Below are 110,157 nucleotides of genomic sequence, written 5' to 3' on the forward strand. Positions count from 1 at the left end.
CTGCCGGACTCCACCGGGCGGACCCTGCTGTGGGCGGTGTGGCTCGCCGCGGCGGCCGGCATCGCCTTCCGCGTCTTCTGGGTCGGCGCCCCCCGCTGGCTCTACACCCCCTGCTACATAGCGATGGGCTGGGCCGCCGTCTTCTTCCTGCCCGACTTCCTGCGCACCGGCGGCGTCGCGGTCCTGGTCCTGGTGATCGTCGGCGGCCTCCTCTACAGCGCGGGCGGGGTCATCTACGGGATCAAGCGCCCCAACCCCTCGCCCCGCGTCTTCGGCTTCCACGAGGTCTTCCACTCCCTGACGCTGGCGGCTTTCGTCGCGCACTACGTCGGCATCTCGCTGGCCGCCTACTCGCACTGAGCACACCGGCCGCCCAGCCGCGCCCCGGCCCGCGCGCGGGCGGGCGGTGGTCAGCAGGTGTAGCAAGTCGGCGTCCAGGCGCTGCGGGTCGCTGCCGTTGACCTTCATCCGCTTCGGGAAGCGGTGTGCGGCCAGCCAGTCGCAGCGGGCCGCGGTGGTCATTGGTGAGCAGGTGGGGCGCTCCGGCCGTGGCCTGCTGCGGGGCGGCGAGCAGCAGGCCGGCGGTCATCGCCCCGACGGCGGCCGGCGCGGCCCTGCGGCCCGCCCTCCGTCGGACCGTTCTTCGCATGCGGTGGTCCTTTCGGTGCGGCTCAACTCCTGGTCGTGGGACGGGCGCGGGGCGCCGCGCGTGGCCCGCGCGGCAGGTAGACGAGGGCTTCGGTGGCGGCGAAGCGCAGGACGAAGGTGGTGACCAGCGCCAGGGCCGTCGCGGGCAGGACGTCGAGGCCGAGCCGGGCGACGAACAGTGCGATCAGCGGGATGCGCAGCAGCAGGTCGGCGTTGGCGAGGAGGGCGAAGCGCCCGACGCGGTCGGCCCAGTGGCGGTGGCGGCGGCGGTCACGGAAGAGGAGGGTCTCGATGAGGAGGAAGTTCCACAGCACCCCGGCCTGGTTGGCCAGCACCTCGGCGGCCAGGTACTGCATCCCGGCGTGGGTGAGCAGCCACAGCGCGAGGAGATTGGGAACGAAGCCGGAGAGCCCGATCAGACCGAAGCCGATCATCCGGGCGAGCGGGCTCGCCGAGCGGAGGGCGGCCAGGTGGGTCAGGAAGCGCAGCCCTTCGCGGGCCGTGGACTTGGACTCGCCCGCGAACCGGTCCTGGAAGACGAAGGGGACCTCGGCGGTCTTCTTCGGCCGGCAGCGGACGGCCAGCTCCAGCAGGATCCTGTAGCCGAGGGGTTTCAGCGCCTCGGCGGTGACGGCCTGGCGGCGCACGGCGAAGAAGCCGCTCATGGGGTCGCTGATGCCGCGCAGGGCGCGCGGGAAGAGCCCCTTGGCCAGCCAGGTCGCGCCGCGCGAGACGGCGACGCGGTAGCCGCCGGCGAGTCCGGCGCGGCTGCCGCCGGGCAGGTAGCGGGAGGCGACGATGAGGTCGGCTCCGATGCGGTCGCCCGCGCCGACCAGCTCGGGGACCAGGTGCGGCGGGTGTTGGAGGTCGGCGTCCATGACGACGATCCAGCCGGAGCCGGCCCGCGCGATGCCCTCGGCCACGGCCCCGCCCAGGCCGCCCGAGGGGCTGTCGCGGTGCAGGACGGCCACCGGGAAGGGGCAGTCGGCCGCGGCCTTCCCGATCACGGCCGGGGTGTCGTCGGTGGAGTCGTCGACGAAGAGGACCTCGCAGGGCGGGCCGGCGGGCAGGGCGGAGCGGAGCTGCCGGAGCAGCTCGGCGACGTTGGCGGACTCGTTGAAGGTCGGGATGACCAGGGTGATGCTGCCGGACCCGGAGGACGCCGGCGGAGTGTCGACTTCCGGATCATCCAGGGCGTGCGGGGGCCACAGGTCCTCGCTCATGCTGGTTCAGCTCCCACTCTCGCGGTCGGTGCGGCGGATCTCGATACGGTCCACGCCCGTACCGAATGCTCCAGAGCAGCCTTCACGGTGGGCAAGTCCACCGCGTCGCGACGCACGGTGGGCGAGGACACCACGTAGTCGATGTCCCGCCGGCCGGCGCGGCAGGGTCCTGGTGACGGCCGGGTCGAGGTCCGCCTTGCAGAACCGGACGGCGCCCGGTCCGAGTGCACATCCGTGGTGACGGCATCGAGCCGGAGCGTGTCGTCGACGAGGACCCGGGTGTGCGCGGAGTCGGGCACCTCGCGGCCCAGCCAGGCCGCGGCCTCACGGCAGGGGGCGTTGGCGCCGGGGCCGCGGCGCCGGCCCAGGACGGCGTGGGTGACGCTGGCCGCCGCGGCGGCGAGGACCAGGGCGAGGAGGGGGCAGGGCCTGGATCACGTACATCGCCGGGAGGCAGCCGGAGGGCCGCATCGCGACCGCGGCTCACGGCGGCCGGCGCCGTCTGGGTGAAAACCACATCTCCGAGTCGACATACGCCAGGTGGAATTGACGCTACTCCACCCGTTTCAGGGATGAACCACACCCAACTGAGCAGCCAGCTCGACCAGTTCGGTCGTAGGCCGCGCGCAGACGAAGTGCCGGCAGACGTACGCCGTCGGAAGGTCGCGCACCATCGTGCGCTCGGCCAGGAGGGGGAACTCCCCTCCGCTCCCGTCCGCCGCGCGCGGCAGCCCGACCGCCACGACCGCCCCGGGAGCCGTCCCCAGCAGCGCGGTGCGGTGCAGGGCCGCCGTCGCCGGGTCCTCCGGGTGCCCGGCCACGGCCACCTCGCGGGGCCCGTCGACGAGGGCCTCCGCCACCGCCAGCCCGTGCCCGATGAACCGCGGGGCCCGCGGCCCGAGGGCCTGCACCACGGCGAGCGCCCGCTCGGCCGCCTCGCGGTGCGGCTGCGAGCCGGTGTGCGCGGCGTACGAGAGCAGCGCGCCGGCGGCGGCCGTCCAGCCGGACGGGGCGGCGGTGTCGGTGGGGTCCTGGGGGCGGCGGATCAGCCGCTCGGCGTCGTGCGCGGTGTCGTACAGCGAGCCGTCCTCCGCGGTGAAGCCGGCCAGCACGAGATCGACCAGGAACCCGGCGAACTCCAGCCAGACCCCCTCCCCGGTGACGGAGGCCAGGGTCAGGAACCCCTCGGCGACGTCGCCGTAGTCCTCCAGCACCCCCGCGTTCGCCCCGACCCGCCCGTCCTTGCTGGTCCGGGCCAGCCGGGCCGTCCCGTCCATGTGCACCCGCACCAGCAGGTCGGCGGCCTCGACGGCCCGCTCGACCAGGTCCGGCCGCTCGAAGAAGGCCCCGCACTCGGCGAGCGCCGCGATGGCCAGCCCGTTCCAGGCGGCGACGACCTTGTCGTCCCGCCCGGGCGCGGGCCGCAGCCCGCGCGCGGCGAGCAGCCGCTCCCTGATCGAGGCCAGCCGGCCGGCCTCCACCACGGGCCCGTCCTGCGGGAGTTGCAGCACCGACTTCCCGTGCTCGAAGGTCCCCTCCTCGGTGACCCCGAAGTACGCGGCGGCCAGCTCCCCGTCCGCCTCGCCGAGCACCTCCGCCAGCTCCCCCGGCGTCCAGGCGTAGTACGCCCCCTCGACATGGCGCCCGCTCCCCGCCTCCTCGCTGTCGGCGTCGAGCGCGGAGGCGAACCCGCCCTCCCGCGTCCGCAGTTCGCGCACCATGAAGTCGGCGGTCTCCAGCGCCACCCGCCGCGCGAGGTCCGACCCCGTGGCCCGCCACAGGTGCGCGTACACCCGGCAGAGCAGCGCGTTGTCATAGAGCATCTTCTCGAAGTGGGGCACCAAAGGCCCACCCGGCCGCGGCGTGAGTACGTACCGGTGGAACCCCCCTCCCACCTGGTCGTACAGGCTCGAACGAGCCATCGCGCCGCACAGCCCTTCCGCCATCTCCAGCGCGGCCACGGAGCCGGCCCGCGCGTGGTGACGCAACAGGAACTCGATCACCATCGACGGCGGGAACTTGGTGTCTCCCTTGAACCAGCCGCTCGCGGGGTCGATGTCCCGGGTCAGCTGGAGGAGGGCCAGGGCCTGGGTCTCCTCGGTGGGCGTCCCGGCATCCCCGGTGCTCAGCTCCCGCTGGGCAAGGTCCCGAGTGATCTTCCCCGCGACTTCTCCCACCTCGTCCCGTCGGCTCGTCCAGGCGTTGTGCACCCCTTCGAGCACCTGGCGGAAGGACGCCATGCCATGGCGAGCCTCGGGCGGGAAGTACGTGCCGAAGTAGAAGGGCTCCCCGTCCGGCGTCATGAACACGGACATCGGCCAGCCCCCCTGTCCGGTGGCGGCTTGCACGGCCTCCATGTAGACGGCGTCCACGTCGGGCCGCTCCTCGCGGTCCACCTTGACGGACACGAAGTGCTCGTTCATGTACGCGGCGGTGTCGGCGTCCTCGAAGGACTCGTGCGCCATGACGTGACACCAATGACACGCAGAGTAACCGACTGACAGCAGAACGGGCACATCGCGCCGTTTCGCTTCCTCAAACGCTTCGGGTCCCCACGGCCACCAGTCGACCGGATTGTCGGCGTGCTGAAGCAGATAAGGCGAGGTCATACCAGCCAACCGGTTCATACGACCCAGCCTCTCACAGCGCCTGCCGCGACCGGTGAATCGCTGACGAGCCCACCTCTACTTGGCCGAGATGCACTTGTGCGCCATCACGTGGTGGCGACTCCCTCCCCCTCCGGGTCGGGCGGCCCGGCACCTCGGAACAGTAGGCTGGGCGCAGCGGCGCTGGACCTGCCGAGGCTCCTCGAAGGAGGTACACCATGACCGCCGAGATGGTGGCGCCCGCGTGGATGCATTCGCAGATCAGCGCGGAACAGTACGACTCCTGGTCCGAGGAGCAGTGCGCCGGCATCGAGATCGTGGACGGGATGGTCGTCGTGAGCCCGAGCGCCTCCAAGCGGCACAACCGGCTGGCCCGACTCCTGGCCAACGCCTTGGACGCCGCCGCGGGCCCGGACTGGAACGCGGACGCGGACTTCGACGTCCGCCTGCAGGACGTTCCACTCACCAACCGCCGTCCGGACGTCATCGTCTACCGGGCGGAGACGATCGACCTCACGCCCACCCGCCCCGAGCACGTCCTTCTGGTCGTCGAGGTCGTGTCGCCCGGTTCGGAGACCACGGACCGGATCGTAAAGGTGGACCAGTACGCCAAGGCCGGCATCCCCTTCTACTGGCGGGTCGAGCAGGCCGCCACCGGTGTCCCGATCGTCTACACGCACGTCCTCGACCCCGCCACCAAGGCCTACAGGGACGGCGAGATGTTCACCGGCACGCTGAAGGCCACCGTGCCCTTCTCCATCACGGTCGATCTCGGGGTCATGTAAGAGCCCTCACCCCTCGTCAGTGCCGACACCTCAAGGCTTCTCGTTGTAATAGATGTCGTCTTACACTCCGGGTGTGAAGCAGACTCGAGCCGGGACCACTGAGAACATCTCCGTGTCCATGCCCGCCGAGCTGGTCAGCGAGCTCCGCTCCCGAACCGGCCGCCGCGGGCTGTCCAGCTACATCACCGAAGCCGTCAGGCACCAGCTCGCCATGGACGGACTTGCCGAGATTGTGGCGTCCCACGAGGAGGAGCACGGCGCGCTCACGGAGCAGGAGATCGAAGCCGCCCGTCGCGAGCTGTTCGGAGACGAGAACGAGGATGTCGAGCGGGGCGCTGCGTGAAGGAGCAGCCAGCCCGCTCACTTGTGCTCGACTCCGAGGCGCTGTCGCTGCTGCTACGCAACGACCGCGGTATGGCGGCTCGCATCGAGGCATCCCGGCAGGTCGGGGTTCCCGTCCTCGTGTCTGCACTGACCATCGTTGAAGCCGTACAAGGGAAGACCGATCTTGCACGCTTGAAGTGGGTGCTCTCCCGGCTGCGGGTGGAACCGGTCAGCCAGGAGGACTCCCTGACCGCGGTGGCGTTGCTTCAGGACGCAGGTGGGCTGCACGGCCACAAGCACGCGATCGACGCCCTCGTTGCCGCGCTCGCGCTCCGCGTCCCGGCCCCCGTGATCGTTCTGACCTCCGACCGGGACGACTGGTCGAAGCTCTGCGGGAAGCGCGTGATCATCAGAGAGGTGTAAGCACCGCCGACTACGGGGTTTGGGAGTTCACTGGCACCAGCGGACGATCCACCCAGCGCGCGGGCACAGCACTTCAGCGCGGCCCTCCGGCTATACGGTCGCGCTTTCTCCGCGCGGCGAGGCCGCACCACGTTGCCGCCGCCGGCCCCAGCGTTTCGGACGGTGTACGAGCCGGTACCGACCGTCAGTGGGCGTCAGCCTCGGGTCGGGGCAGCTCGTCCAGGTCGAGGGTGTACGTCCGCCCGTCGGCCAGCTCGATGGGCAGTTTGCCGGAGCCGTACTTGTGGGTGTGGGCCGCGATGTAGCCGGAGCCGGCGGGCTGGGTGTGGACAACGACCTCAGCGGCGTACGGGTCCACCACCACGTAGACCGGGATGCCGTAGCGGCCGTACTTCGCGGTGCAGTCGTCGTAGTCCTTGCGAGCGGAGGAGACCGACACCACCTCCGCGATCAGCAGCACGTCCTCGAAGCCGTAGCGCTTGCCCTGCCGCTTCGCGTCCTCCCGCAGGATCGCGAAGTCCGGAGCCGAGTTCTCGTCGGCGGGGAAGTCGATGTACACGTCGGAGGCGGTCTTCGCGTGCCGGCCGAGTGAGAGCGAGTCGATCTGCATCGACTTGATCGTGCTGGAGTGCTCGAAGCTCTGCGGGGTCATGATCACCTTCCCGTCGACACCGAAGAGGACCACGTACCCAGCAGGAAACTCCGTGTGCATGACCGCATCGACGCTCATAACGGCTCCTTCCTGTCGTCTCTCAGGATATGAGGCCCGGGCCTCGTGCGGGGTTCACGACGAGGTTTCCGGCCCAGCAAGAGCGACAAGGTGTGCCCATGTTCTCACTCCGTCGCGCACAATACGCACCCCCAGCAATGCTCTCCGGGAACATCCCCGGTCAGGACTACCTGGTTGCGTTAAGTCACTGGCACCAGTGGCACGCGGAGTATCCGACCGACAGCAGAACGGCACATCGCGCCGCTTCGCTTCCTCGAACGCCTCGGGTCCCCACGGCCACCAGTCGACGGGGTTGTCAGCGTGCTGAAGCAGACATGGCGAGGTCGTACCAGCCAACCGATTCATACGACTCAGCCCCTCACAGCGCCCGGCGCGACCGGCGAAACCCTCGCGGGACCCTCTCACCCGGCCGAACGACGCTTGCGAGCCGTCATGAGCCGACGCCGACTCCCTCCCCTTCGAGCCAGGCGGCCCGGCGTCTCGGAACAGTAGGCTGGGGCAGCGGCGCTGGACCTGCCGAGGCTCCTCGAAGGAGGCACCCGATGACCGCCGAGATGGTGGCGCCCGCGTGGATGCATGCGCAGATCAGCGCGGAACAGTACGACTCCTGGTCCGAGGAGCAGTGCGCCGGCATCGAGATCGTGGACGGGATGGTCGTCGTGAGCCCGAGCGCCTCCAAGCGGCACAACCGGCTGGCCCGACTCCTCGCGAACGCCCTGGACGCCGCCGCGGGCCCCGGACTTCTGCGCGAGCACGGCGGCTGAGGCCAGGCGGTGCCCAGCGGTCCGTCTTCCACACACCGAGCGTCTTGGACTTGCCGTCCGTGATCGCCTGGGTGACCTTCTCGAACTCCCGCCGCCGCACGTAGGCCTTGGAAGCCGAAAGCTGCCCAAACCAGACATTCCGGATCTGAAGCCCATTCGCCTGCGCCCCAGCGCACCACGTCTCGTAGATGGCCCCGCAGCGTGGCCAGGTCTTCCTTCTTGTTGCTGCGCCGCAGGTAGGCATCCATGAGACCGGACGGGTCCGCAGTCGCGGGCTTGTCCAGTCCCAGGCTTTCCAGTTCCTCGGGACTGAGCCCCAACCCGACGAGCGTGGCGTGATCATCACGCATGACAACACCCTCTGTTCTCAGGGGAAATGCTCGGGAAACAATGGACCTTGCACTGCTACTTTCTTGAAATGCGGCGCGCGGACCGCGGGCGGCGGCCTGCGGGGCGGCGCCGGGCCCCCGCACCCGGGCCCGGCGTGCATATATGCGTGGTGTTGGCCGTTCTGGGCTCAACTCGCTCTGATCTAGCTCAGATTGCCTCGCGCTGCGGGGCGTCCCGCAGGACACTTGGCGCACGTTTGCGGAGCTCTGCGAGGAGGATGCCGATGCGGGACAGCCATCGTGTCGAGGCCGAGCGCGTGCTGGACCGGGCCGTCGGGGAGGAGGTCCGGCGGGCGGGGGGCGGGGTGGATGCGGAGGTGTTGCTCGCGCGGGGGCGGGAGGCGCTCGACGGGCTGGCCGGGGTGGCGCAGGAGGAGTACGCCGCGTACGTGGCCGCGCTGGACGAGGCCGCCACCGGGGAGCAGTCGCTCGGGGAGGCCTTCCGGCGGACCGGCAGCGGGACCGCCCTGCTGGTGACGGCCGTCGCCGCGGCGGCCGCCGCCGGAGCGGACATGGCCTTCGGGGTGGACGCCGGTACGGCGCTCAGCGCGGGCATCGTCGTGGGCGCGGCGGGGGCCGCGACGGCGGTGGCCCGGGCGGCGGCGGTGCACGTGCCGGCCGCGAACCGGCGGGCCGGGGCCGCGGGGCGTCCGGGCGGGCCGGAGCAGTTGAGGCTGAAGTGGCTGACGGCGCTGGAGGTGCGCGGGATCCGGCCCTTCCTGGAGCAGGAGCGGGCCGTGGCGGCGGCGACCGCCGCGGCCACGGCCACCGTGGTACGGGGTCCCGTGCGCGGCGATGGCCAGCCGGCCGTGCCGCCCCAGCTTCGCGGGGCGGACCGGAGTACGGAGGCGCGGCGACGCCGCGTGCTGGAGCAGTCGTTCGGGCAGCTGCCGGACGCCGACGCCCTGTTCACCGGGCGGCGGGCGGAGCTGGAGCGGATCGGGCAGTGGGTGCGGACGGCACGGGCCAGTACCGAGACCCGGCCGGTGGTGGTCGTGCTGCACGGCGAGCCGGGGGTGGGGCGAACGGCGCTGGCGCTGCGGGCGGCGCACGGTCTGCGGGACCAGTTCCGGGGGGCGTGCGTGGTGGACCTGCGGGGCGGGGCCCCGGCGGCGGGCGAGGCGCCGCTGTCGACGCGGGAGGCGCTGCTGCACCTGCTGAACCGGCTCGGGGCCCCGCGCGAGCAGCTGCTGTTCCGGGAGGGGGCTTCGGCCGAGCAGCAGGTGCGCCGGCTCGGGGAGCTGTACCACCAGCACCTCCAGGGGCTGCCGGTGACGGTGGTGCTGGACGACGCGGTGGATCCGGAGCAGGTGCGGGCGCTGGTGCCGGAGCGCTCGGAGAGCCTGGTGCTGGTCACGGCGCGGGAGCCGCTGGAGCTGCCCGCGGACCTGGGGGCGTGGGTGCACCAGCTGCCGGTGGTGCGGCTGGCGGAGCCGGAGGCGGCCGAGGTGCTGCGGGCCGGGGCGCGGGCGGCGGGCGAGGCGGTGCCGGGGCCGGCGGCGGAGGCGGGGTTGCTGGAGCTGGCGGCGGGGCTGCCGCTGGCGCTGCGGGTGCTGGCCCCGCTGGGGTCGGCGCGGGCCTCGGACGGGGGCGGGGGCGGTGCGCTGGAGCAGGCGCTGGAGCTGGCCTACGTACGTCTGCCCGAGGAGCGGCGGCGGCTGCTGCGCCGGCTGACGCTGGCCGGGCGGGCCTCGCTGGGCGCGTCCGCGGCGGCGGCGCTGGCGGACACGGAGCGGGTGGAGGCCGGGCGGCTCCTGGGCGAGCTGGCACGGGCGGGTCTGCTGGACCTCGTCCGCGGGGAGCGGTACCGGATGCACGACGCGGTGCGCGCGTACGCGGCGGCTCGGCTGGCGGCGGACGAGGACCGGGTGGAGGCGGCGGCCGCGCACGAGCGGCTGATCCGGGACTACGCGCGGCTGGCGGACTCGGTGATCCGGATGGTCGACGGGAAGATGTCGACCCGGGCGGGCCGGTTCGGGGGGCACGGGTTCGCGTCGCTGGACGCGGCGCTGCGCTGGCTGGACGAGGAGTCGAGTTTCATCACGGCGGCGCTGCGGCAGTCGGAGGGGGTGGACCAGCAGGCGGTGCTGGACCTGCTGGGGGCGCTGTGCGACTTCTGCCTGCTGCGCGGGGACCTGTACCGGCTGGGTGAGATCAACGAGCTGGCGCGGGCGGTGGACCAGGGGCGGCTGAACCGTTCGGTGCAGTGGCGTACGGGTATCGCGGCGCGGCAGCTGGGCGAGCTGGACAAGTCGCGGACGACGCTGACCTCGCTGGTGGACCAGTACAAGGAGGCCCGGCAGGAGGCGGGTGCGGCGATGGCGCTGCTGTCGCTGGGCATCACCCTGCACCACCAGGGCAATCTGCCGGAGGCGGCGGCGCGGATCCGGGAGGCGTTGGTGCTCCAGGAGTCGGAGGAGCTGGCGGGCGACCGGGCATGGTCGCTGCACGCGCTGGGGGCGGTCGAGCGCGACCGGGGGCACCTGGCGGAGGCGGTGGCGCTGCTGGAGCGGTCGCTGGCGCTGCACCGGGAGAGCGAGAGCGTGCACGGGGAGGCCTGGGCGCACTTCCAGCTGGGGCAGGTGCACCTGCGGGTGGGCGACGTGGGGCGGGCGGAGGAGGAGCTGCTGCTGGCGCTCGGCCTGTACGGGCGCACGCGCGACGACCGGGGTGAGGCGTGGGCGCTGACCCAGCTGGGCCGGGCCCGGGTGATCGCCGGGGATCCGGGGACGGCGCTGGAGCGGCTGCGGGACGCGCTGGCCCGGCACCGGCTGGCGGAGGACGCGCGGGGCGAGGCGTGGACGCTGTACTACCTGGGGCAGGCGCTGGAGGAGGACGGCGGGCTGGACCGGGCGGTGCGGGAGCTGGAGCGGGCCCGGACGATGTTCTCGCGGATGCGGGACGTGTACGGGCTGGCGCACGCCCGCTACCACTCGGGGCGGGTGACGCGGGACCTTCGGGCGGCGCAGACGGGCAACCTGCGCAACTCCGGGTTCGCGCGGCAGCTGCTGGTGGACGCGCGGGCCGATTTCCGGCGGATCGGGCTGGCCCACGGGGAGGGCTGGACATGCCTGGAGCTGGCGGTGGTGGACGCGGGGAACGGGCGGGTGCCGCAGGCGCTGGCGCTGTGCGAGGAGGCGGCGGGGCTGTTCGGCTCGTACGGGGACCGGCGCGGGGAGGACTGGGCACGCTTCCTGCGCTGCACGCTGCTGCCGTACGCGGGTGCGGGTGCGGGTGCGGGTGCGGAGGGGGCCCGGGCGGAGCTGGCCCGGCTGGCCCAGGGTGGGCAGGGGCCGCGGGGGGAGCGGCTGGAGGAGTGCGTGGAGGCGTACGGGGCGGTCCTGGCGCGGGGCGTGGATCCGGCGGAGGGCTGGCAGGCGTGGCGTCTGGGCCTGGTCCCGGACCTGCGCACGCGGGAGGTCATGGGGGTGGCGCTGCCGGCGCCGTCGGCATGAGCCCCGGCCCCGCGGGCGGGCCGCCTGCGGGGCACCCGGCGGCGGTCACTGCTCACGGGGGCGGGCGCCGCCCACCGGCGTGAGCACCGCTCACCGGGGGTGGACGCTCACACCGACGCGAGCACCGCACACCAGGGTGGACGCCGCACACCGGCGTGAGCACCGCACACCAGGGTGGACGCCGCACACCGGCGTGAGCACCGCACACCGAGGGGACGCCGCTCACCGATGTGAGCACCGCTCACGCGCGTGGGCGCCCGTCGCCAACAGGTGCGGTGCTCGCGTCGGCGGGCGCCGCACCGTGTTCAGGGCGCCGCTCACCGGTGTGAGCACCGCTCTCTCGCCGCGCCTGCGCCCCGCGCAGGAGCGCCCCGCCCCGCCGGTGTTCCGGCGGGGCGGGGTGCCCGCCCGTCGTGCGGGGTCAGGCCTTGGAGCCCTCGGCGGCCGCGGCCGGGGTCGCGGCGGCGGGCTCCGGGGCCTCCTCGAAGTCCACCCGCTTCATGTGCTTGCTCATCGACTTCATCAGGCCCCACACACCGAGTGCGAGGGCGGCGAACACGATGAACCCGAGGAGGCCCGGGGTCACCTTGTTCTTGTCGAAGGTGTCGGCGGCCAGCGGAACGAGCTGGGTGACTGCTGCCTGCATAGCGCTCATGGCTAGGCATTCTCCCGGATGCCCGCGAAGAGGTCGGACTCGGGGAGGGAAGTGTCGACGAGCGACTTCGCCAGCTCGTACTCCTCCGTGGGCCAGACCTCCTTCTGGATCTCCATCGGGACGCGGAACCAGCCGCCGTCCGGGTCGATCTGCGTGGCGTGCGCGATGAGCGCCTTGTCGCGGATCTCGAAGAAGTCCGAGCAGGGGACGTACGTGGTCAGGGTCCGCTCCTTGCGCTCGAACTCCTTCCACCGCTCCAGCCACTCGCCGTACGGGGACTCCAGGCCGCGCGCGAGGAGCGCCTCGTGCAGGGCGACGGTGCGCGGCTTGTTGAAGCCCTGGTTGAAGTAGAGCTTCTGCGGCTGGTAGGCGGCGCCGTACTCGGCCTCGGGGAACTTGTCGGTGTCGGCCGCGCCGTCGAAGGCCACCATCGTGATCTTGTGGGTCATGATGTGGTCGGGGTGCGGGTAGCCGCCGTTCTCGTCGTACGTGGTGATGACCTGCGGCTTGAAGGCGCGGATCTTCTTCACCAGCTCGCCGGCGGCCTCCTCCACGTCCGCGAGGGCGAAGCAGCCCTCGGGCAGCGGCGGCAGCGGGTCGCCCTCGGGCAGGCCGGAGTCGACGTAGCCGAGCCATTCCTGCTCGACGCCGAGGATCTCGCGCGCCTCGTCCATCTCCTTGGCGCGGACCTCGTGGATGTTCTCCTCGATGTACTTGTCCCCCTGGAGCTTGGGGTTCAGTACGGAGCCGCGCTCACCGCCGGTGCAGGTCACCACCAGTACGGGCACGCCCTCGGAAACGTACTTGGCCATCGTGGCCGCGCCCTTGCTCGACTCGTCGTCGGGGTGGGCATGCACGGCCATCAGTCGAAGCTGCTCGGTCAAGACAGGATCCTCTGCGATTCGGCGCGACGGTCAACCTCTATATTGACCGAATCGGGGGATGGAAAATTCCTGGGTGCCTCACCCTCCCCAGCGAGAGGAATCGATCATGAGCGCGGTGCGCGAAGGGCTCCCGGAAGGCCGCTACGGCCGGTCTGCGGACGAGCGTGCGGACCGGAAGCTCAAGATCGTCGGGTCGGTGCTCGGGGTCGGCCTGCTGGCCCTCGTCGGGTGGATCGGCTGGGACTACGTCGGCGGGCAGAGCGTCAGCGCCGAGGTCATCAAGTTCCAGATCGTCTCCGACACCGAGGTGAAGGTGCACCTGGAGGTCCGCAAGGACGCCTCCGTCACCGGCGTCTGCACCCTCGACTCCCAGGACGCGGACCACAGCGAGGTCGGCCGCGCGGACTTCACCTTCCCGCAGAAGGACAAGCGCATCGACGAGGTGGTCACCCTGAAGACCACGGCCCGCGCCACCATGGTGGAGCTGGTCGGCTGCCAGGCCGCGGGCACCGCCCGCTGAGGCGGGCCGCGGGCACCGCCCGCTGAGGCGGGCCGCGGGCACCGCCTGCTGAGGCGCGCCGGGCCCGGCGCGCCGCCCGCCGTGTCCGGTCCGCCGCCCGACGCGCCGACACGCCGCCGCCGGTTCCGACATCGCGCGACGGTCCGGACACGCGGCGCGACGGTCCGGGGGCGCGATGACACACTTCATACACATCGTGTCCTCCCCCTTTTCTTCCCGAATTGTTAGGCTCGTGGTTTCGCCCGCCGCTGGCGGCTTTGTAGTCCCCTGTACCGACGAGGAGCACCCGTGACCCAGACGAGCGAGAGCGTCACCTGGCTGACCCAGGCGGCGTACGACCAGCTGAAGGCCGAGCTGGACTACCTCTCTGGTCCCGCACGCACGGAGATCGCCATGAAGATCGCGGCTGCCCGCGAGGAGGGCGACCTGCGTGAGAACGGCGGCTACCACGCGGCCAAGGAGGAGCAGGGCAAGCAGGAGCTCCGCGTCCGCCAGCTCACCCAGCTCCTGGAGAACGCGAAGGTCGGCACCGCCCCCACCAGCGCCGAAGGCGAGGTGGCCCCGGGCATGCTCGTGACCATCGCGTTCGACGGCGACGAGGACGACACGCTGGAGTTCCTGCTGGCCTCCCGCGAGTACGCCTCCGACGACTTCGAGACCTACTCCCCCCAGTCCCCGCTGGGCGCGGGCGTGCTGGGCAAGCAGGTCGGCGAGGACGCCCAGTACGAGCTGCCGAACGGCAAGAAGGCCACGGTCAAGATCATGGCGGTCAAGCCCTTCAACGGCTGACCGGCCCCTTCGCCAGGACGCACCGCGGGACCCCGCCGGACCGGATCCGGCGGGGTCCCGCGCGTTCAGCCCATCACCGGGTAGCCCGCGGCGTGCAGGGTACGGGCGACCTCCTTGCAGTGCTCGGGCCCCTTCGTCTCCAGGTGCAGCTCCACCTCCACCTCGGTGAGTCCGAGGCGCGGGTCGGTTCGTACGTGGCTGACGTCCAGCACGTTGGCGTCCACCGTCGACAGCACCCCGAGCAGCCCCGCCAGGGCCCCCGGGGCGTCCGCCACCCGCAGCCGCAGCGACAGGTAGCGGCCCGCCGCCGCCATGCCGTGCCGCAGGATCCGCTGGAGCAGCAGCGGGTCGACGTTGCCGCCGGACAGCACGGCCACCACCGGCCCGGCCCCGTACAGCCCGGGCTCGCTCAGCAGCGCGGCCACCGGGGCACAGCCGGCCGGCTCGACGACCAGCTTGGCGCGCTCCAGGCACAGCAGCAGGGCGCTGGACAGGGCGTCCTCCGACACGGTCCGCACGTCGTCCAGCAGTTCCCCGATGATCGCGAAGGGAATGTCGCCGGGACGGCCGACCTTGATGCCGTCGGCCATGGTGGCCGGATGGTCGACGGACACCGGGTGGCCGGCCTTCAGGGAGGGCGGGTAGGCCGCCGCGCCCGCCGCCTGCACGCCGATGACCCGCACGTCCGGGCGCAGCGCCTTGATCGCCACCGCGATGCCCGCGGCGAGGCCGCCGCCGCCGACCCCGACGAGGATCGTGTGCACCTCGGGGCACTGTTCCAGGATCTCCAGGCCGACGGTGCCCTGGCCGGCGATGATGTCGCGGTGGTCGAAGGGGTGGATGAACACCGCTCCGGTGCGGTCCGCGTACTCCTGGGCGGCGGCCAGGGTCTCGTCGACGACCTGCCCCTCCAGGCGGACCTCGGCCCCGTACTCCCGGGTGGCGGCCACCTTGGGCAGCGGGGCGCCGACCGGCATGAACACGGTGGAGCGGACGCCGAGCAGGGAGGAGGCCAGGGCCACGCCCTGGGCGTGGTTGCCCGCACTGGCGGCGACGACCCCGGCGGCGCGCTGTTCGGGGCGCAGGCCCGCGATGCGCACGTACGCGCCGCGCAGCTTGAAGGAGCCGGTGCGCTGAAGGTTCTCGCACTTGAGGTGGACGGGGGCGCCCACGAGCGCCGAGAGGTGCCGGCTGCCCTCCATCGGGGTCACCCGGGACACCCCGGACAGCATCTTCTGCGCTCCCCGGACGTCGTCGAGGATGACCTGGGGGAGGGGCTGCACGCGGTAGTTCATGCGGCCAGTCTCGCAGCCCGCGGGGGCCCCGGCTCAGGGTTGGACGGGGCGTCCGGGGCGTCTTGAGGGGGCCGCCGGGCGGGCCCGGGGCGGGGGGCGAAATCCCGCCATGCGGAAGGGGCGGGAGGGGGGCGCGCCCACGGGGCGTATCAGTTGTCAAACGCGGCGTACGAGCCGCCGCAGGGCCGCGTACTCTGTCCCCCATCCTTGTCGGCCCCATGCGAAGAGAGCCACGGCCATGCCCTCCATCCCGGCCAGTTCCGACCTGCCCACGGCGGCCGAAGCGCCCGCCGGATCCGGACTCCTGGACGCGCTCCAGCACCAGGTGGCCGTCTTCGCGCGCCGGGCCGAGCAGACCCGCCTCGGCGGGGTCGGCCAGGCCCGCAATTCCATGGACCGCGCCGCGTACCTGCTGCTGAACAGGCTCGACCTCGAAGGGCCGATGGGCGTCAAGGCCCTCGCGGCCGGCATGGGGATCGACTCCTCGACCGTCACCCGGCAGGTGGCCCCCCTGGTCGACGGCGGGCTGGTCAAGCGCACCTCACACCCCGAGGACGGCCGGGCGGTGGTCCTCGCGCTGTCCCCGCGCGGGCTGGCTCGGCTGGAGGAGGTCCGCTCCTCGCGGCGCGAGCTGATGGCCCGGGTGACCGAGGGCTGGGCGGAGGAGGAGCGCGAGGTGTTCACGACGCTGCTGACCCGCTTCAACGGCTCGCTGTCGGAGCTGATGGCCGCCGCCTCCGAGGGCGGCCCCGCCTCCTGACGCGGCGCGCACCGGACGCCGGGATCCGGCCGCGTCCCACCCCTTGACCCGGGTGGTGCCGCAGGCCCCACCATGTGTGCTGTGGACCGGCGTTCGGGGCGCGACCCGGAATTCGAGGCCTTCGTCGCGGGCGCGGCGGGGCGGTTGCTGCACGTGGCGGTGCTGCTGACGGCCGAGCCCCCGGCCCGGGCGTTCGCCGCGCACCGCATCCTCGCCGGCGCGCTGGCCCGTACGTACGCGCACTGGGAGCGGCTGCGCGGCGACGACCCGTACGACCACACCCGCCAGGAGGTCTGCGCGGCGTACGCGCGCACCGCGCGGCGGCTGCCGGCCGGGAGCGGGGTCCTCGCGCCGCTGAGCCCGCCGCAGCGGCTGGTGGTGGTGATGCGGGTGTACGAGGGCGTCGCCGAGGAGGTCACCGCCGCGCAGCTGGGGCTGGCGCCGGAGCGGGTCGAGGCCCTGCGCAACCGGGCGGTGGCGGTCCTGCGCGAGACGGCGCGGCCCGCGGCGGAGCCGGGGGTGGCATGAGCACCTTCGACCGTAAGGAAGCACAGGTCAGGCAGCTGCTGGAAGGGCCGCACCCGGTGGTGCCGGCCGGTCTGGCTGCGGCCGCCGCCACACGGGGCAGGCGGCTGCTGCGGCGGCGCCGCGCCCTGCGCCGGTTCGGCTGGGCGTTCCTGTGGGCGGCGGCGGTCGCCTTCGCGGTGTGGGCGGCACTGACGCACCCGTGGGTGACACCGCCCAGCCACGTCTCGCCGCCCCTGGAGGGCTGGTAGCCCTTCCGGGGGCGGCGGGGGGACGGACTAGCCCCAATAACTACGCGGCATTGTGACTAGCCCAGGGCCTGGGTGAGGTCCGCGATGAGGTCGTCGGCGTTCTCGATGCCGACGGACAGGCGGATCAGGTCCGCCGGGACCTCCAGGGCCGAGCCGGCCACCGAGGCGTGGGTCATGCGGCCCGGGTGCTCGATGAGGGACTCGACGCCGCCGAGGGACTCGGCCAGGGTGAAGATCCGGGTGCGGCCGCAGATCGCGACGGCCTCCTCCTCGCCGCCGGCGACCTGGAAGGAGACCATGCCGCCGAAGTTGCGCATCTGCTTGGCGGCGACCTCGTGGCCCGGGTGCTCGGGCAGGCCCGGGTAGAGGACCTTGGTGACCTTCGGGTGGCGCTGGAGCACCTCCACGATCTTCGCGGCGTTCTCGGCGTGCCGGTCCATGCGCACGGCCAGGGTCTTGATGCCGCGCAGCACCACCCAGGAGTCGAACGGCCCGGCGACCGCGCCCATGGCGTTCTGGTGGTAGGCGAGCTCCTCGCCGAGCGCCTCGTCCGCGGTGACCAGGGCGCCGCCGACGACGTCGGAGTGGCCGCCCATGTACTTGGTCAGCGAGTGCACGACGACGTCGGCGCCGAGCGCGAGGGGCTGCTGGAGGTAGGGGGAGGCGAAGGTGTTGTCGACCACGAGCCGGGCGCCGGCCGTCCGGGCGATGTCCGCGACCACGGCGATGTCGGTGATGCCCAGCAGCGGGTTCGACGGGGTCTCGACCCAGATGACCTTCGTCTTCGGGGTGATGGCCGCGCGCACGGACTCGGCGTCGGAGGTGTCGGCGACCGACCACTCCACGCCCCAGCGGGAGACGACCTTGGCGAAGAGGCGGAAGGTGCCGCCGTAGGCGTCGTTGGGGATGACCACGTGGTCGCCGGGGGAGAGCAGCGTGCGCAGCAGGCAGTCCTCGGCGGCGAGCCCGGACGCGAAGGCGAGGCCGCGCCGGCCGCCCTCGAGCGCGGCGAGGTTCTCCTCCAGCGCGGTGCGGGTGGGGTTGCCGCTGCGGCTGTACTCGTAGCCGCCGCGCAGACCGCCCACGCCGTCCTGCTTGTAGGTGGACACCTGGTAGATCGGGGGTACGACCGCGCCGGTCTGCGGGTCCGCAGTGTTGCCCGCGTGGATCGCGCGGGTCTCGAAGCTCTGGTGCTCGTGGCTGTCGTCGCTCATGGGGCAGATGCTATGCCCCGCGCGCGCATCGGTCCTCTCCTGGCCTGACTCCGCTGTGACACGCCGCTGACCTGGCCGGGGAGGCGGCGGAGGGCCGGGGGGCATTCGCGTTTGCCCGGCCGAGTCTGGTTCGCTTGGCGGCATGCAGATTATCTGGGTCCTGATGGGGCTGGCCCTGGCCGGCGTCATGGTCTTCTCGTTCGTCCGGGCCAGGCGCGGGGGCGGCCTCCGCCTGGTCGCGCCGGGCAGCCCCGACGCCGCCGACCCCGCGGACTACGGGTTCGCCCGTCAGGAGGAGCTGGACGTCCGGGTGCCCGGGCCCGACCAGGACCTGATGGACGCTCTGGGGAACGTCCAGCGCGGCGGCGGGTGGCAGGCGGCCTCCGCCCTCCTCGCCGGGACCCCGAAGGACGGGGAGCAGCGCTGGCAGCGGGTGCAGGCCTTCGGCGGGGCGGCGGCGCTGGAGCTCGTCGAGCGGCCCGGGGCCGGTGCGCCGTGGCTGAAGGCGTGGCGGCTGGAGGCCGAGAAGGACGCGGGCGGCGCCCAGGTGCACGCGGAGCTGCTGGTGCAGCAGGCGTGGCGGTCCTCGGGCGGCGTCGGCTCGCAGGACCACCGGATCATGCTGGAGGAGGCCCGGGAGGCCTGCCGCAAGGCGGCGCTGCTGGCTCCGGGCGACCCGGTGCCGTTCATCACGGAACTGGCCGTCGCGCGGGGGCTCGGCTACACGGAGGCGGAGTTCGACGCGCTGTGGGCGAAGGTGATCGACGTGGCGCCCGCGCACATGGGGGCGCACCTGGCGGCCCTGCACTACTGGTGCGAGAAGTGGCACGGCTCGCGGGAGAAGGCCGCCGCCTTCGCGGAGGCGGCCGCGGCCCGCGCCCCACGGGGCTCGCTGCTGGCGGCGCTGCCGCTGTTCTCGGTGTACGAGAACCTGCCCGACCAGGTCCTGGTGAGCGACTTCGGGCGGACCGCGGTCGTCTCGCGGGCGGTGGAGGGCGCCCTGTACGCGGTGCACCAGGCGCGGGCGGACGACCCGATGCTGGCGCACGTACGGCACCTGCTGCTGTGGTTCCTGGTGCGGATGGAGCGCTGGGCGGAGGCGATGGAGCAGGTGCGGCACGTGGACGGCTACGTGGGCGCGCTGCCATGGTCGGCCTGCGAGGACCCGGCGCACGCGTACGCGGTGGTCCGGGCCCTGGCGGTGGCGGGGTACGAGGCGAACGGCGGCTCCCCGGCGACGCTGCCGCACTGATCCGCGGGGCGGGAATCGAATGGGGTTCCCGCCCGTTACCCCTCCCACAAGGAGGAGACCCATGTTCTCGTACCGCCGCACGCCCGAACTGCCCACCCGCGAGGAGGCCCTCAAGGGCCGCGCCGAGGCGCAGTTCTCCCTGCCCGCGCACCACACCGTCCTCGGCAACCCCCTGGCCGGGCCCTACCCCGCCCACCTGGAGGTCGCCGACTTCGGCCTGGGCTGTTTCTGGGGCGCGGAGCGCAAGTTCTGGCAGACCCCCGGCGTCTGGACCACCCTGGCCGGCTACCAGGGCGGCTACACGGAGAACCCGTCTTACGAGGAGGTCTGCTCGGGCCTCACGGGCCACACGGAGGTCGTCCGCGTGGTCTTCGACCCCGCCCTGGTCTCCTACGAGACCCTCCTGAAGCTCTTCTGGGAGTCCCACGACCCCACCCAGGGCTTCCGCCAGGGCAACGACGTCGGCACCCAGTACCGCTCGGCGGTCTACACCCACTCCGCCGCCCACCAGAAGACCGCCGAGGCCTCCCGCGACGCCTACCAGCGGGTCCTGACCTCCTCGGGCTACGGCACGATCACCACGGCCGTCCTCCCGGCGGACACCCGCCCCTTCTGGCCGGCGGAGCCGTACCACCAGCAGTACCTCGACCGCAACATTGACGGCTACTGCGGCATCGGCGGCACGGGCGTGAGCTGCCCGATCGGCGTGGCCCCGGCCCCGGCCCCCGAGGCATAGGGGAACCTGCGCCCCCGACGCCGGTCGGGTGCGGGGGGCGTCCTTTCGGACGGGACGGCCCCCCGCACCCTGGGACCTCCGTCGCCGCGGGCCGGGGTTGACCTTGTCGTTGGTGGCAGGGTTGTTCCCTCGGGGCATGGGCATCGACAAGCAGAGCAGCGGTCGTCGCGTCGTCCTCGTCACGGGGGCCGGGACCGGGATCGGGCGGGCCGTCGCGCGGGCCTTCGCCGCCGGCGGGGACCTGGTGGTGGGCGGCGGGCGGCGGACGGGGCCGCTGGAGGAGACGGCCGGCTGGCACCCCGGGATACAGGTGCTGGCCGGGGACGTCGGCGGGGCCGGTGAGCCGGAGCGGATCGTCGCCGAGGTGCTCGGGGCGTACGGGCGGCTGGACGTCCGGGCCCTGCTCGACGCGGGGCTCACCCTGGACGACGTACGGGTGTTCCTGCCCTGCCTGGACGGGGACGTCGCCGCCGGGCCGCCCTCCCCGGAGGGGCTGGCGGTGGCCCGGCGGCGGCTGGCCGTCCTGGAGGCCCGGATCGCCGTGCAGGCGGCCGCGCGCGACCGACTGCGGGAGGCGCTCGACGGGGCCGGGCCGTAGCCCGGCCGGGCCGGGCGGGTCAGATGGTGGAGGCGTCGATCACGAAGCGGTAGCGGACATCGCTCGCCAGGACGCGCTCGTACGCCTCGTTGATGCGGTCGCCGCTGATCACCTCGACCTCCGAGCCCAGCCCGTGCTCCGCGCAGAAGTCGAGCATCTCCTGGGTCTCGGCGATGCTGCCGATCATGGAGCCGGCCAGGGTCCTGTTGCCGCCGATCACCGAGAACAGGTTCAGCTCCACCGGTTCCTCCGGGGCGCCGACGTTCACCAGCGCGCCGCCGACCCGCAGCAGGGCCAGGTAGCGGTCGAGGCCGAGCGGGGCCGAGACGGTGGACAGGATCAGGTCGAAACGGCCCCGCAGCTCCGTGAACGTGGCCTCGTCGCCGGTCGCGTAGTAGTGGTCGGCGCCCAGCCGCAGGCCGTCCTCCCGCTTGCGCAGGGTCTGCGACAGGACGGTCACCTCCGCGCCCAGCGCATGCGCGATCTTCACGCCCATGTGGCCGAGGCCGCCCAGGCCGATGACCGCGACCTTCTTGCCCGGGCCCGCCCCCCAGCGCTTCAGCGGGGAGTACAGGGTGATGCCGGCGCACAGCAGCGGCGCGGCGACGTCGAGGGCGAGGCCGTCGGGGATGCGGACGGCGTAGTTCTCATCGACGACCAGGTGCGTGGAGTAGCCGCCGTACGTGGGCTCGCCGTTCCTGTCGAGGGCGTTGTACGTGCCGGTCATGCCCTTGACGCAGTGCTGCTCCTGCCCGGCGAGGCAGTACTCGCACTCCCGGCAGGAGTCGACCATGCAGCCGACGCCCACCTGGTCGCCGACCGCGAACTTCGTGACGCCCGCGCCGGCTTCGGTGACGACACCGGCGATCTCGTGGCCCGGGACCATGGGGAAGATGCCCTCGCCCCAGCCGTCGCGGGCCTGGTGGATGTCGGAGTGGCAGATGCCGGCGTACTTGATCTCTATGAGGACGTCGTGCTCGCCGACCGGGCGGCGCGGAACGGTGGTGCGCTCCAGCGGGGCCTTGGGGGCGGGGGCGGCGTAGGCGGCTACCTGGGTGACGGGCATGGGGGTGTTCTCCTCGGACGAGGACGCCGGGCCCGCCGGTCTTCGGCCGGCCGGGGCGTCCGTGCTGCGATGACCCCACCTTGCCCCGGCGCGGCCCGCCCACCCAGCCCCCTGCGGAGCCTAGGACTGCCGGACCTACCCCTGGCGGGGTCAGGCTGAGCGCCGCGCCGGGCCGCGTCGCCACGGATACTTGCGCCATGGACCACCACCTGGACCAACGAGCCGAACTGGGGGACTTCCTCCGCACCTGCCGCGCCCGGCTGCGCCCCGAGGACGTGGGCCTGCCCGACCACGGGCGGCGCCGCCGGGTGCCTGGGCTGCGCCGGGAGGAGCTGGCGCAGCTGGCCGGGGTGTCGGTGGCGTACTACACGCGCCTCGAACAGGGCCACGGGCACAACGTGTCGGCGGAGGTCCTGGACGCCGTCGCGCGGGCGCTGCGCCTGAGCGGCACGGAGACGGCGCACCTGAACCACCTGGCGAGCCCGCGCACCCGCAGGCGCGGCCGCACCCGGCGCCCGCAGCAGGTCCGCCCGGAGCTGCGCACGCTGCTGGACGCGATGGAGGGCGTACCGGCGTACCTGGTGGGACGGCGCCAGGACGTGATCGGCTGGAACCGGCTGGCGGCGGCCGTGTTCGGGGACTTCGGGGCGCATCCGGCGGCGGAGCGGAACCTGGTGCGGCTGGTGTTCCTGGACCCGGCGACGGCGGAGCTGTACGCGGACTGGGAGTGCCGGGCCTGCGAGGTGGTCAGCAACCTGCGGCTGTACGCCGGCCAGCATCCGGACGACGAGCAGCTGACGGCACTGGTCGGGGAGCTGTCGGTGAAGAACGAGGAGTTCCGCCGGCTGTGGGCGGCGCACACGGTGGCCGACAAGACGCACGGGGTGAAGCGGCTGCGGCACCCGCTGGTGGGCGAGCTGGTCCTGGCCTTCGAGACGCTGACCCTGCCGGACGACCCGGCGCAGTTCCTGGTCACCTTCCACGCCGAGCCGGGCTCGCCGTCGGCGGACGCCCTGCGGCTGCTGTCGTCGTGGACCGCGCCCACGGCCCCGTCGGCAGCCCCCTCCTCCGCCTCCGCCCCGGGGCCGGCCGCCGCCCCGTAGGCCCGGGCACGCGCGTCGCCGCCGGGCCTGGGGTTTCCGGCGCGGCGGCGCGCGCGGCTCAGGGGTTCTCGGTGACCTTCACCCGCCCGCGCTCGATCGTCGCGAGCCGCGGGGCCCGCTTGGCGAGGGCGCTGTCGTGGGTGACCATCACGAAGGTCAGCCCGTGGTCCTTCCAGAGGCCTTCGAGCAGGTCCATGACCTCGTCGCGAGTGGACTCGTCGAGGTTGCCGGTCGGTTCGTCGGCGAGGAGCACCTTCGGCTTCTTCACCAGGGCGCGGGCGATCGCGACGCGCTGCTGCTGGCCGCCGGACATCTCGGCGGGCAGGTGGCCCATGCGCTCGCCGAGTCCGACCGACTCCAGTGCCTCGGCGGCCCGGGTGCGCCGCTCGGCCGCCTTGAGGCCGAGGGGGACGAGGGCCGTCTCGACGTTCTCCTGGGCGGTGAGCGTCGGGATCAGGTTGAAGGACTGGAAGACGAAGCCGATGCTCTCGGCGCGGACCTTGGTGAGCCGGGCCTCGGAGATCGTGGCCAGGTCGACCCCGTCGAGGACGACCTGGCCCGCGGTCGGCCGGTCGAGTCCGCCCAGCATCTGGAGCAGGGTGGACTTGCCTCCGCCGGTGGGGCCCTGGATGACGAGCCGGCCGCCGTCCTCGATGGTCAGGTCGACGCCGGCGAGCGCGTCGACGGTCTGCTTGCCGCGCTGGTAGCGCTTGGTGACTCCGGTGAGCTGGTACATCTTCTTCCCTCGGGTGGTGGTGTGTGCGTACGGGCGGACGTGCGCGGGCTACTCGACACGGCGCAGGGCGTCCGCCGGCCGCAGCCGGGAGGCGCGCCAGCCGCCGAAGCCGCCCGCGACGAGGCCGCCCGCGACGGCCAGGGCCACGGCGAGGCCGATGGTGGAGAGGGAGACGGGCGCGGTGAGGGCCACGTCCACGGCCTTGGCGGCCGCGTGGCGGGCTCCCTGCCCGAACATGCGGCCCCCGCCGCCGCCCGCACCCCGGCCCCCGCCCCCGCCGCCGCCGAGGTGCGCGGTGAGGCTGGGGCTGGCGGCGGTGATGGCGTATGCGGCGGCGAGTCCGAGCCCGATCCCGAGGGCGCCGCCGATCAGGCCGTTGACCAGGGCTTCTCCGGCGACCTGGCGGGTCACGCGGCTGCTCTTCCAGCCGAGGGCCTTGAGGGTGCCGAACTCGCGGACGCGGCGGGAGACTGCGGAGGAGGTGAGGAGGCCCGCGACGAGGAAGGCGGCGGCGAGGACGGTGTAGGAGAGCCAGGTGCCGACGGTGGAGGCGAGGGAGGAGGCCGTGGACAGCGATCCGGAGACGGTGTCGGCGAGGTCGGCGGAGGTGGTGACGGTGGTGTCGGGGACGTTCTTCTGGATGGCCTGCTTGACGGAGCCGATCGCCTGGGAGTCCTTCGCCTGGACGTAGACCGTGGTGATCTTGTCGGGGGTGGCGGCGAGGGCCTGGGCCTGCTTGAGGGGGACGTAGAGGTTGGCGGCGGCGTCGCCGCTGTCGGCGGTGGCGATGCCGACGACCTTGAACTTGGTGTTCTTGACGGTGACTTCGGCGCCCACGTCGAGCTTGTTCTTCTGGGCGTAGGCACTGTCGAGGACGGCGACGGCGGCGTCGGCCTCGCCCGTCTGGAAACCGCGGCCCGAGGTGATCTTCGAGGTGGTCAGCGGGCCCATGGCGGGCTGGGCGACGTCCGTGCCGTACACGGAGAAGGAGTTGACGTCGAAGTCGGCTCCGCCGCCCTGCACGGTGTCGCTCCGGCCCCCGCCGGAGCGGCCGCTGCCCTGGCCGCCCTGGCCCTGGCCGCCTTCGGCGCGCCGCAGTTCGCCGCGCTTGAACTGGCCGTTGACCTTGACGACCTGGAGGCTGAGCCCGCCGACGGCCTTGGCCACCCCGTCCTGGCCCTCGACCTTGGCGACGGTGGCGGCGTCGAGGGTCTCGAAGCCCTGGGGGATCACCATGTCGCTGCTCTGCTCGCCGTCACCGCCTTCCCCCTCACCCTTGGCGTCGAAGCGGAACCGCGGGCGGTTGCCGTTCGCGCCTTCTTCCGGCGGCTTCTGGGCCTTGGTGACGGTCATGTCCGTGCCCAGGCCGTAGAGCGACTGGAGGACCTTGTCCTGCGCCGCGCTCATGCCGGCGGAAACGGAGGTGACGACGATGACGAGGGCGATGCCGAGGGCGAGCCCCGAGGCGACGACGAGCGCGGCCTTCCGGCGTCGGCGCAGCTCGCGCCGGAGGTAGGTGAAGAACATGCGGGCGAAGCTAGGAACGACCCGTGATGGACGGATAAGCCTCGGGTGAGAGAAGGATAAGAAGACGTCCCAGCGGGCGGATCCACAGCTCGCACACAGCTCCCACAGCTTCCGCACAGGATCCGCCTCCGCCCCCGGCCGGCGGCGGACGGGTCTGCGGCAGGGGCGGCGGCGGGGGCGGCGGGGGCGGCGGAAAAGCGGAACGGCGGGGAGCCCCAGAGGGCTCCCCGCCGTCGCCGTTCAGCGGTCCGGTGTCACCTCACGCGGACGGGCCGGCCTTCCACTCCGCCCAGCTCATGTTCCAGCCGTTGAGGCCGTTGTCCGGCTTGATGGTCTTGTCCGGGGAGTTCACCACGGTGACCACGTCGCCGATGAGCGAGTTCTCGAAGAACCACGCGCCCGCGGTGTCCGGGTCGTTGGCGCCCTTGGCGTCGTTCAGGCCGACACAGCCGTGGCTGGTGTTCACGCTGCCGAAGATCGAGTCGGCACCCCAGTAGTTGCCGTGGATGAACGTGCCCGACGTGGACAGCCGCATCGCGTGCGGGACGTCCTTGATGTCGTACTCGCCCTTGCCCTCACTGTTCTTGAAGCCGACAGTGGAGCCGTCCATCCGGGTCTCCTTGAACTTCTCGGAGATCACCATCTGACCGTTGTAGGTCGGGTTTTCCGGGGAGCCCGCCGAGATCGGGATGGTCTTGAGGACCTGGCCGTCGCGGGTGACCGTCATCTTCTTGGTCTTCGTGTCGACCGTGGAGACCTGGCTCCGGCCGATCTTGAAGGTGACGGTCTTGTTCTGCACGCCCTGAATGCCGGGGCCGCCCTGCACGCCCTGGAGCGCCAGCTTCAGGGTGACGGTGGAGTTCGCCTGCCAGTACTGCTCCGGACGGAAGTCCAGGCGCTGGTTGCCGAACCAGTGGCCGACGACCTCCTGGCCGCTGCTGGAGGTGACCGTGATGGCCGCCTGGACGGCCTTCGTGTCCTTGATCGGCTTGTTGAAGTTGATCGAGACCGGCATGCCCACGCCGACCGTCTGACCCTCTTCCGGCGTGTAGTCGCCGATGAAGCTGTTCTCGGGCGAGAGCGTCGTGAAGGAGGCGTTCTCGTGCGCCTCGCGCCCGGCCTCGTCCTTCGCGGTCGCCGCCAGGGCGTACTTCGTGGAGCGCTTCAGCGCGGCGTCCGGCTTCCAGCTCTTGCCGTCGGCGGATATCTTGCCCGCGACGGCCGCGCCGTCCGAGCTCTTCAGCTCGACCTTGGTGAGCGTTCCGTCACTGACCGCGACGCTCGCCCCGTCGGTCGTGGCTATGTTGGTGGCGCCGTCCTTGGGCGTGATCACTATCTTCGCCTTGGAGGCGTCCTTCGCCGCCGCCGCGTCGACATCGGCCTGCGACTTGGCCGCGTCCCCGCCCTGAGACTTGTCGGAACCCCCGTCGTTGCAGGCCGAAAGCATCAGTACGCCACCGAGCACGGCGGACACGGCCACCAGGGACCTTCGCCGCCGCTTGCTGTACGTCCTCACACGTCACTCCATCGTTGCCGGAAACCCCGAGGCTGCATTCCCGGGATCGGGCCGGGCAGGGGGGATCACCCCCTGCACGTCCTGACAACGCGTTAACGATGCGGTTCGGTTCCACACTCAGTTCGAATGTGTGCAACCCCACGGTCAGGCGTTGTCGGCCTCTTCTTCGAAGACCCCATCTTCCTCGCCCAGGTCCCACTCCAGGGACTCGGGGTCGTATGCGACGGGTTCGCTGCTCCAGGAGGCCTGGGCCAGCTCCACACCGGCGAGCTCGACGACCAGGTCGGTCGGGTCGACGAGGTAGGCCAGGGCCTCCGACTCGTCTTCCCTCACGGCGGACTCGGCGTGGCCGCGTTCCTCGTCCGGCATGAACTCGTCGGCCTTGATGTGGTCGAGGGCGGCACCGATGAGGGCATCGGAATCCGTCACCTCCAGCACCAAATCGACCCGAAGCCGTACGTATCGTGATGTCTCAGAAGGGTTCATACGACGGAGAGTAAGCCCCTGACAGCCTCGACTTTCCCGCGACCCGCCCCTTTCACTAGCATCTGCGCACACGGCCAATTCGCTGCTTCCGCAAGGGGGATCGCACCGTGTCCGCACCTCGACCGCTGCTCACCGCTCTCGGAGCGACCACCCTCCTCGCCGCCCTCTGGTTCGTCCCGTCGGCGAACGCCACGGCTCCGGAACCCGAGACCTCCTCCGGAGCCCCCGCCGCCGCCAACACGGGCACCGTCACGGGCGAGGGCACGGGCGACGGCACCATCGCCCCGGAGACACGCCCAGCGACGGTCACGGTCCTCTCCCTGGCGGACACGGGCAGCGTCGACACCACCCCGTACGTCATGGGCGGCACCCTCTGCCTGGGCCTGGGAGCCGGCTTCGTCACCTTCTCGATCCGCCGCTCCCGGGTGGCGTAGCCGGGCGGGCGGGGGGACGTCCTCACCCCTGGCAGAACCGGACAGCGGACCGGGACCCGGCAGAGCGGGGCCTCACCCGGCGGTCCGGGAAGGTCTCGCCCCCCAAACCGGTCGGCTTCTCTCGTCCGCCCGGCCGATTCACCGCCAGGCCCCCGCACCCCGCGAAAACACCGGAGGCCGCGCCCCCGGGCATCCGGGGGTGCGGCCTCCGTCGTCGGGGGGGATTACGCCAGCGGGCCCGTCACCGGTTCCACCGCCGCCACCAGGCCGCCCGAGCGGACGAAGGCGTCGGCCGCCGCGAGGTCCGGGGCCAGGAAGCGGTCCGGGCCGGGGCCCTCGACGCCCGCCGCGCGGACCGCCGCGAGGGCGGCCTGGCTGGCCGGGGCCGGGGTGAGGCCGTGGCGCAGCTCCAGGGCACGGGTGGCCGCGTACAGCTCGATGGCGATGATGCGGGTCAGGTTGTCGACCGCGGTGCGCAGCTTGCGCGCCGCCGACCAGCCCATGGAGACGTGGTCCTCCTGCATGGCGGAGGACGGGATGGAGTCGGCCGAGGCCGGGACGGCGAGCCGCTTCATCTCGCTGACCAGGGCGGCCTGCGTGTACTGGGCGATCATCAGGCCGGAGTCGACGCCGGCGTCGTCCGCGAGGAACGGCGGCAGGCCGTGCGAGCGGTTCTTGTCGAGGAGCCGGTCGGTGCGCCGTTCGGCGATGGAGCCCAGGTCCGCGGCGGCGATGGCCAGGAAGTCCAGGACGTAGGCGACGGGCGCGCCGTGGAAGTTGCCGTTGGACTCCACGCGGCCGTCGGGCAGCACGACCGGGTTGTCGACGGCGGAGGCCAGCTCGCGGGAGGCGACCAGGGCGGCGTGCGCCATGGTGTCGCGGCCGGCGCCGGCGACCTGGGGGGCGCAGCGCACGGAGTAGGCGTCCTGCACGCGGGGCGCGGACTCCTCCTGGAAGTGGCCGGTGAGCCCGGAGCCCTTGAGGACGGCGGCCATGTTGGCGGCGGCGGCGCCCTGGCCGGGGTGGGGGCGGATGGCGTGCAGTTCGGGCGCGAGGACCTTCTCGGTGCCGAGCAGGGCCTCGAGGGTGAGGGCGGCGGTGATGTCGGCGGAGGTGTAGAGGGTGCGCAGGTCGGCGAGGGCCATGACGAGCATGCCGAGCATGCCGTCGGTGCCGTTGAGGAGGGCGAGGCCCTCCTTCTCGCGGAGCTCGACGGGCTCGATGCCGTGCTCGGCGAGGAGTTCGCCGGCCGGGCGGACGACGCCGTCGGGGCCCTCGGCGTCGCCTTCGCCCATGAGGGCGAGGGCACAGTGGGAGAGCGGCGCGAGGTCGCCGGAGCAGCCGAGGGAGCCGTACTCGTGGACGACGGGGGTGATGCCGGCGTTGAGCAGGTCGGCCATGGTCTGGGCGACGGAGGGCCGTACGCCGGTGTGCCCGGAAGCCACCGTCTTCAGGCGCAGGAACATCAGGGCGCGGACGACCTCGCGCTCGACGTGCGGGCCCATGCCGGCGGCGTGCGAGCGGACGATGTTGCGCTGGAGCTGCGCGCGCAGCTCGGGGCTGATGTGCCGGGAAGCGAGGGCGCCGAAGCCGGTCGAGACGCCGTAGACGGGCTCGGGCTTGGCGGCGAGCGCGTCTACGATCTCGCGGGCGCGGCCGAGGGCTTCGAGCGCCTCGCCGGACAGCTCGACCCGCGCGTTGCCTCGGGCGACGGCGATGACGTCCTCGGCGGTGGTCCCGGAGGTCCCCACCACGACAGTGTGCATATCCATATTCAGCACCCTACGGACTGAATCCCTTCATGTCACTAGCCAGAAATGTCACGATCGGGTCCGCCGGTTACCCCTTACGGATCAACCCCGCCGGCAGCGCCCGCCCCACCTGCGCCTACAGCTCCTGCTGCCGCCCCCGGAACCGCCGCCGCTCGCCCGGAGCCTCCCGCGCCGCGGCGTCGGCCAGCCGGACCACCGCGGTGTCCCGCCCCGCGACCACCGGGCCTACCGACCGGGCGGCCTTCGCCTTGTACTGCGCGGCGTCCGCAAGCCGGAACAGCCGCCGGGAGGACTTCACCGGCCCGATCGGGTCCCCGGTGGAGGCCACCCCGCAGGCCACGCCCTCCCCCAGCTCCAGCGAGGCGGCCCGCGCGCACACCTCCTCGGTGACCCGCACCACCTCGTCCGCCGACGGGCCCACGCCGACCAGGCAGAACTCGTCCCCGCCCAGCCGTGCGACCAGTGCGCCCGCGAGCATGGCCCCGCACAGGCTGAGCACCGAGCCGAAACGTTCCAGCAACCGATCGCCCGCGGCGTGCCCGAGGGTGTCGTTCACCTTCTTCAGGCCGTTCAGATCGCAGACGACCAGGCTCACCACCGCACCCGTGCGCCGGTGCTCCTCCAGGGCCTCGTCGAGCCGCATGTCCACGGCCCGCCGGTTGGCCAGGCCGGTCAGCGGGTCGGTGAAGGCCAGCCGCCGGGCCTCCTCCAGGCGCTCGTTCTGCGCGAGCCCGGCCGCCACGACGGCCGCCAGGACGGTCGCGAACTCCGCGTCGGTGTCGTCGAAGCCGTCCAGCCCGGCATTCCGGGCGACGTACAGCTCCCCCCAGGCGCGCCCGCTGAGCACGATCGGCGCCACCACGCACGTCCCGCGCCCGCGCGCCCTCAGGGCCGCGCTCCGGCGCCCCGGCCGGCCGCCGTCGGCGCTGTCGACCCAGGCGTGCGGCCCGCCGCCGCCGACCCAGCGTTCGTGCAGGAACTCGGTGATCTCCGGGAAGTCGTGCACCGGGTAGGACTCGTCCTCGGGGAACTCCTCCTCCCCGGCCCGCAGCTCCCCCTCGTTCACCAGGACCCGCAGCCGGCCCCGCTCCCGCTCCCAGGCCGAGATGGCGGCGAAGGATCCGTCCATCGCCAGCCGGGCCCCCCGGGCGGCGGCCCGGACACTGTCCCGCGGCGCGCAGGCCGCCGCCATGGCCTGCGCGAGGCCCACGACGGCCCGAAGCCGCCCGTCAACTCCCATCACCCCAGACTAGGGAGTTTTATCCGATTTAGTGATGAAAACCACGATTTTGGGTGATCTCGAAACCGCACCACGCGGCGGCGCCGCACGAGCGGCACCACGGACCACCACCGCACGACCGGCACCACGGGCCACCGCCGCGCGGCCGGCCCCACGCCGGCCACCGCCGCGCGGCCGCCCCTGCCGCCCCTGCCGACGCCGCGCAGCCGGCCCGTCCTACTGCCCGGGCCACTCCGGCTTGCGCTTCTCGTTGAACGCCGCCACGCCCTCCGCCCGGTCGCCCGAGAAGGCCACCGTCCGCCAGGCCGCGTCCTCGATCTCCAGCCCGGCCGCCAGGTCCATCCCGTGCCCCAGCCGCAGCGCCCGCTTGGCCGCGCGCAGTCCGACCGGGGAGTTCGCCGCCATCGCCGCGGCCAGCTCCAGCGCCCGCGCACGGTCCTCGCCGGCCGGGGCCACCTCGTCGACCAGCCCCAGGGACAGGGCCTCGGCCGCCTCCACCCGGCGGGCCGTGAAGATCAGCTCGGCGGCCCGCGCCGCCCCGACCCGGCGCGGCAGCAGCTGCGTGCCGCCACCGCCCGGGATCACGCCCACCGACACCTCCGGCAGCCCCACGACCGCCGTCGCGTCGGCCACGATCACGTCGCAGGCCAGCGCCAGCTCGAAGCCGCCGCCCAGCGCGAAGCCGTGCACCGCCGCGATCGTCGGCATCGGCAGCTCCAGCACGCCCCCGTACGCACCCCGGGTGGTCGGCCGCTGGCGCACCAGCTCGGCGTCCGACAGCGAGTTGCGCTCCTTGAGGTCCGCCCCCACGCAGAAGGCCCGCTCGTGGGTCGAGGTCAGCACGACGACCCGTACGCCGGGATCGGCCGCGAGCGCGTCGCAGGCGGCGGAGATCGAGCGCGCCATCTCCGTCGAGACGGCGTTCATCGCCTTGGGCCGGTCCAGCACCAGCTCGGCGACCACGTCGCCGTCACCGTGCCGCCGCACCGCCACGAACTCGCCGTAACGGCTCTCGCTCCTGCCCACGGCACACTCTCCCCGGAAAAGTTAACGAACGTTACCCCGGGATCTTAGGCGTCCGCCGCGTCAACGACCAGGGCTCCACGACACCCAGTCCGCGCACCGGCCGCTGCCACATCGGCTGGAGCGCGAAACGGTACGAGCCGCCGCCCTCCTCCTTCTCCGCCGACTTCTCCGACACCGGCGCCGCGCCCACCCGGCCCAGCTCCTCGGCCATCGCGCCGTCCACCAGCACCGCGTCCTTCGGCGCTATCGACGTCAGCCGGCTGGCCAGGTTCACCGTCGTCCCGAAGACGTCGCCCATCCGGGTCGTCACCGTCCCGAACGCGATGCCCACGCGCAGTTCCGGCATCTGCGCGTCCGCCTCCATCGTCTCGATCAGCCGCAGCGCGATCTCCGCCGCCGTCGCCGCGTCGTCGGCGGCGTACAGCACCTCGTCGCCGAGCGTCTTGATCAGCCGGCCGCCGTGCGCGGCGACCAGGTCCGCCGCCGTCGTCTCGAAGGACTCGACCAGCTCGCCGAGTTCCTCCTCCTCCAGCCGCCGGGTCAGCCGAGTGAAGCCCACCAGGTCGGCGAAGCCCACCGCGAGCCGCCGGTCGACCATCTCCTCGTCGTCCGCGACCTGCACCACCCGGCCCGTGGCCGCCGCCAGCTGGCGCCGCCACACGTAGACGAGGAACTCCTCCAGCTCCGGCAGCAGCAGCTCGACCAGCGGGTACGTGACCTCCGTGCGGGTCATCCCGGGCTCCGGCGGCTCCGTCAGCCCCTCCAGGAAGGAGTCGATCTGCCATTCCGCCAGGCGGGCGGTGGTCTGCCCGGTGGAACGCGCCACCTGCACCGCCATCGGCTCGCTCAGCAGCCCCGCCTCCACCAGGCCGGCCAGGCGCCGCAGCGCCAGCACGTCGGCCTCCGTCAGCGCCTTGGCCTGCCCGATGTCCGCGAAGCCCATGGCCCGCCAGAAGCGGGAGGCCAGCTCCATCGAGACGCCGGCGCTGCGGGCCGCCTGGAAGGGCGTGTAGCGGCGCTCGGCGCCCAGGATGAGCTGCTCCAGCCGGATGGCGAGCGGGTCGGCCGTGGGCTGGGCCGCGTGGTCCACCTCGTGGAAGGGGGTGTGCCGGTCCCGCCCGATCGGGGTGCCGGGACCTCCCGCGGAGCCGGACGAGGACGCGCTGGACGTAGAGTCGTCGACGGTCAAGGGCCGCCTCCTGTCCATTCCGTGCGCACAGCCGAACCGGTTGATCACCGCGAGGACCGGGATCGCCTAAACCATACGGCAGGTGTGCCGTAGCTCACTCCCCCCTCTTCCGGGACGCTCTTCGCCTCCGGGGCGCCGGAGCCCGGCCCACGGGTCCGCGCGTGCCTGAAAACCGCTCGTTCCCGGCGGTTTCCCCCGCGCGCCCGGTCCCGTTCCCGGGCGCGCGCCTCCGCATCAGCGCCGCGTGACCGCTTCGGCCAGACAGGTCACCGGCGGGACCGGCGCCGCCTCCCGCCCCGGCCCGGCCCCTACCGCGCCGGCCTGAGGTGGACCACGTCGCCCGCTCCCACCGCCACCCGCTCGTCCTCGGCCGTCCGGATGACCAGGTGCCCGTCGGTGTCCAGCGCCTCGGCCGTACCGGTGAGCGTCCGGCCGCCCGGCAGGTCGGCCCGGACGTGCCGGCCGAGCGTGGCGCAGCCGGCGGCGTACGTCTCCTGGAGCCCGCTGTCCCCCGGGTCCCCGGCGGCGTCGCGCCAGCGCCCGTACCACTCCTCCAGCGACCGCAGCACGGCCTTCAGCAGCGGCTCCCGGTCCGTGACCGTCGCCTTCGCCAGGGCCAGGGAGCCCGCCCCGGGCACGGGGAGCTCGTCCTCGGTGAGGGTCACGTTCAGGCCGATCCCGATGACCACCCCGTCGCCCACCCGCTCGGCGAGGATGCCGCCGGCCTTGCGCTCCTCGCCGTCCACGGTCACCAGCAGGTCGTTGGGCCACTTGAGCAGGGTGTCCACGCCCGCCGCGCGCGAGAGCCCGGTCGCCGCGGCCACCCCGGCGAGCAGGGTCAGCCACGCCCACCGCTCCTCCGGCACACCCGGGCCGGGCTTGAGCAGGACGGAGACGAACAGCCCGGACCGGGCCGGCGCGACCCAGCTGCGGTCGAGCCGACCACGACCGGCGGTCTGCTCCTCGGCGACCAGCACGGCCCCCTCGGGCAGCTCGGCGGCCCGGGCGGCGAGATCGGTGTTGGTGGACCCGGTGGAGGCGACGACCTCCAACGAGGTCCACAGGCCGTCGGGGGTGACGAGCGCCTTGGTCAGCGCGGAGGCGTTCAGTGGCGGGCGGTCCAGGTTCGACCAGCGGCCCGCGCCCGCTCCGGCTGAAGCATCTTGTGGAGTCATGCAAGCCAATGTAGGTGTGTCAAACGCCGCACTGCCGAGCGCCATGCCCGCCGATACGCTACGCACCAGTAGCCAGCAGCAGTCAATCAATTGACCAGGCAGTTGACACCACACAGGGAGCCGCGACCCCGATGTCCCAACCCTCAGAGCCGATCGACATGCACACGACCGCGGGCAAGCTCGCGGACCTGCGGCGCCGAGTCGAGGAAGCCACGCACGCCGGTTCCGGGCGCGCCGTCGAGAAGCAGCACGCCAAGGGCAAGCTGACGGCGCGTGAGCGGGTCGCGCTGCTGCTGGACGAGGGGTCGTTCGTCGAGCTGGACGAGTTCGCCCGGCACCGGTCGACCAACTTCGGGCTGGAGAGGACCCGCCCCTACGGCGACGGCGTCGTCACCGGCTACGGCACGGTGGACGGCCGTCCGGTGGCCGTGTTCTCGCAGGACTTCACCGTCTTCGGCGGGGCCCTCGGCGAGGTCTACGGCCAGAAGATCATCAAGGTGATGGACTTCGCGCTGAAGACCGGCTGCCCCGTCATCGGCATCAACGACTCCGGCGGCGCCCGTATCCAGGAGGGCGTCAGCGCGCTGGGCATGTACGGCGAGATCTTCCGCCGCAACGTCCACGCCTCGGGCGTGATCCCGCAGATCAGCCTGGTCGTCGGCCCCTGCGCGGGCGGCGCGGTGTACTCCCCCGCCATCACGGACTTCACGGTCATGGTGGACCAGACCTCGCACATGTTCATCACCGGCCCCGACGTCATCAAGACGGTCACCGGCGAGGACGTCGGCTTCGAGGAGCTGGGCGGTGCGCGCACCCACAACTCCACCTCGGGCGTGGCGCACCACATGGCGGGCGACGAGAAGGACGCCATCGAGTACGTGAAGTCGCTGCTCGCGTACCTGCCGTCGAACAACCTGTCGGAGCCGCCGGCCTTCCCGGAGGAGGCGGACACCGAGGTCTCCGACGCCGACCTCGAGCTCGACGTGCTGATCCCCGACAGCGCGAACCAGCCGTACGACATGCACACCGTGATCGAGCACGTGCTCGACGACGGGGAGTTCCTGGAGACCCAGTCCCTGTTCGCCCCGAACATCCTCACCGGCTTCGGCCGGGTCGAGGGACACCCGGTGGGCGTGGTCGCCAACCAGCCGATGCAGTTCGCCGGCTGCCTGGACATCAACGCCTCGGAGAAGGCCGCGCGCTTCGTGCGGACCTGCGACGCCTTCAACATCCCGGTGCTGACCTTCGTCGACGTGCCGGGCTTCCTCCCGGGCACCGACCAGGAGTACAACGGAATCATCCGGCGCGGGGCGAAGCTCATCTACGCCTACGCCGAGGCCACCGTCCCCCTCATCACCGTCATCACCCGCAAGGCCTTCGGCGGCGCCTACGACGTCATGGGCTCCAAGCACCTCGGCGCGGACCTGAACCTGGCCTGGCCGACCGCCCAGATCGCCGTCATGGGCGCGCAGGGCGCGGTGAACATCCTGCACCGGCGCACGATCGCGGAGGCCGCACCGGAGGAGGTGGAGGAGACCCGTGCCCGGCTCATCACCGAGTACGAGGACACCCTGCTCAACCCCTACACGGCCGCCGAGCGCGGCTACATCGACGCGGTGACCATGCCGTCCGAGACCCGCGCCCACGTGGTGAAGGGCCTGCGGCAGCTGCGCACCAAGCGGGAGTCGCTGCCCCCGAAGAAGCACGGCAACATCCCCCTCTAGGTTCCCGAGGAGCTCACAGTGGTGATCAAGGTCGTCAAGGGCAACCCGACCCCCGAGGAGCTGGCCGCCGCACTGGCGGTGGTCCGACTGCGCGCGGCGGCGATGGCCTCGGCCCCGTCGGGCGCGCCCCGGGTCCCGGACGAGTGGGCCGCGCCGGCCCGGGTGGCCCGCCGGCACGCGCTGCGGCCGGGGCCGCGGGCGTGGGGCCGTACGTACTGGCCCAGCCAGGGCTGAGCCGTCCCCCGCCGGGGGAAAGATGGCGCGAACGGACGGTGGCGCCTGAGTACCCGTACTCAGGCGCCACCGGCGTGCCGGGGAAAGGATCGGAGCATGCTCTGGTCAGACCCGAAGGACGAGCCGCCGAAGGACATGCGCGACGCCCAGGCGATGCTGCGGCGGATGCTGGTGGTGGTGCTGCTGGCGGTGCTGGTCGGCGTGTACGTCCTCGGCGTGGCCCCGTTCTAGGTCCGCCCCCGGATCCGGTCCGCGGGCCGCCCTACGATGGCCCTCATGACCGTACGCACGCTCGTCCTCGCCTCCGCCTCCCCCGCCCGGCTGAACCTGCTGCGGCAGGCCGGTCTGGCCCCGCACGTGATCGTCAGCGGCTTCGACGAGGACACGCTGAACCACGACAACCCGGCCGACCTGGCGCTGGCCCTGGCCGAGGCCAAGGCGGGCCTGGTGGCGGAGCTCCCCGATGCCGCCGGCGCGCTGGTGATCGGCTGCGACTCGGTGCTGGAGCTGGACGGCGAGGCGCTGGGCAAGCCGGCGGACGCGGCGGAGGCCACGGCCCGCTGGAAGTCGATGCGCGGGCGGGCCGGCGTGCTGCGCACGGGGCACTGCGTCATCGACACGGCGTCGGGGCGCCAGGTCTCGGCGACGGCCTCGACGACGGTCCGCTTCGGCGAGCCGACGGACGCGGAGGTGGCGGCGTACGTGGAGAGCGGCGAGCCGCTGCACGTGGCCGGTGCGTTCACCCTGGACGGGCTGTCGTCGGCGTTCATCGACGGCATCGAGGGGGACCCCGGCAACGTCATCGGCCTGTCGATGCCGCTGCTGCGCTCCCTGCTGGGGGAACTGGACGTCTCCATCACGGAATTGTGGGTCTGAGCCCCTTCCCGGGTGCCGTCGGCGCCGCCCGGTCGGCGTGGAGGGTCAGGGTCAGCACGATCAGGCAGAAGACCGCCGTCGTCGCCGCGAAGGCGTCCCAGCCGACGAGTCCGACGGCGAGGGCGCCGAGCACCCCGTGGGTGACGGCGGCGGCGACCAGGACGGCCCGGGCGATACGGCCGGGCGGGCGGTCGCGCAGGGCGGCCACGGCGAGGAGTACGGCGGTCAGCAGGAGGAACGCGCCGATGGCAGCGCCCAGGCCGTAGGCGGCCTTGGACATGACGTCGGGATCGCTGCCCGCGACCGACATCGACTGGTCGGCGGTCGTCCGGCCGAGCACCAGATGGACGAGCACGAGCACCGCCGCCTCCGCGACGAGCGCGAGCGCGCCCAGCCCCGCCACGAGTCTGCGCAGCACGACGCCCCCATCCCTCCCACGCCACAAGCGTGTTCGACGCCACGGAGGCTACTAACGAGTAAACCTGCGGACAAGGGGTCGCGGCGGCTTCGTTACAGGAGGGGGGCCGTGACGGCTGTCACGCAAAGAATGCATAGGCCGTTCGTAGGGACTCCACAAAGAATCAGCAGGGGCCGCTGACCCGCCGAACAGAGACCTCCGACGCGCCACGGGGTTACTGTGCAGTCGGGGATCTCCCTGACCTGGGGCGACACAAGGGTTTCCACACTCAAGGGGCACTCGCATCACGCTCTGTGTGGGCAAGCTCACCACCGGGGAAGGGTCGAAAGGCCGTGTCGGCAGTCCCTAAACTCAGCTTGTTTCAAGGAGGGAGCCATCGTGCGCAAGGTGCTCATCGCCAACCGTGGCGAAATCGCTGTCCGCGTTGCTCGGGCCTGCCGGGACGCCGGGATCGCGAGCGTAGCCGTCTACGCCGATCCGGACCGGGACGCTCTGCACGTCCGCGCGGCAGACGAAGCTTTCGCGTTGGGCGGTGACACCCCGGCGACCAGCTACCTCGACATCGGCAAGGTCCTGCAGGCCGCCGCCGACTCGGGTGCGGACGCCATCCACCCCGGATACGGCTTCCTGTCCGAGAACGCCGAGTTCGCCCAGGCCGTCATCGACGCGGGCCTGACCTGGATCGGCCCGCCGCCGCACGCCATCCGCGACCTCGGCGACAAGGTGGCCGCCCGCCACATCGCCCAGCGCGCCGGAGCCCCGCTCGTCGCCGGCACCCCCGACCCCGTCTCCGGGGCCGACGAGGTCGTCGCCTTCGCCGAGCAGCACGGGCTGCCCATCGCGATCAAGGCCGCCTTCGGCGGCGGCGGCCGCGGCCTGAAGGTCGCCCGCACGCTCGAAGAGGTCCCCGAGCTGTACGAGTCCGCCGTGCGCGAGGCCGTGGCCGCCTTCGGCCGCGGCGAGTGCTTCGTCGAGCGCTACCTCGACAAGCCCCGCCACGTCGAGACCCAGTGCCTGGCCGACTCCCACGGCAACGTCGTCGTCGTCTCCACCCGCGACTGCTCGCTCCAGCGCCGCCACCAGAAGCTCGTGGAGGAGGCCCCGGCCCCCTTCCTGTCCGAGGCCCAGAACGCCGAGCTCTACGCCGCGTCCAAGGCCATCCTCAAGGAGGCCGGCTACGTCGGCGCCGGCACCGTCGAGTTCCTCGTCGGCACCGACGGCACCATCTCCTTCCTGGAGGTCAACACGCGCCTCCAGGTCGAGCACCCGGTGACCGAGGAGGTCGCCGGCATCGACCTGGTCCGCGAGATGTTCCGCATCGCCGACGGCGAGGAGCTCGGCTACGGGGACCCGGTCCTGCGCGGCCACTCCTTCGAGTTCCGCATCAACGGCGAGGACCCGGGCCGCAACTTCCTGCCCGCCCCCGGCACCGTCACCAGGTTCGAGGCCCCGACCGGCCCGGGCGTCCGCCTGGACGCCGGCGTGGAGTCCGGCTCGGTCATCGGCCCCGCCTGGGACTCGCTGCTCGCCAAGCTGATCGTCACCGGCGCCACCCGCGAGCAGGCCCTCCAGCGCGCCGCCCGCGCCCTGGCGGAGTTCAACGTGGAGGGCATGGCCACCGCCATCCCGTTCCACCGCGCGGTCGTCGCCGACCCGGCGTTCGCCCCGGCCGACGGCAACCCGTTCACGGTCCACACCCGCTGGATCGAGACCGAGTTCGTCAACGAGATCAAGCCCTTCGCGGCCCCGGCCGCCGAGGACGCCGAGGACGAGCCCGGCCGCGAGACGGTCGTCGTCGAGGTCGGCGGCAAGCGCCTGGAGGTCTCCCTCCCGTCCTCGCTGGGCATGACCCTGGCCCGTACGGCCGCCGCGGGCGGTGCCAAGCCGAAGCGCCGCGCCGCCAAGAAGTCCGGCCCGGCCGCCTCCGGCGACACCCTCGCGTCCCCGATGCAGGGCACGATCGTCAAGGTCGCCGTGGAGGAGGGCCAGCAGGTCAAGGAGGGCGACCTGATCGTCGTCCTGGAGGCGATGAAGATGGAGCAGCCGCTGAACGCGCACCGCTCCGGCACCGTCGTCGGCCTGACCGCCGAGGTCGGCGCGTCCCTCACCTCGGGCGCCACGATCTGCGAGATCAAGGACTGACCTCCCCGCACCTGACGAAGGCCCCCGCCCGGGTTCACCGGTCGGGGGCCTTCGCGCTTCCCGCCGCGTACCGGGCCCAGCGGGACGGAGTCCCCTGCCCACCCCTCTCCCGCTCACTGGGGGCTCCGACCCAGAGCCCCGCACCTCACACGCCGGCGGGGCCACGGGCAGCGTCGGCCGGTGTCCGACGGGCCGCCCTGGCGGGGACGGCCCGGTGGACACCGGCCGGCGGCTCGGGGTGACGCGCCTCTAGCGGCGCCGCATGTCCGCGACCCGCGCCCGCTCCCCCGCCTGCTGCTCCAGCATCGACGCGGGAGCGCTCCGCAGCTGGGCGGTGGGTCCGCCGCGCCGCTGGACCGGCAGCGGCGGCTCCCGGCGCTGCCTGCGCCCCGCCATGCCGTCCCCGGTGCCGCCGTGCCCGCCGGAGGCCGGGGCGGAGCCGGCCACGGTGATCTGCACGCCCTGGTCGGCCAGCGCCTGGAGCTCGGTGGCGGCCCGGTCGTCGTGCGGCGGGGGCTCGTCCGTCACGAGCCGGGTCATCACGTCCGTCGGCACCGTCTGGAACATCGTGTCGGTGCCCAGCTTCGTGTGGTCGGCGAGGACCACGACCTCCGCCGCCGCCTGCACCAGCGCCCGGTCCACGCTCGCGGAGAGCATGTTGGACGTGGACAGCCCGCGCTCGGCGGTCAGGCCGCTGCCGGACAGGAAGGCCCGCGAGACCCGCAGCCCCTGGAGGGACTGCTCGGCGCCGCTGCCGACGAGGGCGTAGTTCGACCCGCGCAGCGTGCCGCCGGTCATCACCACCTCCACCCGGTTGGCGTGCGCCAGCGCCTGGGCGACGAGCAGCGAGTTGGTGACGACGGTGAGGCCGGGCACCCGGGCGAGCCGGCGGGCCAGCTCCTGGGTCGTGGTACCCGCGCCGACGACGATGGCCTCGCCTTCTTCGACGAGGCCGGCCGCCACGTCGGCGATGGCGGTCTTCTCCGCCGTCGCGAGATGGGACTTTTGCGGAAAGCCGGACTCCCGCGTGAAACCACCCGGCAAGACCGCACCGCCGTGTCGGCGGTCGAGGAGTCCTTCTGCCTCCAGTGCCCGCACGTCCCGCCGTACGGTCACTTCGGAGGTCTGGACGACGCGGGCGAGCTCACGGAGGGATACCGCCCCGTTGGCCCGCACCATTTCGAGGATCAGTTGGCGACGTTCAGCAGCGAACACGAAACTGACAGTAACCCCAACGACCGTCTGCTTTCAGCTCCTTGCGCCGGAATACCGAAGTTGTCCATACGGTGGGGCGACAAGTGGTATACGCGTCCGAACCGACACCCCGCGTCCACCGGCGCGCCGCCGCCCGTATCCGAAACCCGCCCCAACCCCCGTGCGGGGAGGGCTGGTTGGCTCCGGGCGGCGCGGGCCCCTACGCCTCTCCGGCCGCCTTGCGCGTGTGCAGCTGGCGGGCGACCTCGGCGATCGAACCCGACAGCGAGGGGTACACGGTGAACGCGTTTGCGATCTGCTCGACCGTCAGGTTGTTGTCGACGGCGATCGAGATGGGGTGGATCAGCTCGCTCGCGCGCGGCGAGACGACCACGCCACCGACGACGATCCCGGTGCCCGGACGGCAGAACAGCTTCACGAAGCCGTCCCGGATGCCCTGCATCTTGGCGCGCGGGTTGCGCAGCAGGGGCAGCTTCACGACACGGGCGTCGATCTTCCCGGCGTCCACGTCGGCCTGGGTGTAACCGACAGTGGCGATCTCGGGGTCGGTGAAAACGTTCGAGGAGACCGTCTTCAGGTTCAGCGGGGCCACCGCGTCACCGAGGAAGTGGTACATCGCGATGCGCCCCTGCATGGCGGCGACGGACGCCAGCGCGAAGACGCCCGTCACGTCGCCGGCCGCGTAGACGCCCGGCGAGGAGGTCCGCGACACCTTGTCGGTCCAGATGTGCCCGGACTCCTTGAGGCGGACCCCGGACTCCTCCAGGTTCATGTCCTTGGTGTTCGGGATCGCGCCGACCGCCATCAGGCAGTGGGTGCCGCTGATGACCCGGCCGTCGGAGAGGGTGACCTCGACCCGGTCGCCGACCCGCTTGGCGGACTCGGCGCGCGAGCGGCCGATGACGTTCATACCACGGCGGCGGAAGACGTCCTCCAGGACGGCGGCCGCGTCCGGGTCCTCGCCCGGCAGCACGCGGTCGCGCGAGGAGACCAGGGTCACCCGGGAGCCCAGCGCCTGGTACGCGCCGGCGAACTCGGCACCGGTCACACCGGAGCCGACCACGATGAGCTCCTCGGGGAGCTCCTCCAGGTCGTATACCTGGGTCCAGTTCAGGATCCGCTCCCCGTCCGGCATCGCGTCGGGGATCTCGCGGGGGGTGCCGCCGGTGGCGATCAGCACGGCGTCGGCGGTGAGGATCGTCTCCGTGCCGTCGGCCGCGGTGACGATGACGTCACGCGTGCCGTCGATGCCCTGCGGCCCGCCGAGCTTGCCGCGGCCGCGCAGGACGCGGGCGCCGGCGCGGGTCACGGACGCGGTGATGTCGTGCGACTGGGCGAGCGCGAGGCGCTTCACACGCCGGTTCACCTTGCCGAGGTCGACGCCGACGACGCGCGCGGCCTGCTCGATGGGCGGGGTGTCGTCGGCGACCACGATGCCGAGCTCCTCGTACGAGGAGTCGAAGGTGGTCATGACCTCGGCGGTCGCGATGAGGGTCTTCGACGGCACGCAGTCGGTCAGCACCGACGCCCCGCCCAGGCCGTCGCAGTCGACGACCGTCACCTCCGCGCCGAGCTGGGCCCCCACCAGGGCCGCCTCATACCCGCCGGGTCCGCCGCCGATGATCACGATCCGGGTCACGAAAACTCCGCCTCACGTCTGCCCGGCCGGCTGCCGCCCCGGCCGGCGATCCGGGGGGTCTCCCCGGGGGATGCATTCCACGCCCATTGTCCCGCACGCTTCAAGGTGCTCCACTCCCGGTCCTTTCATCCGTGCGCCATCCGGGCACGCGTGCCGGGGCGCCCCTCCCGTACCCTCGACCTCATGTCGCTCTACGCCGCGTACGCCGGCAACCTCGACCCGCGGCTGATGACGCGCCGCGCTCCGCATTCGCCGCTGCGCGGCACGGGCTGGATCAACGACTGGCGGCTGACCTTCGGCGGCGAGCAGATGGGCTGGGAGGGCGCCCTCGCCACCGTCGTGGAAGCCCCCCGCCAGCAGGTCTTCGTCGCCCTCTACGACATCGCGCCGCTGGACGAGGACTCCATGGACCGCTGGGAGGGCGTCGGCCTGGACATCTACCGCCGCATGCGGATCCGGGTCCACACGCTGGACGGCGAGGAGGCCGCCTGGTGCTACGTCCTCAACGGCTACGAGGGCGGCCTGCCGTCGGCGCGCTACCTCGGCGAGATCGCCGACGCCGCGGAATCGGCGGGCGCCCCGCACGACTACGTGATGGAGCTCCGCAAGCGACCGTGCTGAAGCCGGGCGGGGCCTGAGGCGGAGCCCCGGCTTCCGTCCAGCCCCGCCGGGCGGAGGCTCCAGCCCGGCCGCGCGACGTCCCGGCCGGCAGGGGCCCGCCCCACCTCTCCGGACCTCCTCCCACTCCTCCGGAAAACCTTCCGGACCCCCTCCGGACCCCCTCCGGGCCCCCTCCGGGACGATTCGGCGGAAACGACAAGGCAACGATCCGAACACCGTGAGCTGTGCCATCTACGCGCGTAGGCCAACAGCGGCTACGCTCGTCTGCGTGAACGCATCTGTTACCGACCCCTTCGCCGCCGCCGACGCCGCCGCCGCCCGCCTCCGCGAGCTCACCGGCGTCGAATCCCACGATGTCGCCCTCGTCATGGGCTCCGGCTGGGCCCCCGCCGCAGAGGCGCTCGGGGCGCCCGAGGCCGAGTTCCCGGTCACCGAGCTGCCCGGCTTCCCGCCGCCCGCCGTCGAGGGCCACGGCGGCAAGATCCGCTCGTACAAGATCGGCGACAAGCGCGCGCTGCTCTTCCTCGGCCGGACCCACTTCTACGAGGGCCGCGGCGTCGCCGCCGTCGCACACGGCGTCCGTACCGCCGTCGCCGCCGGCTGCAAGACCGTCGTCCTCACCAACGGCTGCGGCGGCCTGCGCGAGGGCATGAAGCCCGGCCAGCCCGTCCTGATCAGCGACCACCTCAACCTCACCGCGGCCTCGCCGATCGTCGGCGCGAACTTCGTGGACCTCACCGACCTGTACTCCCCGCGCCTGCGCGCGATGTGCAAGGAGATCGACGAGACCCTCGAAGAGGGCGTCTACGTCCAGTTCCCCGGCCCGCACTACGAGACCCCGGCCGAGATCAACATGATCCGCGTCATGGGCGCCGACCTGGTCGGCATGTCCACCGTGCTGGAGGCCATCGCCGCCCGTGAGGCCGGCGCCGAGGTGCTGGGCATCTCCCTGGTCACCAACCTGGCCGCGGGCCTGTCCGGCGAGCCGCTCAACCACGAAGAGGTCCTCCAGGCCGGCCGCGACTCCGCCGCCCGCATGGGCACGCTGCTGACGCAGGTCCTCGCCCGCATCTGATCGACGACCGACGACGTACGAGAGGCAAGGCGGAACTAGTGGAACAGGCACAGGACGACCTGCTCACCCGGGCCCGGACCTGGCTGGCGGAGGACCCCGACGAGGAGACGGCGGCCGAGCTGCGCGCGCTCCTCGACGCGGGCGACACCGCCGAGCTCGCGGACCGCTTCTCCGGCACGCTCCAGTTCGGCACCGCCGGACTGCGCGGCGAGATCGGCGCGGGCCCGATGCGGATGAACCGCTCCGTGGTCATCCGCGCCGCGGCGGGCCTGGCGGCCTACCTGAAGGCGGAGGGCCACGAGGGCGGCCTGGTGGTCGTCGGCTACGACGCCCGCTACAAGTCCGCGGACTTCGCCCGCGACACGGCGGCCGTCATGACGGGCGCCGGTCTGCGCGCGGCCGTACTGCCCCGCCCCCTCCCCACGCCCGTCCTCGCGTACGCGATAAGGCACCTGGGAGCCGTCGCCGGCGTCGAGGTGACCGCGAGCCACAACCCTCCCCGGGACAACGGCTACAAGGTCTACCTCGGCGACGGCTCGCAGATCGTCTCCCCGGCGGACGCGCGCATCGCGGCGGAGATCGACGCGATCACCACGCTCGCGTCCGTCCCCCGCCCCCCGGACGGCTGGCTGCAGCTCGACGAGGAGGTCCTGGAGGCCTACCTGGCGCGCACGGACTCCGTCCTGACCCCCGGGTCCCCCCGGGGCGTGCGCACCGTCTACACGGCCATGCACGGCGTCGGCAAGGACGTCGTCATGGCCGCCTTCGCCCGGCACGGCTTCCCCACCCCGGTGCTCGTCGCCGAGCAGGCGGAGCCGGACCCGGCCTTCCCGACGGTCGCCTTCCCCAACCCGGAGGAGCCGGGCGCGATGGACCTGGCCTTCGCGAAGGCCGCCGAGGTCCAGCCGGACATCGTGATCGCGAACGACCCGGACGCCGACCGCTGCGCGGTGGCGGTCCCCGACGACGGCGACTGGCGCATGCTGCGCGGCGACGAGGTCGGCGCCCTCCTGGCGGCCCACCTGGTCCACAAGGGCGCGCAGGGCGTCTTCGCCGAGTCGATCGTGTCCTCGTCCCTCCTCGGGCGCATCGCCGAGGCGGCGAACCTCGGCTACGAGGAGACCCTCACGGGCTTCAAGTGGATCTCCCGCGTGGAGGGCCTGCGCTACGGCTACGAGGAAGCCCTCGGCTACTGCGTGGACCCCGAGGGCGTCCGCGACAAGGACGGCATCACCGCCGCCCTCCTCGTCGCCGAGCTGGCCTCGGTGCTCAAGGAGCAGGGCCGCACCCTGACCGACCTGCTGGACGACCTGGCGATGGCCCACGGCCTCCACCACACCGACCAGCTCTCGGTCCGCGTCGAGGACCTGTCGATCATCGCGAACGCGATGGCGCGGCTGCGCGCGGAACCCCCGACGGCCCTGGCGGGCCTGCGGGTGGTCTCGGCGGAGGACCTGTCCCAGGGCACGGAGAAACTCCCCCCGACGGACGGCCTGCGCTACTACTTGGAGGGCGACTACAAGGCCCGGGTGATCTGCCGCCCGTCCGGCACGGAGCCCAAGCTGAAGTGCTACCTGGAGGTGGTCGTCCCGGTGGCGGAAGCCTCGGACCTCGCCTCGGCCCGCCTCCGCGGCCAGGAGATCCTGGACACGGTGAAGAAGGACCTCGCAGCGGCGATGGGCCTCTAGCCCCTCCCCCTCCCCCGACGGCCCCCTCGGCTCCCCCCGAGAGGGCCGTCGGCGTTCCGGCGGGGGGGGTGCCGGTGCCCGCGCCGGGGCGGTACTGAGCAGGAGGCCGGGACCCGGGAACGGGACCTCGGCCGGGCGGTCCCGGTCCGCCGTTGCGGTCCCGCCCCCGCGGGGCACCGCCCCGGCCCGACCACCCGCACGGCCGGCCCCGACCTCTCGCGGGGGCGATGACGGGCCCGCGCCGCGAGCCCCCCGTCGTGTCAGGACGCCGACGGGGACGGCGATGCCGTCGGGCGTACCAGTTCGCCCAGGGTCGGGGCCGATTCCGGTCTGGAGCGGACCGCGTCCGTGCACTCCCAGGCTCGGGGCGGGTCGGCGTCCGGGCCGCCCAGGACCACGGGGCCCGGGCCCGCCGAGACGGCGTCGCTCGCGGACAGGGTGCACACGATCTGCGCCAGGGCCACCGGCGGCAGGTCCTCGGGCTTGCGGCTGAGCCGGACCGTGCCCGCCGGGTCGCCGGACCGCGCCGGGCCGGCCGTCAGCCCGTCCGGTACCCCGGTGGTGAAGCCGCCCTCCCGCTCCTGCTCGGACGGGGTGCGTTCCAGCTCCTCCAGCAGGGCCTGCGCGACCAGCGTCGCGGGCTCGCGCCCGGTCCGTTTCTCGGGGACCGGGACGACCCGCTCCACCTCCACCAGCTGCGATCCGCAGACCAGCTCGATCCTGGCGCGGAACCCCTGCACCCCGCCCTGCCCGGACGGCAGGTCGGGGGTGTCGCAGGAGACCCGCGACGGGGCGGGGCCGACGTCGACCGGTACGGTCGTCGCCCGGATCCCGCACCCGGACAGCACCGCGGCCAGGGCGCCCGCGGCCCCCACCACCCACAGCGTCCTACGGGTCCTACGCGCCCCGCCCGTCGTCGTACGCGTCCCGTACGCCCTACGCGTCCGTGCCGCCACCGGCGATCACCTTCCCCACGTCCACCGGAAGCCGCAGCGTGAAGACAGCCCCGCCCTCCGGGCCGTTCGCGGCCGTGATGTCGCCGCCGTGGATGTGCGCGTTCTCCATGGCGATCGACAGGCCCAGGCCGCTGCCGTCCGACTTCGGCCGGGACGCGCTCGCCTTGTAGAAGCGGTCGAAGACGTGCGGCAGCACTTCCTCCGGGATGCCGGGCCCGTTGTCCTTGACCGCGACGACCAGCCACTCCCCCTCGACCCGCACCGACACCCGCACCGGCGAACCGCCGTGCTTGAGCGCGTTGCCGATCAGGTTGGCCAGGATCACGTCCAGCCGGCGCGGGTCGAGCCGTGCCACGATCCCGCGTCCGGCGTCGACCTCGACGGCGTCCAGCCATGCCCGCGCGTCGATGCACGCCGTGACCTGGTCGGCGACGTTCACGTCGTCGAGCACCAGCCGCGCCGTCCCCGCGTCGAAGCGGGTGACCTCCATCAGGTTCTCCACCAGGTCGTTCAGCCGCCGCGTCTCGCTGACCACCAGGCCCACCGCCGGCGCGATCATCGGGTCGAGGTCGTCGACCTCTTCCTCCAGCACCTCGGCCACGGCCGTCAACGCCGTCAGCGGCGTGCGCAGTTCGTGGCTCATGTCTGCGACGAACCGCCGGCTCGCCTCCTCGCGGGCGCTCATGTCTGCGACCTTCTTCTCCAGCGCCTCCGCGGTCCGGTTGAACGTGCGCGAGAGGTCGGCGAGTTCGTCGGTCCCCGACACCTCGAGCCGGTGGTCGAACTCCCCCTCGCCCAGCCGCCGCGCGGCCTCGCCGAGCCGCTGGACGGGCTTGAGGACGGTCCGCGCCGCCGCCTGGGCGAGCAGCGCCGACCCGAGCAGCGCCAGGCCCGTCGCGATGGTCAGCGACCAGCCCAGCGCGTTGAGGTCGTCCCGCTCCGTGGCGAGGGACTTGTACATGTAGCCGGTGGGTCCGCCGCCCACGATCCGCGTGCCACCGACCAGGTACGGGTTGCCGCCGGGCTTCGTGCGCTGCCAGTACATGTGGTACTCGGCGTCGTTGGCGGTCGTGGTCTTCTGGCGGTCGTTCACCGCGTTCTGGAGCGACTTCGGTACGTCGTCCAGCCCGAACGAGGCCGCTCCGGCCGCGCCGAACACCAGCCGCCTGTCCTTGCGTTCGTGCACGAGCAGCACGCTGTACCCGGGGCTGCTGCCCGCCATCAGCTCGGCGGTGCGCTGCAGTTCCTCGGGGGTGGGCTCGGCGGGCAGGGCCGCGGCCCGGTTCTGCATCTCCTGGCGGAAGTCGCCCAGGGCCGCGTCCTGGGTACGGGTGAGCACCGCCTCGCGGTTGAGCCAGTAGGCGATTCCGGAGGCGGAGACGGCGGCCACCAGGGCGACCAGGGCGAACACCACGAGCAGCCGCAACCGCAGGCTGGTCCAGCGTCGGCCCGCGAACAGGGCCTTGATCACTGCGGGGAGTCCAGCCTGTAGCCGACACCCCGGACGGTACGGATCAGTGTGGGCGAGGAGGGGACTTCCTCGACCTTGGCGCGCAACCGCTGCACGCAGGCGTCGACGAGCCGCGAGTCGCCCAGGTAGTCGTGCTCCCACACCAGGCGCAGCAACTGCTGGCGGGAGAGCGCCTGACCGGGCCGGCGGCTGAGTTCCAGCAGCAGCCGCAGCTCGGTGGGCGTCAGCTGGAGGTCCTCGCCGTTCTTGGTGACGGTCATGGCGGCCCGGTCGATGACGAGCGACCCGAAGACGGCGGAGTCGCTGGCCTCGCGCTCGCCGCGGCGCAGCACGGCCCGGATGCGGGCGTCGAGCACCCGCCCCTGGACGGGCTTGACGACGTAGTCGTCGGCTCCGGACTCCAGGCCGACGACGACATCGATGTCGTCGCTGCGAGCGGTGAGCAGGATGATCGGCAGCTGGTCGGTGCGGCGGATCCTCCGGCACACCTCGAAGCCGTCGATCCCGGGCAGCATGACGTCGAGCACGATCAGGTCCGGCCGCTGCTCGCGGAGCAGTTTCAGGCCGTCCTCACCCGTCGCCGCGGTGGCCACTCGGTGGCCCTGGCGTGTCAGGGAGAGTTCGAGGGCCGTGCGGATGGCGTCGTCGTCCTCGATCAGCAACAGGAAAGGCACGCGCTCATTCTGTCCCATCGGCCGTCGGGACTTCGACCGTCGCGCGCGACGGATCCGGCGGCGGGGGCGGCGGCGGGGGCGGCCAAAGGCGGCTGTGACAGTGCTGTGACAGTCGACGGACACGCCGGTTAAGTCGGCCGGGCAGTCTTTTGTCATCGAAACACGGACCGAAGCAGACTCCACGACGGGGGGCGCGAGATGAACACGCTGCACAGCACCACCACCAGCGCGGTTGTCACGCGGCTGCACGACGCGAACCGCCGGGCGGGTGTCCGTACGGTGCCGGGCTCCCGGCGGCAGGCTCATGTCGTAGCCATTGACGCGAAGCAGTACCAGGCGGTTCCCGCCCAGCGGACCCCTTCTTCTCCGGCCTCCTCCTCGGAGGCGGAGTTCACGGCGTACGTCCAGGAGCGGCGCGCGGCGCTGTACGCGACGGCCTTCCACCTCACCGGCGACCGCCACGAGGCCGAGGACCTGCTGCAGAGCGCGCTGTTCTCCACGTACCGCGCCTGGGACCGGATCAGCGACAAGGCGGCGGTGGGCGGCTACCTGCGCCGGACGATGACGAACCTGCACATCAGCGCGTGGCGCCGGCGCAAGCTGAACGAGTACCCGACGGAGGAGCTGCCGGAGACGGCCTCCGACACGGACGCGATGCGCGGGACGGAGCTGCGCGCGGTGCTCTGGCAGGCGCTGGCCCGGATCCCGGAGCCGCAGCGCACGATGCTGGTGCTGCGCTACTACGAGGGCCGCACGGACCCGGAGATCGCGGAGATCCTGGGCATCAGCGTGGGCACCGTGAAGTCGAGCATCTGGCGCTCGCTGCGCCGGCTGCGCGAGGACGAGGCGCTGAGCTTCGGGCGTGACGAGGCGGAGTCCTTCGGGGAGCTCGTCGCGTAACGGCGGGCACGTGACGGCGCGCAGCCGCGGCACGCACAACTCAACACCACAGACCACCGGCCAGGGGGTCCGTCCTACGGGGGTGGGACGGAGGCCATGGGGGGGATGGAGGCGGGATCAGGCGGACGGGGGTCCGCTTGGTCCCGCCTTCTCTTGTCCGGGTATTCGTCGGACGCCGGGGGCCCGTCGGACGCCGGACCCGTCGGGCTACGCCGCCGCGGCGCTCGCCGAGCGGTGGCGGCCGGCCGCGGCGGCCGCGAGGCGGCCCAGGGCCTCGTCGCGGGCGCAGGCGTGGGCACCGAGGGCGACGTGCCGGGCCACGATGCCGCGTTCGGCCCGCATCAGGCGCAGGCCCCGGCGGAGCAGGAACGGCAGGGACTTGCGGCCCTCGCGCAGGTCGCGGGCGAGCCTGCGGCGGAAGGTGGTGGAGGGCCGGCCGCGCAGGCAGATGGCGTCGGCGAGGAGGCCGAGCTCCTGGCAGCGGGCGGCGATGTCGGCGGCGAAGATGCCCTCCGCGATGAACAGCGGGGTGCGGGAGATGTCCAGGGTCTCCGTGCCGGTGCGGGAGCTGGTCGCGATGTCGTAGACCGGGACCTCGGTGCGGCCGGTCCGGCAGAGTTCGGCGACGGCGGCCACGGCGACGTCGGCGTCCCAGGACTGCGGGGAGTCCCAGTCGATGTCCGAGCTGCCCTCGACCAGGGGGAGGGACGGGTCCGTCGCCTCCTTGTAGAAGTCGTCCAGGCGCAGTACGGGCAGGCCCGAGCGGGCCGCCAGCGAGGACTTGCCGGAACCCGAGGGACCGGTCAGGAGCACGACGCGCGTCGGAAGGGGAGATGAACAGCTCACGGGAGACCAGTGTGAGGCATGACCGGGCGTATCGACACACTGCCGACAGCCCCTGCGACCGGTCTCACATGGCGCGTTGGAATCCGGCACACCCGCTCGACTACGCTGTGTGCGCACGCGACTACGACCACAGGCGGGAACCAATGGCACGTCACGCAGCCTCCGACCCCTCTCCGCAGCGGCTCCGCTCCGCCGGACTGACCCTCTCCCTGGCCGGGGCCGCCCTGGCCATGGCGGCCGGCGGGGCGCAGGCCGGCGAGTTGGACCCGGCGGCGGCCGTCTCCGGGGTCGTCGACCCGATCGCGAACCTGAAGGTGAACCCCCTCGCCCACACCGGCGTGGACCCCCTCGACAACGGGGTGGGCACGAAGGTCGCCGACTTCCCGGCCGTGGGCACCACGATGGTGACGGGGGTTCTGACGCAGGGGCCGTCGGTCAAGGAGATCCCGCAGGCCGCCGTCTCCTCCCTGCTGGGCCCGGTCCTCCCGAAGCGGTAGGACGGGCCCGGGACGCGCGACGGCCCCCGACGGCGATCGCCGTCGGGGGCCGTTCCACGGGGGCCTCCGGAGGAGGAGCCGCGGGCGTTCTAGTAGGAGGAGCCGCCCGAGCCCAGCGACCCGGTCGGGTGCCAGACCGTCTTGGTCTCCAGGAACGCGGTCATGCGCGAAGTGCCCGGGTCGGCGGCCCAGTCGTCCACAGGCTGTGGACGCAGGACGCGCTTGAGGTTGTCCGCCGCCGCGATCTCCAGCTCCTTGGCGAGCGCCGCGTCGGCGCCGGCCAGGTCGATCGCGTTGACGTCCTGGTGGGCCGCCAGGTGCGGGCCCATCTCGGCGGCCTTGCCGGAGAGGATGTTGACGACGCCGCCCGGCAGGTCGGAGGTGGCCAGCACCTCGCCCAGGGAAAGGGCGGGCAGCGGGGACTTCTCACTGGCGATGACGACGACGGTGTTGCCCGTCGCGATCACCGGGGCGATCACCGAGACCAGACCCAGGAAGGACGAGTCCTGCGGGGCCACGACCGTGACGACGCCGGTCGGCTCCGGGGTGGAGAGGTTGAAGAACGGGCCCGCGACCGGGTTGGCCCCGCCGACGACCTGGCCGATCTTGTCGGTCCAGCCCGCGTACCAGACCCAGCGGTCGACGGCCGCGTCCACGACCGCCGCCGCCTTGGACTTGGACAGCCCCTCGGCCTCGCCGACCTCGCGGACGAACTGGTCGCGGCGGCCCTCCAGCATCTCGGCGATGCGGTAGAGGATCTGGCCGCGGTTGTACGCGGTCGCGCCCGCCCAGCCGCCGAAGGCCTTGCGGGCCGCGACGACCGCGTCACGGGCGTCCTTGCGGGAGGACAGCGGGGCGTTGGCCAGCCACTTCCCCTTCGAGTCGCTCACCTCGTACACCCGGCCGCTCTCGGAGCGGGGGAACTTGCCCCCGACGTACAGCTTGTAGGTCTTGAAGACGCCCAGACGGGTCGCAGAAGACTCAGACATCGAGGTAGCCCTCCAGGCCGTGGCGGCCGCCCTCGCGGCCGAAGCCCGACTCCTTGTAGCCGCCGAAGGGCGAGGTCGGGTCGAACTTGTTGAACGTGTTGGCCCACACCACACCCGCGCGGAGCTTGCCCGCGACCGCGAGGATGCGGGAGCCCTTCTCCGTCCAGATGCCGGCGGACAGGCCGTACTGGCTGTTGTTGGCCTTGGCGACGGCCTCGTCCGGGGTGCGGAAGGTCAGCACGGACAGGACCGGGCCGAAGATCTCGTCACGCGCGACGGTGTGGGCCTGGCTGACGTTCGTGAAGAGCGTCGGGGCGAACCAGTAGCCGGAGGACGGCAGCTCGCAGGCCGGGGACCAGCGCTCGGCGCCCTCGGCCTCGCCCGTGTCGGCCAGGGCCGTGATCCGGGCGAGCTGCTCGGCGGAGTTGATCGCGCCGATGTCGGTGTTCTTGTCGAGCGGGTCGCCCAGGCGCAGCGTGGAGAGGCGGCGCTTGAGGGAGTCCAGCAGCTCGTCGTGGATCGACTCCTGGACCAGGAGGCGGGAGCCCGCGCAGCAGACCTGGCCCTGGTTGAAGAAGATGCCGTTGACGACGCCCTCGACGGCCTGGTCGATGGGGGCGTCGTCGAAGACGATGTTGGCGCCCTTGCCGCCCAGCTCCAGGGTGACCTTCTTGTCGGTGCCGGCGATCTGGCGGGCGATGGCCTTGCCGACCGCGGTGGAGCCGGTGAAGGCGACCTTGTTGACGTCCGGGTGGGCGACGAGCTCGGCGCCCGCGTCCCCGTAGCCGGGGATGATGTTGACGACGCCCTTGGGGAGACCGGCCTGGCGGCAGATGTCCGCGAAGAACAGCGCCGAGAGGGGGGTGGTCTCCGCCGGCTTGAGGACGACGGTGTTGCCGGTGGCGAGCGCCGGGGCGATCTTCCACGCGAGCATCAGCAGCGGGAAGTTCCACGGGATGACCTGGCCGGCCACGCCCAGCGGGCGCGGGTTCGCGCCGTAGCCGGCGTGGTCGAGCTTGTCGGCCCAGCCCGCGTAGTAGAAGAAGTGCGCGGCGACCAGGGGGAGGTCCGCGTCGCGGGTCTCCTTGATCGGCTTGCCGTTGTCCAGGGTCTCCAGGACGGCCAGCTCGCGGCTGCGCTCCTGGATGATCCGGGCGATGCGGAAGAGGTACTTGGCGCGCTCGGATCCGGGCAGCGCGGACCACTTCTCGAAGGCGCGGCGGGCGGCCTTGACGGCGCGGTCGACGTCGGCGGCGCCGGCCTGGGCGACCTCCGACAGCACCTCCTCGCTGGAGGGGCTGACGGTCTTGAAGACCTTGCCGTCGGCGGCGTCGGTGAACTCGCCGTCGATGAAGAGGCCGTACGAGGGGGCGATGTCGACGACCGAGCGGGACTCGGGAGCCGGTGCGTACTCGAAGAGGGAAGCCATGGTGATCAGTCCACCGTCACGTAGTCGGGTCCGGAGTAACGCCCGGTGCTCAGCTTCTGGCGCTGCATGAGCAGGTCGTTCAGCAGGCTGGAGGCGCCGAAGCGGAACCACTCGTTGGTCAGCCAGTCCTCGCCCGCGGTCTCGTTGACCAGGACCAGGAACTTGATGGCGTCCTTGGTGGTCCGGATGCCGCCGGCCGGCTTCACGCCGATCTGGATTCCAGTCTGCTCCTTGAAGTCGCGGACGGCTTCGAGCATCAGCAGGGTGTTGGCGGGGGTGGCGTTGACGCCGACCTTGCCGGTGGACGTCTTGATGAAGTCGGCGCCCGCGAGCATGCCGATCCAGGAGGCGCGGCGGATGTTGTCGTACGTCGACAGCTCGCCGGTCTCGAAGATGACCTTCAGCCGGGCGGCGGTGCCGTCCTCGCGGACGCACGCCTCCTTGACGGCCTTGATCAGCTCGTAGGTCTCCAGGTAGCGGCCGGCGAGGAAGGCGCCACGGTCGATGACCATGTCGATCTCGTCGGCGCCGGCGGCGACGGCGTCGCGGGTGTCGGCCAGCTTGACCGGCAGGGCGGCGCGGCCCGCCGGGAACGCGGTGGCGACGGAGGCGACCTTGACGTCGGCGCCGTGCAGGGCCGCCTTGGCGGTGGCCACCATGTCGGGGTAGACGCAGACCGCGGCGGTCATGGGCGTCGTCCGGTCGAGGGGGTCGGGGTTGACGGCCTTCGCGGCGAGGGACCGGACCTTGCCCGGGGTGTCCGCACCCTCGAGCGTCGTCAGGTCGATCATCGAGATGGCCAGGTCGATGGCGTACGCCTTGGACGTGGTCTTGATCGAGCGGGTGCCGAGGGCGGCCGCGCGGGCCTCCAGTCCGACTGCGTCGACGCCGGGCAGCCCGTGCAGGAAGCGGCGCAGCGCGCTGTCGGACGTCGTCACGTCAGCGAATGCGGTGAGGGTGGTGGGCATGGTCACCAGATGAGCATATCTACGCGCGTAGCGACCTGTCACCCCCCTCGTGCACATCTGCGCGTGACGTCCGCCATCAGTGCATCCGGCCCCCGTGCGCCGATGGCCGCCGCGCGGGCATGCGGCACAATCGGCGGCATGACCACACCCTCCCCCCATGAGCCCGCCTACGCCGACCGCGTCTACCGCTCCCCCATGGCCGTCGTGACCGGGGTGCTGATCCTGGCGATGATCGCGTGGCTGTGCGGGGACGCCGTCCTGCGGGGTGTGGGCAGCGGCCGGTGGATCGGGTTCGCCGCCGCGCTGTGCGCCGTGCCGCTGACCGTGGCGTTCACGATCCGGCCGGCCGTCTTCGCCAACGAGGACCGGATGCGGGTCCGCAACCCCTTCCGGGTCATCACGCTGCCCTGGGGCGTCGTGGACGCGGTGCGCGCCGGGTACTCGGCGGAGGTGCTGGCCGACGGGGCGAAGTACCAGCTCTGGTCGGTGCCGGTGTCGCTGCGCGAGCGCAAGAAGGCGAACCGCTCGGCCGGCCGGCGCGAGGCGGCGTCCGGCGGGGGCGCGGGCGGCCAGGCGGGCGGGCCGGTCGCGCGGGCCTCGGCCGACAAGGCCGTCGACGAGCTGACCGAGCTCGCCGAGCGCGGGGCCTCCCGGCCGGGCGCGCAGGGTCCGGTCGTGGTGCGGTGGGCCTGGGAGATCATCGTCCCGGCGGCGGTGGGCGCGGTCCTGCTGGCCGTACTGCTGGCCGTCGTCTAGCGAGGGCGTCACTTCCGGGGACACCGGGCACGGGCCGCGGGGTACGGGTCGCCGGCCGGGCCGCCACCTCCGGGCACGGGTCGGCGTGCGGGCCGGGCGGTACCGGCCGGGTCCGGGGCGGCGTGCGGGCCGGGCGGTGCGGGGCGGGTCCGGGGCGGCGTGCGGGCCGGGCGGTGCGGGGCGTCGGACGGGGCGCCGCTTCCGGGTCCGGGGGCCGGCCGTCGTAGGGCCGTCCGTTCCGGAGGGTGGCCGGGCGCGGGCCCGCGTACGGGACGGGACGGGACGGGACGAGATGACCGGAACCGCCACCGCCGGGGCGGGCGTCCTCGGTGGTGTGCACCGTCATGAGGGCAGCGGCAGCGCCGCCACCGCCACACAGCTCCCGGTCCGTCCCCGGCTCCTGAGCGGGGCCCTGCTGGCCGCGCATCTGCTGGTCGTCGGATGGCTCACCCTCAGTCCGCTGGACGTGCCCTGGGCCGCGGCGGCGAACCTGACCCCGCTGGAGGGGATCCGGGCGGACCTGGCGATGGGGCCCCTGGAGGCCGCGCGGCGGATCGGCGAGGGGCTGGCACTGCTGGCCCCGCTGGGGGTGCTGCTGCCGCTGGCCGGGGGCCGGCTGGCGGCCGGGCCGCTGGCCGCGTGGGTCTCGCTGGTGCGGACGGCGGCCGCGGCCGTGCTGATCTCGCTGAGCATCGAGATGCTCCAGACGGCGGTCCCGGGGCGGGTGCTGGACGTGGACGCCCTGCTGCTGAACACCGCCGGGGTGGTGATCGCGCACGCGGCGGTCGTACCGGTGCTGCGGGCCAGGCTCCGCAGGCCCCTTACCTCCCCCGACGCCGTTCCTCAGGGGAGCACCCCGAGAATTCCCAGGGTCGGGCTCGGCCCGTGGACCGACGTTCTGTCGGCGGTACCGCGCGAGTATTGATTCATCGCGCCGGACCAGGAAGAAAGCGCGCGAATTCCGATACGAAGGAGAACACCATGAGCGCGCTGACCCGCCCCCGCGACGGACGTCTGATCGGCGGCGTCTGCGCCGGACTGGCCAAGCGGTTCGGTATGAAGGCCCGCACGATGCGGATCATCTTCGTCCTGTCCTGCCTGCTGCCGGGCCCGCAGTTCCTGATCTACCTGGCGCTGTGGCTGCTGATCCCGAACGAGAAGTCCGGCGCCGGCCCGGCGAGCACGGCCTGGTGACGGCGGGCCCGGCCGCGCCGGGCCCCCTGGGATTCCGTCCGGGAACGCGAGCGGCGCCCCGGCGGGAATCAACCGGCCTTCCGGACCTTTTCCAGTTGCTTGTCGGCGACTTCCCGCGGGACCTCGGCCTTCCGGCCGGCGGCCGCGACGTTGAGCGCCATCAGCCGCACGACGGAGGAGCCCTCGCGGACGACGACCAGGTGGACCTGCGCCGAGACGCCCTCGGCGGCGGCGGTCGTGGTCCAGCTGACGCTCTCGTCGCCGGCGGCCTTGAACGGGACCGTCTTCACGTCCCGGTAGGTACCGGTCCGCTTCTGCACGGTGGCGGTGAAGCCGGAGCCGCAGGCCGCGAGGGCCTCGCGGATCCGGGAGACGACCTTCCTGGCGTCGCTCTCGTCGTAGGAGCTGACGGAGGCGGAGACGGCGAGGCCGACCTGCTTCTGGGAGCCGACGCCGCGGTTGACGGTCTCGTGCGCGGCCGGGTCGGGCTTGTCGCCCATGACGTCGGCGAGCGGCTGGCAGGCCTTCTTGTCGGCCTGCGGCTGGCCCACGGGGGCGCCCGGGTTCTTGCCCTGTGCGGAGACCTGGTAGCCGGGGAGGTCGCCCTGTTCGAGGGCGGAGCGCTCCAGGCGGGCGTCCTTGGCCTTGGGCGCCGGGGAGGCGGCAGCGGCGCCGGGCGCGCCGGAGGGCGCGGTGGCCGCGGAACCCTTGGGGTCGGGGCTCCTGCCGGCGGCGGGGGCGTCCGTGCCACTGCTGCAGCCGACGGCTCCGAGGAGCAGGGCGGGGAGCAGCGCGAACGTCGTCGCGGGCGCCTTGAATCGTGCCGTGATGCGCATGACCGGACCTCATACCCCGTGCGTCGGCGGGCAGTTGGTGGTGATCGTGGCACACCGTGCGACGCGGTGCACACCACCTCGAAAGGGTGTGCACCGCGCGGGCGGGCGTGCGAATCCGGGGTCCGGATCAGCCGCCGAGGCCGGGCAGCGGGGGCAGGCCGCCGAGCAGCTGGCTCACCGGGGCCGCGGGGTCGCTCTGGCCGCCCTGCTGGGCCTGGTCCGTCTGATTGGTGACGGCGCTGGCGGTGCTGGTGACGGTGCCGAGGGCGTCCGTCAGGTTCGGGGTCGGGAGCGCCGAGGCGGAGGCGGTACCCGCGGCACCCGCGGCGAGGGCGGCACCAATGACAGCGACACCGAGGGACTTGGCAGCAGACTGCTTCATGAAAAATCGTCCTTGCTACGGGGAATCGAGCGGCTCCGCAAACTAGTCACTTGAAACCCGGCCCCGCAAACATCCTCACATATGAGAAAGCACCCGGGGCGGAATGGCCCCGAGCGCTTCCCCTGTGTCATTCCGTGGCCTAGGCCGATACAGATCCGCTGGTGGAGGCGGTCTGACGGAAAAGCCACTCGGACTTCAGCTCGGCATAACCCGGCTTGATCACGTCGTTGATCATCGCCAGTCGTTCATCGAAAGGAATGAACGCGGACTTCATCGCATTGACGGTGAACCACTGCATGTCGTCGAGCGAGTAGCCGAAGGTGTCGACCAGGTGCTCGAACTCGCGGCTCATGCTGGTGCCGCTCATCAGCCGGTTGTCGGTGTTGACCGTCAGCCGGAAGTGCAGCTTGCGCAGCAGGCCGATCGGGTGCTCGGCGTACGAGGCGGCCGCGGCGGTCTGCAGGTTCGAGGTCGGGCACATCTCCAGGGGGATGCGCTTGTCCCTGACGTACGAGGCCAGGCGGCCCAGCTTCACGGAGCCGTCGGGGGCGACCTCGATGTCGTCGATGATCTTCACGCCGTGGCCCAGGCGGTCGGCGCCGCACCACTGGAGGGCCTGCCAGATCGACGGCAGGCCGAAGGCCTCGCCGGCGTGGATGGTGAAGTGGTTGTTCTCCCGCTTGAGGTACTCGAAGGCGTCGAGGTGGCGGGTGGGGGGGAACCCGGCCTCGGCGCCGGCGATGTCGAAGCCGACCACGCCGTTGTCCCGGTAGCGGTTGGCCAGCTCGGCGATCTCCAGCGCGCGGGCGGCGTGGCGCATGGCGGTCAGCAGGGCACCGACGCGGATGCGGTGGCCGTTGGCCTTGGCGCGGCGCTCACCCTCGCGGAAGCCGTCGTTGACGGCCTCGACGACCTCTTCGAGGGTCAGACCGGCTTCGAGGTGCTGCTCGGGGGCGTAGCGGATCTCGGCGTACACGACGCCGTCCTCGGCCAGGTCCTCGGCGCATTCGGCGGCGACCCGGAAGAGGGCCTCCTTCGTCTGCATGACGGCGCAGGTGTGCGCGAACGTCTCCAGGTAACGCGGGAGGGAGCCGGAGTCGGCGGCGTCGCGGAACCAGACGCCCAGCTTGTCGGCGTCGTTCTCGGGCAGCTTGTCGTAGCCGACCGCGGCCGCCAGTTCGATGATGGTGCCGGGACGCAGGCCACCGTCGAGGTGGTCGTGCAGGAGCACCTTCGGGGCGCGGCGGATCTGGTCCGGGGTCGGCGTGTTCGGGGTCTCGCTCGTCATTCCGGCACTCTACTCCTACGCGCGTAGAGCAACCGGTTGGCGGCGGGCGTCGATATGTAACAGAGACCGTACGGACGGGTGGCGTACACCCGCCGGTCTGAGACTGTTCCGCCATGGCACAGCATGCGCCGCCGGCGCGCGGGGCCCGCCTGGGGCGGGCGGCCGGCGCGAACGGCTCGGAGTCGATGGTCAGTGGTGTGGTCCTCCTGCTCCCCGGGGCGTCCAGGATCGCCCCCGGTCCGGTGCGCCCGCTCGCGCGGGCGCTGGCCCGGGCGGGCGGGGCGGAGGGGCTGGTGGCGCACGCGGTGCTGCACGGCCCGGAGGGCCGGGAGGCGGCCGCGCGGTGGGCGGCGGACGAGGCGGTGCGCCGGTACGGGGACGTGCCGGTCTGCCTGGCGGGCTACGCGGCGGGGGGTCGGGCGGCGCTGCGGGCGGCGGGGCACGGGGCCGTCAACTCGGTGGTGGCACTGGCCCCTTGTTTACCGGACGAGCTCCGCGGCGGCTCCCCTGAACCGGTGAAACAGCTCGCCGGTCGGCAGGTGCTGATCGTGCACGGGACGAACGACGCGCGCAGCGACCCGGAGTGCTCGTTCCGGCTGGCGGCCCGGGCGAAGAAGGCGAATCGTTCTACTTGCCGGTTCGAGGTGCACTCGGACGGGCACGGGCTGCGCGAGCACCGGGCGGAAGTGGTGGCGCTCGCGGTGGACTTCGTCCTCGGCGCCGTGTTCTCGGGGCGCTACTCGCGGCCGGTGACGGACGCGCTGGCGGCACCCCCGCCGCTGGGCCTGCGGATGCCGCTGGCCTCGGGGTTCGGGCGGTCGCTACGGGGGTGAGGGGCGGGCTGCGGAGGCCGTGCGGCGGGGCGGTCCGAGCGTAGAGTGAGGAGTGGACTCGGGGCCGTTTCTCTCCGGGAGGCGATGGGCCATGGCCGCAATGGTGCGCAGGAACTTCGACAGCGCCGACGAGACCCGGCCGTTCGAGGACGGCAAGGGCCGGCTGGACGTGATCGAGACCGAGAACGGGGCCGTCGGACGGGCGGTCTTCGAGCCGGGTTGGCGCTGGTCGGAGCACATCAAGCCGCTGGCAGGCACCGACAGCTGCCAGTCCGCGCACACGGGGTACATGCTGAGCGGCCGGCTCCGCGTCGTCATGGACGACGGGGAGCAGGAGGAGTACGGCCCTGGGGACTTCATGCAGATCGCGCCCGGGCACGACGCCTGGGTGGTCGGCGACGAGGCGGCCGTGGCGCTGGACTGGACGGGGTACGGCACCTACGCGAAGCCGCAGTAGGACGGGCCCCGCGGGACGGGGGCGGCACGCGGCGTCCGTCCGTGCCTGCCGCTCCGCCCCCTCACGGTCGGACGGCACCGACGGATGCGGCGCGACCGCCCCCGGCACGCCGTGATCCCCACTGTGCCGGTTCGTCATATGCCGGATGCCCGGATTCAGGCGTCGACTTGCCGCCTTGCGGGAACCCGAGGGGTTTACAAACGGTCACAGTCAGGGACGAATAGGCATATGCCAGTCGATGCCGACGGAGCCGATGGGTCCGGTCTGAGCCCTGCGGCGCGGCGCCTGTACGCCTTCGCCGTGGAGCGGTACGCCTTCACCCCCGCCGAGGCCACCGCCGCCCTGGGTGCGCGCGCGGGCGCCGCGGTCACGGAGCTGTCCGCCGCCCACCTTCTCCAGCGGGCCCCCGGCGACGGCCCGGAGCGCTGGACCGCGGTCGCGCCCCGCGCGGCGGCCGCCCGGGCGCTGGCCCCGCTCGCGCAGCTCGCCCGGGAGACCCATGACGAGATGGACCGGCTGCGCGGGCGGTTGGAGGCGCTGGTGCCGGCGTACGAGGCGGGCGCCGCGCACCGGGAGGAGGCCGGGGCGGGCCGGCTGGAGCTGGTGACCGACCTCGGGGCGGTGCGGGGGCTGATCGCCGAGCTGGTGGCGGGGTGCGAGCGCGAGCTGCTGACCTCCCAGCCGGGCGGCGGGCGTCCGCTGGAGGCCCTGGAGGAGGCGGTCGACCGGGACGAGTCACTGCTGGCGCGCGGGGTCCGGATGCGGACCATCTACCAGCACACGGCGCGCTACTCGCGGCCGACGGCGGCGTACGTGGAGCGGGTGACGGCGCTCGGGGCGCAGGTGCGGACCCTGGGCGACGGCCTGATGCGGATGCTGATCTTCGACGCGCGCACCGGCCTGATGTCGGTCCCGGACCGCCAGGGCGCGGCGCTGGTGGTCCGGGAACCGAGCGTCGTCCACTTCATGACGGCGGCCTTCGAACGCTCCTGGCTGGGCGCCCGCCCGTTCCCGACGACGGTGAGCCCGGACGCCGCCCGGTCCCTCTCGGACGAGCTCCGCCAGACGATCGTGCGGCTGCTGTCGGAAGGCCTGGAGGACAAGGTGATCGCCCGCCGCCTGGGCATGTCGGAACGCACCTGCCAGCGGCACATCGCGGAAATCATGCGCGCGGTCGGCGCCAAGTCCCGTTTCCAGGCCGGGTACTTGCTGTCGGCAGCCGCCTCATGCCAGGAGGCGGAGGAGGGGGCCGGGCGCGGCGACGGCCCGGCTAGGCGGGGGGTTCCAGTTCGGGGATCAGGCGGCCCCGGCGGGAGAGGAGGAAGCGTTTGAAGGCGGCCACCGGTGGGGTGTCCGGGTGGCCGTCCAGCCAGGCGACGCCGATCTCGCGGACCGCGCGCGGCGCCGTCACCGTCAGCTCGACCACCCCCGGGCGGGGGACGAGGGGCGGCGGGAGGAGGGCCACGCCCAGGCCGGCCGCGACCAGGCCGCGCAGGGTTTCGGCCTCCTCGCCCTCGAAGGCCACCTTCGGGGTGAACCCGGCCTCCGCGCACAGGTCGTCGGTGATGCGGCGCAGGCCGTAGCCGGCCTCCAGGGTGACGAAGGTTTCCTCGGCGGCCTCGGCGAGGCGGATGCGCTTGCGGACCGCGAGGCGGTGGTCGTCCGGGACCACCAGGCGCAGCCGCTGCTCGTCGAGGCGGCGGCCCACCAGGTCGGGGGCGTCGGGCACGGGCGAGGTCAGGCACAGGTCGAGCTCCCCGGCGCGGAGCTTCTCCAGCATGGCCTCGCCGTAGTTCTGGACCAGGGAGAAGCGGACGCGGGGGTGGTCGGCGCGGAAGGCGCGGATCAGGCCGGGTACGGTCTCGGGGCCCAGGGTGTGCAGGAAGCCGAACGCGACCTTCCCGAAGGCGGGGTCGGCGTCCTGCTGCACGGAGCCGGCGGCGCGGGCGATCCCGGCCAGGGCCTCCTCGGCCGAGGCGAGGAAGGTACGGCCGGCGGTGGTGAGGGCGACGGTGCGGCCCTTGCGGGCGAACAGCGAGACGCCCAGCTCCTGTTCGAGGCGGACCATCGCGCGGGACAGCGTGGACTGGGGTACGCCCAGCTCCTGGGCGGCGCGGGTGACGTGCTCGTGCCGGGCGACCGCGACGAACTGGGCGAGGCGCGGGGCCAGCCCTTGTGTCACGGCCATGTCTTCTTCGTAACGGTTCATTGATATCCGAAGCCCTGAGCTGTACTGATGCGTGGGTGGATCGATTATCGCGGATCTGTGCATTGGACGCATGAAAAGGAGGGGCCTACGGTCGACGTATGCCTCCCGTTCATACCGGGGCACCCGTCACCGTGGGTGCCTCTGCTCCGTCGTCCCCCGAGCCCCTCTCCCCCGGCCGCCCCGGCTACCGCCGGATGAGCCTCGCGCTCTTCGCCGCCGGACTGGCGACCTTCGCCCTCCTCTACTCCACCCAGGCCCTGCTGCCCGCGATCTCCGCCGGTTTCGGCGTGACGGCCGGTCAGGCCAGCTGGACGGTGTCCGCGGCCACCGGTGCGCTCGCCCTGTTCGTGCTGCCGCTCAGCGCGCTGTCCGAGCGGTTCGGGCGGACCCGGATGATGACCTGCTCGATGGTGGTGGCCGTCGGCGTCGGCCTGCTGGTGCCGTTCGCGCCGGGCCTGGAGTGGCTGGTGGCGCTGCGCGCGGTGCAGGGCGCGGCGATCGCCGGCATCCCCGCCTCCGCGATGGCGTACCTGGCGGAGGAGGTCCGGCCGAAGGCGCTGGTCGGGGCGATCGGGCTGTTCGTGGCAGGCAACTCCATCGGCGGCATGAGCGGCCGCATCGTCACCGGCTGGGGCGCCCAGCTGTGGGGCTGGCGGGGCGGTCTGGTGGCCGTCGGCGTGATGGCGCTGGTCTGCGCCCTGGCCTTCCTGGTGCTGCTGCCCCGGGCGCGGTTCTTCCGGCCGGCCTCGCTGAACCCGCGCGCGGTGGGCCGTACGGTCGCCGGGCACCTGCGGGATCCGCTGCTGCTGCGTCTGTACGGGATCGGCGCGCTGTTCATGACGGTCTTCGGGGCCGTGTACACGGTCATCGGCTACCGGCTGGTGGAGGCGCCGTTCTCGCTCGGCCAGGGCGTGGTCGGCTCGGTCTTCCTGATCTACCTGGTGGGTACGGCCTCCTCGGCGGCGGCCGGGCAGCTGGTGGCGCGGACGGGGCGGCGTGGCGCGCTGTACCTGGCGGTGACCACGACCGCGCTGGGCCTGCTGCTCTCGCTCGCCGACTCGCTGTGGCTGATCCTGCCGGGGCTGGTGCTGATCACGGCGGGCTTCTTCGCGGGCCACGCGGTGGCCTCGGCGGCGGTGAGCCGGACGGCGAGGGCGGGCCGGGCACAGGCCTCCGCGCTGTACCAGTCCGCGTACTACCTCGGCTCCAGCGCGGGCGGCACCCTGGGCGCCCTGGCGTACCACGCCTCGGGGTGGGCGGCCACGGTCGGGATCGCGTTGCTGGCGGTGCTGGGCGTCGTCTCGATCACCCTGTACGGGTCCCACGCGGCCCGCGTGGAGCGGCGGTTGCCGGCCGCTGCGGCGGCCGCGCGCTGAAGTCCCGTCCGAGGCCTACCCGGCGTGCCCGAGTCGCTCTAGCGTGGAGGACTCGGCGCCCCCAGGGTGCGGGCGCCGCAGGGGAGGCACGGATGGCGGGGACACGCGTGCGCGCGCGGCGGCGGGCTGCGGTGGTGTTCGGCGGGGCGCTGGCGCTGGCGGCGCCGCTGGTGGTCGCGGGGGGCGGTGCGGCGCAGGCCGCCGAGGCCGCCGCCTCCTGCAACGTGACCACGGGGCCCTACCAGCGGGAGGTGGAGGGTTTCCTGGGGCGCCCGGTCGACGGGGTGCAGTCGGCGGCCGACTGCACCGCGATCCAGTCCTTCCAGGCCACCCACGGGATCACCCCGACGATGGGGTACGCGGGGCCGCTGACCTGGCAGACGATGAGCGTCATGCTGGCGCAGCGTGCGGCCGGGAAGAACCCGAACGCCGAGGGGAAGTGCCCCACGAACCTGGGGCGGATCGCCTGCGTCGACCTGACCCGGCAGCTGAGCTGGATCCAGGACGGGTCGGTGCTGAAGTACGGGCCGGTCGCGGTGCGCACGGGCAAGGCGCAGACCCCGACGCGGACCGGGCTGAAGAAGATCTACTACCGCAACATCAACCACTGGTCGACGCTCTACAACGTGGCGATGCCGTACGCGCAGTTCTTCGACGGGGGTATCGCCTTCCACTCGGTGACCAAGAGCATGTGGAACCCGCCCGGCTCGGGCGGCTGCGTCAACATGACGACGGCCGACGCCAAGGCGTACTGGAACATGCTGGCCAACGGCGAGGACGTGTTCGTGTACGGGCGCAAGCCCGGCACCTGACCTGACGGACCGCGCGGCGCCGCGGCTGCCGTTGTCAGACCCCTCGGGTAGTTTCCGAAGGGACGGACGACACCCTGGGGGACAGCAGCCATGAGCGACCTCGCGACCACCTCACCGGAGCTCGACCCGGAGCTCGACGCGGCGATGGACCGCTACCGGGTCGAGCTGACCGGCTACTGCTACCGGATGCTCGGCTCGGCCTTCGACGCCGAGGACGCGGTGCAGGACACGTACGTGCGCGCCTGGCGGTCGTACGCGAAGTTCGAGGGCCGCTCCTCGCTGCGGTCGTGGCTGTACCGGATCGCCACCAACGTCTGCCTGGACCTGCTGAACGCCGGGAAGAGGCGGGCCCGGCCGATGGACCTCACCGCCCCGCAGCACCAGGCGTCCGCCGTGCTCAACGAGCGGCCCGAGGTGACCTGGCTGGAGCCGGTGCCGGACGGGCGGGTGCTGCCGCAGACCGCCGACCCGGCGGAGATGGCGCTGGCGAAGGAGTCCGTGCGCCTCGCGTTCGTGGCGGCGCTCCAGCACCTGCCGGCAAAGCAGCGGGCCGTGCTGATCCTGCGGGAGGTGCTGGCCTGGAAGGCGGACGAGGTCGCACAGCTCCTGGAGACCACGGTGGCCTCGGTGAACAGCGCGCTCCAGCGGGCCCGGGCGACCCTGTCGGGGCAGGCGCTGCGGGCGAGCGATCCGGCGGACCCGCTGGACGCGGACCAGGCGAAGCTGCTGGAGCAGTACCTGTCCGCCTTCGAGGCCTACGACATCACGCGGCTGACGTCCCTGCTGCACGAGGACGCCGTGCTGTCGATGCCGCCGTTCGACCTGTGGCTGCGGGGGCCCGCGGACATCGCGGCGTGGCACCTCGACCAGGGCATCGGCTGCAAGGGCTCCCGGCTGGTGCCGACCACGGCGAACGGGATGCCGGCCTTCGGCCAGTACCGTCCGCGCGAGGACGGCCGGCCCGGTCACGTGCCGTGGGCGCTCCAGGTGCTGGAGGTCTCAGGGGGGCGGATCGTCGGGCTGAACGCCTTCCTGGACACCGCCCGCTGGTTCCCGCTGTTCGGGCTGCCCGAGGAGCTCGACGAGGCCCACGAGGTGGAGCAGGCCCCGTAGGGCGGGATCCGCGCCGGTGACCTTGAAGGGGGTGCCGTGGCGGCGGGCGGTGAGCGCCATGCGGGCGAGGGCGTCGACGGTGGCGAGGGTGGGCGCGCCGACGGCCCGCGCGTCGCAGACGATCTCGCGCGGGCCGTTGCGGCAGGCCTCGCCGACGCGTGCGCAAAGGGCGGGGACGTCCGGCTGGGGCCCGTCCAGGGCCAGGGTTGTGAGCTCCACGGGTGGATGACCGCAGGCGGTCGCGGAACTCATCGGTGGGGCCCTGCGGGGCTGCCCCCAAGCCCCCCTGCCCGGGGAAGGCAGCCCCCCTGCCCGGGGAAGGCGCCGCGCAGCGGTCCTGCCCCGGGCCGAAGCCGGGCGAGGCCTGCTAGGCGATGCGGTCCAGGACGATCGGGTTCGCGGTGAACTCCGTGCCCGCCGGGGCGACGTCGTACGAGCCCTCCAGGGAGGCCAGGGCGTAGTCGAACTTCTCCGGGGTGTCCGTGTGCAGGGTCATCAGCGGCTGGCCGGCGGTGACGGTGTCGCCGGGCTTGGCGTGCAGCTCGATGCCCGCGCCCGCCTGCACCGGGTCCTCCTTGCGGGCACGGCCCGCGCCCAGGCGCCAGGCGCCGACGCCGACCGCGTACGCGTCGAGGCGGGTCAGGACGCCCGAGGCCGAGGCGGTGACCACGTGCTGCTCGCGGGCGACCGGGAGGGCCGCGTCCGGGTCGCCGCCCTGGGCGGAGATCATCCGGCGCCACACGTCCATCGCGGAGCCGTCGGCGAGGGCCTTCGCCGGGTCGGCGTCCTTGATGCCGGCCGCCGTCAGCATCTCCTGGGCGAGGGCGATGGTCAGCTCGACCACGTCGGCCGGGCCGCCGCCGGCCAGGACCTCGACGGACTCGCGGACCTCCAGGGCGTTGCCCGCGGTGAGGCCGAGGGGGGTGGACATGTCGGTGAGCAGGGCGATCGTCTTGACGCCGCTGTCGGTGCCCAGGGCCACCATGGTGGAGGCGAGCTCGCGGGCGTCCTCGATGTTCTTCATGAAGGCGCCGGAGCCGACCTTCACGTCGAGGACGAGGGAGCCGGTGCCCTCGGCGATCTTCTTCGACATGATGGAGGAGGCGATCAGCGGGATGGCCTCGACGGTGCCGGTGACGTCGCGCAGGGCGTAGAGCTTCTTGTCCGCGGGGGCCAGGCCGTCGCCGGCCGCGCAGATGACGGCGCCGGTGGTGTCGAGGACGTTCAGCATCTCCTCGTTGGAGAGCAGCGCGCGCCAGCCCGGGATGGACTCCAGCTTGTCGAGGGTGCCGCCGGTGTGGCCGAGGCCGCGGCCCGAGAGCTGCGGGACGGCCGCGCCGCAGGCGGCGACGAGCGGGGCGAGCGGCAGGGTGATCTTGTCGCCCACGCCGCCGGTGGAGTGCTTGTCGGCGGTGGGGCGGGAGAGGGAGTCGAAGTTCATGCGCTCGCCGGAGGCGATCATCGCGGCCGTCCAGCGGGCGATCTCGGACCGGTTCATGCCGTTGAGCAGGATGGCCATGGCGAGCGCCGACATCTGCTCGTCGGCGACGACCCCGCGGGTGTAGGCGTCGATGACCCAGTCGATCTGCTCGGGGCTCAGCTCGCCGCGGTCCCGCTTGGTCCGGATGACGGAGATGACGTCCATGAGGTGGCTTCCTTCTACGCGCATAGAGATGAGGGAGGGGGGTTCAAGGAGTTTCAGGTGGGGGTCGAGCCCGGCTCGAAGACGGCCGACGGCCCTCCGCCCCGAGGGGCGGAGGGCCGTCGTCACGGCTGTCTGAGGTGATCGGGCCCGAAGGCCTGCGGCAGCATCGCGCTCAGCGGAAGGATCCCGGCCGGTGTGTCCACCAGCAGGTCCGGGCCGCCGAACTCGTAGAGCAGCTGGCGGCAGCGGCCGCACGGGACGAGGCTCTCGCCCTTGCCGTCCACGCACGTGAAGTGGGTGAGGCGGCCGCCGCCGGTGGCCTGGAGGGAGGAGACCAGACCGCACTCGGCGCACAGGCCGAGCCCGTAGCTCGCGTTCTCGACGTTGCAGCCGGTGACCACGCGCCCGTCGTCGACCAGCGCGGCGACCCCGACCGGGAAGCCCGAGTACGGGGCGTACGCCCGGGTCATTGCGTCCCGGGCGGCCGCCCGCAGGGCGTCCCAGTCCACCGCGGGGTCCCGGGTCACTTGCCCTGGCCCTTGCGGTACGGCATGCCGTCCGCCTTCGGCATGCGCAGGCGCTGCGCCGAAAGGGCGAGGACCAGCAGCGTCGTCACGTACGGCGCGGCGTCCACGAACTGGCTGGGCACCTGGTCGGTGAGCGCGTACCAGACGAAGAGCCCGGCGGCGCAGACGGCGGCGATGCCGGCCTGGAGGTACTTCTTCTTGTACAGCTGCCAGGCGACGACGAGGACCAGCAGGATCGCGATGAGCAGGAGCATCGCGTGCACGTTCTCGGCACCGCCGCGCAGGCGGAGGCTGTAGGTGAAGCCGAAGAGGCCCGATCCGACGGCCATGCCGCCCGGCATCCAGTTGCCGAAGATCATCGCGGCGAGACCGATGTAGCCGCGGCCGCCGGTCTGGCCCTCCTGGTAGATGCCGGTGGAGACGATCGCGAGGAACGCGCCGCCGAGGCCGGCCATCGCGCCGGAGACGATCACGGCGATGTACTTGTACTTGTACACGTTGACGCCGAGGGACTCCGCGGCGATCGGGTTCTCACCGCAGGAGCGCAGGCGCAGGCCGAAGGCCGTGCGCCACAGGACCCACCAGGTGGCGGGGATCAGCAGCACCGCGACGACGGTCAGCAGCGAGAGGTCGGTGACCAGGCCGCCGAGCACGCCGGCGGCGTCCGAGATCAGGAACCAGTGCTTGCCCTGGATCGTCGCCAGCCCGTCCGAGAGCCCCGGGATCGTGATCTCCGTGATGGGGTCGATGCGCGGGGACTGCTTGGAGGAGCCGCCCGGGGCCTTGTCGAAGGTGAAGTTCGACAGGTACTGGGTGAAGCCGACGGCCAGGATGTTGATCGCCACACCGGAGACGATGTGGTTCACGTTGAAGGTCACGGTGATGATCGCGTGCAGCAGGCCACCGACGGCGCCGCCGACGATGCCGAGGACGACACCGGTCCACGGACCCCACTGGTAGCCGGCCCAGGCACCGAACCAGGTGCCGAGGATCATCATGCCTTCGAGGCCGATGTTGACCACGCCCGCGCGCTCGGCCCACAGGCCGCCGAGGCCCGCGAGGGCGATCGGCACGGCGAGCTGGAGGGCGCCGGAGACCTGGCCGACGGAGGTCAGGTCGTTGGCGCCGGAGATCAGGCGGACGACCGAGACCAGTGCGAGGCCTCCCGCGATCATCAGCAGGATCCAGGGGAGGGTGAGCTTGCGGCGTCCGCCGCCCTTCTTGGGCGCGGCGCTCGTCGCGGAAACGGTGCTGGTGCTCACGCCGCGACCTCCTTGTTGTCGGTCTTGAGGGCGTGGCCGGCGGCCAGCTCTTCGCCGACCTTCTGCTGCTGGCGGCGGATGCCGTAGCGGCGGACGAGCTCGTAGCTGACGACGACCGCGATCACGATCAGGCCCTGCATGATCGTGCCGATCTCCTTGGCGTAGCCCTCGGTGTCGAGGCCCGCGGACGCCTTGTCGATGAAGGCGATCAGGAAGGCCGAGAAGAGGATGCCGATCGGGTTGTTGCGGCCGAGCAGGGCGACGGTGATACCGGTGAAGCCGATGCCCAGCGGGAAGGACAGGTTGTACGTGTGCGACTCACCCAGCAGCAGCGGCATGCCGGTCAGGCCGGCGACGGCGCCCGAGATGAGCATCGCGGTCATGATCATCTTCTTGGGCTCGACACCGGAGGCCTGCGCGGCGGACTCGCTGGCGCCGGAGGCGCGCAGGTCGAAGCCGAAGCGGGTGCGGTTGAGCACGAACCAGTAGACGAAGCCGAGCGCGAAGGCGACGAAGGTGAAGCCGTAGATGTCGCCGCCGGGCAGGGACAGCGCCGGGAACCAGCCGGACTCCGGGATGTCACCGGTGGTCAGGTCGTTCGAGCCGGGGGGCTGCACGCCGAGGTTCTTCGGCAGGATCAGCCAGGCGATCAGCGAGGTCGCGATGGCGTTGAGCATGATCGTGGAGACGACCTCGCTCACGCCGCGCCGGGCCTTGAGGACGCCCGCGATACCGGACCAGAAGGCACCGGTCGCCATGGCGACGAGCACGATCAGCAGGACATGCAGCGGGGCCGGCAGCGAGACCGAGGCGCCGACCACGGCGGAGACCATCGCCGCGAGGCGGTACTGGCCGTCGACGCCGATGTTGAAGAGGTTCATCCGGAAGCCGATGGCCACGGCCAGGGCCGCCAGGAAGTAGATGCCCGCCTGGTTGATGATCAGGACCTGGATGTCCTCGTAACCCGCCTGCTCGATCATGATCCGCAGCGGGTCGATCGGGTCCACGCCCGAGAGGGCGAGCACGATCATGGTCAGCACGAGGGCGCTGACCAGAGCGAGAACCGGTCCGGCGGCTGCGAGGAGCAGCCGGTCCTTGTCGAATTTCTTCATCGGGCCTCGTCCTCCGTGGCGTCGCCGTCGACCCCGGCGGAGTGGTTGTCATGGGCTTCGAGGTGCCCGCTGGCGGCTCCGGTCATGGCGGTGCCGAGCTCCTCGGGCGTGATGGTCGCCGGGTCGGCGTCGGCGACCAGGCGGCCGCGGTAGATGACGCGCAGGGTGTCGGACAGGCCGATCAGCTCGTCCAGGTCGGCGGAGATCAGGAGCACGGCCAGGCCCTCGCGGCGGGCCTCGCGGATGGCGTCCCAGATCTGCGCCTGCGCGCCGACGTCCACGCCGCGGGTGGGGTGCGCGGCGATCAGGAACTTCGGGTTGTGGCTCATCTCGCGGCCGACGATCAGCTTCTGCTGGTTGCCGCCGGAGAGGGAGGCCGCGGTGACGTCGATGCCGGGGGTGCGGACGTCGTACTCGCGCACGATCCGCTCGGTGTCCTTGCGGGCGGCCTTCGGATCGAGGATGCCGCCCTTGGAGTTCGGCCGCTCGGTGACGTGGCCGAGGATGCGGTTCTCCCAGAGGGGGGACTCCAGCAGCAGGCCGTGCCGGTGGCGGTCCTCGGGGATGTAGCCGATGCCGCCCTCGCGGCGCTTGCGGACCGGCATCCTGGTGATGTCGGCGCCGTCGAGGGTGATGACGCCCGCGTCGGGGGTGATCATGCCCATGAGGGCCTCGATCAGCTCCGTCTGGCCGTTGCCCTCGACACCGGCGATGCCGAGGATCTCGCCCTTGTGGATGGTGAAGCCGATCCCGTCGAGCAGGAGGCGGCCGGCGACCGGGGCCTCGCGCAGGTCCGTGTCGGAGTCGCCCAGGGCGGGCACCGAGGTCTCGGGGGTGGTGACGGTGCCGGACTCGGCGACGGTCAGGCCCTCGACCTTGAGCATCGGGGTGGTGGTCACCGTGGACTCGCGGGTCTCCGGCGAGGGCAGCTCGGTGCCGACCATCAGCTCGGCGAGCTGCTTGGTCGTGGCCGTCTTCGGGTCGGCGGTGCCGACCGTGGTGCCGCGGCGGATGACGGTGATGTCGTCGGCGACCTTCAGTACCTCGCCCAGCTTGTGCGAGATGAAGATGACGGTCAGGCCCTCGGCCTTGAGCTCGCGCAGGTTGTCGAAGAGCGCGTCCACTTCCTGCGGCACGAGCACCGCGGTGGGCTCGTCGAGGATGAGGGTCTTCGCACCGCGGTAGAGGACCTTGAGGATCTCCACGCGCTGGCGGTCGGCGACACCGAGGTCCTCGACCAGGGCGTCGGGACGCACGCCGAGGCCGTACGCGTCCGAGATCTCCATGATCTTCTTGCGGGCCTTGGAGCCGATGCCGAACAGCTTCTCGCCGCCGAGGACGACGTTCTCCAGGACGGTGAGGTTGTCGGCCAGCATGAAGTGCTGGTGCACCATGCCGATGCCGCGGGCGATGGCCTCGCCGGGGTTGTTGAAGGAGACCTGCTCCCCGTCGATGGCGATGGTGCCCTCGTCCGGCTTCTGCATGCCGTAGAGGATCTTCATCAGGGTCGACTTGCCGGCACCGTTCTCACCGATGAGGGCGTGGACCGTGCCCTTGCGGACGGAAATGGCGATGTCCTTGTTGGCGACGACGCCGGGGAAACGCTTGGTGATGCCGTGCAGTTCTACGGCGAGAGGGGGGCTGGACGCGTTGATGACGCACTCTCCTTGGCGCGGAAGGAGCCGGTAATGAGCCAAGTTGGCAGGAGGACAGGGCGGGGAGAGAAGGTATCGCGTCCACGATGCCTCTACGCGCGTAGCACTGTCGGAAGTGAAAACTTGCGGCCAACTGACCACAAGTTCTCACGGACTGGGCGGCAGACGAGGTGCGGGGTCCGGGAGCGGTAGAGACCGCTCCCGGACCCCGGAGACCACGACTACCTGTCAGACGACGGCCTTACGGCGTGGTCTTGACGGTGATCTGCTTCGCGATGATGGCGGCCTTGGCCTTCTCCACCGCGGCGATGAGGTCGGCCATCGACTTGTACTGCGGGTTGGACTCCGCCAGGCCGACGCCGTTCTTGTCCAGGCCGTAGCGGACCTCGCCGCTCTCCGGCTTGCCGTCCTTGACCGACTTGATCAGGTTGTAGACCGCGTCGGAGACGTCCTTGGTGACCGAGGTCAGGATGTGGTCCTTGTACTTCGACAGACCGGCCTGGTTGTACTGGTCGGAGTCGACGCCGATGGCCCACTTGCCGGCGGTGGCGGCGGCCTCGATGGCGCCCGAGCCCGCGAGGCCGGCGGCCGAGTAGATCACGTCGGCGCCGCTGTCGAGCTGGCCCTTGGCGGCGGCCTTGCCGAGGTCGGGCTTGGCGAAGCCCGAGAAGTCCGGCGGCTGGGTCAGGTAGGTCGACAGCACCTTGGCGTTCGGGTTGGTGTCCTTGACGCCCTGCTCGAAGCCGGCCTGGAACTTCTTGATCAGCGGGACCTCGACACCGCCGATGAAGCCGACCGTGCCGGACTTCGACGCCTTGGCGGCGGCGACGCCGGCCAGGTAGGAGCCCTGCTCCTCGTTGAAGACCAGGTTGGCGATGTTCTTGTCGGTCACCGAGGTGTCGTCGATGATGCCGAACGTGGTGTTCGGGAACTTCGCGGCGACCTTCTTGATGGCCGGGGCGTAGGAGAAGCCGACGCCGATGACCGGGTTGTTGCCCTTGCGCGCCAGCTCGGTGAGGCGCTGGACCTTGTCGGCCTCGCTCTCGCCCTCGGTGGGCTCGGCCTCGGCGGTCTTGACCTTGAGGTCCTTCTCCGCCTTCTCCAGGCCGGCGTAGGCGGCGTCGTTGAACGACTGGTCGCCACGGCCGCCGACGTCGTACGCGATGGCGGCGCCGGCGCTCTTCGTCTCGGAGGAGGACGACGAGGAGGACGAGGCGTCCGAGGACTTCTTTCCGCCACAGGCGGTGGCCGAGAGGGCCAGCGCCGCGGACGCGATGCCCACGGTGGCGATCCTGGTGATCCGGCGCAAGGGGAGGCTCCTTCAAAACCTGACCGAAGCGCCACGACCGGCGCTGGTTTCGCGGCGATCGTAACGCGCGTAGATGTCAGTTAAAGGCCCGTTCATGAGTCGTTATCGGATCGTCGCGAACCGGACAGTGACCGATTGGTAACCGCAGACCTGTCCAACCCTTGTGTACCAAGGGTTGGACAGGTCCGGCAGGGGACCCGCGGATGTTGTACAGAGCTTTGCTTGATTTTTTACGCGGAGGGCCTTGAACGGAGCCCGTCGAGCAGGGCGGCGGCCGTGAAGAACTCCACGCCGACCGCGATCGCGGACTCGTCGACGTCGAAGTCACCCCGGTGCAGGTCGCGCTTGGCGGTGTCACCGGGCTTGCGGACGCCGAGGCGGGCCATGGCGCCCGGGACGTGCTCCAGGTACCAGGAGAAGTCCTCGCCGCCGAGGCTCTGTTCGGTGTCCTCGACGGACTCGGCGCCGCGACGGGCCGCCATGGACTCCCGCAGCAGTTCGGCGACCACCGGGTCGTTCACCACGGGCGGCACCCCGCGCACGTGGTTGATCTCGAACTTGGCGCCGTGCATGGTCGCGACCTCGTCGATCGCGGAGTGGATCGCGTCCGGGGCCTCGTACCAGGCGTTCAGGTCCAGGCAGCGGACCGTGCCGGAGAGCTCGGCGTGCATCGGGATGACGTTGCAGGCGTGTCCGGACTCGATCCGGCCCCAGGTGACGGACATGCCCGAGCGGGCGTCCATCCGGCGGGCCAGCAGGGCCGGCACGTCGACGGCGACCCGGGCCGCGGCCGTGATCATGTCGGTGGTCAGGTGCGGGCGGGCGGTGTGGCCGCCGGGGCCCGTGAGCGTGACCTCCAGCCGGTCGCAGGCCGAGGTGATCGGGCCGGCCCTCAGCCCGATCCGGCCCGCGTCCACGCGCGGGTCGCAGTGCACCGCGATCATCTGGCCGACGCCCTCCAGCACCCCGGAGTCGATCGCCTCGGTCGCCCCTCCCGGAAGCACCTCCTCGGCGGGCTGGAACAGCAGCCGCACCGGGCGCGGCAGCAGCCCCTGCCGGTCGAGCTCGGCCAGCACCAGGCCGGCGCCGAGGACGACGGAGGTGTGCACGTCGTGGCCGCAGGCGTGGGCGCGGTCCGGGACGGTCGAGCGGTAGGGGGCGTGGGTCTTGGCGTCGGGGATGGGCAGGGCGTCGATGTCCGCGCGCATGGCCAGCATCGGCCGTCCCCGGTCCCAGGTGCCGACGTCGCAGATCAGCCCCGTGCCGGACTTCAGTACGCGTGGTCGCAGCCCCGCCTGCTCCAGCCGCGCCTTGATCGCCGCCGTGGTGCGGAACTCCTGGTGCCCTAGTTCGGGATGCATGTGCAAGTCGCGGCGGAAGGCGATCAGTTCGGCACGCAGGTGATCCGGAAGCTTGCCGGGCAGCTCGGGCCGGTCGGGCTTGCCGGGCAGGGCGGGCAGGGACTCGCGGGACATCAACTGGTTCACCCGTTTAAGGGTAGGCGCACGGATGGGTCAACTGTCTGGAGATCACCAGAAATTCATGCCGTTAGGGGAAAGAAAAGCGACCTCTGGACGCATGATCGGATGCGCCCGGGGGTAAACTCGCGCGCTCATCCGGCCGCAGGAGCCGCGCCGAGGGGGAGTCTGCGCACATCACGGGCGGTGTCGATGACGCCCGCGAGGAACCCGCGGGCCTTGGGCGAGGCGGTGGCGGTGAGCCAGGCGGGGTCGATGCCGCACACGGCGACCGTCACACCGGTGCCGGTGAGCGCGTACGGCAGCGTGTGGACGACCGTGGACGGAAAACTGACGACGGTACGCCCGATGGGGCCCCTCCGGGCGACCAGCTCCAGCGGCAGGTCCGGGCGCACGATCTCCAGCCCCGTCGCCTCGCTCAGCGCGCGCAGCTTCTCCGGCGACTCCCGGCGGTGCGCGAAGTACCGGGTCACCCCGTGCTCGCGGGCCAGGGCCCGTACCGCGTCCAGGTAGCGGAACGGGTCGACCACCCCGGTCTCCACCAGGGAGGTGCCGACCAGGTCGGTGCCCTTGGTCAGGCGGGGCGGGCCGAAGCGGGCCCGGGTCCAGGCGAAGTCGTTGACCCGCAGCCGGGCCCCGTCCGGCGGATCGACCGGCATCGAGGTGAACAGCTCGACGGCGTGCCCGGCGCGCGGGGTCAGCCGGCGCCGCGCGGTGCCCGACACCGGGGCGTACGCGAGCTCCCGCACCCGGGACGCGGCCCCGCCGCCGGTGCGGTGCCAGCGGCGCAGCCGCTCGCCGCGGCCGAGCTGCGCGACGAACTCCAGGGTCGCGGTGCCGTCGTCCACGACGACCAGCTCGGCGGCCCGGGCCGGGACCAGCAGCAGCTGGAGGAAGCGGGAGAAGGGGTCGCCGACCACGATCCGCTCCGCGCGGCGCACCGCGGGCGCGAGGGCGGCCAGGGCGCCCGCCGGAGAGCCGGAGCCGCCGCGGGCCTCCTGCCAGTGCACGGCGTGGCCCTCGCCCCGGGCGATCCCGGCGACCCGGCGCAGCTGGCCCCGGGACATCGGGTCGGTCGGGGGGAGGACGACGATGCGCAGCCGGTCGGCGGGCGGGCGCGGGTCGGTCCGGCGCCGGTCGGCGACGCCGGGCTGGCGGGGGACGGCGGTCAGCAGCGGGCCGCCCCCGCGCCGGGCGTGGGCCCACTCCAGCACGTTGAGGAGCTGGACCGGGCTCTCCACGAGGGCGAGGGTGGGGGCTGAGGTGTTCACGACGTACTCCGCTCTGGGGAGGAGGACGGGGACGGTCAGGACGCCGCGGGGGCGGGGGCCGGGAGGGTGCCCCGGACCCGGCGGAGCTTCTTCATGGGGGCGAGCTCGGAGTCGTAGACCTTCTTGACGCCGTCGCCGAGGGCGGTCTCGATGGTGCGGATGTCGCGCACGAGGCGGGCGAGGCCGCCGGGCTCGACGGAGGCGGCCTGGTCGGAGCCCCACATGGCGCGGTCGAGGGTGATGTGCCGCTCGACGAGGACGGCGCCGAGGGCGACGGCGGCCAGGGTGGTCTGCAGGCCCGTCTCGTGGCCGGAGTAGCCGACGGGGACGTTCGGGTACTCCTCCTGGAGGGTGTTGATCATCCGCAGGTTGAGCTCCTCGGCCTTGGCCGGGTAGGTCGAGGTGGCGTGGCAGAGCAGGATGTTCTCGCTGCCGAGCACCTCGACGGCGTGCCGGATCTGCTTCGGGGTGGACATGCCGGTGGAGAGGACGACCGTGCGGCCGGTGGCGCGCACGGCGCGCAGCAGCTCGTCGTCGGTGAGGCAGGCGGAGGCCACCTTGTGGGCGGGGAGGTCGAACTTCTCCAGGAAGGCGACGGCCTCCGTGTCCCAGGGGGAGGCGAACCAGTCGATGCCGCGCTTGGCGCAGTGCTCGTCGATGGCGAGGTAGTCGGCCTCGCCGAACTCGACGCGGTGGCGGTAGTCGATGTAGGTCATGCGGCCCCAGGGGGTGTCGCGTTCGACGTGCCACTGGTCGCGGGGGGTGCAGATCTCCGGGGTGCGCTTCTGGAACTTGACCGCGTCGCATCCGGCCTCGGCGGCGGCGTCGACGAGGGCGAAGGCGGTGCCGAGGTCGCCGTTGTGGTTGATGCCGATCTCGCCGACGACGTAGACCGGCCGGCCGGGACCGGCGATGCGCGGGCCGAGGGTGCGCAGGCGGGGGGTGAGGGGGGCGACGGTCATGGCCTCGGGTGTCCTTCGCTGGGGCGGGCGGGGTGGGCGGGGTGCGGGAGCCGGGTCGAGGAGGGGGCCAGGAGGCGGGCGCGGGCGAGGTCGTGCGGGTCGTCGACCTCCAGGACCCACGTCGGTGACGGTGGGTGCGGCCCGGCAGGCGCGTACGGCGCGGGTGACCAGCGGGACCCCGCCGACGCGTGCGGTGTTCTTGCCCGGGACCCCCTTGGAGCCGCCGCGGGCCGGGATCACGGCGAGGACCCTGCGGGGCCCCTGCCCCGCGGTGGTGCGGGCCCGGGCGCTCACAGCTCGCCCAGCCGGCGGATCGCCGGGGCCACGCGCTGCACCCCGTGCCGGTAGGCCCCCCGCGCGGCCTCGCGCAGCCGTCCCCGTACCCACCGCCGCGCCGCCGACCGCTCGTCCGCGCGCCGCAGGGCCCCCGGCAGCGGGGTCCCGTCGGGGGCGAGGTGCTGGCGGGCGAGGATCCCGGGGAGGTAGCCGGGGGCGGTCTCGGCGGTGTAGTACGGCGCCACGGGCGCGAGCCGCTCCCGCGCGAGCAGCCCGGCGACCCGCTCCCGGGCGCGCGCGTAGGGGTCGGGGCCGGGCTCCGCCGGCCCGGCGGCGGGGACGCCGTGGGCCGCGAGCCAGGCGGGGTCGCCCTGGGGCAGCAGGCCGGCGTCGAGCTGGTTCCAGGAGGCCAGGCAGCCCGAGCCGAGGAAGTGCTGGTTGCCGAGGGCCTCGCGGATGCCGAGGTCGGTCAGGACGGCGGTCGGGATGCCCCGGTGGAGGGACTCCAGGGCGGCCGTGGAGGAGACGGTGACCAGCAGGTCGGTGCCGTCGAGGACCTCGCCCATGTGCCCGTAGACGAGGCGGCAGTTGGGCGGGAGGCCGCCGGGGAGGCGTTCGGCCAGGCGCTGGTAGGGGTGTTCCTCCAGGTGGGTGGTGTGCTCCCCGGGCCGGCTGCGCAGTTTGACCAGGACCTCGCGGTCCGGGTGCAGCCGCGCGTGTCCGGCGGCCCGGCCCAGCAGGTAGGCCCGGTCGGCGCGGCTCTCGGGCACGGAGGGCTGCACCGCGAAGACCACCCGGTGGGTCCGGGCCCCGGCGGGCTCGTACCGGGCCCCCGCCAGGAACGGCAGGGCGGTCTCGGTGACGGCGTCCGGGTCGGCGCCCACGCCCGTGTAGACGGCGCGGAAGCGCTCGGCGTCGTGGCGGGAGTTGGCGAGGACCAGGTCGGCGCCGTGCCGCAGCAGCAGCCCGTCGGCGAGCTTCTCGTAGACGACGCCCACGTACCCGGTGACGAACACGGGCCGGGCCGACGGCTCCGGCCACAGGGCGCGGGCCCCGTGCAGGACGGCCTGGACGGCGCCGCCGACGAGGGCGAGGACGACCACGTCGTGACGTTCGCGCCCGAGCTCCGCGAGGAACTCCGCGCAGGTGACCTCCACCGGTGCGGTGTCCGCGCCGACCCCCGCCTCGCCGAGCTGGCGTGCGGTGGGGGTGGCCCGGCCGCGCAGGAGGTAGCCGGTGATCCGGTGGCCGGCGGGGGTGTCGGAGGGGGTGAGGCGGCGGGCCGTGTGGGCGCCCCATTTCCATCGCGTGTCGGAATCGGCGAGTACGGCGATCCGCTGATCGGCCGGGCTTCTTCTGAGTGGCACTGGCACCCGGCAGAAGCTATTCCGCATTTCCGGTGGTCGGCCCAACGAGCGCACAACGGCGGGTTAACAACCCGTCGACGAAATGCGAAAGCGCCCTGGTTAACGGGACCGCCCCGCGTCGTTCACACGGAATACGCGTCGGGGCCACGGTGAATGCCGGGCCGCACCCTAGGGTCTCGCGGGTGCTCAAGCTCTCTGTCGTCGTGCCGTTCTACAACGTGCGGACATACGCACCGGATGCCCTGAGGAGCCTCGGACTCAATGCCCGCGAGGACTTCGAGTTCCTGCTCGTCGACGACCGTTCGACGGACGGGACGCCCGCGCTGCTGGAGCGCGCCGCGGCGACCCTGCCGGGGGCGGTGCTGCTGAGACGGGAGCGCAACGGCGGGCTGGCGACCGCCCGCAACACCGGGCTGGACGCGGCGCGCGGGGAGTACGTCGCCTTCCTGGACGGCGACGACTGGCTGGCACCGGGCCACCTGTCCCGCACGCTCGCCGCCATCGAGGCTCTGAACTGCGACTTCGTCCGTACCGACCATGTGCAGGCGACGGGCCGGGAGCGGGCCGTGCAGCGGGTTCCGTACGGGCCGGAGCGGGTGGTGGCCGACCCCCGCGCCGGGATCCTGCCGGCCTCGCGGGCCACCGCGGTGGACTATCCGTACGCCTGGGCCGGGATGTACCACCGGCGGCTGCTGGACCGGGGGCTGCTGCACTTCACCGACGGGCTGCGGACGGCCGAGGACCGGCCGTGGATCTGGCGGCTGCACCGGGAGGCGCGGTCGTTCGCGGCGGTCGGCCTGCCGGGGATCTTCTACCGGCGGGGCATTTCCACCTCGTTGACGCAGATCGGGGACGAGCGCCAGCTCGATTTCATTCGGGCATTCGACCAGGTGATCGCGGACACGGCCGCCGACCGGGAATCCGAACTCCTGATCCCCAAGGCCGTCCGAACGTATTGCGCGATTATCGCGCACCATATCGGCTCGATCGAAAGGTTCGAACCGGCCGTGGCGAAAAAACTCCGGTCGATGAGTGCGGACGCGCTCGGCCGCCTGCCGCGCGCGGCGCTGGACGGGGCCCTGGACTCGATGGACGCCGACCGCTCCGCCCTGCTGCGCAGGCTGCGCCGCAGGACCGCCCCCGCCACCGCCGGGGCCCCGGGGGCCGCCGCGTGAACGTGACGCAGCTCTTCCTCGCCTCCACCCTCTACGGCACGGCCACCCTCGCCGCCGCCCTCGACGCCGGCTGCCTCCCGCCGGCCGGTCGCCGGATCCTGCTGACCAGCAACCACTCCCCAGCTCCCGAGATCACGCCGGGCCTCGACGCCATGCCGGGCTTCGCCGCGCTGCGCACCCGCTTCGACGAGGTGCTCGACTGGAACGCGGTCGTCGCCCCGCAGCACCCGAGCGTCTGGGCGCCGCGCCCGGAGGACGTCCCGCTGTGGGAGCGGCAGCTGCGGCGGTCGTGGGGCCTGGGCGAGGACCGGGTCGAGCTGGTCGTGGAGTCCCTCCAGGTGCCGCCCGCGCAGAGCCTGTGCCGGCTGTTCCCGGGCGCCGCGATCGACGTCTACGCCGACGGGCTCATGTCGTACGGGCCCACCCGCTTCCGGCTCGACCCGCAGATCGGGATGCGGGTGCGGCGGGTGCTGCACCTGGACCTGGTCCCGGGGCTGGAGCCGCTGCTGCTGACCGAGTTCGGGGTGCGGGGTGAGCTGGTGCCGGCGCCGGCCGCCCTGAAGGTCTTCGCCGAACTGGCCGACCTGGGGAACCCGCCCGGAGCCGGCCTCACGGCCGCGGGAGGGGACGGGGACGGGGCCGGGGAAGAGCCCCCCGCCCTGCTGCTGGGCCAGTACCTGTCCGCGCTGGAGCTGATGTCCCCGGACGAGGAGGAGGAACTGCACGCCTCGATGGTGCGCGGCGCCTACGAGTGGGGACACCGGGACCTGGTCTTCAAACCGCACCCCGGCGCCCCCGCGGCCTACTGGCGGCGAGCCGAGGCCGAGGCCGCCCGGCTCGGGGCCCGGCTGACCGTGCTGGACGCGCCGGTGCTGGCCGAGACCCTCTACCAGCGGCTGCGCCCGGCGCTGGTGGTGGGCTGCTTCTCGACGGGGCTGCTGACGGCCCGGGCGCTGTACGGGATCCCGGTGGCGCGGACCGGCACGGCGTCCGTGCTGGGCCGGCTGGTCCCGTACCAGAACAGCAACCGGATCCCGCTGACGCTGGTGGACGCGCTGGTCCCGGACCTGGACGGGCCGCCGCGGGATCCCCCCGCCGACCTGCCCGGACTGGTCTCGGCGGTGGGCTTCACCATGCAGCCCCGGATCCTGCCGGAGCGCCGCCCCGGGGCCGAGGCGTACCTGGCGCGGCACCTGGACCCGTACACCCGGCGCTACTTCGGACGCCGCAGGCTGACCGCCCTGGGGCTGCCGGGCGGGATCCCGCGGCGGCTGGCGTTCCTGCCGCGCAGCCGCGCCGTGCGGCGGGCGGCGCACCGGCTGCGCAGGCGGCTGGGCCGGCTGGGCGCCGGCTTCTGACGCCCCTCGGGCGATGGCCGGAGGCGGGCGCGGGCCGGTCAATGGCCGCGGGCGGGCGCGGGCCGGGCGGCGCCCGGAGGCCTGCGCGGGTCAGGCGGCGCCCGTCAGCTGACGGCGAGCTTGGCTGCGAAGCCCAGGAAGATCACGCCCGCCGCCGAGGTCGCCCCGGCCGACAGCCGCTTGCGGCGGCGGAAGGCGGCCGACAGGCGGGTGCCCGTGAAGATCAGGGTGGACAGGTAGAGGAGGCTGACCAGCTGGGAGACGGTCCCGAGTAGCAGGAACGACAGTGCGGGGTAGGCGTACCCCGGGTCGACGAACTGCACGAAGAACGACAGCAGGAACAGGATGGCCTTCGGGTTGAGCAGGCTGACCAGCAGCGCCCGCCGGTACGGGCGCTCGGCCGCGCCCGCCGCCTCCGGGCCGTCCGGCTCCGGCTCCTCGTCGCGCGTCCGGCGCGCCTGCCACATCGCCCACGCGGCCCGCATCATGCCGACGGCCAGCCAGCCCAGGTAGCCGGCCCCGAGCACCTTGACCACGGTGAACAGCACCGGGCTGGCCTGGAGCAGCGCGCCCGCGCCGACGGCCGCGAGCACCATGAGCACGGTGTCACCGGTGAACACGCCGCAGGCGGCCTTGTAGCCCTGCCTCACCCCGCGCCGCGAGGCGACGGAGAGGACGTAGAGGGAGTTCGGCCCCGGCAGCAGGACGATCAGCACCACGGCGGCGAAATAAGTAGGAAGATCTGTCACACCCAGCATGGGCAGGAGTGTCCCACAGGTACGCACCTGTCATGCCAGTGTGTTTCACGCACCGAGACCCGACGGCTCGTACGTCCCCCAGACCTCCCGCAGCACCCCGCACACCTCCCCGACCGTGGCCCGCGCCCGCAGCGCCTCCTTCATCGGGTACAGCACGTTCTCCTCCGCTCCGGCGGCCGCCTCCCGCAGCTCCTCCAGCGTGGACCGCACCGCCTCCGCGTCCCGCCCGGCCCGCAGCCGGGCCAGCGCCTCGCACTGCCGGACCTCGATCGCCGGATCGACGCGCAGCGGCGCGTACGGCTCCTCCCGTTCCAGCGCGAAGCGGTTGACCCCGACCACGGTCCGCGCCCCGGCCTCCTGCTCCCGCGCGATCCGGTAGGCGTTGGCCTCGATCTCCCCCTTCTGGAACCCGGCCTCGATCGCCGCGACCGCCCCGCCGAGGTCCTCGACCCGCCGCATCAGGGCCAGGGCCGCCTCCTCCAGCTGGTCCGTCATCCGCTCCACGGCGTAGGACCCGGCGAAGGGGTCGACGGTGTGCGGCACGTCCGTCTCGTAGGCCAGCACCTGCTGGGTCCGCAGCGCCAGCCGGGCCGCCTTCTCCGTGGGCAGGGCGATGGCCTCGTCGAAGGAGTTGGTGTGCAGCGACTGGGTGCCGCCGAGGACCGCGGCCAGCGCCTGCACGCCCACCCGTACGAGGTTGAGCTCGGGCTGCTGCGCCGTCAGCTGGACCCCGGCGGTCTGGGTGTGGAAGCGCAGCATCAGCGACCGGGGGTCCTTCGCGCCGAACTGCTCGCGCATGACGCGGGCCCAGATCCGCCGGGCCGCCCGGAACTTGGCCACCTCCTCCAGGAGGGTCGTGCGGGCGACGAAGAAGAAGGACAGGCGGGGGGCGAACTCGTCGACGGCCATCCCGGCGGCGAGCGCCGTCCGGACGTAGGCGATCGCGTCGGCCAGGGTGAAGGCGACCTCCTGGACAGGCGAGGCGCCCGCCTCGGCCATGTGGTAGCCGGAGACGGAGATGGTGTTCCACCGGGGGAGCTCGGCGCGGCAGTAGCGGAAGGTGTCGGCGGTCAGCCGCAGGGAGGGACCGGGCGGGAAGACGTACGTCCCGCGCGCGATGTACTCCTTCAGGACGTCGTTCTGGATCGTGCCGGTCAGCCGGGCGCCCGCGATGCCCCGCTCCTCGGCGACGAGCTGGTACATCAGGAGCAGCAGGGCGGCCGGGGCGTTGATCGTCATCGAGGTGGAGACGCGGTCGAGGGGGATGTCCTCGAAGAGCACGCGCAGGTCCTCGACGGAGTCGACGGCGACGCCGACCTTGCCGACCTCCCCGGCGGCGAGGGGGGCGTCGGAGTCGTGGCCCATCTGGGTGGGCAGGTCGAAGGCCACGGACAGGCCGGTGCCCCCGCCCTCGATGAGGCGGCGGAAGCGGGCGTTGGACTCGGCGGCCGTGCCGAAGCCGGCGTACTGGCGCATGGTCCAGGGCCGGGCCGTGTACATCGCGGGGTGGATGCCGCGGGTGAACGGGTACTCCCCCGGCGCCCCGAGGCTGCCCGCCGGGTCCCAGCCCGTCAGGGCCGATGGCCCGTAGACCGGTTCGATCGGGATCCCGCTCTCGGTGCGGGCCGTGGGACGGACCATGTCGTGCACCCTCCGTGTCCGTGGAGCCGACCGGCCCGGGGCCGGTACGACCGCGCCCGCGACGGCCGCTGGTCACAATGGCGCAACATCGCGGGTTCGTCCGCAACTGTCCACGCCCGTGAGGCATCACCCAGATACACGACGACGAATTCGGGGGAACCGCGAATGCACCGACAGAGAGTCACCATCCGCACGCTCGGCCTTGCCGCCGCCGTCGCGTTCGCCGCGACCGCCTGCGGTCCCCAGCATTCCGGTTCCGCTCCGGCGGCGCGGTCCGCACCGGTCGCTCCCCCCTCGGCGTCCCCGTCCGGGCAGGACGACAAGCCGGGCGCCTCCTCACCCGCTCCGTCGCCCTCGCCGTCCTCGTCCCCCTCGTCCTCCCCGTCGGCCCCGCCCCCCTCCTCGGCCCCGGCCCCGGCCCCGCCGTCGGGGTCCGCGGCCCCGGCCGTCAAGCCGGTCATGGCCAACGGCGACGAGAGCGACCAGGTCCGCGAGCTCCAGGCCCGGCTGAGGCAGCTGAAGCTGATGTCGGTGGCGCCCACCGGCTTCTACGGCTCGAAGACGACCGCCGCCGTGAAGACCTTCCAGTCGCAGCAGGGGCTCGGCGCGACCGGCGCGGTGGACGAGGCCACCTGGCACAGGCTCCAGGGCCTCAGCAGGAAGCCCACGGAGGAGGAGCTGCGCCCGCCGACCACCAACGAGCCGGCCGCCCCGGACCCGCACTGCCTGCAGGGCCGGGTGATGTGCATCAGCAAGGAGAGCCGCACCCTCGCCTGGATGATCGACGGCAGGGTGGTCTCCACGATGGACGTGCGCTTCGGCTCGGAGAACACGCCGACCCGCGAGGGCCTGTTCCAGGTGGAGTGGAAGGCGAAGGACTGGACCTCGACGATCTACCACACGCCGATGCCGTACTCGATGTTCTTCAGTCAGGGCCAGGCGGTGCACTACTCGGCCGACTTCGCGGCCCGCGGCTACGCCGGCGCCTCGCACGGCTGCGTGAACGTCCGGGACAAGCAGAAGCTGGCGGCGCTGTTCGACCAGGTGAAGGTCGGCGACAAGGTCGTCGTCTACTGGTGACGGTGATTCGGCCGGCCGACCGGCCGCAGCCGTGGGAGGAGAGAGGGCGCGGGCAGGGCCGGGGGAACGTGCCCCGCCCGCGCCGGGTGCGCAGAGCCCAGGGGTACGGGGGGAACCCCGGCTCTCGCGCGGCCGATGACCAGTCGGCTCGTTCTGTACTGCGCCGGCGGTTCGAAAAGTGTTACTGCCGTGCGCACGGGCCGGTGCGGAAACGATTCCGCCCCGTGTTTCCGGGTGTTCCGAGCCGCGTTCGCAGACCGGTTCCCGACCCCCGTCAGCGGGTGCGGAAGCCCAGCGGGCCGCCCGGGTCCGCCGTCGTCGGCGAGGGGAGGACGACGCTGCCCGGGTCGACGGAGCCGCCCTGCGGGGTGCCCGAGCGGGGCGCGTCCAGCAGGGTCGCGCAGAAGCGCGGCACCTTGGCGAGTCCGCCGGCGATGCGGGCGAGGTACTCCTTGCGGTCCTCGGCCAGCCTGTTCGCGAGGTGGTCCCGGCACAGGTTCTCGGGGCGGTCCTTGCCCGCCTCCTTGCCGTCCTCGTCGGCGCTGCCGTCGCCGCCGCCGTCCTTGTCGGTGAACGTGTTGCGGGTGCCGTCGGTGCCCGCCGCGCCGCCGCCTCCCGTGCCGGGCGTCGTCGCCGCGCCGGGCGGCAGCGACACGCTGGGGACGGTGTCCAGGGGGACACGGGTCTGCCCGCCCGGCGGCAGCGAGAAGCCGGGGCCGGGAGAGGCGAGCCCGCCGCCGCCCTCCGGGGTGGGCCGCAGCTGCGGGACCTCGGGGGTGGGGCCGGCCGTCTCCCCGGCGGGGGTGCGGTCCGAGTCGGCGCTGACCGACACGGCGGGCGCGGGGCCGGCCGTGAGGTGCACGGCCCGGTCCAGCAGGCCGGTGCCGGCGACGGCGGCGATACCGCCGACCGCGACCCCGGCCAGCGCGGCCGCCAGCCCGAAGCGGACGGGAGTGCCGTAGCGGCGCTGCGCGGGGATCCGTACGACGGGTATGGGCGCCAGGTCGATGACGGGCTCTTCGGGGGCTCCCGTCCCGGGCGCGCCGGAGCGGCCCGCCTCGGGCGCCGCCGCCGAGACCGCCGCCGCGGCCCGCGTCGCGTGCGCCGCGCGGAACGCGGCCAGGGCCGCGGCCTCGCCGGGCAGCTCACCGTTGCCCGCGGGCGGTGGGGTCAGGGCGTCGAGGGCGGCGCGCAGCCGCTCGGCCTCGGCGCGGGCACGGGGGTCGCCCCCGGGTACGACCGGCCCGGCGGCCCGTCCGCGCAGCAGCTCCTCCGCCGTGGCTCCGTCCAGCCACGCCTTGTGCTCGTCGGCCATCACATGTCCTTCTGCGTCCGCCAACGTGAATGCGTCACACCGGTTTGTTCGACGAGGGCCTTGGCCCGTGCCCGCTGCGCCGGTACGGCGTCGAGGTCACGGTCCCGCGCCAGGTCTCCGGCATTATGGCCGACCCGCGCCCGGGCCTCGCCCCCGCCCGCGGGACCCGACTCGGCGTTCAGCAGTTCGGCGAGCTTCTTCAGCCCCCGGTGCGCCGCCGTGCGGACCGCGCCGGGCCGTTTGCCCAGGGTCTCGGCCGCGCTCTTCGCGTCGAGGCCGACGACCACCCGCAGGACGACGGCCTCGGCCTGGTCCTGCGGGAGCTGGGCTATCAGCGCCATGGTGCGGCCCGTGGAGAGGGCCTCCATGGCCTCGCCGTAGGTGTCGGAGTCCGCGGCCCGTCCGGTCAGCTCGGTCTCGTCGCCGCCGACGGCGGGCCGGCGGCCGCGCATGCGGATGTGGTCGAGGGCCCGGTTGCGGGCGATGCGTGCCGCCCAGCCGCGGAAGCGGTCGGCGTCTCCGGTGAAGGAGCCGAGGTCGCGGGCGATCTGCAGCCATGCCTCGGAGGTCACGTCCTCGGCGTCGCCGTCCCCGACGAGCGTGCGTACGTATCCGAGCAGGCGCGGGTGCACGGCGCGGTACACAGTCCGGAACGCGCTCTCGTCGCCGTCCTGTGCCGCGAGCACCGCGGCGGTCAGCTCCGCGTCGTCCCCCAGCAAAGTCCCCAACCCGTTCGACGTCCTGTACGTGTGGCGCAAATCCGCACGTTACGGCTTTCACGTACCTCCCGTCCACGCGTTGTACAACCAGCAACCAACCCTGCGCGGAGCGAGGTGTGACAGAAAACGCACTCCGGACGCTGACACAGATACGGGCTTGTCGCACGAGCCCGTGACGGATGGCGACCGGGGCCTCTCCTGTGGGGGGTGGCGGCCTCGGTCGCCCTCCCCTCTCTTCGGCCGGTTCACACCGGCCCGGGTGTCATCCTTTCGGCTCACTTCCGGGTGAAAACCCCTTATGCATACGCCACCCCCACTCCGGGATCGCTAGCGTGGCGGTACACCCGCGCCGCGCCCCGAGGAGAACTCCGCTGTCCAGCCCCCTTCCGGCACAGGTCCGCGGCCCGGTCTCCACTCCGGGCGCCGGGCTGGCGCGGTTCAACGGCCTGCCGCCCGAGCACGCCCGGACGGCCCTGCTGCACTGCTGCGGCAGCGTCCGGTGGGGCCGGAGGGTGGCCGACCACCGCCCCTACCCGGACACCGCCTCCCTGCTGGCGGCGGCCGACGAGGCCGCGTACGACATGTCCCAGGACGACCTCTCCGAGGCACTGGCCCGCGAGTCCTCCGCGGAACTCGGCCACGGGGCGCCCTACGCCGCGCTGGTGGCGCTGGACGCGGCCCGGGCCGAGTACGAGCGCACCTTCGGGCACGCCTTCGTGATCTGCCTGGACGGCCATCCGCCGGAGGAGCAGATAAGCCAGCTGCTGGCCTCGATCCGCCGCAGGATGGGTCACGAGATCGACGAGGAGCGCTCGATCGCGGCCGACGAACTGCGGATGGCCGCCCGCTCCCGGCTGCTGGGTCTGCTCGACCGGCTGGCCGCATCCGGCCGCCAGGACCCGGACGACGGCCTGTCAGCGGCTGATTTCGGCCTATTTGCCCCTGCGGGATAGGCCGTCCGTGCCTGTTTGATCACACCAGCGGACCCCGCGCGAGGGAACCGACGAAGCGTCGCTACGATGTCCGGGGCCGGTGGACCGTACCCGGCCGGGCCCGACCGACAAAGAAGCCGGCTGGCCCCCGCCCCGCTTCCGGAGGGTTTTCCGTGCCGGCTGGAACGTTGTACCGCGGCCGGGAAGGAATGTGGTCCTGGGTGGCTCATCGAGTCACCGGCGTCCTCATTTTCTTCTTCCTGTTCGTACACGTCCTCGACACCGCTCTCGTCCGCGTCTCCCCTGAGGCGTACGACGATGTCGTGGCTACCTACAAGACTCCGATCGTCGCGCTGCTGGAGTACGGCCTCGTGGCCGCCATCCTCTTCCACGCGCTCAACGGTCTCCGTGTCATCGCCGTGGACTTCTGGTCCAAGGGCCCCCGCTACCAGAAGCAGATGCTCTGGAGCGTCGTGGGCATCTGGATCGTGCTGATGATCGGGGCCCTGTACCCCGTCCTCGGCCACGCCTACCGCGTTCTGTTCGGGGAGTGACACGCATGTCTTCTGACACTTCTTCCGCCCAGGCGATCGGCTCCGACGGCGCCGTGACGGGCCTGTCCCTCTACGACGCCGACAACCCGGCGCCCTACATCGAGGCCCCGCGCAAGCGGACCGGCAAGACCCCGCGCTCGACCCGCGGCAACTTCGAGATGGCCGCGTGGCTCTTCATGCGCCTCTCGGGCATCGTGCTGGTCGTCCTCGTCATCGGCCACCTGCTGATCCAGCTGGTGCTGGACGGCGGCGTCTCCAAGGTCGGCTTCGCCTTCGTCGCCGGCCGCTGGGCTTCCCCGTTCTGGCAGGTCTGGGACCTGCTGATGCTGTGGCTGGCCATGCTGCACGGCGCCAACGGTCTGCGTACCGTCATCAACGACTACGCGGAGCGCGCCAACACGCGGCTGTGGCTGAAGGGCCTGCTCTACACCGCCACGGTGTTCACCATCCTTCTGGGCACGCTGGTGATCTTCACCTTCGACCCGAACATCCGCTAGGCAACGGGCTGAGGCGAATCCAATGAAGATCCACAAGTACGACACCGTCATCGTCGGCGCCGGTGGCGCGGGCATGCGCGCCGCCATCGAGGCGACGAAGCGCAGCCGCACCGCCGTGCTGACGAAGCTCTACCCCACCCGCTCCCACACGGGCGCCGCGCAGGGCGGCATGGCCGCCGCGCTGGCCAACGTGGAGGACGACAACTGGGAGTGGCACACCTTCGACACGGTCAAGGGCGGTGACTACCTGGTCGACCAGGACGCCGCCGAGATCCTGGCGAAGGAGGCCATCGACGCGGTCCTCGACCTCGAGAAGATGGGCCTGCCGTTCAACCGCACCCCGGACGGCACCATCGACCAGCGCCGCTTCGGCGGCCACTCCCGCAACCACGGCGAGGCGCCGGTCCGCCGGTCCTGCTACGCCGCGGACCGCACCGGCCACATGATCCTCCAGACGCTGTACCAGAACTGCGTCAAGGAGGGCGTGGAGTTCTTCAACGAGTTCTACGTCCTGGACCAGCTGCTGGTCGAGGAGGACGGCGTCAAGAAGTCCGCGGGTGTGGTCGCGTACGAGCTCGCCACCGGCGAGATCCACGTCTTCCAGGCCAAGGCGGTCATCTACGCCTCCGGCGGCACCGGCAAGTTCTTCAAGGTGACCTCCAACGCGCACACCCTCACGGGTGACGGCCAGGCGGCCTGCTACCGCCGCGGCCTGCCGCTGGAGGACATGGAGTTCTTCCAGTTCCACCCGACGGGCATCTGGCGCATGGGCATCCTGCTGACGGAGGGCGCCCGTGGTGAGGGCGGCATCCTCCGCAACAAGGACGGCGAGCGCTTCATGGAGAAGTACGCGCCGGTCATGAAGGACCTCGCGTCCCGTGACGTCGTCTCGCGCTCCATCTACACCGAGATCCGTGAGGGCCGCGGCTGCGGTCCGGCCGGCGACCACGTGTACCTGGACCTGACGCACCTCCCGCCGGAGCAGCTGGACGCGAAGCTGCCGGACATCACGGAGTTCGCGCGCACCTACCTCGGCATCGAGCCCTACACGGACCCGATCCCGATCCAGCCCACCGCGCACTACGCCATGGGCGGCATCCCGACCAACGTCGAGGGTGAGGTCCTGGCGGACAACACCACCGTCGTCCCCGGCCTGTACGCGGCCGGCGAGGTCGCGTGCGTGTCGGTGCACGGCGCCAACCGCCTGGGCACCAACTCGCTGCTGGACATCAACGTCTTCGGCAAGCGCTCCGGCATCGCGGCGGCCGAGTACGCGGCGAAGCACGACTTCGTCGAGCTGCCGGAGAACCCGGCGCAGCAGGTCGCCGACCTGGTCGAGCAGCTGCGCAACTCCACGGGCAAGGAGCGGGTCGCCGACCTGCGCCTGGAGCTCCAGGAGACGATGGACGCGTGCGTGATGGTGTTCCGCACGGAGCAGACCATCAAGACCGCGGTCGAGAAGATCGCGGAGCTGCGCGAGCGCTACAAGAACGTGTCCGTCCAGGACAAGGGCAAGCGCTTCAACACGGACCTGCTGGAGGCCATCGAGCTGGGCAACCTGCTCGACCTGGCCGAGGTCATGGCCGTGTCCGCCCTCGCGCGCAAGGAGTCCCGCGGCGGTCACTACCGCGAGGACTACCCGAACCGCGACGACGTCAACTTCATGCGCCACACCATGGCGTACCGCGAGGTCGGCGCCGACGGCAAGGACTCCGTCCGCCTGGACTACAAGCCCGTCGTCGTCACCCGCTACCAGCCGATGGAGCGTAAGTACTGATGGCTACTCCGACCCTCGACAAGGTGGAGTCCGAGGCCGCGGCCTCGCACAACATCACGGTCACCTTCCGGATCCGCCGCTACAACCCCGAGGTCTCGGCCGAGGCGGAGTGGCAGGACTTCCAGATCGAGATCGACCCGAAGGAGCGCGTGCTCGACGGTCTCCACAAGATCAAGTGGGACCTCGACGGCACGCTGACCTTCCGCCGCTCGTGCGCGCACGGCATCTGCGGCTCCGACGCGATGCGGATCAACGGCAAGAACAGGCTCGCCTGCAAGACGCTGATCAAGGACATCAACCCGGAGAAGCCCATCACCGTCGAGGCCATCAAGGGCCTCACGGTGATGAAGGACCTCGTCGTCGACATGGAGCCCTTCTTCCAGGCGTACCGGGACGTCATGCCGTTCCTGGTCACCAAGGGCAACGAGCCGACGCGCGAGCGCCTGCAGTCCGCCGAGGACCGCGAGCGCTTCGACGACACCACCAAGTGCATCCTGTGCGCCGCGTGCACGTCCTCGTGCCCGGTGTTCTGGAACGACGGCCAGTACTTCGGCCCGGCGGCGATCGTCAACGCCCACCGCTTCATCTTCGACTCGCGTGACGAGGCCGGCGAGCAGCGGCTGGAGATCCTGAACGACAAGGACGGCGTGTGGCGCTGCCGCACGACCTTCAACTGCACCGACGCGTGCCCGCGCGGCATCGAGGTCACGAAGGCGATCCAGGAAGTCAAGCGCGCCCTGATCACGCGCCGCTTCTGATCCGCGTCCGTCTGACGCCGCGAGGCCCCGTACCCGGAGACAGTCCGGCTACGGGGCCTCGCCCGTGCCCGGGCCGCCTCCTTGGGCTGTTCGCCGAACGGACCGGACCCTATTCTTGCGCTTTGTGACTGACTCCTTACACGAGCACGGCACGACGGAGACGGGCGCGTTACGCCTGCGAGCACTCCTCGGCAGCGCGCTGGAAGAAGCAGGACGCCAGGCGCCCGGCACGGCAGGACGGATCCTGGTCGAACTGCTCAACGCCGCGGAAGCCCTGCTCCGGCAGAACCGGGAACAGTGGAAGCTGGAAGACGTCTCCCACGACCCGGCAACCGGCATGGCGCAGCTGGCCCGGACCAAGCAGATGATCGACCGGTCGAACGCGATCCGCACGGACCAGATCAACCGAATCGATCAACTGGCCCAGCAGCTGCAGCGCGATCGGACTTCGTCGGGCGAGTCTCCGCCCCTCCACCTCTCCGAGACCGTCGGCGAACTCACCGACCGGATCTGCATCCTGCTCCTCAAAGAGGAATACGCGGCCGACCACGAGGCCGGTGACTTCGCCGGCCGCAAATCCCGTCACCTGGCTCGCTCCCTGGAGTTGACCGTGACGGCGATGGTCCGGGGCCATGCCGCCCTCCCACCACGGGGGATCATGAAGTTCTACGGCCCCGCGGAGGAGCGGCCCACGTGAGCGAAGCCGAAAGCGTACGCCGTGTGCTGCTGGAGGCCGCAGACCGGTACCTGCGCAACCCCGACCGGACCGCCGAGATCAAGGGCGTCCGTGACCTGGTGACCGAGACCGACCGGGCGCTGGGCCGCTTCCTGGCCGACCGCCTGACCACCGTGCGCGGTGATGCGGCCGTGTACGCCGAAGACCTGCCCGGCGCTGCCCCCCACCGCGCCGCCTCGTCACCCGTGTTCCCCGACTGCCCGCGATGGCGCTGGCGGCTCGACCCCGTCGACGGCACCGTCAACTTCGCGAGGGGGCTCCCCTGGTACTCCGTGTGCGTGACCCTCGAACAGGGGGACCGCACCGAACTCGCCGTTGTCCTCGACGTCGAACACGGTCGGCTGGTGACGGCGGTCGCCGGCGGGGGCACAGTCCGTCACACCATCACACCGGGCGGCTTCGCAGCGGATGCCGGCCCCGCCGAACCGGTCCACACCGTCGCCCGGCCGATCGACGCGTCGCTGATCTCGGTCATGCTGACCCCGAAAATGAGCAGGGGCGCCCGCGCCGCCACCCTGCGCCTGATCGACCACCTGCTGGACCACACCCAGGGCGTGCGGATCGTCGTCAGTCAGGCACTGGAGGCAGTGCTGCTGGCACAGGGCCAACTGGACGCCGTTGTCAGTCTGGAGAGCAGTGGCGGCTGGACCCGTTCGGCCGCCATGCTGTTCGCGTGCGAGGCGGGCGGCCGAGTGACGGAGCTCCACGACATCAGCGGCAGCCGGACCGGCTTCCTGTTGTCGGCCGGGGAGGAGTTCACCCGCTGGCTCGGTGAGTGGTGCGTCAGCCACGGAATCACGCCCGTGGCCCGAGTGGAGGGATGAACATGAGCGAGTACGCCGTCGCCGTGGACTTCGGCAAGACGCGGCTGCGTGTGGCCTTGGCCGACGGACAGGGGAGGACCTCACACGTACAGGAGGTGGACTCCAGGGGCTTCACCTCGTCCTCGGACATCACCGAGGCCGTCGTGAAGGGTGTCGAGCGCTTGCGGTCCGGCCTTGAGGGGCCGGGTCTGGGGCCGCTCACGGGGGTCGGAGTCGGCTCGACCGGGGCGGTGGACCCGGCAACGGGGACGGTACTCAGCAGCGGCAGCCTTCCCTACTTGCGGGACTACGACATGGCAGCGCAGCTCTCGGACCGGCTGGGGCTGCCTGTCAGCGTGGTCAACGACGTCAGTGCTCAGGGCCTCGGTGAAGCCGTATACGGCGGCCACGGCGAGGAGGACCGCGTCGCGTTCGTCAACTTCGGTACCGGTGTGGGTGTCGCCCTGGTCCAAGGCCGACGGCTGGACCTCGGGGCGCACGGATCGCTCGGACTGATCTCGGCGCTGCCACTCCCGCCCGACGGCCGCACCGTCAACCAGCGAGCGGGGGGCAAGGCCCTCGCTCCCTTCGTCGGCGAGGATCGTGTGGAAGGCCCGGAGTGCGACGCGGCCTGTCAGGGCGCGGTGGAGGCGGCTGCGCTGGTGATCGGCTTCGTCGCAGGGCTGTGTGATCCGCACTCCGTTGCGGTCGGTGGCGGTGTGTGGCTGCACAACGCGTGGTTCAGGGAGGGCGTCAAGGCCCGGCTGCACGAGGTGCTCAGCGGGCAGACGACCGGGTTGTCCGTCCCGCACGTGGTGACCGCCCGGCTGGGTGACCGCGCCGGACTGGTGGGTGCCGGTCACCTGGGCCTGGCCGCCGGGAAGTCGCCGGCATTCGGTGCGCGGGCCGTCACGGTGCGTCCGTGACGGGACTGGTACCGGAAATCGTCGTCCACGACGTGTGCCTCGACGATGCCGCCGTGCTCCGCGGCACGGGCTGCGTGGCGGAGGTGGACGTTGCGTGCACGCAAGACGGGGTCGCCGTGGTCCTGCCGTGCGCGGCGCACCTCGCCAAGGAGACCGCGCTGCGGACCGTCGCCGACGCATCGGCCGAGGCCCTGGACCCGGCTGCGTTCCCGCCCGTCGAGGCGGCGTTGGCCACGCTCGGAGCGCTCGGCCTGCCCGTCGTCGTGGACCTGAAGGCCGGGCCCGGCGAAGAAGCGCGCACTGCGGCCGCCATGCTCGCGCAGGTGCCCCGGCCTGGGAACACACGGGTCATCGGCTTCAACCACCGCGTGGTACGGCTGGTCTCGGCCCAGTGGGGAGCGGCCGCGTGCGGGGCCCTGTTCGCCGGTTTGCCGATGGATGTCGCAGCCATGGCCACCGCGGCCGGATCCGGCTGGGTGGTCATGCAGAGCCGGTTCCTGGAGCCGGGATTGTGCTCGGAACTGCGCGCCCGGGGCATTCGGACGATGACCTTCGCGGCGTCCACACAGAAGCGGTGGGAGGAAGCGCTGGCCTCGGGTGCCGACAGTGCCATGGCCGAACTGGAGATCGCCACCGCCGCCGCAGGCGGCACATCGACCACAGGGGGAAGGGTTGAGCCAGGGAGTCCCGCAGAGCCGTCAGCCGCACACGCCGACGCGTCCGGGTGCCACCGTCCACAGCGACGCTGAGCTGGAACTCATCGGCGCCGCGCTGATAGCCGAGTACGAGGTGCTGCGCGAGGAAATAGGCCGCTATCAGGACCATCAGAAGCAGATCATGAACTTCGCCTTCATGGTGTCTGCGGCCATGGCCGCTCTGGCCCAGCCGCTGTTCAACGATTCCGGTCCGAAGGCGGAGAACATCCGCTCGGTACTGCTGTACTTCCCTCCGCTCTTCGCGATGCTCGCCGGTCTGTACTCGGATCGCACCATTCGAATCCTGCGACTGGCCGGGTACATCAACAACCATCTGCGCCGCAAGCTCGCCTCGCTGGTGTCCATGCATGTGTGGCAGTGGGAGGTCTACAAGGGGAGCCGGGCCCGCGGTGGCCATCCCTTCGCCTACACGCTGGACAAGGTCCGTTGGCTCGTGTTCGTCCTGCCGGGTGTCGGGTCGGCCGGTCTCTACTTCTGGCTGGGCGGCAACCTGGCCGGCTGGCGCTCGCGGTTCGGTCTGGCGGTCTCCGTCCTCGGTGTCGCCGCAGCCGTCCTGATCATGTTCCTGGCCGAGGAGACCAAGGGCGTGGGCACGCTCGACGAACCCGATCTCGACGCCCTCGACCACAGTCTGGTGCGTACGCCTCCCTCTCCGGAGTGACGGAGCAGCAGCCGGGCCTCGGGCGTTGCCGGGGCGAGCGGGTGGCAGCCTTGCCGGCGTCACTCCCCCGGCGGCTGCGGGCGGGCCGGGGGCCGGGGGCGGGTCTAGCCTCCGAAACGGGAGGGGAGCTCCTCCGACCCGCAGGGAGGCCCCGTGCGCCGTTGTTCCGCGAAGCCCGCGCTGCTGCTCACGATGGTCCTCGGTGCCGCGCTGCTGTCCGGCTGCGGGTCGACCCCGGCCGTGGGGGACGGGCCGGGCTGCCCGGCCGGGCAGGTCTCCCGGGGCGGTACCTGCCTGCCGGGGGACGCCGCCGGCTTCGCCGGGCGGCAGGTGCGGGAGTCTCTGGCAAAGTACCGTCTCACCGCCTCCATGGCCGAGGTGTGGAGCGGCGGCGAGCGGGTCGCCTCCGTCGCGGCCGGGGAGTCGATGGCCGGGATCCCCGCCACCCCGGACATGCGCTTCCGCAACGGCGCCGTCGCGATCCCCTACCTGACGACCGCCCTGCTGAAGCTGGTCGACGAGGGCCGGGTCTCCCTGGACGACAGCATCTCCCGCTGGCGCCCCGACCTGCCCCACGCGGACGCGATCACCCTGCGGATGCTGGCCTCCACCACCTCCGGCTACGCCGACTACGTCCGGGACCCGAGGTTCGTCGCCGCCCTGTACGAGAACCCGTTCCGGCAGTGGACGCCGCAGGAGCTCGTGCGCATGTCCGTGGACCGGCCGCTGGTGCGGGAGCCCGGCTCGGGCTTCGCGTACTCGCACGCCAACTGGCAGATCCTGGGCGACGTCATCGCCCGGGTACGGGACAGGCCGCTGGCCGAGGTGATGCGCGAGGAGATCATCGAACCGCTGGGGCTGACCGGGACCGCCAACCCGACCACCGCCGAGATCCCCCCGCCGGTGCTGCACGCCTTCGACAACGAGCGCAAGGTCTTCGAGGACTCCACGTACTGGGACCCGTCGTGGACGCTGGCGCCCGGGGCGGTGATGACGTCCACGATGGCGGACATGGCCACGTCCTTCGCGGCGATCGGAGACGGGAAACTGCTGAGCCCGCGCTCCCACAAGGCTCAGCTCGCCCCGGTCTCGACGATCGCGCCCGGGACCTCGTACGCCCTGGGCCTGGTCGTGCAGAACGGCTGGATCCTGCAGAACCCGTCCTTCGCCGGGTACGCGGCGACCGTGGCCTACCTGCCGGCGAAGAAGCTCGCGATCGCGACGGTGTCCACCCAGGGCCGGGGCAGCACGGTCCAGAACCCCAGCACGGACGTCCTGGTCGCCCTCGCGAACCACCTCGCCCCGGACCACCCCCTGAAACTCCGCTGATCCCGGCGCGAACCAGGCTTGAACATGTTCAAAACAAGGTCTACAGTCAGGGCCGTCAGCAGTTGAACGCGTTCAAAGGGGCTGGGGCAATGGACCTCACCGTGGTCGCCTACGTCATCTACCTGCTCATCAGCATCGGGCTCACGATCTGGGTGGCCCGCACCCTCAGCCGCAACGGGCGGATCTTCATCGCCGACGTGCTCCAGGGCAACGAGAAGCTCGCCGAGGCCGTGAACCACCTGCTGGTCGTCGGGTTCTACCTCGTGAACATCGGCTTCGTGACCCTCTACCTGCGCTCGACCGAGACCGTGCTCGAAGCGCGCGGGCTCTTCGAGGCCCTGTCGGTGAAGCTCGGCGTGGTCCTGCTGGTGCTCGGCGTCATGCACCTCGGAAACGTCTGGGTGCTGAGCCGGATGCGCCGCCGCGGGATCATGGAGCGGCAGGCCGCGCTGCACCCGCCGGTGCCGCCGGTCGCCCCGCAGGGGTGGACCGCTCCGGCCGGGGCCTGAGCCGTGGCCCAGCGGGCCGGCGTCCGGCACCTGACCGTCCTCTACGACCGCGACTGCCCGGTGTGCGTGCACATCCGGAACTGGCTGGGCCGACAGCGCCGGCTGGTCCCGCTGCGGCTGGTGCCGGCCGCATCCGCCGAGGCCTGGCGGAGGTTCCCGAAACTGGCGCACGCCCGGACCCTCCGGGAGATCACCGTGATCGGGGACCAGGGGCAGGTGTGGTGGGGGACGGACGCCCTCATCGTGTGCCTCTGGGCACTGGCCGACCACCGGGCGAAGGCCGACGGGCTGGCCACCCCGGCCGGCCGCCCCTTCGCCAGGGCGGCCCTGTACACGGCCGCCGCCGTCCGGCACGCGGTCCGTACCAAGTCCGAAGCGGAGCCCGGCGAACCGGCCTGTGACAAGCAGTGCTCCGCCTCCCGATAAGGTCGGACACCGTGACAGATCAGAAGGCTCCCAAGAGCGAGCAGACCCGCACGCTCATCCTCGAGACCGCGCTCCGGCTGTTCCAGGAGCGCGGGTTCGACAAGACGACCATGCGGGCCATCGCCAAGGAGGCGGGGGTCTCGGTCGGCAACGCCTACTACTACTTCGAGTCGAAGGAGCACCTGGTCCAGGGGTTCTACGACCGGATCGGCGCGGCCCACCAGGCCGCGGTCCGGCCGATCCTGGACCGGGAGCCCGATCTCCAGAAGCGGCTCGCCGGGGTGCTGACGAGCTGGCTCGACATCGCGGCGCCCTACCACGAGTTCGCCTCGCAGTTCTTCAAGAACGCGGCGGACCCGGAGAGCCCGCTCAGCCCGTTCTCCCCGGAGTCGGAGCCGGCGCGGCAGGCGGCCATCGGCATCCACCGCGAGGTGCTCGCCGGGGCGAAGACCAAGGTTCCGGACGAACTGGCCGACGTCCTGCCGGAGCTGATGTGGCTCTCGCAGATGGGCCTGGTGCTGTACTGGGTCTTCGACCGCTCGCCGGAGAGCGAGAAAACCCGCCGGCTCGCCGAGCGCGGCGCGCAGCTGACCACGCGGGGCATCGTCCTGGCCCGGTTCCGGGTGCTGCGGCCGCTGGTGCGCGAGGTGCACGAGCTGTTCGCGGACTTCCTGCCGGGCATGGCCCGGACGGCGGTGTCGCGGGGCGGGAAGCGGGCCTCGGACCCGAGGCCCGAGGAGGACTGAGCGGAGCGGCCCCCGGCTGCCGCGGTCAGGAGCCGAGAACCAGGAGGGTGGCGACCGCCGGGCCGAAGGCGCCGCCGAGCTGGTAGCAGAGGGTGAACAGGCCGATGGCGCTCGGCCGGTGGGCCTCGTCGGGAGCGGAGGCCACGGCGTGGGTCGACAGGACGCCGTTGGCGCCGGTGGCGGTGAACACGCCCACCCCGGTGGCCACCACCAGCAGCGGGCCGGAGGAGGCGAGGATCCCGGTGAGCGCGGCGGCGGCCCCCGCCGCGACGAGCACCGTACGGACGGCCGCGCGCCCCATCCGGGCCGAGGCGGCGGCCAGCGGCCAGGACAGGGCGGACCCGGCGAGCAGGGCGAGCAGCTGCCAGGCCCCGGCGGAGGCGGCGTCCCACCCGGCGCGGTCGGCGAGCAGCCGGGGCGCCGAGAAGAGCAGGGTGAAGTAGGAGGCCGACAGGGCCAGCGCGAGCAGCGCCGAGACCACGAACACGGGCCGGCGCAGCAGGGCGACGGGCACGAACCCGTCGGGGCGGCGACGTACGTGCAGGGTGAGCAGGACGGCGGCGACGAGGGCGACACACAGGGCGGCGAGCGGCTGGGTCGGCAGCAGTACGAGGGCCGTGGCGAGCCCGGTCAGCAGGGCGGCGCCGTGTGCGTCGAAGCGGCCCGCGGGGGCGGGCGCCCCGCCGCCGGCGCGGCGCAGGACGACGGGCACCGCCAGCAGGGAGACCGCCTGGACGGCGAGCGCGAGCCGCCAGGAGGCGCCGTCCGCGAGGGTCCGGCCCAGCAGCGGCCCGGAGGCGCCGAGCATGCCGAAGCCCGCGCTGATCACGCCCATCCGGCGGGCGGAGCCGGCGAGGCTCATCGCCGCCGCCACCAGCCCGGCGCCGCCGGCGGCCTGGGCGCAGCGGCCGATCAGCGTGAGCGGGAGCCAGGGGGAGGCGGCGACGAGCAGGGTGCCGGCCAGCACGAGGGCGGTGGCCAGCCGCAGTGCCGCGGCCAGGCCCCGGCGGCGCAGCAGCCCGGCGATCAGGGGGGTGCCGACGGCCATGGCCCAGCCGAAGGCGATGAGCAGCCAGGCGGCGGTGCCGTCGGCGACCCCGAGGGAGCGGGCCATGTCCGGAAGGATCAGCACCGGCGCGTTGGCCCCGGCGGCGATGGGGGTGGCCAGCAGGGCGAGCCAGAGGACGGGGACGGGGGCGGGGGACGTGCTCCTGGTGCTCCTGGTGCCCCTGTTACTGCTGGTGGTGGCGGTGACCGTCATGGACGACCCACTCCCCTTCACGTCTCAACCTTGACAATCTCAACGTTGAGATAAAAACAGGCAGACCCCTTCAACGTCAAGTGTCTTAACGTTGAGGTATTCTCAGGGTATGGAAGAGGCCCGTGAAGACCAGGACATGGTGGCCGCCGTCGTCGGCCAGTGGGAGAGGGAGCGCCCCGACCTCACGGAGGCGATGTGGCCGGTCGAGGTGCTGGCCCGGATCCAGCGCATGAACCGGACCATCGACAAGCACCTCAAGACCTTCACCGCCGAACGCGGCCTGGAAGTGGGCGAATTCGACGTACTGGTCACCCTGCGCCGGTCGGGCCCGCCGTACGCGCTGACGGCGGGCGCGCTGATCCCGGCCGCCATGGTGACCTCGGGCGCGATCACCAACCGGATCGACCGCCTGGAGGCCAAGGGTCTGGTCGAACGGGTCCGCGACGACGCCGACCGCCGCTCGGTGCGGATCCGCCTGACCGACAAGGGTCGCGCCCTGGCCGACTCCGTCATAGAAGAGCACCTGGCCCAGTACGCGCGGCTACTGGCCCCCCTGGACCGCGCGGACTGCGACGCGCTGGCCGCCGCCCTGCGCACGCTGCTGGTGGCCCACGGGGACACCATCGCGCCGCCTAGAGCCAGTTGAGCTCCCACAGGCGCCATACGCCCGTGCCGTCGGAGAGGTACTGGAGACCGGTGACGGCCTCGCGGGACAGGACGTAGTCCTTCTTCTGCCAGATCGGCAGCATCGGGATCTGCTGCGACACCACCCGCTGGAGCTCGCGGAAGTCGTTGGCGGCCTCCGCGCGGTTCTGGAAGGACTGGCTGCGGGCGATGAGGTCGTCGACGGCCTTGTCGGAGAAGCCGTTGTTCATGCTGGAGTCCTTGCCGACCAGCGGGGCGAGGAAGTTGTCCGCGTCCGGGAAGTCGGCGATCCAGCCGATCGTGTAGGCGTCGAACTCGCCCGCCGCGTAGGCCTTCTGGAAGTCCTCCCACGCCTCGACCGGCTTGATCTTCAGCTGGAACAGGCCGGTCGACTCCAGCTGCCGCCTGATCTCCTCGGCCTCGGCCAGGTTCGGGCCGCGCGTGTTGACCCCGAGGGTGACGGAGACCGGCGTGGCGACGCCCGCGTCCGCGAGGAGCTTGCGGGCCGTCGTGCCGTTGGGCGCCGGGTAGGTGTCGAAGAACGGCGTGCTGTGCCCGGCGATCCCGGCCGGAACGAGGGAGTAGAGCGGGGTGACGGTGCCCTTGTGGACGTCAGTGGCGATCTTCGACCGGTCCAGCGCGGCGGCCACGGCCTGGCGGACGGCCGGCTTCTGGACCGACGAGCCGGGGCGCACGTTGAAGACGATGTGGCGCGCCTCCGTACCGCCCGAGGTCTGGTAGCGGGTGTCCTTCAGGCCGGGGTTGAGGCCCGCGAGCACCGCCGGGGGCATGTCCCGGTGGGCGACCTCGATCTGGTGGTCGCGCCACGCCTGGTCCAGCTGGGCGGAGTCCTTGTAATAGCGGACGGTGACCGCCACGTTGGCGGGCTTGGCCTGGCCCCGGTACGCCGGGTTGGGCTTGAGCTCGGCGGTCGTACGGGCCTTGTAGCCGGTCAGGGTGAAGGGGCCCGTGCCGTCGGCCTTGCCGTCCTCGCGCAGCGCCTTGGCCGGGTACCGCTCCTTGTCCACGATCGAGGCGGCACCCGTCGCGATCTTGAAGGGGAAGGTGGCGTCGGGGGCGGAGAGGGTGAAGGTGACCGTGCGGCCCTCGGCCTTGACCGACTCCAGGGTGTTGAAGAGCGGGGCCGGGCCCTGGTCGGAGTTGATCTGCTTGATGCGGTCGAAGGAGAACTTCACGTCCTCGGCGGTGACCTGGCGGCCTCCGCCGAAGGTGAGGTCGGGGCGCAGCTCGCACCGGTAGGCGGTCAGCTTCTGCCCGACGAACGCGCAGGAGGACGCGGCGTCCGGGACCGGGGTGTCGGAGCCGGGCTTGATGGTCAGCAGCGACTGGTAGACGTTGCTGTACAGGGCCCAGGAGCCGGCGTCGTAGGCGCCCGCCGGGTCCAGCGCGGAGACGGTGTCGGTGGTCCCGACGCGGATCGCGCCGTGCTGCTCGCCGCCCACGGGCAGCAGCTGCCAGGCTGCCACTCCGCCCGCCACAGCGAGGACCAGACCGGCCGCGACCACCTTCGAGCGGACAGACCCCAACCCCATCCCCATGCCCCCCGACCCCCGGAATGCGAACGACCGATCCGACTATCGGACGGCCGTCGGCCACCCAATCACGGAAAACCAGCCACGGGAAGAGTCGCGATGCCCTGGTCGGACAGGGTCAGGCCTGGTATGAGGCGAGTTCGACGACCGTGATGTCGGACGGCGCGCCAACGCGGACCGGCGGCCCCCAGGCGCCCGCGCCACGGGACACGTACAGCTGGGTGTCCCCGTAGCGTTCCAGGCCCGCGACGGTCGGGTTGGCGAGTTCGGCGAGGTAGTTGCCGGGCCAGAGCTGGCCGCCGTGGGTGTGGCCCGAGAGCTGGAGGTCCACGCCGTGGCGGACGGCCTCGTCGATCACGATCGGCTGGTGGGCGAGGAGCACGGAGGTGCGGGAGCGGTCGCGGTCGCCGAGTGCCGCCTGGAAGTCGGGGCCCTTGCCCTCCTTCTCCCCCTGGACGTCGTTGACGCCGGCGAGGTCGAAGTGGGGCAGCTCGCGGCGGGCGTTCTCCAGGGGGGTCAGGCCGAGTTCGCGGACGTGGTCGACCCACTGCTGGGCGCCCGAGAAGTACTCGTGGTTGCCGGTGACGAAGAAGCTGCCGTGGCGGGCGCGCAGTTCGCGCAGCGGTTCGGCGGCGGGGCCGAGGTCGTGGACGTTCCCGTCGACGAGGTCCCCGACGACGGCGATGAGGTCGGGCTGGGTGCGGTTGACGGTGTCGACGATGCGCCGGGTGTGTGCGCGGCCGAGGACCGGGCCGAGGTGGACGTCGCTGACGACGGCGATCCTGAACCCGTGCGCGGCGCGGGGCAGCTTGGCGAGGGGCACCTGGACCCGCTTGACGCGCGGTCCGCGCAGGACTCCGTAGGTCCCGGTCCCGACCGTCAGCCCGGCGGCGGCGACGGCGGCCCCGCCGACGGTCCGCGCGACGAACACCCGCCGGGTGACCCCGTCGGCGGGGGCGGCGTCGGGGCTCCGTCCGGGCTCGGCGTCGGGCGCGGGCGGGGCCACCGTCGGCAGTACGTCGGGCTCGGCCGCGGGCGGGGCACCCGCCGGGGATGCGCCGGCCCCGCGCGCCGCGGGGACGTGGGAGGCGCGGCCCGCGGCCACTTCGGCGGCGGCCTCGCCCGTCCGGACGGCGCTCCGGGCCAGGCGTCGGAGCCACAGGCGTCGGACGGGCTCCGCCACCAGCATCGCCAGCGTCAGGTACAGCAGGACCGCGAGCCACATGAAGCCGGGCCAGGCCACCAGCCGCTGGAGCCAGAACGGGGCGCCGGCGCGGCCCGCCGTCAGGGCGGCCAGCGACAGCAGCGGCAGGACGAGGGCGAGGGCCGTCCCGGTGCGGCGCGCGGGCCCGCCCGGGCGGGTGGTGTCGCGGACCAGTCGCACCCACAGCCACCGATGGACCAGCCCCAGCAGCGCCAGGACCGCGACGACGGCCACAATCACCACAAACACGGTCATCGTGATGCGCGCCTCAGTACGAGGAGGCTGCGCAACCCGATCACACCGACGGCCGTCCCCAGGAGGAAGGACGTCACCGCGAGGAGGAGGTGGACCCAGAAGTAAGCCGTGGGCCGACCGTCATCGAAAGCCAGACCGCTGGCGTCATTGAAGAGGTTCTTGACGAACGTGGACCAGATCACCCAGGACCAAGCTCCGAACGCTGCGAGGAACCAGGACGCGGTGCGGCTGAGTTTCATGTCCCCAGTATCGGATTCGTCCCCGGGACGGACGCGGCGGGGTGGGCCGTACCGGGGGAGGTTCTCCCCGGTTGGCCGGTCCCGGACGCCGGGCAGTCCATCGGCATGTACGTTCACCTGCGTGTCTGCCAAGAAGACCGCACTGACGGTCCTTTCCGCCGCGCTGCTGGTTCCGGCGGTGCTCGTCCCGTCCTCGACCGCGCACGCCGCGCCGACGCCGCCGGCGGACGGGAAGGGAAGACCGCAGGCCCCGGTGGCGCCCGCACCGCCTCCGTCGATGTCCACGGTCGGCGGCGCACGGCTCGGCCAGCCCGGCACCCAGGTGAACCTGCTGCCCGGCGCGCCCGCGCTCCCCGCGAACCTCAGCGGCCGGTCCTGGATCGTGGCGGACGCGGAGACCGGCGAGGTGCTCGCGGCCCACAACGCGCACTGGCGGCTGCCCCCGGCCTCCACCATGAAGATGCTCTTCGCCGACACCGTGCTGCCCGCCCTCCCCAAGGACCAGGTGCACCACGTCACCGACCAGGACATGGACGGCGTCGGCCCGGGCAGCAGCCTGGTCGGCGTCAAGGAGGACCACGACTACTCCGTCCACGACCTGTGGCTGGGGGTGTTCCTGCGCTCCGGGAACGACGCGGTACACGTACTTTCGGCCATGAACGGCGGCGTCGAGAAGACCGTCAAGGACATGCAGGCGCACGCCGAGGAACTCCAGGCCCTGGACACCCACGTGGTCTCGCCGGACGGGTACGACGCCCCCGAGCAGGTGTCGAGCGCGTACGACCTCACGCTCATCGCCCGCTCCGGGCTCCAGAAGCAGGACTTCCGCGAGTACTGCGGCACGTCCGAGGCCCGGTTCCCGGGCCGTCAGGAGCCGGGCCGGCCGCGCGAGTACTTCGAGATCCAGAACACCAACCGGCTGATGACCGGCGCCGGCGGCATCACCCCGTACAAGGGCATCGCCGGGGTGAAGAACGGCAACACGACCATGGCCGGCTCGACCTTCACCGGCGCGGCCCAGCGGGGGAACAAGAAGCTGCTGGTCACGGTGATGAACCCGGACCACGGCGGGCTCAACACGGTCTACGAGGAGACCGCCGGCCTCTTCGACTGGGGCTTCGCCGCGCTCGGCAAGGTCAAGCCGGTCGGTGAGCTGGTGCCCCCGAAGAGCGCGGACACCAGGCCCTTCGGCTCCCCCGCCCAGACCCACGCGAACACCCCCGCGGCGGCCGGCCCGCCCGCGGGCGGGGGCAGCGGCCTCGGCACGGCGCTCGGCATCGCGGGCGGGGCGCTGGCGGTGGTGGCGGGCGGGGCCTTCGTGGTCAACCGGCGCTGGCCGCGCGGCCGCCGGAGCCAGGGGTAGGCGGCCGGGAGCCCGCCCCGGCACGGCCCTCCGCTTCCGGCGCCGCCCCTTCCGGAGCTTCGTCCTCCGCCGCCCCGGCCCGGGCCGTTTCCTCCTGCCGCTCCTCCCCGTCGTCGCGGGCGGCGGTCCAGGCGGCGCAGAACAGGAGCAGCTTCGCCGTGAAGTTGATCCACAGCAGCAGGGCGACCGGCACGCCGAAGGCCCCGTACATGCTCTTGCCGGCGACCCCCCGCATATAGCCGCTGAGCAGCAGTTTCAGGAGTTCGAAGCCCGCGGCGCCGATCAGCGCCGCCTGGAGGAGGCGACTGCGCGACGGCTCGACGCCGGGCAGCAGGGTCAGCAGGTAGAGCAGGAGCAGGAAGGCCGCCAGGACGCCGACGAGGAAGGCCCCGGAGCGCAGCAGCGCCCCGCCCGCGCCCTCGCGGGGAATGCCGAAGACCTCCGCGGACTTGCCGACCGCGCTGGCCCCGATGGTCGACGCGGCGGCCGAGGCCAGGGCGGCTCCGCCGAGGCCGAGCAGGACGAGGGCGTCCTTGCCCTTGCGGACGATCGGGTTGCCCGTGTCCTCGTCGTCCTTCTCCCATACCGCGCGCAGGCAGTCGCGCATCGAGCCGACCCAGCCGATGCCGGTGAGGAGCAGGAGCGCGCCGGCGACGAGGCCGACGGCCCCCGCGTTGGCGACGAGGCCGGGGAGGTCGAGCTGGTCGGAGATGCCGGGGACCTGCTCGGCGAGGCGCTTCTGGAGCTCGTCGAGCTGCTCCTGGCTGAGCAGTGCGGCGCCGACGGCGGCGGCGAGGGTGATCAGCGGGAAGAGCGCCAGGAAACTGATGAAGGTGATCGCGGCGGCGAGCCGGGACCAGTGCACGCGGTCGAGGCGCTCGTACGAACGCCAGGCGTGGGTCCGCAGGACGGCCGCCACGAGCGGGCCGATCACCGGGAGTTTCTTCAGCCAGTCCATGGGGGCCACCGTAATTGAGCTGCCGGAAATAGCCGATATTGCCGCTTTCGGGCATTACGGTCGTCGATTGTGACTTTTCGCCCTGTGTCGTCCCGACCGTTCCACGCCCTGGCCCTGAGGAGGATCCGCTTCCACACCTTCCGTGCGGTCCGGGGTCTGCGGCGGGCGCGTCAGGACCGCCGTATGGCGGTGTCCGCGGCGGCCGGGCCCGACTGTGCGGGGACGGCGGTCGCGGCGGTGCCGAAGGGGTACTCGCGCAGCTTGCGCCAGACCCCGTCCGAGCCCTGCTCGTAGAGGGCGAAGCCCTCGCAGTGCCAGTCGGCGGCGTAGTCGGCGAGCTCGGTGAAGGCCCGGTCCATCGCCTCTTCGGAGATCCCGTGGGCGACCGTGACGTGCGGGTGGTACGGGAAGGCCAGCTCGCGGCTGAGCGGCCCCTCGGGGTCGCGGATGCGGCCCTGGAGGCTGGTGCAGCCCTCGATCCCCTCGGCGAGCCGGACGAAGACGACCGGCGAGAGGGGCCGGAAGGTGCCCGTCCCCTCCAGGCGCATCGCGAAGGAGGGGAAGGACCGCGCGACCTCCGCGAGGTGCGCGCGGATCGCCGGCAGCCGGCCGGCCTCCACCTCGGTGGGCGGTACGAGGGTGACGTGCGTGGGGATGCCGTGCGCGGCGGCGTCCCCGAAGCCGGCGCGCAGCTGCTGGATCTGGCTGCCGTACGGCTCCGGGACCGCGATCGAAACGCCGAGCGTGACGGTCCCCACGTGATCTCCTCCGCGCGTGCTGGTGAGTGGTCGCGTCGATGTGGTCGCATCGACGGAGTCGCAGCGAGTGCTGCCGCCTCAGTGTGGCGGCAGCACCCCCTCGGCCGCCAGGGGCCTCGGTCCGTCAGTGCTTGGCGGGCACGAAACCGATCCGGTCGTAGGCCTGCGCCAGGGTCTCCGCGGCGACCGCCCGCGCCTTCTCCGCGCCCTTGGCCAGCACGGCGTCCAGGGTCTCCGGGTCGTCCAGGAACTCCTGGGTGCGCTGCCGGAAGGGTGTGACGAAATCGACCATCACGCCGGCGAGGTCGGTCTTGAGCGCGCCGTAGCCCTTGCCCTCGTACGCGGCCTCCAGGGCGGGGATGGACTCGCCCGTGAGGGTGGAGTAGATCGTGAGCAGGTTGCTGACGCCGGGCTTCTTCTCGGCGTCGAAGCGGATCTCGGCCTCGGTGTCGGTGACCGCGCTCTTGATCTTCTTCTCGGTGGCCTTGGGCTCGTCGAGGAGGCTGATCAGGCCCTTGGGGGAGGACGCGGACTTCGACATCTTGATCGTCGGGTCCTGGAGGTCGTAGATCTTCGCGACCTCCTTGACGATGTGCGCGGCGGGGAGGGTGAAGGTCCGGCCGTAGCGGTGGTTGAACCGCTCGGCGAGGTCGCGGGTCAGCTCCACGTGCTGGCGCTGGTCCTCGCCGACGGGGACGGCGTTGGCCTGGTAGAGCAGGATGTCGGCGACCTGGAGGATCGGGTACGTGAACAGGCCGACGCTGGCGCTGTTGACCCCGCCCTTGGCGGACTTGTCCTTGAACTGGGTCATCCGGCTGGCCTCGCCGAAGCCGGTGATGCAGTTCATGACCCAGGCGAGCTGGGCGTGCTCCGGGACGTGGCTCTGGATGAAGAGCGTGCAGCGCTCGGGGTCCAGGCCGGCGGCGAGGAGCTGCGCGGCGGAGAGGCGGGTGTTCGCGCGGAGGTCCTTGGGATCCTGCGGCATGGTGATCGCGTGCAGGTCGACGACCATGTAGAAGGCGTCGTGCGTCTCCTGGAGGGCGACGTACTGGCGGATCGCTCCGAGGTAGTTCCCGAGGTGGAACGAACCGGAGGTGGGCTGGATGCCGGAGAGCGCGCGAGGACGATCAGAAGCCATGGGGCCATTCTCTCAGGTAACGGCGCGGTCTCGGGCCATGCTCCCGAACCCGGGCCCGATCGCCGACGGGGGCCGGTACCCGCCCCCGCCGACGACCGGGGCGGGCCTAGGCCGACGGGAGGCCGGGGGCGGGGTGGGCGGACAGGAGCTCCGCCACCTCCGCGCGGATCTTCGCCAGGGCCGGCTCGTCGGACGCGGCCGCGGCGTCCACCGCGCGGGAGATCCAGTCGGCGACCGCCGGCATGTGCTCCGTCGACAGCCCGCGGGAGGTCAGGGACGGCGTCCCGATGCGGATGCCCGACGGGTCGAACGGCTTGCGCGGGTCGAACGGGACCGTGTTGTAGTTGACCACGATGCCCGCGCGGTCCAGCGCCTTGGCCGCCACCTTGCCCGGCACCCCGCGCGAGGTGAGGTCCATCAGGATCAGGTGGTTGTCCGTGCCGCCCGAGACGAGGTCGAAGCCCCGCTCCAGCAGCGCCGCGGCCAGCGCCTTGGCGTTGGCGACGACCGCGTGGGCGTAGGCGGTGAAAGACGGCTGGGCCGCCTCGTGCAGGGCCACCGCGATGCCCGCCGTCGTCTGGTTGTGCGGGCCGCCCTGGAGGCCGGGGAAGACCGCCTTGTCGATGGCCTTCGCGTGCTCCTCCTTGCACATCAGCATCGCGCCGCGAGGTCCGCGCAGGGTCTTGTGGGTCGTCGTGGAGACCACGTCGGCGTACGGGACCGGTGAGGGGTGGGCGCCGCCCGCGACGAGGCCCGCGATGTGGGCGATGTCCGCGACCAGGATCGAGCCCGCCTCCTTCGCGATCGAGGCGAAGGCCTCGAAGTCGATCGTGCGGGGCAGCGCGGTGCCGCCGCAGAAGAGGATCTTCGGGCGCTCCGCCAGGGCCAGGTCGCGCACCGCGTCGTAGTCGATCAGGCCGTCCTCGGCGCGCACGCCGTACTGGACGCCGCGGAACCAGGAGCCCGTCGCCGAGACGCCCCAGCCGTGCGTGAGGTGCCCGCCCATCGGCAGGGCCATGCCCATCACGGTGTCGCCGGGCTTCGCGAAGGCCAGGTAGACGGCCAGGTTCGCCGGGGAGCCGGAGTACGGCTGGACGTTCGCGTGCTCCGCACCGAACAGGCCCTTGGCCCGCTCGACGGCCAGGGCCTCGATCCGGTCGATGTTCTGCTGGCCCTCGTAGTAGCGGCGGCCCGGGTAGCCCTCGCTGTACTTGTTCTGCAGGACCGTCCCGGAGGCCTCCAGGACCGCCGCGGAGACGTAGTTCTCGCTGGGGATCAGGCGCAGGGTCTCGGCCTGGAGGGTCTCCTCGGCGGAGACGAGCGAGGCGAGTTCGGGGTCGGTGGCGAGCAGGGCGGGCTGGCGGTGCGCGGTCATCGCGGCTCCTCCGGGGTCGATGTCAGGTCTCGTCCCCGCGAGGCCCAGGCGAGCGGCCCTGTGTGCGGTGGTCCGCGCACGGCTCCCCCGGAGTTGGTTCCCCGTACGCCAGTCGCCGTGCGTACCGAACACCTTAGCGGGCGCGGCGCCCCGGAGGTTTCCGCGTCCACGATCCGAGCGACGATACAAAGGACGCCACCCATGTCACCCGCGTCACCAGCAGACGGACGATCGGAGACCCCGTGTCGAGAACAGCTGATGCCATCCGCTCCGCCGACGAGCACAGCGCGCACAACTACCATCCCCTCCCGGTCGTCGTGGCTTCGGCGGAGGGCGCGTGGATGACCGACGTGGAGGGCCGCCGCTACCTCGACATGCTCGCCGGGTACTCGGCGCTCAACTTCGGCCACGGCAACCGGCGTCTGATCGACGCGGCCAAGGCCCAGCTGGAACGGGTCACCCTCACCTCCCGGGCCTTCCACCACGACCGCTTCGCCGACTTCTGCACCGAACTCGCCGCGCTGTGCGGCAAGGAGATGGTGCTGCCGATGAACACGGGCGCGGAGGCCGTGGAGACGGCGGTGAAGACGGCACGCAAGTGGGGGTACGAGGTCAAGGGTGTCCCCGACGGACAGGCCAAGATCGTCGTCGCCGCGAACAACTTCCACGGCCGGACCACGACCATCGTGTCCTTCTCCACCGACCACGAGGCCCGCGACCACTACGGCCCCTACACCCCCGGCTTCGAGATCGTCCCGTACGGGGACCTCACCGCCCTCGACGCCGCCGTCACCGCCAACACCGTCGCCGTCCTGCTGGAGCCGATCCAGGGAGAGGCGGGCGTACTGGTCCCGCCGGCCGGCTACCTGGCGGGCGTACGGGAGGTGACGCGCGAGCGGAACGTGCTGTTCATGGCGGACGAGATCCAGTCGGGCCTGGGCCGCACCGGCCGGACCTTCGCGTGCGAGCACGAGGACGTCGTCCCGGACGTGTACGTCCTGGGGAAGGCGCTCGGCGGCGGTGTGGTGCCCGTGTCCGCCGTGGTCGCGGACCGCGACGTGCTCGGGGTGTTCCGGCCCGGGGAGCACGGTTCCACCTTCGGCGGGAACCCGCTCGCCTGCGCCGTGGCACTGGAGGTGATCGCGATGCTGCGCACCGGCGAGTACCAGCAGCGGGCCGCCGAACTCGGCGACCACCTGCACCGCGAGCTGAACCTGCTGGCCGGCTCGGGCGCGGTGACCGCCGTCCGCGGGCGCGGGCTGTGGGCGGGCGTCGACATCGACCCGGCACGCGGCACGGGACGGGAGATCTCCGAGAAACTGATGGAGCGCCGGGTTCTGGTGAAGGACACGCACGGGTCGACGATCCGGATCGCGCCGCCGCTGGTCATCGGCAAGGAGGACCTGGACTGGGG

108 protein-coding genes, 4 pseudogenes and 1 riboswitch (2 of these 113 running past the window's edge) are annotated in these 110,157 nt (G+C 72.4%); of the genes and pseudogenes, 55 read left to right on the forward strand and 57 right to left on the reverse strand.

The window, feature by feature from the left end:
* On the forward strand, positions 1-360 hold the 3' portion of the coding sequence (locus ACFY15_RS03835; RefSeq protein WP_390685071.1) for a hemolysin III family protein. The gene continues 327 nt to the left of window position 1, outside the view; only the last 360 of its 687 coding nucleotides appear in the window; the start codon falls outside the window, past its left edge; the stop codon is at positions 358-360.
* 311 nt (positions 361-671) lie between these two features.
* On the opposite strand, the gene ACFY15_RS03840 is transcribed toward ACFY15_RS03835, so the two are convergent.
* The 3 genes and pseudogenes from ACFY15_RS03840 to ACFY15_RS03850 form a co-directional block, all read right to left on the reverse strand.
* The gene (locus tag ACFY15_RS03840) at positions 672-1,871 is read right to left on the reverse strand and encodes a glycosyltransferase (protein WP_390685070.1); all 1,200 of its coding nucleotides are present in this window, start codon (positions 1,869-1,871) and stop codon (positions 672-674) included.
* A gap of 6 nt (positions 1,872-1,877) precedes the next feature.
* Positions 1,878-2,354 (reverse strand): annotated as a pseudogene (locus ACFY15_RS03845) (glycosyltransferase); the annotation flags it as partial.
* Between the two features lie 83 nt (positions 2,355-2,437).
* Positions 2,438-4,498, reverse strand: coding sequence for a thioredoxin domain-containing protein (locus tag ACFY15_RS03850; protein WP_390685069.1), 2,061 nt, complete (start codon positions 4,496-4,498; stop codon positions 2,438-2,440).
* A gap of 197 nt (positions 4,499-4,695) precedes the next feature.
* Between ACFY15_RS03850 and ACFY15_RS03855 the strand changes: the two genes are divergently transcribed.
* The 3 genes from ACFY15_RS03855 to ACFY15_RS03865 all read left to right on the forward strand — a co-directional run bounded on the left by ACFY15_RS03855 (position 4,696) and on the right by ACFY15_RS03865 (position 6,009).
* Entirely contained in the window at positions 4,696-5,262 is a 567-nt protein-coding gene (locus ACFY15_RS03855; protein WP_390824950.1) for a Uma2 family endonuclease, read from the forward strand.
* 73 nt (positions 5,263-5,335) lie between these two features.
* Entirely contained in the window at positions 5,336-5,605 is a 270-nt protein-coding gene (locus ACFY15_RS03860; protein ID WP_390685067.1) for a hypothetical protein, read from the forward strand.
* Complete coding sequence (locus ACFY15_RS03865; protein ID WP_390824951.1) at positions 5,602-6,009, forward strand: type II toxin-antitoxin system VapC family toxin; 408 nt, start codon at positions 5,602-5,604, stop codon at positions 6,007-6,009. Before ACFY15_RS03860 ends, ACFY15_RS03865 begins: the two co-directional genes overlap by 4 nt.
* A 184-nt stretch (positions 6,010-6,193) precedes the next feature.
* On the opposite strand, the gene ACFY15_RS03870 is transcribed toward ACFY15_RS03865, so the two are convergent.
* Positions 6,194-6,739, reverse strand: coding sequence for a Uma2 family endonuclease (locus ACFY15_RS03870; RefSeq protein WP_390824952.1), 546 nt, complete (start codon positions 6,737-6,739; stop codon positions 6,194-6,196).
* Positions 6,740-6,929: 190 nt separating this feature from the next.
* Positions 6,930-7,084: pseudogene (locus tag ACFY15_RS03875) on the reverse strand (DUF255 domain-containing protein); the annotation flags it as partial.
* 197 nt (positions 7,085-7,281) lie between these two features.
* Here ACFY15_RS03875 and ACFY15_RS03880 point away from each other — a divergent pair.
* Positions 7,282-7,476: pseudogene (locus tag ACFY15_RS03880) on the forward strand (Uma2 family endonuclease); the annotation flags it as partial.
* 640 nt (positions 7,477-8,116) lie between these two features.
* Positions 8,117-11,347 carry a tetratricopeptide repeat protein gene (locus tag ACFY15_RS03885; RefSeq protein WP_390824953.1) on the forward strand — a complete coding sequence of 1,077 codons (3,231 nt, stop codon included), beginning with the start codon at positions 8,117-8,119 and terminating at the stop codon, positions 11,345-11,347.
* 421 nt (positions 11,348-11,768) lie between these two features.
* Here ACFY15_RS03885 and ACFY15_RS03890 read toward each other — a convergent pair whose 3' ends face one another.
* Complete coding sequence (locus tag ACFY15_RS03890) at positions 11,769-12,002, reverse strand: hypothetical protein (RefSeq protein WP_390824954.1); 234 nt, start codon at positions 12,000-12,002, stop codon at positions 11,769-11,771.
* Between the two features lie 2 nt (positions 12,003-12,004).
* A complete protein-coding gene (mca, locus tag ACFY15_RS03895; protein WP_390685062.1) occupies positions 12,005-12,886 on the reverse strand; it encodes a mycothiol conjugate amidase Mca in 882 nt (293 codons plus the stop codon).
* A gap of 106 nt (positions 12,887-12,992) precedes the next feature.
* Between mca and ACFY15_RS03900 the strand changes: the two genes are divergently transcribed.
* On the forward strand, positions 12,993-13,406 hold the full coding sequence (locus tag ACFY15_RS03900; RefSeq protein WP_390685061.1) for a DUF4307 domain-containing protein: 414 nt from the start codon (positions 12,993-12,995) through the stop codon (positions 13,404-13,406).
* 288 nt (positions 13,407-13,694) lie between these two features.
* The gene (gene greA / locus ACFY15_RS03905) at positions 13,695-14,195 is read left to right on the forward strand and encodes a transcription elongation factor GreA (RefSeq protein WP_390685060.1); all 501 of its coding nucleotides are present in this window, start codon (positions 13,695-13,697) and stop codon (positions 14,193-14,195) included.
* Positions 14,196-14,260: 65 nt separating this feature from the next.
* On the opposite strand, the gene ilvA is transcribed toward greA, so the two are convergent.
* Positions 14,261-15,490, reverse strand: a complete 1,230-nt coding sequence (gene ilvA / locus ACFY15_RS03910) for a threonine ammonia-lyase (RefSeq protein WP_390685059.1) — start codon at positions 15,488-15,490, stop codon at positions 14,261-14,263.
* Between the two features lie 238 nt (positions 15,491-15,728).
* On the opposite strand from ilvA, the gene ACFY15_RS03915 reads away from it, so the two are divergent.
* From ACFY15_RS03915 to ACFY15_RS03925, 3 genes are all read left to right on the forward strand, one after another.
* Positions 15,729-16,250, forward strand: a complete 522-nt coding sequence (locus ACFY15_RS03915; RefSeq protein WP_390685058.1) for a MarR family winged helix-turn-helix transcriptional regulator — start codon at positions 15,729-15,731, stop codon at positions 16,248-16,250.
* A gap of 72 nt (positions 16,251-16,322) precedes the next feature.
* Complete coding sequence (locus ACFY15_RS03920) at positions 16,323-16,778, forward strand: RNA polymerase (RefSeq protein WP_390685057.1); 456 nt, start codon at positions 16,323-16,325, stop codon at positions 16,776-16,778.
* Positions 16,775-17,026: a hypothetical protein gene (locus tag ACFY15_RS03925; protein ID WP_390685056.1), complete on the forward strand. Its 252-nt coding sequence runs from the start codon at positions 16,775-16,777 to the stop codon at positions 17,024-17,026. Before ACFY15_RS03920 ends, ACFY15_RS03925 begins: the two co-directional genes overlap by 4 nt.
* A 56-nt stretch (positions 17,027-17,082) precedes the next feature.
* On the opposite strand, the gene ACFY15_RS03930 is transcribed toward ACFY15_RS03925, so the two are convergent.
* On the reverse strand, positions 17,083-18,240 hold the full coding sequence (locus ACFY15_RS03930) for a cystathionine gamma-synthase (RefSeq protein ID WP_366450280.1): 1,158 nt from the start codon (positions 18,238-18,240) through the stop codon (positions 17,083-17,085).
* Between the two features lie 142 nt (positions 18,241-18,382).
* Here ACFY15_RS03930 and ACFY15_RS03935 point away from each other — a divergent pair, with 142 nt between their 5' ends.
* The 3 genes from ACFY15_RS03935 to ACFY15_RS03945 all read left to right on the forward strand — a co-directional run bounded on the left by ACFY15_RS03935 (position 18,383) and on the right by ACFY15_RS03945 (position 20,826).
* Positions 18,383-19,492 (forward strand): hypothetical protein, encoded by a 1,110-nt coding sequence (locus tag ACFY15_RS03935; protein ID WP_390687764.1) that lies wholly within the window; start codon positions 18,383-18,385, stop codon positions 19,490-19,492.
* A gap of 61 nt (positions 19,493-19,553) precedes the next feature.
* Positions 19,554-20,228: a peptide-methionine (S)-S-oxide reductase MsrA gene (msrA, locus tag ACFY15_RS03940; protein WP_390687762.1), complete on the forward strand. Its 675-nt coding sequence runs from the start codon at positions 19,554-19,556 to the stop codon at positions 20,226-20,228.
* A 136-nt stretch (positions 20,229-20,364) separates the two neighbouring features.
* On the forward strand, positions 20,365-20,826 hold the full coding sequence (locus tag ACFY15_RS03945; RefSeq protein ID WP_390687761.1) for an SDR family NAD(P)-dependent oxidoreductase: 462 nt from the start codon (positions 20,365-20,367) through the stop codon (positions 20,824-20,826).
* A 19-nt stretch (positions 20,827-20,845) separates the two neighbouring features.
* On the opposite strand, the gene ACFY15_RS03950 is transcribed toward ACFY15_RS03945, so the two are convergent.
* Entirely contained in the window at positions 20,846-21,892 is a 1,047-nt protein-coding gene (locus ACFY15_RS03950) for an NAD(P)-dependent alcohol dehydrogenase (protein ID WP_390687759.1), read from the reverse strand.
* A 197-nt stretch (positions 21,893-22,089) separates the two neighbouring features.
* On the opposite strand from ACFY15_RS03950, the gene ACFY15_RS03955 reads away from it, so the two are divergent.
* Entirely contained in the window at positions 22,090-22,995 is a 906-nt protein-coding gene (locus ACFY15_RS03955; RefSeq protein WP_390687757.1) for a helix-turn-helix domain-containing protein, read from the forward strand.
* Between the two features lie 58 nt (positions 22,996-23,053).
* On the opposite strand, the gene ACFY15_RS03960 is transcribed toward ACFY15_RS03955, so the two are convergent.
* From ACFY15_RS03960 to ACFY15_RS03975, 4 genes are all read right to left on the reverse strand, one after another.
* A complete protein-coding gene (locus ACFY15_RS03960; RefSeq protein WP_390687756.1) occupies positions 23,054-23,731 on the reverse strand; it encodes an ABC transporter ATP-binding protein in 678 nt (225 codons plus the stop codon).
* Positions 23,732-23,779: 48 nt separating this feature from the next.
* The gene (locus tag ACFY15_RS03965; RefSeq protein ID WP_390824955.1) at positions 23,780-25,258 is read right to left on the reverse strand and encodes an ABC transporter permease; all 1,479 of its coding nucleotides are present in this window, start codon (positions 25,256-25,258) and stop codon (positions 23,780-23,782) included.
* A gap of 259 nt (positions 25,259-25,517) precedes the next feature.
* A complete protein-coding gene (locus ACFY15_RS03970; RefSeq protein ID WP_390687753.1) occupies positions 25,518-26,774 on the reverse strand; it encodes an Ig-like domain-containing protein in 1,257 nt (418 codons plus the stop codon).
* A gap of 144 nt (positions 26,775-26,918) precedes the next feature.
* Positions 26,919-27,203, reverse strand: a complete 285-nt coding sequence (locus ACFY15_RS03975) for a hypothetical protein (protein ID WP_390687752.1) — start codon at positions 27,201-27,203, stop codon at positions 26,919-26,921.
* Positions 27,204-27,367: 164 nt separating this feature from the next.
* On the opposite strand from ACFY15_RS03975, the gene ACFY15_RS03980 reads away from it, so the two are divergent.
* Positions 27,368-27,694 carry a hypothetical protein gene (locus ACFY15_RS03980; RefSeq protein ID WP_390687750.1) on the forward strand — a complete coding sequence of 109 codons (327 nt, stop codon included), beginning with the start codon at positions 27,368-27,370 and terminating at the stop codon, positions 27,692-27,694.
* Positions 27,695-27,918: 224 nt separating this feature from the next.
* On the opposite strand, the gene hutH is transcribed toward ACFY15_RS03980, so the two are convergent.
* The 5 genes from hutH to ACFY15_RS04005 form a co-directional block, all read right to left on the reverse strand.
* Positions 27,919-29,460 (reverse strand): histidine ammonia-lyase, encoded by a 1,542-nt coding sequence (gene hutH / locus ACFY15_RS03985; RefSeq protein ID WP_390687779.1) that lies wholly within the window; start codon positions 29,458-29,460, stop codon positions 27,919-27,921.
* A 121-nt stretch (positions 29,461-29,581) separates the two neighbouring features.
* On the reverse strand, positions 29,582-30,706 hold the full coding sequence (locus ACFY15_RS03990) for a diguanylate cyclase domain-containing protein (RefSeq protein ID WP_390687749.1): 1,125 nt from the start codon (positions 30,704-30,706) through the stop codon (positions 29,582-29,584).
* A 216-nt stretch (positions 30,707-30,922) separates the two neighbouring features.
* The gene (locus ACFY15_RS03995) at positions 30,923-31,732 is read right to left on the reverse strand and encodes an enoyl-CoA hydratase/isomerase family protein (RefSeq protein ID WP_390687748.1); all 810 of its coding nucleotides are present in this window, start codon (positions 31,730-31,732) and stop codon (positions 30,923-30,925) included.
* A 31-nt stretch (positions 31,733-31,763) separates the two neighbouring features.
* On the reverse strand, positions 31,764-32,921 hold the full coding sequence (locus ACFY15_RS04000) for an adenylate/guanylate cyclase domain-containing protein (RefSeq protein WP_366450294.1): 1,158 nt from the start codon (positions 32,919-32,921) through the stop codon (positions 31,764-31,766).
* 308 nt (positions 32,922-33,229) lie between these two features.
* The gene (locus ACFY15_RS04005; protein ID WP_390687747.1) at positions 33,230-34,096 is read right to left on the reverse strand and encodes a biotin--[acetyl-CoA-carboxylase] ligase; all 867 of its coding nucleotides are present in this window, start codon (positions 34,094-34,096) and stop codon (positions 33,230-33,232) included.
* A 131-nt stretch (positions 34,097-34,227) separates the two neighbouring features.
* On the opposite strand from ACFY15_RS04005, the gene ACFY15_RS04010 reads away from it, so the two are divergent.
* The 4 genes from ACFY15_RS04010 to ACFY15_RS04025 all read left to right on the forward strand — a co-directional run bounded on the left by ACFY15_RS04010 (position 34,228) and on the right by ACFY15_RS04025 (position 36,930).
* The gene (locus ACFY15_RS04010) at positions 34,228-35,820 is read left to right on the forward strand and encodes an acyl-CoA carboxylase subunit beta (protein WP_390687746.1); all 1,593 of its coding nucleotides are present in this window, start codon (positions 34,228-34,230) and stop codon (positions 35,818-35,820) included.
* A gap of 21 nt (positions 35,821-35,841) precedes the next feature.
* Positions 35,842-36,054 carry an acyl-CoA carboxylase subunit epsilon gene (locus tag ACFY15_RS04015; protein WP_390687778.1) on the forward strand — a complete coding sequence of 71 codons (213 nt, stop codon included), beginning with the start codon at positions 35,842-35,844 and terminating at the stop codon, positions 36,052-36,054.
* A 96-nt stretch (positions 36,055-36,150) separates the two neighbouring features.
* Positions 36,151-36,285 carry a morphogenic membrane protein MmpB gene (mmpB, locus tag ACFY15_RS04020; RefSeq protein WP_390687745.1) on the forward strand — a complete coding sequence of 45 codons (135 nt, stop codon included), beginning with the start codon at positions 36,151-36,153 and terminating at the stop codon, positions 36,283-36,285.
* A gap of 36 nt (positions 36,286-36,321) precedes the next feature.
* Entirely contained in the window at positions 36,322-36,930 is a 609-nt protein-coding gene (locus ACFY15_RS04025; RefSeq protein WP_390824956.1) for a nucleoside triphosphate pyrophosphatase, read from the forward strand.
* On the opposite strand, the gene ACFY15_RS04030 is transcribed toward ACFY15_RS04025, so the two are convergent.
* Complete coding sequence (locus ACFY15_RS04030) at positions 36,911-37,348, reverse strand: hypothetical protein (protein ID WP_390687743.1); 438 nt, start codon at positions 37,346-37,348, stop codon at positions 36,911-36,913. The genes ACFY15_RS04025 and ACFY15_RS04030 overlap by 20 nt on opposite strands.
* A 378-nt stretch (positions 37,349-37,726) precedes the next feature.
* Here ACFY15_RS04030 and ACFY15_RS04035 point away from each other — a divergent pair, with 378 nt between their 5' ends.
* On the forward strand, positions 37,727-39,490 hold the full coding sequence (locus ACFY15_RS04035) for an acetyl/propionyl/methylcrotonyl-CoA carboxylase subunit alpha (protein ID WP_390687742.1): 1,764 nt from the start codon (positions 37,727-37,729) through the stop codon (positions 39,488-39,490).
* A 249-nt stretch (positions 39,491-39,739) separates the two neighbouring features.
* Here ACFY15_RS04035 and ACFY15_RS04040 read toward each other — a convergent pair whose 3' ends face one another.
* Positions 39,740-40,669 (reverse strand): DeoR/GlpR family DNA-binding transcription regulator, encoded by a 930-nt coding sequence (locus ACFY15_RS04040; protein ID WP_390687777.1) that lies wholly within the window; start codon positions 40,667-40,669, stop codon positions 39,740-39,742.
* Between the two features lie 235 nt (positions 40,670-40,904).
* Positions 40,905-42,344: an NAD(P)H-quinone dehydrogenase gene (locus tag ACFY15_RS04045; RefSeq protein WP_389620907.1), complete on the reverse strand. Its 1,440-nt coding sequence runs from the start codon at positions 42,342-42,344 to the stop codon at positions 40,905-40,907.
* Between the two features lie 183 nt (positions 42,345-42,527).
* Here ACFY15_RS04045 and ACFY15_RS04050 point away from each other — a divergent pair, with 183 nt between their 5' ends.
* The 3 genes from ACFY15_RS04050 (at position 42,528) to ACFY15_RS04060 (ending at position 45,728) form a co-directional block, all read left to right on the forward strand.
* Positions 42,528-42,965 carry a gamma-glutamylcyclotransferase gene (locus ACFY15_RS04050; RefSeq protein WP_125603982.1) on the forward strand — a complete coding sequence of 146 codons (438 nt, stop codon included), beginning with the start codon at positions 42,528-42,530 and terminating at the stop codon, positions 42,963-42,965.
* A gap of 268 nt (positions 42,966-43,233) precedes the next feature.
* Positions 43,234-44,040: a purine-nucleoside phosphorylase gene (locus tag ACFY15_RS04055; protein ID WP_390687741.1), complete on the forward strand. Its 807-nt coding sequence runs from the start codon at positions 43,234-43,236 to the stop codon at positions 44,038-44,040.
* A 38-nt stretch (positions 44,041-44,078) separates the two neighbouring features.
* On the forward strand, positions 44,079-45,728 hold the full coding sequence (locus ACFY15_RS04060) for a phospho-sugar mutase (RefSeq protein WP_390687740.1): 1,650 nt from the start codon (positions 44,079-44,081) through the stop codon (positions 45,726-45,728).
* 260 nt (positions 45,729-45,988) lie between these two features.
* On the opposite strand, the gene ACFY15_RS04065 is transcribed toward ACFY15_RS04060, so the two are convergent.
* From ACFY15_RS04065 to afsQ1, 3 genes are read right to left on the reverse strand one after another with little or no spacing between them, the layout of a single operon-like run.
* Positions 45,989-46,606 (reverse strand): hypothetical protein, encoded by a 618-nt coding sequence (locus tag ACFY15_RS04065; protein WP_390687739.1) that lies wholly within the window; start codon positions 46,604-46,606, stop codon positions 45,989-45,991.
* 58 nt (positions 46,607-46,664) lie between these two features.
* Positions 46,665-48,155 (reverse strand): sensor histidine kinase, encoded by a 1,491-nt coding sequence (locus ACFY15_RS04070; RefSeq protein WP_390687738.1) that lies wholly within the window; start codon positions 48,153-48,155, stop codon positions 46,665-46,667.
* Positions 48,152-48,829 (reverse strand): two-component system response regulator AfsQ1, encoded by a 678-nt coding sequence (gene afsQ1 / locus ACFY15_RS04075; protein WP_185117195.1) that lies wholly within the window; start codon positions 48,827-48,829, stop codon positions 48,152-48,154. The genes ACFY15_RS04070 and afsQ1 overlap by 4 nt, the downstream gene beginning before the upstream one ends.
* A gap of 198 nt (positions 48,830-49,027) precedes the next feature.
* Here afsQ1 and ACFY15_RS04080 point away from each other — a divergent pair, with 198 nt between their 5' ends.
* The gene (locus ACFY15_RS04080; RefSeq protein WP_366450306.1) at positions 49,028-49,729 is read left to right on the forward strand and encodes a SigE family RNA polymerase sigma factor; all 702 of its coding nucleotides are present in this window, start codon (positions 49,028-49,030) and stop codon (positions 49,727-49,729) included.
* A 207-nt stretch (positions 49,730-49,936) separates the two neighbouring features.
* On the opposite strand, the gene ACFY15_RS04085 is transcribed toward ACFY15_RS04080, so the two are convergent.
* Positions 49,937-50,575, reverse strand: a complete 639-nt coding sequence (locus ACFY15_RS04085; RefSeq protein WP_366450307.1) for an ATP-binding protein — start codon at positions 50,573-50,575, stop codon at positions 49,937-49,939.
* Between the two features lie 143 nt (positions 50,576-50,718).
* Here ACFY15_RS04085 and ACFY15_RS04090 point away from each other — a divergent pair, with 143 nt between their 5' ends.
* Entirely contained in the window at positions 50,719-51,072 is a 354-nt protein-coding gene (locus tag ACFY15_RS04090) for a hypothetical protein (RefSeq protein ID WP_390687737.1), read from the forward strand.
* Between the two features lie 89 nt (positions 51,073-51,161).
* On the opposite strand, the gene ACFY15_RS04095 is transcribed toward ACFY15_RS04090, so the two are convergent.
* Genes ACFY15_RS04095 through deoC form a run of 3 tightly spaced genes read right to left on the reverse strand, consistent with a single transcriptional unit; the run spans position 51,162 to position 54,458 of the window.
* A complete protein-coding gene (locus tag ACFY15_RS04095; protein WP_390687736.1) occupies positions 51,162-52,061 on the reverse strand; it encodes an aldehyde dehydrogenase family protein in 900 nt (299 codons plus the stop codon).
* A complete protein-coding gene (locus ACFY15_RS04100; RefSeq protein WP_390687735.1) occupies positions 52,054-53,490 on the reverse strand; it encodes an aldehyde dehydrogenase family protein in 1,437 nt (478 codons plus the stop codon). The genes ACFY15_RS04095 and ACFY15_RS04100 overlap by 8 nt, the downstream gene beginning before the upstream one ends.
* A gap of 5 nt (positions 53,491-53,495) precedes the next feature.
* Positions 53,496-54,458, reverse strand: a complete 963-nt coding sequence (gene deoC / locus ACFY15_RS04105) for a deoxyribose-phosphate aldolase (protein ID WP_390687776.1) — start codon at positions 54,456-54,458, stop codon at positions 53,496-53,498.
* Positions 54,459-54,596: 138 nt separating this feature from the next.
* Here deoC and ACFY15_RS04110 point away from each other — a divergent pair, with 138 nt between their 5' ends.
* The 3 genes from ACFY15_RS04110 (at position 54,597) to ACFY15_RS04120 (ending at position 56,408) form a co-directional block, all read left to right on the forward strand.
* Positions 54,597-55,214: a PH domain-containing protein gene (locus ACFY15_RS04110; RefSeq protein ID WP_390687734.1), complete on the forward strand. Its 618-nt coding sequence runs from the start codon at positions 54,597-54,599 to the stop codon at positions 55,212-55,214.
* Positions 55,215-55,506: 292 nt separating this feature from the next.
* Positions 55,507-56,139 (forward strand): VanZ family protein, encoded by a 633-nt coding sequence (locus ACFY15_RS04115; RefSeq protein ID WP_390687733.1) that lies wholly within the window; start codon positions 55,507-55,509, stop codon positions 56,137-56,139.
* Between the two features lie 56 nt (positions 56,140-56,195).
* Complete coding sequence (locus ACFY15_RS04120; protein ID WP_390687732.1) at positions 56,196-56,408, forward strand: PspC domain-containing protein; 213 nt, start codon at positions 56,196-56,198, stop codon at positions 56,406-56,408.
* 68 nt (positions 56,409-56,476) lie between these two features.
* Here the strand turns inward: ACFY15_RS04120 and ACFY15_RS04125 are convergent, their stop codons facing one another.
* From ACFY15_RS04125 to ACFY15_RS04135, 3 genes are all read right to left on the reverse strand, one after another.
* A complete protein-coding gene (locus ACFY15_RS04125; RefSeq protein WP_390687731.1) occupies positions 56,477-57,244 on the reverse strand; it encodes a hypothetical protein in 768 nt (255 codons plus the stop codon).
* Between the two features lie 127 nt (positions 57,245-57,371).
* Complete coding sequence (locus tag ACFY15_RS04130; RefSeq protein ID WP_344163910.1) at positions 57,372-57,626, reverse strand: hypothetical protein; 255 nt, start codon at positions 57,624-57,626, stop codon at positions 57,372-57,374.
* Between the two features lie 139 nt (positions 57,627-57,765).
* Positions 57,766-58,914 carry an adenosine deaminase gene (locus ACFY15_RS04135; protein WP_390687730.1) on the reverse strand — a complete coding sequence of 383 codons (1,149 nt, stop codon included), beginning with the start codon at positions 58,912-58,914 and terminating at the stop codon, positions 57,766-57,768.
* Positions 58,915-59,027: 113 nt separating this feature from the next.
* Between ACFY15_RS04135 and ACFY15_RS04140 the strand changes: the two genes are divergently transcribed.
* The 3 genes from ACFY15_RS04140 (at position 59,028) to ACFY15_RS04150 (ending at position 61,536) form a co-directional block, all read left to right on the forward strand.
* A complete protein-coding gene (locus ACFY15_RS04140; RefSeq protein ID WP_390687729.1) occupies positions 59,028-59,747 on the forward strand; it encodes an alpha/beta hydrolase in 720 nt (239 codons plus the stop codon).
* 91 nt (positions 59,748-59,838) lie between these two features.
* Positions 59,839-60,204 carry a cupin domain-containing protein gene (locus ACFY15_RS04145; RefSeq protein WP_390687728.1) on the forward strand — a complete coding sequence of 122 codons (366 nt, stop codon included), beginning with the start codon at positions 59,839-59,841 and terminating at the stop codon, positions 60,202-60,204.
* A 228-nt stretch (positions 60,205-60,432) separates the two neighbouring features.
* The gene (locus tag ACFY15_RS04150; RefSeq protein ID WP_390687727.1) at positions 60,433-61,536 is read left to right on the forward strand and encodes a LuxR C-terminal-related transcriptional regulator; all 1,104 of its coding nucleotides are present in this window, start codon (positions 60,433-60,435) and stop codon (positions 61,534-61,536) included.
* Here the strand turns inward: ACFY15_RS04150 and ACFY15_RS04155 are convergent.
* Positions 61,475-62,413, reverse strand: a complete 939-nt coding sequence (locus ACFY15_RS04155; RefSeq protein WP_390687726.1) for a LysR family transcriptional regulator — start codon at positions 62,411-62,413, stop codon at positions 61,475-61,477. The two genes, ACFY15_RS04150 and ACFY15_RS04155, sit on opposite strands and share 62 nt — an antisense overlap.
* Positions 62,414-62,511: 98 nt before the next feature.
* On the opposite strand from ACFY15_RS04155, the gene ACFY15_RS04160 reads away from it, so the two are divergent.
* The 3 genes from ACFY15_RS04160 (at position 62,512) to ACFY15_RS04170 (ending at position 65,714) form a co-directional block, all read left to right on the forward strand.
* Positions 62,512-63,789, forward strand: coding sequence for an MFS transporter (locus tag ACFY15_RS04160; RefSeq protein WP_390687725.1), 1,278 nt, complete (start codon positions 62,512-62,514; stop codon positions 63,787-63,789).
* A 92-nt stretch (positions 63,790-63,881) separates the two neighbouring features.
* Positions 63,882-64,601, forward strand: coding sequence for a L,D-transpeptidase family protein (locus ACFY15_RS04165; RefSeq protein WP_390687724.1), 720 nt, complete (start codon positions 63,882-63,884; stop codon positions 64,599-64,601).
* Between the two features lie 90 nt (positions 64,602-64,691).
* Positions 64,692-65,714 carry a sigma-70 family RNA polymerase sigma factor gene (locus ACFY15_RS04170; protein WP_390687723.1) on the forward strand — a complete coding sequence of 341 codons (1,023 nt, stop codon included), beginning with the start codon at positions 64,692-64,694 and terminating at the stop codon, positions 65,712-65,714.
* On the opposite strand, the gene ACFY15_RS04175 is transcribed toward ACFY15_RS04170, so the two are convergent.
* The 12 genes and pseudogenes from ACFY15_RS04175 to ACFY15_RS04230 all read right to left on the reverse strand — a co-directional run bounded on the left by ACFY15_RS04175 (position 65,601) and on the right by ACFY15_RS04230 (position 78,605).
* Positions 65,601-65,933 carry an STAS domain-containing protein gene (locus tag ACFY15_RS04175; RefSeq protein ID WP_390687722.1) on the reverse strand — a complete coding sequence of 111 codons (333 nt, stop codon included), beginning with the start codon at positions 65,931-65,933 and terminating at the stop codon, positions 65,601-65,603. The genes ACFY15_RS04170 and ACFY15_RS04175 overlap by 114 nt on opposite strands.
* Before the next feature lie 148 nt (positions 65,934-66,081).
* Positions 66,082-67,359 (reverse strand): thymidine phosphorylase, encoded by a 1,278-nt coding sequence (locus tag ACFY15_RS04180; protein ID WP_390687721.1) that lies wholly within the window; start codon positions 67,357-67,359, stop codon positions 66,082-66,084.
* Between the two features lie 122 nt (positions 67,360-67,481).
* Positions 67,482-67,886, reverse strand: coding sequence for a cytidine deaminase (locus ACFY15_RS04185; protein ID WP_390824957.1), 405 nt, complete (start codon positions 67,884-67,886; stop codon positions 67,482-67,484).
* Positions 67,883-69,148, reverse strand: coding sequence for an ABC transporter permease (locus ACFY15_RS04190; RefSeq protein WP_390687720.1), 1,266 nt, complete (start codon positions 69,146-69,148; stop codon positions 67,883-67,885). Before ACFY15_RS04190 ends, ACFY15_RS04185 begins: the two co-directional genes overlap by 4 nt.
* Positions 69,145-70,260, reverse strand: a complete 1,116-nt coding sequence (locus tag ACFY15_RS04195) for an ABC transporter permease (protein ID WP_390687719.1) — start codon at positions 70,258-70,260, stop codon at positions 69,145-69,147. Before ACFY15_RS04195 ends, ACFY15_RS04190 begins: the two co-directional genes overlap by 4 nt.
* The gene (locus tag ACFY15_RS04200) at positions 70,257-71,957 is read right to left on the reverse strand and encodes an ABC transporter ATP-binding protein (RefSeq protein WP_390687718.1); all 1,701 of its coding nucleotides are present in this window, start codon (positions 71,955-71,957) and stop codon (positions 70,257-70,259) included. Before ACFY15_RS04200 ends, ACFY15_RS04195 begins: the two co-directional genes overlap by 4 nt.
* 199 nt (positions 71,958-72,156) lie before the next feature.
* A complete protein-coding gene (locus ACFY15_RS04205; protein ID WP_390687717.1) occupies positions 72,157-73,224 on the reverse strand; it encodes a BMP family protein in 1,068 nt (355 codons plus the stop codon).
* 230 nt (positions 73,225-73,454) lie between these two features.
* Positions 73,455-74,699, reverse strand: coding sequence for an amidohydrolase (locus ACFY15_RS04210; protein ID WP_390825043.1), 1,245 nt, complete (start codon positions 74,697-74,699; stop codon positions 73,455-73,457).
* Positions 74,700-74,836: 137 nt separating this feature from the next.
* Positions 74,837-75,973: a hypothetical protein gene (locus ACFY15_RS04215; RefSeq protein WP_390824958.1), complete on the reverse strand. Its 1,137-nt coding sequence runs from the start codon at positions 75,971-75,973 to the stop codon at positions 74,837-74,839.
* A gap of 35 nt (positions 75,974-76,008) precedes the next feature.
* Positions 76,009-76,935: an N-acetylneuraminate synthase family protein gene (locus ACFY15_RS04220; RefSeq protein WP_390687774.1), complete on the reverse strand. Its 927-nt coding sequence runs from the start codon at positions 76,933-76,935 to the stop codon at positions 76,009-76,011.
* A gap of 117 nt (positions 76,936-77,052) precedes the next feature.
* Positions 77,053-77,229, reverse strand: a pseudogene (locus ACFY15_RS04225) (cytidylyltransferase domain-containing protein); the annotation flags it as partial.
* A complete protein-coding gene (locus ACFY15_RS04230) occupies positions 77,226-78,605 on the reverse strand; it encodes a DUF6716 putative glycosyltransferase (RefSeq protein WP_390824959.1) in 1,380 nt (459 codons plus the stop codon). The pseudogene ACFY15_RS04225 and the gene ACFY15_RS04230, both read right to left, overlap by 4 nt.
* Positions 78,606-78,760: 155 nt before the next feature.
* Between ACFY15_RS04230 and ACFY15_RS04235 the strand changes: the two genes are divergently transcribed.
* Both ACFY15_RS04235 and ACFY15_RS04240 read left to right on the forward strand, forming a co-directional pair.
* Entirely contained in the window at positions 78,761-79,753 is a 993-nt protein-coding gene (locus ACFY15_RS04235) for a glycosyltransferase family 2 protein (RefSeq protein ID WP_390687714.1), read from the forward strand.
* The gene (locus tag ACFY15_RS04240; protein WP_390824960.1) at positions 79,750-81,111 is read left to right on the forward strand and encodes a polysialyltransferase family glycosyltransferase; all 1,362 of its coding nucleotides are present in this window, start codon (positions 79,750-79,752) and stop codon (positions 81,109-81,111) included. Before ACFY15_RS04235 ends, ACFY15_RS04240 begins: the two co-directional genes overlap by 4 nt.
* 104 nt (positions 81,112-81,215) lie before the next feature.
* Here the strand turns inward: ACFY15_RS04240 and leuE are convergent, their stop codons facing one another.
* Positions 81,216-81,869, reverse strand: coding sequence for a leucine efflux protein LeuE (leuE, locus tag ACFY15_RS04245; protein WP_390687712.1), 654 nt, complete (start codon positions 81,867-81,869; stop codon positions 81,216-81,218).
* Positions 81,870-81,914: 45 nt separating this feature from the next.
* The gene (locus ACFY15_RS04250; protein WP_390824961.1) at positions 81,915-83,510 is read right to left on the reverse strand and encodes a methylmalonyl-CoA mutase; all 1,596 of its coding nucleotides are present in this window, start codon (positions 83,508-83,510) and stop codon (positions 81,915-81,917) included.
* Between the two features lie 165 nt (positions 83,511-83,675).
* On the opposite strand from ACFY15_RS04250, the gene ACFY15_RS04255 reads away from it, so the two are divergent.
* Positions 83,676-84,590, forward strand: a complete 915-nt coding sequence (locus ACFY15_RS04255) for a peptidoglycan-binding protein (protein ID WP_390824962.1) — start codon at positions 83,676-83,678, stop codon at positions 84,588-84,590.
* 274 nt (positions 84,591-84,864) lie between these two features.
* Here the strand turns inward: ACFY15_RS04255 and ACFY15_RS04260 are convergent, their stop codons facing one another.
* Both ACFY15_RS04260 and ACFY15_RS04265 read right to left on the reverse strand, forming a co-directional pair.
* The gene (locus tag ACFY15_RS04260) at positions 84,865-85,905 is read right to left on the reverse strand and encodes a hypothetical protein (protein ID WP_390824963.1); all 1,041 of its coding nucleotides are present in this window, start codon (positions 85,903-85,905) and stop codon (positions 84,865-84,867) included.
* Positions 85,905-86,624 carry an RNA polymerase sigma factor gene (locus ACFY15_RS04265; RefSeq protein ID WP_390825044.1) on the reverse strand — a complete coding sequence of 240 codons (720 nt, stop codon included), beginning with the start codon at positions 86,622-86,624 and terminating at the stop codon, positions 85,905-85,907. Before ACFY15_RS04265 ends, ACFY15_RS04260 begins: the two co-directional genes overlap by 1 nt.
* A gap of 332 nt (positions 86,625-86,956) precedes the next feature.
* Between ACFY15_RS04265 and ACFY15_RS04270 the strand changes: the two genes are divergently transcribed.
* The 14 genes from ACFY15_RS04270 (at position 86,957) to ACFY15_RS04335 (ending at position 97,994) form a co-directional block, all read left to right on the forward strand.
* Complete coding sequence (locus tag ACFY15_RS04270) at positions 86,957-87,577, forward strand: 2-oxo-4-hydroxy-4-carboxy-5-ureidoimidazoline decarboxylase (RefSeq protein ID WP_390824964.1); 621 nt, start codon at positions 86,957-86,959, stop codon at positions 87,575-87,577.
* A 152-nt stretch (positions 87,578-87,729) separates the two neighbouring features.
* Positions 87,730-88,110, forward strand: a complete 381-nt coding sequence (gene sdhC, locus ACFY15_RS04275) for a succinate dehydrogenase, cytochrome b556 subunit (RefSeq protein ID WP_390687707.1) — start codon at positions 87,730-87,732, stop codon at positions 88,108-88,110.
* A gap of 5 nt (positions 88,111-88,115) precedes the next feature.
* Positions 88,116-88,607, forward strand: coding sequence for a succinate dehydrogenase hydrophobic membrane anchor subunit (locus ACFY15_RS04280; protein WP_390687706.1), 492 nt, complete (start codon positions 88,116-88,118; stop codon positions 88,605-88,607).
* 22 nt (positions 88,608-88,629) lie between these two features.
* Positions 88,630-90,384, forward strand: coding sequence for a succinate dehydrogenase flavoprotein subunit (gene sdhA / locus ACFY15_RS04285; protein ID WP_390687705.1), 1,755 nt, complete (start codon positions 88,630-88,632; stop codon positions 90,382-90,384).
* Positions 90,384-91,142, forward strand: coding sequence for a succinate dehydrogenase iron-sulfur subunit (locus tag ACFY15_RS04290; protein WP_366450339.1), 759 nt, complete (start codon positions 90,384-90,386; stop codon positions 91,140-91,142). Before sdhA ends, ACFY15_RS04290 begins: the two co-directional genes overlap by 1 nt.
* A gap of 124 nt (positions 91,143-91,266) precedes the next feature.
* Positions 91,267-91,839 carry a DUF4254 domain-containing protein gene (locus tag ACFY15_RS04295; protein ID WP_390824965.1) on the forward strand — a complete coding sequence of 191 codons (573 nt, stop codon included), beginning with the start codon at positions 91,267-91,269 and terminating at the stop codon, positions 91,837-91,839.
* Entirely contained in the window at positions 91,836-92,702 is an 867-nt protein-coding gene (locus ACFY15_RS04300; protein WP_390824966.1) for an inositol monophosphatase family protein, read from the forward strand. The genes ACFY15_RS04295 and ACFY15_RS04300 overlap by 4 nt, the downstream gene beginning before the upstream one ends.
* A 23-nt stretch (positions 92,703-92,725) precedes the next feature.
* The gene (locus ACFY15_RS04305; RefSeq protein ID WP_390824967.1) at positions 92,726-93,607 is read left to right on the forward strand and encodes an ROK family protein; all 882 of its coding nucleotides are present in this window, start codon (positions 92,726-92,728) and stop codon (positions 93,605-93,607) included.
* A complete protein-coding gene (locus ACFY15_RS04310; RefSeq protein ID WP_390824968.1) occupies positions 93,604-94,356 on the forward strand; it encodes a glycerophosphodiester phosphodiesterase in 753 nt (250 codons plus the stop codon). The genes ACFY15_RS04305 and ACFY15_RS04310 overlap by 4 nt, the downstream gene beginning before the upstream one ends.
* Positions 94,280-94,984, forward strand: a complete 705-nt coding sequence (locus tag ACFY15_RS04315; protein ID WP_390824969.1) for a hypothetical protein — start codon at positions 94,280-94,282, stop codon at positions 94,982-94,984. Before ACFY15_RS04310 ends, ACFY15_RS04315 begins: the two co-directional genes overlap by 77 nt.
* A gap of 153 nt (positions 94,985-95,137) precedes the next feature.
* Positions 95,138-96,313, forward strand: coding sequence for a serine hydrolase (locus tag ACFY15_RS04320; protein WP_390824970.1), 1,176 nt, complete (start codon positions 95,138-95,140; stop codon positions 96,311-96,313).
* 89 nt (positions 96,314-96,402) lie between these two features.
* Entirely contained in the window at positions 96,403-96,822 is a 420-nt protein-coding gene (locus ACFY15_RS04325) for a hypothetical protein (RefSeq protein ID WP_390824971.1), read from the forward strand.
* Between the two features lie 3 nt (positions 96,823-96,825).
* The gene (locus tag ACFY15_RS04330; protein WP_390687702.1) at positions 96,826-97,248 is read left to right on the forward strand and encodes a thiol-disulfide oxidoreductase DCC family protein; all 423 of its coding nucleotides are present in this window, start codon (positions 96,826-96,828) and stop codon (positions 97,246-97,248) included.
* An 11-nt stretch (positions 97,249-97,259) separates the two neighbouring features.
* On the forward strand, positions 97,260-97,994 hold the full coding sequence (locus ACFY15_RS04335) for a TetR/AcrR family transcriptional regulator (RefSeq protein WP_390687701.1): 735 nt from the start codon (positions 97,260-97,262) through the stop codon (positions 97,992-97,994).
* Between the two features lie 25 nt (positions 97,995-98,019).
* Here ACFY15_RS04335 and ACFY15_RS04340 read toward each other — a convergent pair whose 3' ends face one another.
* The gene (locus ACFY15_RS04340; RefSeq protein ID WP_390824972.1) at positions 98,020-99,255 is read right to left on the reverse strand and encodes an MFS transporter; all 1,236 of its coding nucleotides are present in this window, start codon (positions 99,253-99,255) and stop codon (positions 98,020-98,022) included.
* 109 nt (positions 99,256-99,364) lie between these two features.
* Here ACFY15_RS04340 and ACFY15_RS04345 point away from each other — a divergent pair, with 109 nt between their 5' ends.
* Entirely contained in the window at positions 99,365-99,901 is a 537-nt protein-coding gene (locus ACFY15_RS04345; protein ID WP_390687699.1) for a MarR family winged helix-turn-helix transcriptional regulator, read from the forward strand.
* Here the strand turns inward: ACFY15_RS04345 and ACFY15_RS04350 are convergent.
* The 3 genes from ACFY15_RS04350 to ACFY15_RS04360 all read right to left on the reverse strand — a co-directional run bounded on the left by ACFY15_RS04350 (position 99,888) and on the right by ACFY15_RS04360 (position 103,151).
* Entirely contained in the window at positions 99,888-101,453 is a 1,566-nt protein-coding gene (locus ACFY15_RS04350) for an ABC transporter substrate-binding protein (protein ID WP_390824973.1), read from the reverse strand. The genes ACFY15_RS04345 and ACFY15_RS04350 overlap by 14 nt on opposite strands.
* Positions 101,454-101,571: 118 nt before the next feature.
* Complete coding sequence (locus tag ACFY15_RS04355) at positions 101,572-102,912, reverse strand: metallophosphoesterase (protein WP_390824974.1); 1,341 nt, start codon at positions 102,910-102,912, stop codon at positions 101,572-101,574.
* The gene (locus tag ACFY15_RS04360; protein ID WP_042811438.1) at positions 102,909-103,151 is read right to left on the reverse strand and encodes an SCO4848 family membrane protein; all 243 of its coding nucleotides are present in this window, start codon (positions 103,149-103,151) and stop codon (positions 102,909-102,911) included. Before ACFY15_RS04360 ends, ACFY15_RS04355 begins: the two co-directional genes overlap by 4 nt.
* Before the next feature lie 121 nt (positions 103,152-103,272).
* On the opposite strand from ACFY15_RS04360, the gene ACFY15_RS04365 reads away from it, so the two are divergent.
* The gene (locus ACFY15_RS04365; RefSeq protein WP_390824975.1) at positions 103,273-104,514 is read left to right on the forward strand and encodes a D-alanyl-D-alanine carboxypeptidase family protein; all 1,242 of its coding nucleotides are present in this window, start codon (positions 103,273-103,275) and stop codon (positions 104,512-104,514) included.
* On the opposite strand, the gene ACFY15_RS04370 is transcribed toward ACFY15_RS04365, so the two are convergent.
* The 4 genes from ACFY15_RS04370 to glyA all read right to left on the reverse strand — a co-directional run bounded on the left by ACFY15_RS04370 (position 104,474) and on the right by glyA (position 108,743).
* Entirely contained in the window at positions 104,474-105,472 is a 999-nt protein-coding gene (locus tag ACFY15_RS04370) for a YihY/virulence factor BrkB family protein (RefSeq protein WP_390824976.1), read from the reverse strand. The genes ACFY15_RS04365 and ACFY15_RS04370 overlap by 41 nt on opposite strands.
* A 170-nt stretch (positions 105,473-105,642) precedes the next feature.
* Positions 105,643-106,230 (reverse strand): 2'-5' RNA ligase family protein, encoded by a 588-nt coding sequence (locus ACFY15_RS04375; RefSeq protein ID WP_390824977.1) that lies wholly within the window; start codon positions 106,228-106,230, stop codon positions 105,643-105,645.
* A 124-nt stretch (positions 106,231-106,354) separates the two neighbouring features.
* Positions 106,355-107,368: a tryptophan--tRNA ligase gene (gene trpS, locus ACFY15_RS04380; protein ID WP_390687693.1), complete on the reverse strand. Its 1,014-nt coding sequence runs from the start codon at positions 107,366-107,368 to the stop codon at positions 106,355-106,357.
* Between the two features lie 106 nt (positions 107,369-107,474).
* A complete protein-coding gene (gene glyA / locus ACFY15_RS04385; RefSeq protein ID WP_390687692.1) occupies positions 107,475-108,743 on the reverse strand; it encodes a serine hydroxymethyltransferase in 1,269 nt (422 codons plus the stop codon).
* A 35-nt stretch (positions 108,744-108,778) separates the two neighbouring features.
* A riboswitch (ZMP/ZTP riboswitch) is annotated at positions 108,779-108,869 on the reverse strand.
* Positions 108,870-108,985: 116 nt separating this feature from the next.
* Between glyA and rocD the strand changes: the two genes are divergently transcribed.
* On the forward strand, positions 108,986-110,157 hold the 5' portion of the coding sequence (gene rocD, locus ACFY15_RS04390) for an ornithine--oxo-acid transaminase (protein ID WP_390824978.1). 34 nt of this gene lie beyond the right edge of the window; 1,172 of the gene's 1,206 nt are visible here — the first part of the coding sequence; its start codon is at positions 108,986-108,988; its stop codon lies off the right edge, out of view.

The organism is Streptomyces sp. NPDC001373, from assembly GCF_042895815.1.
In the GTDB taxonomy this organism is placed as follows: domain Bacteria; phylum Actinomycetota; class Actinomycetes; order Streptomycetales; family Streptomycetaceae; genus Streptomyces.

What these genes read in the sequence shown, in the direction of transcription:
- ACFY15_RS04355 (WP_390824974.1), bottom strand. Translation starts at nt 102,912, where the DNA reads ATGACCGTGTTTGTGGTGATTGTGGCCGTCGTCGCGGTCCTGGCGCTG.
- ACFY15_RS04140 (WP_390687729.1), top strand. Translation starts at nt 59,028, where the DNA reads ATGGCACAGCATGCGCCGCCGGCGCGCGGGGCCCGCCTGGGGCGGGCG.
- trpS (WP_390687693.1), bottom strand. Translation starts at nt 107,368, where the DNA reads ATGGCTTCTGATCGTCCTCGCGCGCTCTCCGGCATCCAGCCCACCTCC.
- ACFY15_RS04165 (WP_390687724.1), top strand. Translation starts at nt 63,882, where the DNA reads ATGGCGGGGACACGCGTGCGCGCGCGGCGGCGGGCTGCGGTGGTGTTC.
- mmpB (WP_390687745.1), top strand. Translation starts at nt 36,151, where the DNA reads ATGCTCTGGTCAGACCCGAAGGACGAGCCGCCGAAGGACATGCGCGAC.
- ACFY15_RS03965 (WP_390824955.1), bottom strand. Translation starts at nt 25,258, where the DNA reads ATGTTCTTCACCTACCTCCGGCGCGAGCTGCGCCGACGCCGGAAGGCC.
- ACFY15_RS04250 (WP_390824961.1), bottom strand. Translation starts at nt 83,510, where the DNA reads ATGGTCCGTCCCACGGCCCGCACCGAGAGCGGGATCCCGATCGAACCG.
- sdhA (WP_390687705.1), top strand. Translation starts at nt 88,630, where the DNA reads ATGAAGATCCACAAGTACGACACCGTCATCGTCGGCGCCGGTGGCGCG.
- ACFY15_RS04370 (WP_390824976.1), bottom strand. Translation starts at nt 105,472, where the DNA reads ATGGACTGGCTGAAGAAACTCCCGGTGATCGGCCCGCTCGTGGCGGCC.
- ACFY15_RS03930 (WP_366450280.1), bottom strand. Translation starts at nt 18,240, where the DNA reads ATGAGCGACGACAGCCACGAGCACCAGAGCTTCGAGACCCGCGCGATC.
- glyA (WP_390687692.1), bottom strand. Translation starts at nt 108,743, where the DNA reads ATGACCGCGCACCGCCAGCCCGCCCTGCTCGCCACCGACCCCGAACTC.
- ACFY15_RS04170 (WP_390687723.1), top strand. Translation starts at nt 64,692, where the DNA reads ATGAGCGACCTCGCGACCACCTCACCGGAGCTCGACCCGGAGCTCGAC.
- ACFY15_RS04230 (WP_390824959.1), bottom strand. Translation starts at nt 78,605, where the DNA reads ATGCGGAATAGCTTCTGCCGGGTGCCAGTGCCACTCAGAAGAAGCCCG.
- ACFY15_RS04050 (WP_125603982.1), top strand. Translation starts at nt 42,528, where the DNA reads ATGTCGCTCTACGCCGCGTACGCCGGCAACCTCGACCCGCGGCTGATG.
- ACFY15_RS03890 (WP_390824954.1), bottom strand. Translation starts at nt 12,002, where the DNA reads ATGAGCGCTATGCAGGCAGCAGTCACCCAGCTCGTTCCGCTGGCCGCC.
- ACFY15_RS04220 (WP_390687774.1), bottom strand. Translation starts at nt 76,935, where the DNA reads ATGACCGTCGCCCCCCTCACCCCCCGCCTGCGCACCCTCGGCCCGCGC.
- ilvA (WP_390685059.1), bottom strand. Translation starts at nt 15,490, where the DNA reads ATGAACTACCGCGTGCAGCCCCTCCCCCAGGTCATCCTCGACGACGTC.
- ACFY15_RS04350 (WP_390824973.1), bottom strand. Translation starts at nt 101,453, where the DNA reads ATGGGGTTGGGGTCTGTCCGCTCGAAGGTGGTCGCGGCCGGTCTGGTC.
- ACFY15_RS04120 (WP_390687732.1), top strand. Translation starts at nt 56,196, where the DNA reads ATGAGCGCGCTGACCCGCCCCCGCGACGGACGTCTGATCGGCGGCGTC.
- ACFY15_RS03885 (WP_390824953.1), top strand. Translation starts at nt 8,117, where the DNA reads ATGCGGGACAGCCATCGTGTCGAGGCCGAGCGCGTGCTGGACCGGGCC.
- ACFY15_RS04095 (WP_390687736.1), bottom strand. Translation starts at nt 52,061, where the DNA reads ATGTCTGAGTCTTCTGCGACCCGTCTGGGCGTCTTCAAGACCTACAAG.
- ACFY15_RS04160 (WP_390687725.1), top strand. Translation starts at nt 62,512, where the DNA reads ATGCCTCCCGTTCATACCGGGGCACCCGTCACCGTGGGTGCCTCTGCT.
- ACFY15_RS04080 (WP_366450306.1), top strand. Translation starts at nt 49,028, where the DNA reads ATGAACACGCTGCACAGCACCACCACCAGCGCGGTTGTCACGCGGCTG.
- ACFY15_RS03960 (WP_390687756.1), bottom strand. Translation starts at nt 23,731, where the DNA reads ATGTACCAGCTCACCGGAGTCACCAAGCGCTACCAGCGCGGCAAGCAG.
- ACFY15_RS04195 (WP_390687719.1), bottom strand. Translation starts at nt 70,260, where the DNA reads ATGAAGAAATTCGACAAGGACCGGCTGCTCCTCGCAGCCGCCGGACCG.
- ACFY15_RS04040 (WP_390687777.1), bottom strand. Translation starts at nt 40,669, where the DNA reads ATGGTGCGGGCCAACGGGGCGGTATCCCTCCGTGAGCTCGCCCGCGTC.
- ACFY15_RS03945 (WP_390687761.1), top strand. Translation starts at nt 20,365, where the DNA reads ATGGGCATCGACAAGCAGAGCAGCGGTCGTCGCGTCGTCCTCGTCACG.
- ACFY15_RS03950 (WP_390687759.1), bottom strand. Translation starts at nt 21,892, where the DNA reads ATGCCCGTCACCCAGGTAGCCGCCTACGCCGCCCCCGCCCCCAAGGCC.
- ACFY15_RS03920 (WP_390685057.1), top strand. Translation starts at nt 16,323, where the DNA reads ATGTGTGCTGTGGACCGGCGTTCGGGGCGCGACCCGGAATTCGAGGCC.
- hutH (WP_390687779.1), bottom strand. Translation starts at nt 29,460, where the DNA reads ATGCACACTGTCGTGGTGGGGACCTCCGGGACCACCGCCGAGGACGTC.
- ACFY15_RS03925 (WP_390685056.1), top strand. Translation starts at nt 16,775, where the DNA reads ATGAGCACCTTCGACCGTAAGGAAGCACAGGTCAGGCAGCTGCTGGAA.
- ACFY15_RS04260 (WP_390824963.1), bottom strand. Translation starts at nt 85,905, where the DNA reads ATGGCCGACGAGCACAAGGCGTGGCTGGACGGAGCCACGGCGGAGGAG.
- ACFY15_RS04155 (WP_390687726.1), bottom strand. Translation starts at nt 62,413, where the DNA reads ATGAACCGTTACGAAGAAGACATGGCCGTGACACAAGGGCTGGCCCCG.
- ACFY15_RS04180 (WP_390687721.1), bottom strand. Translation starts at nt 67,359, where the DNA reads ATGGACGTCATCTCCGTCATCCGGACCAAGCGGGACCGCGGCGAGCTG.
- ACFY15_RS04290 (WP_366450339.1), top strand. Translation starts at nt 90,384, where the DNA reads ATGGCTACTCCGACCCTCGACAAGGTGGAGTCCGAGGCCGCGGCCTCG.
- ACFY15_RS04360 (WP_042811438.1), bottom strand. Translation starts at nt 103,151, where the DNA reads ATGAAACTCAGCCGCACCGCGTCCTGGTTCCTCGCAGCGTTCGGAGCT.
- ACFY15_RS04010 (WP_390687746.1), top strand. Translation starts at nt 34,228, where the DNA reads ATGTCCCAACCCTCAGAGCCGATCGACATGCACACGACCGCGGGCAAG.
- ACFY15_RS04145 (WP_390687728.1), top strand. Translation starts at nt 59,839, where the DNA reads ATGGCCGCAATGGTGCGCAGGAACTTCGACAGCGCCGACGAGACCCGG.
- ACFY15_RS04345 (WP_390687699.1), top strand. Translation starts at nt 99,365, where the DNA reads ATGGAAGAGGCCCGTGAAGACCAGGACATGGTGGCCGCCGTCGTCGGC.
- msrA (WP_390687762.1), top strand. Translation starts at nt 19,554, where the DNA reads ATGTTCTCGTACCGCCGCACGCCCGAACTGCCCACCCGCGAGGAGGCC.
- ACFY15_RS04280 (WP_390687706.1), top strand. Translation starts at nt 88,116, where the DNA reads ATGTCTTCTGACACTTCTTCCGCCCAGGCGATCGGCTCCGACGGCGCC.
- ACFY15_RS03900 (WP_390685061.1), top strand. Translation starts at nt 12,993, where the DNA reads ATGAGCGCGGTGCGCGAAGGGCTCCCGGAAGGCCGCTACGGCCGGTCT.
- ACFY15_RS03955 (WP_390687757.1), top strand. Translation starts at nt 22,090, where the DNA reads ATGGACCACCACCTGGACCAACGAGCCGAACTGGGGGACTTCCTCCGC.
- ACFY15_RS03990 (WP_390687749.1), bottom strand. Translation starts at nt 30,706, where the DNA reads ATGGGAGTTGACGGGCGGCTTCGGGCCGTCGTGGGCCTCGCGCAGGCC.
- ACFY15_RS04210 (WP_390825043.1), bottom strand. Translation starts at nt 74,699, where the DNA reads ATGTCCCGCGAGTCCCTGCCCGCCCTGCCCGGCAAGCCCGACCGGCCC.
- ACFY15_RS04005 (WP_390687747.1), bottom strand. Translation starts at nt 34,096, where the DNA reads ATGACTCCACAAGATGCTTCAGCCGGAGCGGGCGCGGGCCGCTGGTCG.
- ACFY15_RS04090 (WP_390687737.1), top strand. Translation starts at nt 50,719, where the DNA reads ATGGCACGTCACGCAGCCTCCGACCCCTCTCCGCAGCGGCTCCGCTCC.
- ACFY15_RS04255 (WP_390824962.1), top strand. Translation starts at nt 83,676, where the DNA reads ATGCACCGACAGAGAGTCACCATCCGCACGCTCGGCCTTGCCGCCGCC.
- ACFY15_RS03855 (WP_390824950.1), top strand. Translation starts at nt 4,696, where the DNA reads ATGACCGCCGAGATGGTGGCGCCCGCGTGGATGCATTCGCAGATCAGC.
- ACFY15_RS04135 (WP_390687730.1), bottom strand. Translation starts at nt 58,914, where the DNA reads ATGACGAGCGAGACCCCGAACACGCCGACCCCGGACCAGATCCGCCGC.
- ACFY15_RS03915 (WP_390685058.1), top strand. Translation starts at nt 15,729, where the DNA reads ATGCCCTCCATCCCGGCCAGTTCCGACCTGCCCACGGCGGCCGAAGCG.
- ACFY15_RS03935 (WP_390687764.1), top strand. Translation starts at nt 18,383, where the DNA reads ATGCAGATTATCTGGGTCCTGATGGGGCTGGCCCTGGCCGGCGTCATG.
- leuE (WP_390687712.1), bottom strand. Translation starts at nt 81,869, where the DNA reads ATGCTGGGTGTGACAGATCTTCCTACTTATTTCGCCGCCGTGGTGCTG.
- deoC (WP_390687776.1), bottom strand. Translation starts at nt 54,458, where the DNA reads ATGCCCACCACCCTCACCGCATTCGCTGACGTGACGACGTCCGACAGC.
- ACFY15_RS04110 (WP_390687734.1), top strand. Translation starts at nt 54,597, where the DNA reads ATGACCACACCCTCCCCCCATGAGCCCGCCTACGCCGACCGCGTCTAC.
- ACFY15_RS04130 (WP_344163910.1), bottom strand. Translation starts at nt 57,626, where the DNA reads ATGAAGCAGTCTGCTGCCAAGTCCCTCGGTGTCGCTGTCATTGGTGCC.
- ACFY15_RS04025 (WP_390824956.1), top strand. Translation starts at nt 36,322, where the DNA reads ATGGCCCTCATGACCGTACGCACGCTCGTCCTCGCCTCCGCCTCCCCC.
- ACFY15_RS04325 (WP_390824971.1), top strand. Translation starts at nt 96,403, where the DNA reads ATGGACCTCACCGTGGTCGCCTACGTCATCTACCTGCTCATCAGCATC.
- ACFY15_RS03850 (WP_390685069.1), bottom strand. Translation starts at nt 4,498, where the DNA reads ATGAACCGGTTGGCTGGTATGACCTCGCCTTATCTGCTTCAGCACGCC.
- ACFY15_RS04100 (WP_390687735.1), bottom strand. Translation starts at nt 53,490, where the DNA reads ATGGCTTCCCTCTTCGAGTACGCACCGGCTCCCGAGTCCCGCTCGGTC.
- ACFY15_RS04125 (WP_390687731.1), bottom strand. Translation starts at nt 57,244, where the DNA reads ATGCGCATCACGGCACGATTCAAGGCGCCCGCGACGACGTTCGCGCTG.
- ACFY15_RS04150 (WP_390687727.1), top strand. Translation starts at nt 60,433, where the DNA reads ATGCCAGTCGATGCCGACGGAGCCGATGGGTCCGGTCTGAGCCCTGCG.
- ACFY15_RS04340 (WP_390824972.1), bottom strand. Translation starts at nt 99,255, where the DNA reads ATGACGGTCACCGCCACCACCAGCAGTAACAGGGGCACCAGGAGCACC.
- ACFY15_RS03870 (WP_390824952.1), bottom strand. Translation starts at nt 6,739, where the DNA reads ATGAGCGTCGATGCGGTCATGCACACGGAGTTTCCTGCTGGGTACGTG.
- ACFY15_RS03840 (WP_390685070.1), bottom strand. Translation starts at nt 1,871, where the DNA reads ATGAGCGAGGACCTGTGGCCCCCGCACGCCCTGGATGATCCGGAAGTC.
- ACFY15_RS04115 (WP_390687733.1), top strand. Translation starts at nt 55,507, where the DNA reads ATGACCGGAACCGCCACCGCCGGGGCGGGCGTCCTCGGTGGTGTGCAC.